This window comes from Pantoea sp. FN0307 (assembly GCF_050113815.1).
In the GTDB taxonomy this organism is placed as follows: Bacteria; Pseudomonadota; Gammaproteobacteria; order Enterobacterales; family Enterobacteriaceae; genus Mixta; species Mixta alhagi.
Genome location: NZ_JBNJSO010000008.1, coordinates 1 through 114,590 on the forward strand (window position 1 = coordinate 1; position 114,590 = coordinate 114,590).

Genomic DNA, 114,590 nt, shown 5'->3' on the forward strand with positions numbered 1-114,590 from the left:
GAATTTGCCTGGCGGCGAGAGCGCGGTGGTCCCACCTGACCCCATGCCGAACTCAGAAGTGAAACGCCGCAGCGCCGATGGTAGTGTGGGGCCTCCCCATGCGAGAGTAGGGAACTGCCAGGCATCAGATAACGACGGAGCCTCAGCGAAAGCTGAGGCTTTTTCGTATCTATTATTTGGCAACATAACACCAATGCCCCTTCTCAGGGACACTCTTTCAGCCATTGCACAATAAACCCGGTAATAGCTGTAGGATCGTTCAGATCTAACAGCGGTACCGAAACATCAAGTGAACAATCACTGGCCACGGCGATAACATGCTCATCCAGCAGCTCCTTTATTTCTTCCTCGCTACGATCGCGGCATAAAACAATGCGCGGGATCGGCTCATCTTTAAACCCCTCTACCAAAATCAGATCTAAAGAACGCTTATCCATGCGACTTATCAGGAAATTAAAATCTATTGTCTTGTTATCCGGCGTTTCAGTCATTAATGCCCAGCGTTGCTGACTGGCGACTAACACCTGATCAGCACCCGCTTTGCGTAATTCATAACTATCTTTACCGGGTATATCTATATCCATATCGTGATGCGTATGTTTGATAAGTCCTGGCCGGACCCCTTTTTCTTTTAATAAAGGGATGAGCTGCTTAAGCAGCGTTGTTTTTCCGGTTCCGCTCCAGGCAGCGATAGCCAGTATGGGCAACATTTAGTGCTTCCCCTCATAATGTGCTAATTCTTCTGGCGTATTGATATTAACGAAAGCTTGCTCATTATCGTTAAATAACACGGCATGTCCGCCCACCTGATGTAAAAAATGCATTACTCTTCGCTCGCCGCTAGCCAGGTAAAGGGCCAGTTCAGACATGACCTGACGATTAATTAAGGCCAGCGCAGGATGATCGCGTTGATTTGAACGCACCCATACTGCGGGTGCCTGCTGTTTCTGCTGCCAGAGGCGTATAACGTAATCATCGGGTATGAATGGCGTATCGCAGGCGGAGAAGGCGAGCCACGAACTATCGATTTGCTGAAACGCGCTCAGCATGCCAGCTAGCGGCCCAGGATAGTCGGGCAATACATCATTAATAATGCGCAGCTTGCTCTGTTGATAATGCCTCAGGTTGCGGTTCGCGCTGATACTAATGTTGTCTACCTGCGGAGCCAGCCGCTGCCAGACATGCTGCCACAAAGGTTTTCCCTGTAGCAGCAATTGCGCCTTATCCTGTCCCCCCATACGGCTACTACGTCCTCCGGCAAGAATGACGCCAGATATTGTTTCCCGCTGCTTGCTCACGCGCAAACCCTCTCTTTTATTGTGGGAATAACCCTGCTAACGTAGCATCCAGTTAACCATTATGGATAAACTTTATGAAATACCATCGACTGAATGAACTACTGGAACTGCTACAACCGGCCTGGCAAAGCGAGCCGGATCTTAACCTGCTGCAATTCTTACAAAAACTGGCGGACGAGTCAGGCTTTGACGGTCCCTTGTCTGCATTAACCGATGATATTCTGATCTATCATTTAAAAATGCGTGGTGCAGATAAGCAAGAAGCCATTCCCGGCCTTAAAAAGGATTACGAGGAAGATTTCAAAACGGCGTTGCTGCGCGCACGCGGCATAATTAAGGATTAATCTTCTGCGCTTTCTGTCGTGCTGACCGATCAATGTTATTCTTACCCGCTGCAGGCACTGAACAGAGATGCACGATGGAAAATACCGCCTTTCATTTTCACACCCTCAATCCCGATACTATTGTTGATGCGCTTTGGGATGCTGGTTTGCGCGTCGATTCCGGGCTAACCGCACTTAACAGCTACGAAAACCGCGTCTATCAGTTTTCTGATGAAGAGCGGCAGCGTTATGTCGTTAAATTCTATCGCCCGCAGCGCTGGAGCCGTGCCCAGATTGAAGAGGAACATCAGTTTGCGCTGGAGCTTCAGCAGGATGAGGTGCCGCTTGCTGCGCCGCTGATACTCAACGGTAGCACATTGCAGCAGCATGATGGCTTTTGGTTTGCGGTATTCCCCAGCCTTGGTGGTCGACAATACGAAACGGATAATGACGATCAGCTTGAGAGCGTAGGTCGCTTTCTGGGACGCATCCACCAAACCGGCGAACGTAAGCTGTTTACGGCTCGCCCTGACATAGGGCTGCAGGAATATATTGAGGAGCCCGCACAAATCTTACAGGAGTGTCGACTGATCCCTTCTTCGTTACGAAATGATCTCAATACGAGCATTGCGGCGTTGAGGAGCACTTTACAGACATATTGGCATTGCAGTTGGACGCCGTTACGCCTGCATGGCGATTGTCATCCAGGTAATATCCTGTGGCGTGACGGACCGCTTTTTGTTGATTTGGACGATGCCCGCAATGGCCCTGCGGTCCAGGATCTCTGGATGCTGATAAGCGGCGATCGTCAGCAGCAGCGTATCCAGTGGGATATTCTGCTGGAGGCGTATGGTGAATACAGAGACTTTGATATTAACGAATTGTCATTAATTGAACCTTTACGCGCTATGCGCATGGTTTATTATCTGGCGTGGATTGTTCGTCGCTGGCAGGATCCTGCTTTTCCGCGTAGCTTTCCGTGGATGACGGAAGAAGATTTTTGGCGCAGGCAAATTGCGTCCTTCAGAGAGCAAAATACCGTATTACAGCAGCCGCCCCTGCGGTTAATGCCTGAATATTGATGTTTGATTATGGAGAGAGTCTCGAAATGAAAAAATTATGGCTTGCGCTGGTCGGTGTCGTACTGGCGTTCAGTGCCTCAGCTGCGCAGTTCACCGATGGTCAGCAATACGTTACGTTGGATAAGCCGGTAGCCGGTAAGCCTCAGGTAATGGAGTTTTTCTCCTTTTTCTGTCCTCACTGTTATCAGTTCGAAGAAATTTACCATGTTGGTGATGCCGTAAAAAAAGCCCTGCCGGAAGGTGTCAAAGTCACCAAATATCATGTTGATTTTCTTGGTGGCGACCTGGGCCCGATCATGACGCACGCCTGGGCAGTTGCGATGGCGCTGGGTGTTGAAGAGCAGGTTACCGCGCCTATCTTTGAAGGTATCCAGAAAACCCAAACGATTACCGATCCTGCCAGCCTGAAAGAAGCCTTTGTGAAGGCCGCCGGGATTAAACCAGAAGAATACGATGCGGCCTGGAATAGCTTTGCGGTAAAAGCGCTGGTTGCTCAGCAGCAGAAAGCGGCAGCGGATGTCGAACTGCGCGGTGTACCGGCAATGTTTGTTAATGGCAAATATATGGTTAACAACGGCGGGCTGGATACCAGCTCAATGGATAACTTCGTTCAGCAATATGCCAATGTCGTAAAATTCCTGCTGCAAAAGCAGTAAAAACGATCTAAAAAAGACGCCGGGTTATCCCGGCGTTTTTTTATTCCTGACGTATACTTTCCCGCAGTCTCTGTTGAAAAAATAAGCAGGGAGTGGCGGATGATTTCGGGATTAAATTAATAAGACGTCGGTGATCAAAAAAGGATCGCTGATATTTATATCCACATTTTATCTATTTTGACTTTTCCACTGACAGGATCGTTTTCTTGATCCAACAGGTTGATAAGAAAAGAATAATTTTTACCATATATTGTATATTTACGTAAATAACAATACGTTAGCAATTTTGCACACAAAGTTATCCACAGGTAATCAGGCAAATTCCGCTTAGCGTTTTCTGAGCTTTCCCTAAACTTCCGTCCAGGTTATTTCATATTTATCCGTATCATGTGGCATCCTTATGCCATACCAACGATCATCCTGGAACGTGAAACTTATGGCTCAAATCGCAGAAAACCCTTTGATTCTGGTAGATGGATCTTCCTACCTTTACCGCGCTTACCATGCTTTTCCGCCGCTCACCAACAGTGCCGGGGAACCAACCGGAGCAATGTACGGCGTGCTGAATATGCTGCGTAGCTTGCTGCTGCAGTATCAACCCAGCCATGTAGCGGTAGTCTTTGATGCAAAGGGCAAAACCTTCCGTGACGCATTATTTGAGCACTACAAATCTCATCGCCCGCCTATGCCGGATGACCTTCGTGCGCAAATAGAGCCTTTGCATAATATGGTGCGCGCGATGGGCTTGCCGCTGTTAGCGGTTTCTGGCGTAGAGGCTGACGATGTTATCGGCACGCTGGCCCTTCAGGCGGAGAAGCAGGGACGTGCGGTGTTAATCAGTACCGGCGATAAAGATATGGCGCAGTTGGTTACGCCGAATATCACTCTGATTAATACCATGAATAACGCCATCCTCGGACCGGATGAAGTAAAAGAAAAGTTCGGTGTTCCGCCTGAGCTGATTATTGATTTTCTGGCTCTGATGGGTGACGCATCCGATAACATTCCGGGCATCCCGGGCGTGGGTGAAAAAACCGCACAGGCGCTGTTGCAGGGTCTGGGCAGCATTACGACGCTTTATGACAATCTGGATAAAATCGCTGACCTTAGCTTTCGTGGCGCGAAAACCATGGCGGCTAAACTGGAGCAGAATAAAGAGGTTGCGCTGCTCTCCTATCAGTTAGCAACCATCAAAACGGATGTAGAGCTTGATATCGGCTGCGAGCAACTCACCGTTAACGAGCCGGACGTAGAAACGCTGCTTGGCTTGTTCCGCCATTATGAATTCCGCCGCTGGATTACCGATCTGCAAGAAGGGAAATGGTTGCAGGGACGGAAAAGTAACAGCGGCGCACAGAAGGCGGTAGAGGAAGCAGCAGTGCCGCAGCCGGAAAGCGTCAGCGTACTCTCTTCGGATGGCTACGTAACCATCCTTGATCAGGACACATTCGATAGCTGGCTGGATAAGCTGAAACACAGTTCGCTGTTTGCCTTTGATCTGGAAACAGACTCGCTGGATACCTTAACCGCCAATATTATCGGTTTATCCTTTGCCGTAGCGCCAGGCGAAGCCGCTTATTTGCCTGTGGCCCATGATTATCTGGATGCGCCGGATCAGCTGGATCGGAATGCGGTGCTGGCACAGCTTAAGCCGCTGCTGGAAGATAAAAGCGCATTGAAAGTCGGTCAAAACCTGAAGTTCGATCGTAGCGTCTTAAAGAACTATGACATCGAGCTGGCCGGGATTAAATTCGATACCATGCTTGAGTCCTATATGCTGAATACCGTCGTCGGTAAGCATGATATGGATAGTCTGGCAGCGCGCTGGCTCAACCATAAAACGGTGACCTTCACCGAGATCGCCGGAAAAGGCAAAAATCAGCTCACCTTCAACCAGATCGCTCTGGAGCAGGCGGCACATTATGCGGCAGAAGATGCAGACGTTACGCTGCAGCTGCATTTAAAAATGTGGCCGGAGCTGGAAAAAGAGGCGGGCCCAAGAAAAGTTTTTGAAGAGATCGAAATGCCGCTGTTAACGGTGATCTCGCGTATTGAGCGTAACGGCGTATTAATCGATCAGCATATCCTGGCTAAGCACTCACAGGAGCTGACCGCTCGCCTTAAAGAGCTGGAAGAGAAAGCGCATGAACTGGCGGGCGAGCCGTTCAATCTCTCCTCCACTAAACAGCTGCAAACCATTCTGTTTGAAAAACAGGGCATCAAACCCACCAAAAAAACGCCGGGTGGCGCGCCATCGACCAGTGAAGAGGTTCTTGCAGAGCTGGCGCTGGATTACCCATTGCCCAAAGTGATTCTGGAGCATCGCGGGCTCTCTAAGCTGAAATCAACCTATACCGATAAGCTGCCGCAGATGATTAATCCACGGTCAGGGCGGGTGCATACCTCTTATCAACAGGCGGTAACGGCAACGGGGCGTCTTTCTTCGACCGATCCTAACCTGCAAAATATTCCGGTGCGTAATGAAGAAGGGCGACGTATCCGTCAGGCCTTTATCGCGCCAGAAGGTTGCCGCATCGTAGCGGCTGACTATTCGCAGATCGAGCTGCGTATTATGGCGCATTTGTCACAGGATAAAGGACTGCTGACTGCTTTTGCGGAAGGTCAGGATATTCACCGGGCTACGGCTGCAGAAGTCTTTGGCGTCAGCGTTGATAAAGTGACCAACGAGCAGCGTCGCAGCGCCAAGGCAATTAACTTCGGTTTGATCTATGGTATGAGCGCGTTTGGCTTATCCCGTCAGCTGAATATTAATGCGGGCGAGGCCAGGCTGTATATGGAGCGCTATTTTGAACGCTATCCGGGTGTGCTGAAGTATATGGAAAATACGCGCCAGCAGGCTTCTGAACAGGGCTACGTCTCGACGCTGGATGGACGTCGGCTGTGGTTGCCGGATATCAAATCCGCCAATGCGATTCGTCGTAAAGCGGCTGAGCGTGCAGCGATTAACGCGCCGATGCAGGGCACGGCGGCAGATATTATCAAACGGGCCATGATTGACGTGGACGCCTGGTTGCAGGAGCCTGATGCGCCGCAGGTTACGATGATTATGCAGGTTCACGATGAACTGGTATTTGAAATCAGGGAGCAGGACGTGGAAAAGGCCAGCGCAAAAATTCGTCAGCTCATGGAAAACAGCATGAAACTGGATGTTCCGTTGCGCGTAGATATTGGTGTCGGTGATAACTGGGATCAGGCGCACTGATCCGTACCAGAGTACGCTGGTGTTGCGGCATAATCAGCGCGCCGCGCGCCTGGCCCGATTGCGCCATACCGTTACTTAAATGCTAACGTTATGGCGCTTAAACACTTTTTTGGTAATTAAGCTACATTCATACGCTGTTTATGTGACGCCTGTTAAGAAAAAACGGCGGTTTTATGAAAATTAACTACAAAAAATTCTTTGTCGGCCAGAAAAAATCAGGTAAAGTTTACGGCGTAGGGTACAGAGGTAAGATGTTCTATCTTTCAGACCTTTTACTTCACGTAATCGGATTTGGCTGAATATTAGCCGCCCCAGTCATTTTGTGACTGGGGCGTTTTTTATTGGGCGTTCGGTAAAAATGGATGCGTAATCCGCTACGCATCCTGAAGGGTTATTGCCCCTGTTCTGAAGATGGCACTTCTTCCTGCGCGCTAAACCAGCTATCCAGCTTAAGCCGCAGTTTATCCACGCCAATTTTCTTCAGAGAAGAAAAAAGCTCTACCTGCACATCGCCCATAAAGGCCAGTGAGGCTTCGCGCACCACATTCAGCTGACTCTTACGAGCGCCGGATGCCAGCTTATCGGCTTTGGTTAACAGCACCAGTACCGGTATTTGGCTTTGCACTGCCCATTCAATCATTTGCTGATCGAGATCTTTAAGCGGATGACGGATGTCCATCAATACCACCAGACCTTTCAGGCACTCGCGTTTCTGCAAATATTCGCCCAGGGCGCGCTGCCATTTACGCTTCATCTCTTCCGGGACTTCAGCGTATCCGTAACCAGGTAAATCCACCAGACGTATGCCGTCAGCGACCTGAAACAGGTTGATAAGCTGGGTACGGCCAGGCGTTTTACTGGTGCGCGCCAGGCTTTTTTGGTTAGTCAGCGTATTAAGGGCGCTGGATTTACCCGCATTAGAGCGGCCTGCAAATGCCACTTCAATACCCACATCAGCCGGAAGGTGGCGAATATCGGGGGCGCTGGTAACAAAATGGGTGACGTGATAATTCCAGCCAGACAAAATAGTGACTCCTGAAGAGTTCATTGGGTTTAATGGCGTGATTATACCCTTAAAGCACGTAAAGCGCTTCCTGGTACAGTTGACTAATAAAATTGTAAGATATTTGCCATAACTATTGCCAGTTATTGACGTTTTTAAACGCCATTCAAATAAATATTCTAAATAAATTCAAACTGTTACTCGGAAGGGTGTGAAAAAGAGTCCAGGAAATCCCTTAGGTACCTTGTTAGTTTTACTTATTCGTCTAAAGTAATTCACAGAGTTTGGATGGCTCACTTCAGGATGAAGCGCTCACGGAGTAGTCAGGAAAACAGAGAGCTGGGAACAGGACAAGGTGCGTTGGAATGCGCCGTCAGGGAAAAGGAAACGCTCAGGACGAGAGCGTAATGCACATGGAAAAACCGGGATGTTGACTGCAGCAGGGATGTAAAGGAAGGTTGTCCTTCTACGGAAGGTACGAAAAAAGGCGACAGGGTGACCTGCCGCCTTTTTTCTTTGTGCGCTTTCTGCTAGATTCCGCCGCAATTCTATACTAAAGAAAAACCCCGGATAAAAGATCATGAAACCTGCACGTAAGCCACAAAGTAGCGCTGCGCCAAAAGTAAAACGCAAATCGCACGAAGATAAAAATCAGGAAGCGCGCGATCGGAAGCGCGATAAAAAGCGCCGCGGCCATGCAGCAGGTAGCCGCGCGAACCCTGTTATGTCTCAGAGTGACAAAAACAGCGCGGCCAAAGAGAAAGATCCGCGTATTGGCAGTAAAAAACCGGTGCCGTTATTAAAAGAAGGCGTTGCGGTCACGGCAGCGAAACCGATCAAGAAGGCGCCCGTTGAGCAGAAGCCTTTCATGGAGCCGGCAGATGAACTGGCGATGCTGGAAAATGATGAGCGTCTTGACGGGCTGCTGGATCGCCTGGAGAACGGCGAAGTCTTATCAGCAGAAGATCAGGCCTGGCTCGATCAGACGCTGGATCGTATTGATGTGCTGATGGAACAGCTCGGTATCGGTCTGGACGATGATGAAGAAGATGAGGCAGATGAAGATATGTATCGTCTGCTGAAAGGCGAGAAATAAGCTCGCTGACCTAAATTGACGGGAACGGGCGCTGGCTTTGCTCCCGTCAGTCAGGTATTCGACTATGTTTTGGCCTGGATCAATCATCGCCATTCTATTGGCATGTTATCTGTTTTGGCTGTTTGTTAAACTACGCCGCCTGACGCAGCTGAAATCACGGTTGCGCCGTGCTACCGCTAACCGGCAGCGCCAGGCCTCCTTGCCCTTGACGCGGCCCGTAAGGCGTCGTAAATGGAAGGAGTGAACATGCCAATGCCGTTAACCGAGTGGGATCAGGCCCTGATCGAAAAGTACAACTATGCCGGGCCGCGCTATACCTCTTATCCCACCGCGCTGGAGTTTAACGAAGGCTGGAGCGAAGCGGCATTTCAGCAGGCGGCCCAGCGTTATCCCACGCGACCTCTTTCCCTTTATCTCCATATTCCTTTCTGTCACCGCCTTTGTTATTTCTGCGGCTGTAACAAGCAGGTAACGCGCCAGTCGCATAAAGGCGATCGTTATCTGGATGTCCTGGAACTGGAAATCCGCCAGCGTGCTGCGCTATTCAGCAACAGAACCGTTACCCAAATGCACTGGGGCGGCGGAACGCCAACCTGGTTAAGCAAGGCGCAGCTGAGTCGCCTGATGGCGGTATTGCGGGAATGTTTTCACTTCAACAGCGAAGTAGAAATTTCCATTGAAGTTGACCCGCGTGAGCTGGAATTAGATGTGCTCGATCACCTGCGGGCGCTGGGCTTTAACCGTCTGAGTATGGGCGTGCAGGATTTTAATAAAGCGGTGCAGGAGCGTGTCAATCGCGTTCAGGACGAAGGCTTTATTTTTGCGTTGATCGAACGCGCGCGCAAACTGGGTTTTACCTCCAGTAATATCGATCTGATTTACGGCTTGCCGATGCAAACGCCGGAAAGCTTCGATTATACGCTGCAAAAAGTGGCCACGTTACGGCCCGATCGCCTAAGCGTTTTCAATTATGCGCACTTGCCAACGCTGTTTGCCGCTCAGCGTAAAATTAAAGATGAAGAGTTGCCCACCCCGGCGCAAAAGCTGGTAATCCTGCAGCAAACTATCGCTACCCTGACCGCGCAGGGTTATCACTACATTGGTATGGATCATTTTGCCCGGCCGGAAGATGAACTGGCTATCGCCCAGCGCGAGGGGAAACTTCATCGCAATTTCCAGGGCTATACCACCCAGGGCGAGACCGATCTGCTGGGAATGGGTGTCTCGGCGATCAGTATGCTGGGAGACTGTTATGCTCAAAATCAAAAAGAGCTGAAGGCATATTATGCCAGCGTGGAACAGCAGGGCAACGCGTTATGGCGTGGCCTGACGCTAAGCCAGGATGACTGCCTGCGTCGTGACGTTATCAAGTCGCTTATCTGCAACTTTTCGCTTTCTTTTTGCGACATTGAAGCGGTTAACGGCATAACCTTTACCGACTATTTTGCCGAGGATCTGGCTTTGCTTGCGCCTCTGGCCGCCGATGGGCTGGTGGAGATTCAGAAGAGCGGGATACGGGTTACGCCAAAAGGGAGGTTGCTGATTCGTAATATCTGCATGTGTTTTGATATCTATATGCGACAGAAGGCGCGACAGCAGCAGTTTTCTCGCGTGATCTAATGATGCAGCGTAGCAAAAAGGCCGGTATGCGCCGGCCTTTTTAATTAACTGAAAAAACTAACCATTACGGCACATAGCACCGCCGCTAAAGCGGTTTGCGGTGGATGGCCGATAGCTGCATCGCCTGCAGCGCTCAATGAAACCAATAGCGATTCGAGCATGATAAGCCTCCCGATAACCGCTCAAAATGATACTGAACGGCATCGAGGTGTAAAGAGCAAAGCATAAAAAATTGTGCAAAAAATATGCTTTTCTTGCTTACTCCATTCCCAGTTCTTTCAGTTTACGCGTCAGGGTATTGCGTCCCCAGCCGAGTAAGCGCGCCGCTTCCTGCTTGTGTCCTTGCGTATGGCGTAGTGCCGTGGTCAGCAAAGTGCGCTCCATTTCCGGTTGCGCCTCAGACAGCAAATTTTGATGACCGGAACGCAGCGCGCGATCGGCCCACTGCGCTAACAGTGTGGCCCAGCTATCGGGCAATGATTGTACTGCCGTATCGCTGGTGGTGCTTTCAAACAGTTCCGGCGGCAGATCCTGGATCAGTACCTCCTGACCGGCAGCCATCACTGTCAGCCAGCGGCAGGTATTCTCCAGCTGTCGTACGTTACCTGACCAGTGCAAACGTGTCAGTGCCGCTTCAGTCTCAGGATGCAGGATCTTGGCCTCCACACCCAGTTCACGCGCGGCAACCTGTAAAAAATAACGCGCCAGCCGGGGAATATCTTCACGTCGCTCACGCAGCGGCGGCAGATGTACGCGGATCACATTCAGGCGATGGAACAGGTCCTCCCTGAATTTGCCTTCCTGTACGCGCAGCTCCAGATTCTGGTGCGTGGCCGCAATAATACGCACGTCAACCTTTACCGGCGCATAGCCACCGACACGATAAAATTGCCCGTCCGCCAGCACACGCAGCAGACGTGTTTGCACATCCAGCGGCATATCGCCGATCTCATCCAGAAACAGCGTACCGCCGTCCGCCTGTTCAAAACGGCCCTGACGGATCTGATTTGCGCCGGTAAATGCGCCTTTTTCATGGCCGAACAGCTCAGACTCAATCAGGTCTTTAGGGATCGCCGCCATGTTCAGGGCGATAAAGGGAGCCTTAGCACGCGGGCTGTGGCGATGCAGGGCATGCGCTACCAGCTCCTTGCCGGTCCCCGACTCGCCATTAATCAGCACGCTAATCGACGAGCGTGAAAGCCTGCCGATAATACGAAACACATCCTGCATCGCTGGCGCTTCGCCAATAATATCGGTTGTCGGACCGCTGACCGGTCGGTCTCGTGGTTGCTGCTGCTCCTGATAATGGCTAATTGCGCGTTCAACCAGCGCGACGGACTCATCAATATCAAACGGCTTGGGCAAATAATCGAAAGCGCCCTGCTGATAAGCGCTCACCGCCGCATCCAGATCGGAGTGGGCGGTCATAATGATGACCGGCAGCATCGGATGCCGCTGTTTAATTTGTTTTAGTAACGCCAGGCCATCCATTCCGGGCATACGAATATCTGACAATAAAACATCTGGGGTTTTGCTTGCGAGTGCTTCCAGCACGTCGTTGCCACTCTCAAAAGTGGCGCAGCTTAAACCAGCTCCCGTAAGTGCGCGTTCAAGTACCCAGCGGATGGAGCTATCGTCATCGACGATCCAAACTATCCCTCGTTGCATAGAAACCTCTACTTACGAATCGGCAGGTAAATCGAAAATTCGGTATGGCCTGGCCAACTGCTAAATTCTATTTTTCCGGAATGTTGATCGATCAGGCTGCGGGCAATGGAAAGCCCTAATCCGGTGCCGCCCTCTCTACCGCTAACCATGGGGTAAAACAGCGTATCCTGCAGCCTTCCCGGTATGCCTGGTCCGTTATCTTCCACATCGATGCGCGCCACCAGCCGGTAACGGGTACCGTGCAAAGTAAGCTGGAAAGCGGTGCGGGTGCGCAAGGTAATGGTGCCGCCTTCCTCGCCCAGCGCCTGTAACGCATTACGGACTATATTCAGTAAAACCTGTTCTATCTGATCGGGATCGTGGGGCAGTTCCGGCAGGCTGGGATCGTAATCACGTACCAAAGAGATGTTGTCCGGCAGCTCCATAGTGACCAGGTTAACCACACGCTCCGCCACCTGATGAATACTTTGCGTGACGTGCATACCGGGCTGCTGCGGCCCTAACAGACGGTCTACCAGATTACGCAGCCGATCTGCCTGCTCAATAATGACTTTGGTATATTCCGTCAGCGACGGCTCGGGCAAGGCTTTAGCCAGTAGCTGTGCGGCGCCACGTAGCCCGCCCAGCGGATTTTTAATCTCATGGGCCAGGCCCCGAACCAGATCGCGGGCGGCAACCTGCTGCGCATGCTGGATCTGTTCCTGACTGAGGCGGCGTTGATTATCCATCGGCGCCATTTCCAGCAGGATAAGACCATCTGGCAGTCGCTGCGCCGTTAATGACATGATATGGGCGCGCCCATCCACTACCAGCGTTACCTCGCTGTCGGTAAACCCCTGGCCAGCGTCAAGGCTTTCCTGCATAACAGCGATATTTAAAGAGAAATAGCCAATCAGTTCAGGCAACGGCGTGCCAAAAAGCTTACGGGAACTTTGTGCTAACAGCTGCTGTGCCGCTGGATTGGCATAATGAATAACCAGCTCGTTATCGATCAGCAGGATACTGTTAATCAGGGAATTGAGAATCTGCCCGGCATCGGGCAACAGGCCAGTTGCCATACAGCGTTCTCCTGCACCAAATCAGTGCATTATAGTTTCAGGTTCGATAACGCGATATTCCGACCGTTGATCAGGTGGAGAAAAAAGCCCATCCGAAGATGGGCTGAAAGTTTCCACGGCAACAAAAAACGCAAACCAATTAAACGCTGTAGTAAAGCTCGAACTCTACCGGATGCGGCGTCATACGCACGCGATCCATTTCAGCCTTACGCAGCTCGATGTAAGCTTCGATAGCATCATCGGTAAACACGCCGCCACGGGTCAGGAACTCGCGGTCTTCGTTCAGCGCGTTCAGCGCTTCTTCCAGCGAACCGGCCACTTTTGGAATTTCAGCTTCTTCTTCCGGCGGCAGGTCATACAGGTTTTTATCCATGGCGTCGCCAGGATGGATCTTGTTGATGATACCGTCCAGGCCTGCCATCAGCAGCGCAGCGAACGCCAGGTACGGGTTAGCCGCTGGATCCGGGAAGCGTGCTTCGATACGGCGTGCTTTCGGGCTGGCGACCACTGGAATACGGATAGATGCTGAGCGGTTACGTGCTGAGTAGGCCAGCATAACCGGCGCTTCGTAACCCGGAACCAGACGCTTATAAGAGTTGGTGGTTGGGTTAGCCAGGGCGTTAATGGCTTTCGCATGTTTGATTACGCCGCCGATATAGAACAGCGCCATTTCAGACAGGCCGCCGTATTTATCGCCTGCGAACAGGTTTGTGCCACCTTTTGACAGGGACATATGGCAGTGCATGCCAGAACCGTTATCGCCAAACATCGGCTTCGGCATAAAGGTCGCGGTTTTGCCGTAGGCGTGCGCCACGTTATGCACGACATATTTGTAGATCTGAATTTCGTCGGCTTTTTTCACCATGGTATTGAAGCGGGTTGCCACTTCGTTCTGGCCTGCGGTGGCCACTTCATGGTGATGCGCTTCAACAACCAGACCCATCTGCTCCATGGTCAGACACATGGCAGAACGGATGTCCTGTGCGGAGTCAACCGGCGGTACCGGGAAATAGCCGCCTTTCAGACCCGGACGGTGACCTTTGTTGCCGCCTTCATATTCTTTGCCGGTGTTCCAGGCCGCTTCGATATCATCGATAGCAACGTGAGAACCGGATGTGCTGCTGCCAAAACGGATATCGTCGAACAGGAAGAACTCAGGCTCAGGGCCAAACAGTACGGTATCGGCGATGCCTGAAGAGCGCAGGAAATCTTCAGCGCGCTTGGCGATTGAACGTGGGTCGCGATCATAGCCCTGCATGGTGCCAGGCTCCAGAATGTCACAACGGATGATCAGCGTGGAGTCTTCGAAGAAAGGATCCAATACTGCTGTGGACGCGTCCGGCATCAGCACCATGTCTGACTCGTTAATACCTTTCCAGCCGCCGATGGAGGAACCATCGAACATTTTGCCTTCTTCGAAGAAGTCTGCGTTAACCTGATGCGCCGGAATGGTCACATGTTGCTCTTTACCTTTGGTATCGGTAAAACGCAGGTCAACAAACTTCACTTCGTGTTCGTTCATCATCGAGAGAACGTGTTCAGCAGACATACTCAACTCTCCTGGTAATTGTCATTGTCGTCGTGGAAAGAGAACTTCACCCCGCCAGGCGCGTAAAGATCAGCGTACAGTAGGCAATAAAGATCTCAGACAAGCTATCAACCGTTGTGGAAACTGTCGTTTTGGCTTGAACTGATTAAAGCGAATTTTGTGCCAACTTTCTTCTTTTGGCTAAAAAGCGCTATTATAAGCGCTCTCGTCAAACGAGGGATGCACCATGATGGATATCGCGCACCATTGTAGTGCAATTGAGTAGAGTTTGGGCACTGTTATGGTGCAGTTGATCAATCAGGTGCATTTTTTGCACTGAAAGTGGTGTTTAAGGCAAGCCTTGCAGCATTCTTTCTTTGATATTTGTGATCCTGTTCAGTCCTTCGATTAATCCGTGTACAATAGCGCGCTATTTCTAATGCCTGAGGCAAAGCTGTGATCGAAAATTTGCGTAACATCGCCATTATTGCGCACGTTGACCATGGGAAAACCACCCTGGTTGATAAACTGTTGCAACAGTCTGGTACTTTTGATGCCCGTACTGAAGCAACTGAGCGTGTAATGGACTCCAACGATTTGGAGAAAGAGCGTGGGATTACCATCCTCGCGAAAAATACCGCCATCAAATGGAACGACTATCGTATCAACATCGTTGATACCCCGGGACACGCCGACTTCGGTGGTGAAGTTGAGCGCGTTATGTCCATGGTTGATTCAGTGCTGCTGGTTGTCGACGCGATGGATGGCCCAATGCCGCAGACGCGTTTCGTGACCAAAAAAGCCTTTGCTCATGGCCTGAAGCCGATTGTGGTTATCAACAAAATCGACCGTCCGGGCGCGCGTCCTGACTGGGTTGTTGATCAGGTGTTTGACCTGTTCGTAAACCTGGATGCTACCGACGAGCAGCTCGATTTCCCGATTATTTATGCTTCAGCGCTGCAGGGTATTGCTGGCCTTGAGCACGGCGATATGGCTGACGACATGACCCCGCTGTATGAGGCGATTGTTAAGCACGTTCCGGCTCCGAATGTTGATTTGGACGGCCCGCTGCAGATGCAGATCTCTCAGCTGGACTATAACAACTACCTGGGCGTTATCGGTATCGGTCGTATCAAGCGTGGCAAGGTGAAACCGAACCAGCAGGTAACCATTATCGACAGCACCGGCAAAACGCGTAACGCGAAAGTCGGCAAAGTGCTGGGTCACCTTGGTCTGGAGCGTATCGACACCGATCTGGCTGAAGCAGGTGACATTATCGCTATCACCGGTCTGGGCGAGCTGAACATCTCTGATACGATCTGCGATACGCAGAACGTAGAAGCGCTGCCGCCGCTGAGCGTGGATGAGCCGACCGTAACCATGTTCTTTAACGTCAACACCTCTCCGTTCTGCGGTAAAGAAGGTAAATACGTTACTTCACGTCAGATCCTGGATCGTCTGAAGAAAGAGCTGGTACATAACGTTGCGCTGCGCGTTGAAGAAACCGAAGATGCGGATGCTTTCCGTGTTTCTGGTCGTGGCGAGCTGCACCTCTCCGTACTGATCGAAAACATGCGTCGTGAAGGCTTTGAGCTGGCGGTATCCCGTCCGAAAGTTATCTTCCGCGAAGTTGACGGTCGTAAGCAGGAACCGTTTGAAAACGTGACGCTGGATATCGAAGAACAGCATCAGGGCGCGGTCATGCAGGCGATGGGCGAACGTAAAGGCGACATGAAAAACATGGATCCGGATGGCAAAGGCCGCGTACGTCTTGACTACGTGATCCCAAGCCGTGGTCTGATCGGTTTCCGTAACGAATTCATGACCATGACCTCCGGTACTGGCCTGCTGTACTCTACCTTCAGCCATTACGACGATGTGCGTCCGGGCGAAGTGGGTCAGCGTCAGAACGGCGTTCTGATCTCTAACGGTCAGGGCAAAGCTGTTGCCTTTGCGCTGTTTGGTCTGCAGGATCGCGGCAAGCTGTTCCTGGGTCACGGTGCGGAAGTTTATGAAGGACAGATTATCGGCATTCACAGCCGTTCTAATGACCTGACTGTAAACTGTCTGACCGGTAAGAAACTGACCAACATGCGTGCATCCGGTACGGACGAAGCGACTACGCTGGTACCGCCGATCAAGATGACGCTGGAGCAGGCGATCGAGTTCATCGATGATGACGAACTGGTTGAAGTAACGCCAACTTCCGTACGTATTCGTAAACGTCACCTGACGGAAAACGATCGTAAACGCGCTTCACGCGGCAGCAAAGACGCTTAAGATCTTGTCTGCTACGCAAAAGCCCTGCCTGTAAAGGCGGGGCTTTTTTTATGCCTGACGATTACGGGTGCCGTAATCCACCTTTGTTCCCGATAAGCAAAACAGGCCACGGGCTGGCTAATGAAGAATGGCTTTTGCCTGCCCACCAGCTTTATCAGTACCATGCGTGATAATGGGAGCTGTATTGCCGGGGCCTGCCTTACAGCATCTGCTGAAATCCAGCCGGGTTGAAATCGTGCCCGTCACGACTTCAGCCAGTGAGGAATTAACCGAAACATAATTCCCCTTTTCGGCCGGTCAGGTGACCCTTTACCCGGTGCGGTTTCCTCACCTTGTGTGAGCATGATGCGCAATGCCGCATAGTCAAAGTGATGCTTTCCCGCTAAAGTTACTCCTCTACGACGGGAAGGAGATGGCTATGCTGTATATCTTTGATTTAGGTAATGTCATTGTAGATATCGACTTTAGCCGGGTATTAGGCGTCTGGAGCGATCTGGGTCGCGTTCCGCTGGCGTTGTTAAAAAGTCGTTTTCAGATGGGCGAAAATTTTGAGCAGCATGAGCGTGGCGAAATAAGCGATGAGCAGTTCGCTGCTAACCTTTGTGCTGAGCTGGATATCGCGCTCAGTTACGAACAGTTTACGGCGGGCTGGCAGGCGGTGTTTGTGGGTCTGCGACCAGAAGTGATTACCCTGATGCAACAACTGCGCAGCCGTGGCGAACGCGTGGTCATCCTCTCTAACACCAACCGACTGCACTGCGATTACTGGCCTTCACAGTATCCGGAAGTGCAGCAGGCTGCTGATAAGCTCTATCTCTCGCAGGATCTGGGAATGCGCAAACCGGAAGCGCGTATTTTCCAGCGGGTGCTGCAAGAAGAGGGCTTTAAGCCTGATGAGGCCGTGTTCTTTGATGATAATCTTGAGAACATTGAGGCGGCGCGCCAGGTGGGTATAACCGCCGTGCATGTTACCGATGCGCAGGTCGTGCCGAACTGGTTTGCCCATCGTGGTTAGCTGATGGCGCAATTTTTTTTACGTCCACGTATCCGCGCTGCGGGTACCTGGCTCAAACTCCTCTGGCATCGTATCGAACACGATGGCATGACCACCGAAGCGGGCAACCTGGCCTTTGTTTCTTTACTGGCCCTGGTGCCGCTGGTGGCGGTGGTCTTTTCGCTGTTTGCCGCTTTCCCGGTGTTCGCCGAGATCAGCGTACAGCTAAAGCACTTTATTTTTAATAATTTTGTCCCGGCTGCAGGCAATGTGGTGCAGGATTACCTCGATCAGTTTGTCGCCAACGTGAATAAAATGACGGTGGTAGGCGCGGTTGGGCTGATAGTCACTGCGCTGCTGCTGATGCACTCTATCGACAGCGCGCTGAATGCCATCTGGCGTAGCCAGAAAAAGCGCCCGTTGGTTTACTCTTTTGCGGTCTATTGGATGATCCTGACGCTGGGGCCGCTGTTGGCTGGGGCCAGTCTGGCAATTAGCACCTGGCTTTTGTCGTTAAAATGGATGGCCGTGAGCGGGGTAACCGGGCTTATCGATCAGACGCTGCGTCTTTTCCCTCTACTGCTTTCATGGCTGGCCTTCTGGCTGTTATATAGTCTGGTACCAACCACGCGGGTGCCGCAGCGCGACGCCTTAATCGGAGCGCTGGTTGCGGGCTTGCTGTTTGAATTAGGTAAAAAAGCGTTTGCGCTTTACGTCACCATGTTCCCTTCGTATCAGTTGATTTACGGCGTGTTGGCCGTGATCCCGATCCTGTTCCTGTGGGTTTACTGGACGTGGTGTATCGTATTATTAGGGGCGGAGATAACCGTCACGCTGGGCGAGTATCGTCAGCAGCAGCAACAAGAAAAAGGCAGCGAGGAAGCATGATTGCATTAATTCAGCGGGTGCTGAGCGCCAGCGTTACGGTAGCAGATGAAACGGTGGGCAAGATTGGTCCCGGTTTGCTGATATTGCTGGGTGTGGAAAAAGAAGATGATGAGCAAAAAGCGCAACGCCTGTGCGATCGCGTGTTGGGCTATCGTATTTTTAGCGATGAAAATGGCAAAATGAACCTCAATGTCCAGCAGGCGGGCGGGAGCGTTCTGGTGGTTTCGCAGTTTACGCTGGCTGCCGACACACAAAAGGGCATGCGGCCCAGCTTCTCCCGTGGCGCTGAGCCGCAGGAGGCGGAACGCCTCTACCACTATTTCAGCGACTGCTGCCGACAGAAAAATCTACCCGTAGAGAACGGGCGCTTTGCCGCAGATATGCAGGTCGCCTTAGTGAATGATGGACCGGTGACCTTCTGGCTACAGGTATAATGCCGATAGTCATAGCCGTCTGGAACAACCACGCCTACGCCGAATGAGAGAATCCTTTTATGTATCATCTACGAGTGCCGGAAACTGCCGAAGAGCTGGAAATGTATTACCAGTTCCGCTGGGAAATGTTACGTAAGCCGCTGCGTCAGCCGCAGGGTTCCGAGCGGGACGCCTGGGATGCGATGGCGCATCATCAAATGGTGGTGGATGAACAGGGAAAACCTGTCGCTGCGGGGCGTCTTTATATCAATGCGGACAATGAAGCCTCTATTCGCTTTCTGGCTGTACATCCTACCGTACAGGGCAAGGGTTTGGGTACGCTGGTGGCGATGACGCTGGAATCGGTCGCCCGTCAGGAAGGCGTTAAGCGAGTGGTGTGTAGCGCGCGTGAGGATGCGGTCGAATTCTTTGCCAAGCTGGGCTACGTTAATCAGGGCGAGATTACCGCACCGCTCAGCACGCCGGTACGCCACTTTTTAATGATTAAACCCGTGATCACGCTGGATGATATCCTGCATCGCGCTGACTGGTGCGGGCAACTGCAACAGGCCTGGTATGAGCACATTCCGCTCAGTGAAAAAATGGGCGTGCGCATTACGCAATATACCGGTCAAAAATTTATGACCACCATGCCGGAAACCGGCAATCAAAACCCACACCATACGCTTTTTGCAGGCAGTCTTTTTTCCCTGGCCACGCTCACCGGCTGGGGATTGATCTGGCTGCTGCTGCGTGAGCGTCATTTAGGCGGCACGATTATCCTGGCCGATGCCCATATCCGTTACAGCAAGCCTGTCAGCGGCAAGCCCAGTGCTTCTGCCGATCTGGGCTCACTCAGCGGCGACCTTGACCGTCTGGCGCGCGGACGTAAAGCGCGCGTGCAGTTGGAAGTGGAGCTGTTTGGTAACGAGGAGTGCGGGGCGGTCTTTAGCGGTGTCTATATTGTGCTGCCCGCCGATCCCGACGGGCCGCTGGAGCCTCACGGATGAGTGCTGACTTCGCCCTGAGTCATTGACTGTTGCAAGGTTTTGCCGTCTGTGGAAAGCGTTAATGTGCCGTTAGCGCTGCTTTTTAACGGCGTCTTTGCCGCCAGGCGCGCATTCAGCTGCAACTGTAGTGTGGCCTGACCGGTGAGCGGCGGCGCTGGCCAACCCCAGTTTTGTAACACATCCGCCGGTACAGCCCGGCCATTCAGCGTTAACGAAAGATGGCGCGCCGGCGTTTGATCCAGCGTTGCCACACCTTCCAGCATGCCTTTATCCACAAACGCGCTCATCTCCGTTACCGCGATCTGTTCAGCATCGGCATTTAACGCCAGCGAAGGATGTCGAACGTCGGTTCGGTTGAATGTGGCTTCCGCCGCATTCAGATTAAGAGAGCCTTGCCAGATACCCCACTGACGATGCTGCGCCAGTAACAGATCGGAACCGTTGGTATCCAGTGCGGTTATCTGAAAGGGATACTGAGGGTTTACATCGATAATCAGATTACGGTTACCGCTTAGCTTTTTCACCAACACGCTATCAAGCCAGGCTGGCAGAGATGCCATCCAGCGCTCGCGCCAGTTTTCCGGCAGCGTGTATTCCAGCCCGGCCAGCACCACCTCATCCAGCGTAAGCCGCTTGGTCTGACGTTGCCAACTGCCTTGTGCACGGATTAAGCCGTTAACCCAGCGTGAACTAAACCGTGCGTCCGTAATGCCTTGTGGAGAAAAGTCGAGATTCAGAATCGGATCGTTTAACGTCAGCTGACCGTTGATAAAGTTGTCGGCATTCAGCGCCAGCGAGCCGTCATCGCTTTGCCAGTCGCCATTGCTTAACGTGACGCTTTTCAACAGCAAATCGAGATCGGCTACTGCCCAGTCCGGCCCCTGCAGATGGGTATTCGTCACATCCACGCGAGAAAAGTATACCGCAGGCAAGCTACGTAGCGGCTGTAAGAATGCGCTAAGTGATTTGTCTGTTTGCAGGCGAATATCATTCAGGCGCAGCGCAGATACATCCCATTTACCTTGTGCATCACGTTGGGCGCTGCCGGTTACCGAGCCACGTGCCAGGTCGCCGCCGAAATTATTAATCACCAGCACGTTGTCGTTTATTTTTCCCTGTACCAGTGCATTGGTCACCTTCACTCCCTGTAACGTTACGCGTTCTGCACTGGCCTGAAAGCTGGCCTTATCACCCAAAATATTACCCGCGCGCGGCTGCCAGGGGATCACGCCGCCGTTTAACGCTATCGCGTTGAACGCCTGCCGGGGGCTATGGAGTTGCATATTGCGTAGTTGAAGGCGATCGGCCTGTAACGGCAAGGTCATATTTGCTGACATATTGGCGGCGTTCAGCGCGCCATCCTGCAACTCAATGCGCGTAAAGCGTGGCGCTTCGCTAAACAGAGAGAAGGTCAAACCAAGATTAACAGTTTTTGCCACCATCACGGCGGGCTGGCCATCGTGACCAAAACTCACATTACGTAAGGTCAGCAGACCAGGCGCGGAAAAGTTATGCTCTATTTTACTGACGGAGAGATGCCAGGCGGTATCGTCGCTTATGCGTCTGCTGACCCACTCCGCACCCCAACGGGTTTGCAGCAAAAGATAGATTGTTACCAGCGTCAGCAGCAGTAGCAACAGCAGCGAAAGCGTTAACTTTCCGATAAATTTCATTTGCATCCTTCCGTATGAATTTCCGGTATCGCCTGTTATGCCTTAATTACTGGCATAGCTCAACCGCCTGGTTGTAAAGCCGGAATAAATACGTGGCGGAGGGCGAGCCAAAGCCCGCCCCGCCAGGGTTACTTCTCGTGAGGGAAAAACAGGTTCAGCAAGATTGCGGTAATACCGCCGGCGGCGATACCGGAGGAGAGCAGGGTTTTTAACCACTCTGGCGCAAACTGCAGGATCAGCGGCTGCTGCGACACGCCAAGCCCTACTGCCAGCGAGAGCGCCATAATCATAATTGCCCGACGATTTAGCGGCTCGCGCGAGACAATACGCACGCCGGATGCGGCAATGGTGCCGAACATCACAATCGTCGCGCCGCCCAGTACCGGCTCCGGAATATGTTGTACAAAGCCGCTTACCGCAGGAAACAGACCCAGCACGATCAGCATTAACGCCACCACAAAGCCGACGTAACGGCTGGCAACGCCGGTCAGCTGGATAACGCCGTTGTTCTGCCCGAAGCAGGAGTTAGGAAAAGTGTTAAACAGCGCAGAGACAAAAGAGTTAAAACCATTCGCCAGCACGCCGCCTTTCAGACGTTTCATATAAAGCGGTCCGCTAACCGGCTGCTCTGAGACATCAGAGGTGGCGGTAATATCGCCGATGGTTTCCAGCGAGGTCACCATAAATACCAGCATCAGCGGAATCAGCAGGTTCCAGTCAAAGCCCAGGCCATAATAGAGCGGCATCGGCACAGCCACCAGCGCACTGTTGGCTGGTGCGGTGTTTTCCGGCAGCATGTCCAGCGCCCATGCCAGCAAATAGCCCACCGCCATTGCAATCACCAGTGAGGCAACGCGCAGGTAAGGGTTCCGCTGACGATTGAGGATAATGATCACCGCCAGAACCGCGCCTGCCAACAGCAGGTTTTTCGGCGCGCCAAAGGTGTGATCGTTCATCGCGGCAAAGCCGCCGCCAATAGAAGTTAAGCCCACCTGAATCAGCGACAGACCGATAATCATTACCACAATACCGGAAACCAGCGGCGTAATAATCCGGCGCGCCAGATGCAGTACACGGGAAATAATCATTTCAGTGCAGGAGGCGACCATAAGCGTGCCGAATAACGCGGCCATCATCGTGGGGACATCGGCACCGCCATTTTTTAATGCCAGACCGCCCATAATCAGTGGGCTTACAAAATTAAAGCTGGTGCCCTGAATAGAGAGGAGCCCTGATCCTACCGGCCCCCAGGTTTTAATCTGCAAAATCGACGCCACGCCAGAGGCAAACAGCGACATGCTGATAATGTGCTGCGTATCCTGAGCAGGCAGCCCAAGGGCCTGACAAATCAGCAGCGCAGGAGTAATCACCGCCACGAACATTGCCAACAGATGCTGGCAGGCGGCAAAGAGGGTTTGCGCCAGCGGTGGGCGATCTTCCAGACGATAAATGAGTTCGCTCTTCGGCGTCACGCCGGCGGCGGACGGGGCGATTTCATGAGGATTGGCGGACATGATTAGGGTTCCCTGAGAAACAAAGTGGCGATTGTAATTCACTGCATGTTAAAAGCAATCGTTTGCTCAGCAACCGCATCTATGGCACACCGGTTATTTAAACAGGAGTTGTCCGGGATCAGAAAAGAGAGGTCAGGCGTTAGTGTAGCGATCGGTTTCCGGCAGCCAGCGTTCAATTAACGCCTGCGCCTGTTGCGGATAATGCTGGTGGATATGGCGTGCAATACGCTGTACGTCAGGGATCAGGGCCTGGTCGCGCAGCAGATCGGCCACTTTAAACGCCGCATTGCCGGTTTGCCGTGTGCCCAACAGCTCTCCAGGCCCACGAATTTCCAGATCGCACTGGGCGATAACGAAGCCGTCATTGCTGTCGCGCAGTACCTGCAGGCGCTTTTGCGCCGTTTTGCTCAGTGGGGATTTATAGAGCAGTACACAATGAGAGGCAACCGCACCACGGCCAACGCGACCTCGAAGCTGATGCAACTGAGCAAGGCCCAGACGCTCCGGGTTTTCAATAATCATCAGGCTGGCGTTGGGGACATCCACGCCGACTTCAATGACCGTGGTCGCGACCAGCAGTTGCATCTTGCCCTGTTTGAAAGCCTGCATCACATCCTGCTTTTCCTGCGGCTTCATGCGGCCATGAACCAGGCCTACCTGTAAATCAGGCAGCGCCAGCTTTAACTCTTCCCAGGTGGCTTCCGCTGCCTGCGCTTCCAGCAGGTCAGACTCTTCAATCAGGGTGCATACCCAGTAAGCCTGGCGGCCCTCTGTGTGACAGGCGCTTTTTACCCGTTCAATAATCTCAGCGCGTCGCGAATCAGGGATGGCCACCGTGGTGACCGGCGTGCGTCCCGGAGGAAGTTCATCAATAACCGAGGTATCCAGATCGGCATAGGCGGTCATTGCCAGCGTACGCGGGATCGGTGTTGCGGTCATAATTAACTGATGAGGATGGAACCCTTGCTCCTCGCCTTTTTCCCACAGCGCGAGCCGCTGGTGGACGCCGAAGCGATGCTGCTCATCGATAATCACCAGCGCCAGACCGTTAAACTGCACCTGCTCCTGAAAAATAGCGTGCGTGCCCACCACCATAGAAACCTGGCCGCTGGCAATCGCTTCCTGCTGCGCCAGCCGCGCTTTGCCTTTTTGTTTGCCCGCCAGCCAGCCTACCTCGATGCCCAGCGGGGCAAACCACTGCCGGAAATTGTTAGCATGCTGTTCAGCCAGTAGCTCGGTCGGTGCCATCAGCGCAACTTGCTTACCATGCGCAATCACATCCAGCGCAGCCAGAGCCGCAACCAGCGTTTTGCCAGAGCCAACATCGCCCTGAACCAGCCGCATCATGGGATAATCGTGGGTAAGATCTTGCTCAATCTCTTTAACCACCCGTTGCTGGGCAGCGGTCGGTTTAAAAGGCAGCGCCGCCAGCAGACGATCGCGCAATGCGTGGCGCGGCGGCATTGCCAGTGCATGATAGCGTTGAGCGCCAGCACGCACCGCCAGCATACTCAGATTGTGCGCCAGCAGTTCTTCAAGGATTAAACGACGTTGAGCGGGATGGCGACCGCTTTCCAGATCAACCAACTGGATATCTGGCGGTGGTCGATGCAGCGTGCGTAACGCATCAGGCAGGCTAAGCAGACCGCCGCTTAATTCGGCAGGCAGCAGCTCAGCAATCGGGCAGGTATCCAGTAACTGAAGCGCCTGATCGGTCAGGCTACGCAGCGTGGCCTGGCGAATTCCTTCTGTAGTGGGATAAACCGGCGTCAGCGTTTCCTGTAGCTCAGTGATGCTGTGCTCGCCCTGAATACGATACTCCGGATGGATCATCTCGGCACCGCGCTGGCCGCGTTTGATCTCGCCATAAGCCGTCACGCGCGCGCCGGGTGAAAGTCCATTTTTCATACCTGCGTTGAAATTGAAAAAGCGCAATGTCACTACGCCAGAACCATCGCTAATCTGGCTGACCAGCATCCGGCGACGACCAAAGGTTACGTCGGTATGCAACACTTCGCCTTCAACCGTCGCCCAGATCCCCGGCAGCAGGTCATTAATGCGATAGAGTTGTGTGCGATCTTCATAGCGCAGCGGCAGATGCAGCAGCAAATCCTGCACGGTATGCAGCCCGATTTTCGCCAGCTTTCCGGCCTGGCTGGCGCCTACGCCGGAAAGCGTGCTGAGCGGAACGGCATCCAGCAGGCGGCCTTTCATCGTTTCGCCGTTGACTGCATGGCGGCCCACCACCCGGCATCGGCAACCACCTCGCCGTTGTCGTCGATCTCGGGGCGGGGCAGCCCTTTTTGTTTCGCCACGCGCGCCAGTACCGGATAACCGCCTTCAAACAACAGGCGCTGCTGTTCTGAATGCGGCAGCGTACTGATATCGCGCTGGTACATGCCAGCGTTTTGCCGCTGGCGCTGTGCCTCATACAGAATCAGCGCGGAGGCGACTGAAACGTTCAGCGACTGCACCATGCCCACCATAGGAATAATGATATCCCGATCGGCCAGTGCCAGCGCTTCCTGCGTGATGCCAGTTTTTTCCTGACCCATTAAAATACAGGTTGGCCGCGTATAGTCGATTTCACGAAAATCGACCGCTTTAGCGGAAAGGTTGGTCGCCAGAATCTGCATATCCTGCTGCTTCAGATGGGTTATCGCATCAGCAATCGTACGGTGGGTTTTCACCTGTACCCAGCTGTTGCTGCCGGCAGCAGAGGAAACCACGGTGCGCATCCGGTTAGCAGGCCAGATGGCGTGAACTTCATGCACGCCCACCGCGTCCGCCGTACGAATGATGGCGGACACGTTATGGGGTTTATGTACCTGCTCCATGCATACGGTAAGATCATGCTGGCGCGCGGCCAGCATCTCGCGTATACGAGCAAAACGTTGAGCATTCATGCGTTAGTTTCGGTTACGGTGAACTTTGATCACGTCCGGCATTACGCGAATTTTGCGCATAATATTTGCCAAATGAACGCGATCGCGTGCCGTCAAACGAATAAAGGCGCTGTAAACGCGGCCGTCACGCTCTTCTGTGTTCAGGCTTTGAATATTCGATTTGGCTGTGTTAATTGCCGCCGTCAGGTTCGCCAGCGCGCCCTGATGGTTAAACATATCAACTTTGATCTCAGCGACGAACTCTTGCTCGGTCACCTTATCCCATTCCACCGCCATAAACTTCTCGGGCTCTTTTTGATAGCCACGAATGTTACGGCACGATTCATGATGAACCACCAATCCCTTACCGGGACTGACATGCGCCACAATCGGGTCGCCAGGAATAGGACGGCAGCACTTGGCAAAGGTAATCAGCACGCCATCAGCGCCTTTAATAGGCAGCTTGCTGCGCGATGTGGAGTTGGTGGAAGCGCCGCCTGCCGTATCCAGCAGATTTTTCGCCACCACAACGCTCATCGCGTTGCCCAGGCCGATTTCCGCCAGCAGGTCGTCCAGCGACGCCAGCTTCATCCGCTCCAGCTCTTGCTCAATGCTTTCCGGCGCAATCTCAGCCAGTTTACGGCTACCGCCCAGCGCATGGTTAAGCAGGCGTCGTCCCAGACTCACTGAGTCTTCGCGCTTGAGGTTTTTCAGCAGTTGACGGATTTTGGCGCGCGCTTTCGAACTGACAACAAAGTTAAGCCAGGCGGCATTGGGACGCGCGCCGGGCGCAGTAATGATTTCCACCGTCTGGCCGCTGGCCAGCGGCTGCGAAAGGGGATAGGGCTGACGATCGACGCGGGCGCCCACGCAGGCATGACCAATATCGGTATGCACCGCATAGGCAAAGTCCACCGGCGTGGCGCCAGCAGGCAGTTCGACAATGCGCCCTTCCGGGGTGAAAACGTAAATCTCATCCGGGAAAAGATCGGATTTAACGCTTTCGATAAATTCAAAGGAGCTGCCGGCGCTTTGCTGCAATTCCAGCAGGCTTTGTAACCAGCGCTGCGCGCGAATCTGGGCTGTGGTGCCGCTCTCGCCTTGCTCTTTGTAAGCCCAGTGCGCCGCCACCCCCATTTCTGCCATCTGATCCATATCTTCCGTACGGATTTGCACCTCAACCGGCACGCCGTGCGGACCAATCATCGAGGTATGCAGCGACTGATAGCCGTTTGCCTTCGGGATGGCGATATAATCTTTCACCCGCCCCGGACGCGGCTTATACAGGCTGTGCATCTGACCCAGCACGCGATAACAGGTATCCACATCGCAGACGATCACGCGAAACGCGTAAATATCCATAATGGAGTGGAAGCGCTGCTCTTTCAGGTGCATTTTGCAGTATATGGAATAGAGATGCTTTTCACGGCCAAAAACGCGACAGGGAACACCGGCTTCCTGCAAACGCCCTTCAATCTCCGCCAGGATTTTCTGGATCATCTCCTTACGGTTACCGCGCGCGGCTTTCACCACTTCTTTTATCACGCGATAACGGTTGGGATAGAGCGCTTCAAAACCCAGCTCTTCCAGCTCGGTTTTCAGATGGTGAATACCCAGGCGGTGCGCCAGCGGACTGTAAATTTCCAGCGTTTCACGTGCGATGCGTCGCCGTTTATCGGGCCGCAGCGAGCCCAGCGTGCGCATATTATGCGTACGGTCGGCCAGCTTGATCAGGATGACGCGAATGTCCTGCACCATCGCCATGATCATTTTGCGGAAGTTCTCCGCCTGCGCCTCTTTTTTATCACGGAACTTCAGCTTATCCAGCTTGGATACGCCTTCAACCAGTTCGGCGACGCTTTTGCCGAACAGCTGTTCCATGTCCTGATAGGTGGCGGGAGTGTCTTCAATCACGTCATGCAGTAGCGCGGCCATGAGCGTTTCATAGTCGAGCTTCATTTCCGCCAGGATACAGGCGACGGCGACGGGATGGGTGATATAAGGCTCACCGCTGGAGCGAGTCTGCCCCTCGTGAGCATCACGTGCGACAAGGTAAGCTTGCTTGAGGCGCTTGATCTGCTCCTCAGGCAAGTATTGTTCAATCAGCTGATTGAGGCTTTCAAAAAGATACAAGGGCGAGCCTTCCGGCTAATTAACGACGACCTTCAGCGATAGCGGTAACAGCCTGCAACTCGGCGGCTTCTTGCTCATGCTGTTCCTGGCGCTCACGAACATCAAGGATCTGATTGGTGATGAGGCCTTCTTCGATTTCACGCAGAGCGATAACGGTCGGTTTATCGTTCTCTTCCGGTACCAGCGGATCTTTACCGCTCACCTGCATCTGACGTGCGCGACGTGCGGCGACCAGAACCAGGTCAAAACGGTTACCAATTTTCTCTACTGCGTCCTGAACGGTTACGCGTGCCATAAGTGTGCTACTCCACAGGTGAAGAAATGACTGGGCATAATACTGAAAGTGACTTCAGTCTGCCAATAGTTTGCTGATTAATGCATCATGCCGGGCTTTTTGACGGCCCATACGCAGACGCTCAGCGCGAATAATGGTTTTGAGATCCGATAGCGCCAGATCAAAATCATCATTAACAATTAAATAGTCGTACTCGGCATAGTGGCTCATTTCGGCTACGGCCTGGGCCATGCGGCGGGCAATAACCTCTTCGCTATCCTGACCGCGACCGCGTAAGCGGCGATCCAGCTCCTCTTTTGAAGGCGGCAAAACAAAAATACTGCGTGCCGAAGGCATTTTTTGCCGAATCTGCTGCGCGCCCTGCCAGTCAATATCCAGGAAGACATCAACGCCGGTTGCCAGCACTTGATCAATGGCCACACGCGAAGTGCCGTAATAATTGCCAAACACTTCAGCATGCTCAAGAAAAGCATCCTGCGCAATCATCGTTTCAAACTCTTGTTTAGAAACGAAATAATAGTGCTCGCCGTGCTGCTCGCCGGGACGCATTCCGCGCGTGGTATGCGAAATGGATACCTGGGTATCGTAGAGCGGCTGCGTTTTCAGCATAGCCTGAATCAGACTGGATTTGCCTGCGCCGCTGGGGGCGGAAATTATATAAAGCGTGCCTTGAGCCATGATAGTTCTTGAAGTGTGTGAAAGAGCGGAGTCTGTTTCCTGCACAGTATACACGGCTTGCCGCCGCCATGCAGCGTTTGCGCCGTTCCGCTGTGGTTTTTCTTGTTTTATGGAAAGTATGCCGCGTAAGGCGGAGCGGTTTGCACGCTTTGCAGTAAAAATCCCTGCATGGTTTTCCAGTTTCATTCTTTGCTTCTCGCTGCGTTGCCTTTAATCCGTTTTACTGAGGCCGTTGAAAGCAAGGAGGAACTATGTCAGGAAAGACGGCCTTATGGCTGCTGTGTCTGTTTGCCGGCACAGCGCAGGCGCTGTGCCCTCGCTGGACGCCGGCAAGGGCATCGGAAGAGATCGCTCATCTTCAGCAGCAGCTACGCAACTGGGACAATGCTTACTATCGTGACGGCCAGACGCTGATTGATGATGCGCTTTATGACAGCCTGCAACAGCGGTTACGGCAATGGCAGCGCTGTTTTCAACCCGCAACAGCGCCAGATCGTTCGGTCTGGGCAGATAACGGTACGGTCGATCATCCTGTTGCTCATACAGGAGTAAAAAAACTACCGGATAAGCTGGCGGTAGCCTACTGGATGCAGGGCAAAGGACCGTTATGGATACAGCCGAAAGTTGATGGCGTCGCCGTAACGTTAGTTTATCGTCAGGGAAAACTGGCCTCGTTGATTAGCCGTGGCGATGGAGTAAAAGGGCAGAACTGGCTGAATAAAGCCGCTTATATTCCCACGCTTCCGCAGGTCATTCCCGATAAAAGGCCCGTGCTGGTACTGCAGGGTGAACTCTTCTTAACCGTGACCGATCATCAACAGGCCACAGATGGCGGGAAAAATGCGCGTGCTCAGGTCGCGGGCGCGCTAATGCGCCAGCAGCCTTCGCCCTTGCTTTCACGGCTGGGTATCTTTATTTGGGCGTGGCCAGATGGGCCACAAACCATGGCGCAGCGGCAAACGGCACTTAAGCAGTTAGGCTTTGGCTTAGCCAGCGCCTGGACGCAGCCGGTAAACAGTGAAGAAGAGGTGGCCCTGTGGCGTGCGCGTTGGTTTCGCGCGCCGCTGCCCTTTGTCACTGATGGCGTGGTGATTCATCAGGATCGCCGTTCAGCCGGTAAGCAATGGTTGCCCGGAAACAGTGAAGAAGTGGCTGCCTGGAAATATAACCCGCCGATTATCAGCAGCGAAGTGCAGTCCATTGATTTTCCGATAGGACGCACCGGGAAAATCTCGGTAGTGTTAAACGTTGTGCCCGTGCAGTTGGATGATAAAACCGTGCGTCGAGTGAGCCTGGGTTCTTTGGCGCGATGGCAGGCATTAGATATTGTTCCCGGCGATCAGGTAGCAATCAGTCTGGCAGGACAGGGCATCCCGCATCTTGAAAAAGTGATCTGGCGAGTTATGCATCGCCATCGGCCGGAACCACCCGATTCGCAGAATTATCACAGCCTGAGCTGCTTTTATAACAGTGCGGAGTGTCGGAAACAGCTGCTTTCCCGTCTGAGCTGGTTAAGCCAGCGAGAAGGGCTCGATTTACCGGGAATTCAGCGCAGCACCTGGCAGCGCCTGCTGCTGCATCCGGATTTCGTACATCTTTTTTCCTGGCTCAATATGAGTAGTGAGCAGCTTTCAGCCGTGCCGGGTATAACGCCGCAACGAGCCAGGCAAATCGTACATTACTTTAACCAGGTGCAGCATCAGCCTTTTCGCCGTTGGGTAAAGGCGCTTGGTGTTCCTTTACCCACTGCCGCGCTCAACGTGTTACCGGATAATAACTGGCCTCAGCTGCTGTCGCGCAGCCTGCAAAGCTGGCAACAGTTGCCTGGCGTCGGCAAAACGCTGGCACAGCGCATTGATCTCTGGCTAAAGGATAAGCAGGTAAAAGAAATGATCGATATTATTCAGCAGTGGCAAGCGGCACGAAAAGGTAAGGGAGAGGCGTCGTTACCTGATTCCGAACCGCTGGCGTTGCCGGTAAGTCAGCCTGCTAATGTTCCGGATGTGGATAATTGAAAATGGGCAGCCCCAGACGAAAGCGCAGCGCCAATAGACGGGAAAGAAAGCCGAACAGCAAGGTAATAAGGATGACCGTTTCATGAGATAGCGGCGTTTTTAGCAGCAAGATATAGAGCCAGCCTGCGGCAAAAGCGATCCCGGCATACAGTTCTTTCTGAAACACCAGCGGAATCCGGTTGCAAAACATATCACGCAGCACGCCGCCGAACACACCGGTAATGACCGCGCTAATAGCAGCAATAATGGAAGCGTGTCCCATATCAAGCGCAACCTGAGCGCCGATAATGGAAAAAACCACTAACCCTAATGCGTCCAGCACCAGAAATACCTTGCGAAGATGGGTCATCAGAGGAGCAACAACCGTGGTAACTACGGCTGCGGCAGCAACAATCATGATGTATTCAGGATGCTTTACCCAACCGAGCGGGTAATGACCTAACAGCATGTCACGCACTGAACCACCGCCAATGGCGGTTACCGACGCAATAATAATAACGCCGAAGAGATCCATTTTTCGTCGTCCGGCAGCAAGCGCGCCGGTCATCGCTTCGGCAGTAATGCCAATGATATAGAGTACGGTCAGTAACATAGCCAGCTCCAGGGAAACGGTGGCAAGCCTACAGCGCTTCTCTGAGTGTAGACGAGTGAAAATTTCTAAGGCATTCGCTTTCGGATTATCTTTGTTTATGCGAAGCGGGGAGAAAGAACGCCAAAAAATAAAAAAAGCGCGCTGTAGTAGCGCGCTTAATAAAAATACCTGTTTACAGGCATTTATCCACCCATTAACAGCTTTTATTATTATATTAATTTTTCATTGTTTTTTAACGTCCTGGCTGTGCTCGTTTTACGCAACACAATCTGTTTGAGTTCAAGTATCAGCGGATCCTGACTCCTTAAGAGCATTAAAACCCAAACCAGTCCGCCAGCGGCAATTTGAATGGTAAGCGTAAGCGCAACCGGCAGCAGCTCTTCTAATCCGTAGCCAAGCGCGTAGCTGATGCAAAGCGTTGGCAGCGCCATACGCAGCGGCAGCCACTGGCTGGTTAAATAAGCTTTAGCGCTGGCACCCAGAATTGGGCGTATTAATACAAAATAGTTTGTTAGCGCGGTGAAAATTTGTAACGCAGTAAAACCGATAGTGGCACCTGTCAGCCCGCCCCACTGCGCGCCTACCCAGATAACCGGTACAGAAAGCGCCAACCGAAGCGCATTAAGCTTTGAACTGATATCAACCGCACCTTTTGCCATTACCAGGGCGCCTACAGGGTTGTTAATGGCTCGCATAATGCCTGCGATACACAATATCTGCAGGACCGGAGTAATAAACAACCAGCGCTCGCCAAACAAGCTCAGCACTAAATTATGAGCGATGCCAGCCATACCCAACAGCGCAACGAAATTCAGCAGGCTCATGATTGATAACATCTTATAGAAGTTATGTCGTAAACGTGGCTGGTCATCCTGCATCTGCGCAAAGGCGGGAAATAACACGCGTGACAGAATAGGGTTGATCTTTGCAGGCGGCATAACGGCAAGGTTATAAGCCAGGTTATATCCTCCGGTTGCAACCGCACCCAGCAGGCGTGACAGCAGTATAGTAGGCATATTCATACCAAGCTGGTTAATCAAACTATCTGCCGTCAGATAGCCGCCGTAACGTAAATTACTGCGTACGCTCTTCAACTCAAAAACAAATTGAGGGCGGTATATTTTTCCACCGTAGTAACAAAACAGCAGCATGCGTATGGAAACCATTGTCAGGTATCCCCAGATAGCGCAAAGTGCCGAGGGTGACCATACAGCAGAAAGTAACGTCACAGCAAAACCTGATATTGCTGCTATAACCTCGGTACGCCCTATAAGTGTAAAGGCCAGCTCTTTTTGCAATAAAGCCCGAAACTGCTGTCCCTGCGGAATGATAAGAAAGGCAACAGATAGCGTCTCAATAAGCTCATTCAGTTCTGGTTGCTGAAGTAATACGCTAATAGCATGGCTACTCAAATAGATAATGGCGAAAACGGCCAGACCAATAAAAATATTTAGCCAGTATAAAGTTGATAGCTCCGTTTCAGACATACTTTTCCGCTGTATAACTGAGTTGGATAAACCAAAGTCGGAAAGCGTATCGACCAGCGTCAAAATAACCAAAGCAATAGTTAATAAACCAAATTGTTTCGGATCAATCATTCTGGCAAGCAGAGCTAGCTGCAAAATGCCAAGCCCAATCGTCATTACTGAAGAAATGGCTGACCATTTTGCGCCATTAATTGCTTTTTGTTTCAAAGACATCGTATATCCGTGGTGCTAAAAAGAGCGGTGTTGGAAAGGTAACACCCTAAAATTATTTTTTATTTTATAGAAATGAAAATGCTTTTTATTATAAGGCTATAGCAAGGTAATCATCCCTGAAACCAGGCAGTCCATGCTGAGTCCGCCAGCTTTTTATCACATCCACCATGCTTTGTGGTGTGCTGATATTAAAATCCTGAGGATAAAGAATAAGATCGGTACCAGCTGGATGTCCTGCTAACAGAACAAATTCCGTCACTGCTTGCAATAGTCCTTCGGTAGTTTCGAAATCAGCTGATAATATTTTACGTGCAATATTAACAAATTCTTGCTCAGTAAAGTCTTGCAGCGATATGCGTTCCATAGGAAATTCCTGGAATGTCTGATTATTAGAAATTGCTGTGTGCAGGAAGATTTATAACTTTTTTCCTGTTAAGAATCACCATGAGAAATATCTGAAACTAAAGATCCAGTAGTAAATGGATGTTAGAAATGAATGTATTAAAAAAAATAGCTAAGAAAAGGAATAGTAACGCTTAAGTAGTCTTTAATGAGTTGAGAGGAAATTCATGGGTTTTGAGTTTAGTTTATTGATTATTTGATTTTTTTTAGTTGAGACTTCAGATTTATCGCATTCTTCATAGATAAGTTGAGTTAACAAAATCCCTGTATTTTACATGGAAATGTGTAATTTTTCTGCACGGTTATTCCATGCTAAGTTTTTATCAGATCCGGAGGTAGCTAAAAAGAGTGGTTAAAAAGCAGCCTGAATGCCGTCTGTGCCATCTGATAAGGGCGGTATAACAGAGTCATGACATTACTCTTTACCAACCCAGCCCTGGATAAAATCAGCAGGATAAGAGCATCTGGTATCGCGACTGATTATATTTATAAAACGCGACGTCAGGGCTGCTTTCTTAATAACGCGGAAAAGCGTCAACAGGATGACGCTTTCTGGCGCTTCGATATCAGGAACTGGCCGTTACGCCTTGATAAAGCCGCTGCAGGTTCTGCTCCAGTAGTGCTAATTCCTGTTGGAATTTTTCATCGGAGGTTAAAGGTTGACGAAAATGGGTCAGCAGCACCTGCGCACCTTCCTGATTAGGGACAATACGCATCGGCATATAGATCTCCTTACCAAAACCATTATCAATCCAGTAATCCATTACCCCATAGGTGTTGTGCTCGGAAAAGCGGACCTTTAACGCTCCATCAGTGCCTTTGGCTTTCCAGTAACTGCCTTCTGCCTGTAACGGCGCTTCGCCTAACTGGGAAACCCATTTTGGGAAATATTCTGGTTTCCAGATAGTTTCATAGAGATCCAGCCAATGGCGTGTAATGGTCAGACTTAGTGTGTGTGATGGCAGCATGTTACCTCCGAAATTGGGCCTGAAACGATTTAAGCATTGCGTAAAGCGTAAGGGAATGAGGCAAAGGCGTAAAATCTTGTGCAGAAATCATTCACGTCCCGTTTGCTGGTTATTTGTCAGCAAACGCAGATTGAAGCGAGTAACGCGGTAACCATTGAAAATAAAAAAGCCCGCGATTAAAGCGGGCAATGAAGGTAGCTGTTACCAGGTTCGCTAATTGGCGGCGTTATTCAATATTCTGAATCTGCTCACGCATCTGCTCAATCAGCACCTTCAGTTCAATTGCTGAAGCAGTAATATCAGCGTTAATTGATTTTGATGCCAGCGTGTTCGATTCACGGTTGAACTCTTGCATCATGAAGTCGAGACGGCGGCCAACGGCCTCTTTCTTTTTCAGGATGTTAAAAGTTTCTTTAACGTGCGCTTCGAGGCGGTCAAGCTCCTCGGCAACATCAATGCGCTGAGCCATCATCAACAGCTCCTGTTCAACGCGATTGTTGTCCAACTGTAACTCCGCCTCTTCAAGCTTAGTCACCAGCCGCTCGCGCTGCCATTTCAGCACCTCCGGCATCCAGGCGCGTATTTTCTTCACTTCAGTGTTCACGCCCTCAAGGCGCTGCTCAATCATGCCTTTCAGCGCGGCGCCTTCGCTTTCACGCGCGGCGATAAAATCATCAATCGCCAGCTCCAGGGTGGCTATCAGTTCCGCATTAATCGCATCTAAATCCTGTTCCTGAGCGGACATCACGCCAGGCCAGCGCAATATATCAACCGGGTTAATCTCACCATCAACATTTTGCTGTTTCACCCACTGTGCGGCTTCCAGTAGCTGCTTTGCCAGCGGCTGATTCAGGATTAATGCGCTTTGCGCGCCTGGATCGGCATCGAAGCGAAGATTGCATTCAATTTTTCCGCGCGTCAGACGATTACGCAGGCGCTCCCGAATTACCGGCTCCAGGCTGCGGAACTGCTCCGGCAGGCGAATATACGTTTCAAGATAGCGCTGGTTCACGGAACGCAGCTCCCATGCTGCGCTGCCCCATGCGCCTTTGGTTTCACGCCGGGCGTAGGCGGTCATACTGCGAATCATTTTGCATACCCGTATTAAAGAAAGTTTAATAGATTATAGCGACGCCTCTTCCTTCTTAACAGGTAAAAATAGGAATTATAAACAGTAAGTGAAAAGTGGCAGTAAAGTTAAGCAGAGCGTTTATATTCTGTGTTACTACCGGAAGGCCAATCGATGACTTAAATAAAAGAACATGATAAGCCTGACAAGCAGGTAAAGATAATAAATAGAAGTGATCTGATATAGTGCTTTTTAATAAAATGGATGACAATGGTGAGAATATATTTTATAGCTCATGAATAAATTCATGTTTAGTGAAGAGTGAAATGGATTGCCAAATTCCCATTATTAGAAAGCGTCAGTAATGATTTAATGACTTGTTTCTTTATCGTGCAGATGCCTGAAATCATTACTTGATAAATAGTGATCCTGCTTTCGGTTTTTAAATGAGATTTAATAAATTTATGATTTAAAAATATTTTTTATTAAAGTATTTTTCTTCAAGGATATTTTTCTGATAATAAATAAGTAATGGCTAATAATTTGTTGGATGCAGATAAGGTTAAAGATTTATTATTAAATGAATTGAAGGGAGTTAGATGAATAAATGAAAGGGATGTTAAGGAGACAACAATACAATGGATGTAACTGATAGTATTCTCAAGGAGTTCTTCCCCGGGAAAAAATTATCTTTTATTCTGCGTAAATTAGCAAAGTGGGCCGTGGGTCAAGATATACTTTATCGCTGCATAAAAGAGGCTGAAAGCAAAAACGGCATCGAGTGGTTAGTGGCCGTAGCTGAGAGGCTACGTATTCATCTGGATGTGGATCCGAAAGGCTATAACAACCTGCCCCGCAAAGGGCCTGTTATTATCGTGGCTAATCATCCTACAGTTATAGATGGTCTGGGTTTGATAGTGGCTGTTTCCAGCGTAAGGCACGATATTAAAATAGTGGCTAATCATGTGCTTACCTATATGCTGCCAAAAACAGGCGATCTTACGATTGGCATCAGGAATATGCAGGGAAAAATGAGCGCAGGTCAGTACCGCGAAATGAATACGCATCTTAAAAAAGGCGGCGTGCTGATTATTTTTCCTTCGGGCAGATTAGCTGGCTTACAAAGATCAGGACTACAGGAAGCTCCCTGGAACTCTGTCTTCCTTCACCTGGCGAAAAAAAATAATGCAATTTTAGTTCCGGTAAACATCAAAGGCTTAAATAGCTGGCGCTACTATATGACGGCAAAGATCTGGCGTCCTTTTTCTAACTTGATGATTATCAGGGAATGCTTGCGTCATAAAGGTAAATCATTGCAAATAAAGATCCTTCAGCCGATAAACGTATCCAGGCTCGACATTAATAGAGAGTCTGCAGCAGTTATTGCTGCATCCTTTCCGGAGCACATCGAAAAAGCAGGCAAAAATCTTCCCGGCACTTTGCCGGTTCTCGCCCCGGTTGCCGCTCCGGTAAACAAACAACGATTAAATGCGATGCTGACAGAGTGTGAGGTGTTAAAAACATTGCGTGATGGGAAAAGCGTTTTACTGTATCGCCATCAGGGTGAGGAATATTCCCCTGTTCTGCGTGAGTTGGGCCGCCTGCGAGAAATATCTTTCCGTGACATAGGGGCTGGAACAGGGAATAGTTATGACAATGATGTTTATGATAAGGATTATCAACATATTATAGTTTGGGATCCTGAACAGCAAGAAATTGCTGGGTCATATCGGTTTGTACTGGCGGGTGAGCAGCTTTCAAAAAAAGGACTGAAAGGGCTCTATAGTAACGAACTATTTAATTATAAAGAGAGCTTCTTACTAATAGCGAGTCAGAGTATTGAAATTGGCCGGGGTTTCATTCAAAAACAATATCAAAAAACCCATGTTCTTGATGCGCTTTGGAAAGGCATCTTCCATGTTGCGTTAAAGCATAAAAACTATAAGTACCTTCTGGGTGTCCTTACTATCCCTCAAGATTTCCCAGAATATGCCAAAAAACTGATGATGGCTTTCTTTCAAAGCTATCTCTCTTCAGATGAGGATTTTTGTTCGCCTTCCCGGAAATACAGTAATGTTGATGATGAGGAGATTGCTAACTTTTTTAGCGGTGAGAACTTTAATGAGGAGTGGAAAAAGCTTAATACAACGTTGCGCGAGCAGGGTTGTGATCTTCCCTGGCCTTATAAGCAAGCGGCTAAGTGGTATAGCACAGGCGGATCGAAATTATTATGTTTTGTTGAGGATGAAAGCTTTAATTCTATTGCTGGGCTAAATATCTGTGAAATAAATAAGCTTAAGGAAAACTATGGGAAGCGTTATTTGATTCAAGAATAAATATATCTTTAGTAAGGATAAGTTTTGGATGCGATCAAACTCTGCCCCAATTTTTAAAAGCCATTAAGACAGACTTGCTATTCTCCCCGATAGCGTGTCCGGATCATAAATATGATAAAGAAAAAGCTTGTTGTTTTTTTGTGTTATTTATTCTTGTTACTCGGATGTAAGGATTCCAGCTCTTTTGTTCTGTCAGGCTATACCTATGGAGAATTTACTTATCTCTCTTTTCCTTTCAGCGGCGAAGTAAAAGAGCTGTTCGTTAGTAAAGGACAAACGGTAAATAGAGGTCAGAAATTAATGCATCTGGCTGATTTTCCAGCAGAAAATGCGCTTCGCATAGCGCAAGAAGAGGTCCGCGCTGAAGAGGCGATGCTGCACAATTTAGAAACGGGCGAGCGGGAGTCTGCCCTGAAAGTCATCTATGCACAGCTTGAGAAAGCAAAGTCGGCTGCCAGTCTGGCCAGGAGGCAATTTAACAGGCAGCAGAGGCTTTATACGGAAGAGATGATATCTACTGCTGAATGGGAACGCGCGAAAGAGGAGTATGTTCAAAAAAAAGCGCAGGTTAAGGAGCTGCTATACCAGCTGGAAGCAAAAGCGCTACCTGCTCGTCAGGCTGAAATTAATAATCAAAAATCGCGCGTTGAGTCGGCTAAATTACAACGCGATAAGGCACGCTGGGATCTGCAACAAAGAACGCTGTTTGCTCCGCAGAATGCGACCGTTTATGACATTCTTTATCAGCCGGGAGAGCGTCCTGCAGCGGGTAAGCCCGTTATGAGTTTACTCTCGCCTGAGAGTATTAAGGTGCGCTTTTATGTGCCGGAAAATCGACTGGGCGAATTAAATAGTGGAACGAAACTAAAGATTTACTGCGACGGCTGTAGCAAAACGTTATCAGCTCATATCAACTATATTAGCTCTCAGGCAGAGTTTTCCCCGCCCGTTATTTACAGTACTCAGCGCAGAGAGACGCTTTTGTTTATGGCTGAGGCCATTCCCGTGAAAGAAGATCTTCCCTATATAAAAACAGGACAGCCTGTAAATATAGAGGTTGTTTTTAATGAGTGATGTATGCATTGAAGTCAGTAATTTGAACAAATATTTTGGCGCTAATCATGTAGTAAAAGATTTTTCACTGACGGTCAGGAAAGGCGAAATATATGGTTTTCTAGGGCCAAACGGCAGCGGGAAAACAACATCAATACGTATGATGTGCGGGCTGATTACCCCTGATTCAGGGAAAGGCCACTGCCTTGGCATGGATATATTTACCCAGCGGGAACAGATTAAACATCATATCGGCTATATGACCCAGCATTTTTCCATGTGGGGCAACTTAACAATCCGGGAAAATCTTTTGTTTATCACGCGCATTTATAATCTGGCCCGGGGTAAAGCGCGTGTGGATCAAACATTAGAGGAGCTGGGGCTTACCTCGCGCCAGCATCAGTTGGCAAAATTTCTGTCCGGCGGCTGGAAGCAGCGTTTGGCACTTGCTGCCTGCACGCTGCATCATCCCGCTTTGCTTTTTCTGGATGAGCCCACCGCCGGCGTCGATCCCAAAGCGCGCCGCGAGTTCTGGCAAATTCTTCATCAGCTTTCCGATCGGGGTATCTCAACCCTTGTCAGTACGCATTATATGGATGAGGCTGAACGATGCCATAAAGTCGCCTACCTTTCTTATGGGCATCTGTTAGCTAACGGTAGCGTTGGGTCAATTATCCATCAGCAAAATTTAACCACGGTCAAAATAAGCGGGAAAAGGTTGACGGAACTGGAGAATGAGCTGCTGAAAATGCCAGGTATTGAACAAACGGTTATTTTCGGTAATAGCCTCTTTGTTACGGCGAAAGATGAAAAGGTATTAAACCTAATACTGTCACACGCTGTTGCTTCTGATTATGAGTTTTGCAAAGTGCAAACGACGCTGGAAGATGCCTTTACCTGGTTAATGAAAAACAATGCTAAAAACAATAAGTACTAATTTTTCCTTTTTACGCTGGATAGGCGTAGTGATTAAAGAAATTCATGAGCTGCGACGCGATAAAATCAGTATGGCTATGGTAGTAATTACACCGCTGCTTCAGCTAACGATTCTTGGCTATGCGGTTAATATGGATGCGCGGAATATTCCCACCGCACTGTTAAATTATGATACAGAGCAATTGAGCCAGGTTTTTGTTTCTGCGGCACAAAATACAGGCTATTTTTCGATGATTCCGGTTGAGTCAGAGATAGAGGCGCGTTCTGCATTTGTTCGGGGCAATGTTATATTTATAATCACTATTCCACAGGGATTCACTCATAAAATGCTGCGGGGAGAAAAGCCGCAGATACTGATACAGGGCGACGCTATCGATCCATTAACCATCGGCAGTGCGTTAAGTGCAGTGACGCAGGCGGCAATAACAATGTTTCAGCATGATCTTCCCCCTTCGCTGCGTAATGAATTAAAGCCAGATGATATTGAATTAGTTATTCATCGTATGTTTAATCCAGAAGGGATCACGCAATATAATACTATCCCCGGTATCATCGGCTCGATACTCAGTACAACGCTGGTGCTAATGACCGCGCTGGCGATTACCCGAGAGCGGGAAAACGGTGCTATTGAGAACCTGCTTATTTCACCTTTGACCAGCTTTGAAATTATTACCGGTAAGATTATTCCCTATGTTCTAATCGGCATTTTTCAGTCATTGCTGATTCTGCTCTGTGCCGTTTATCTATTTGATATTCCGCTGCTGGGAAGTGTTCTTTTGCTTTTTTTTGTGCTCTTTATCTACGTTTTTCTCTGTCTGTCGATTGGCATTACTATCTCAAGCCTCGCGCAAAACCAACTTCAGGCTTTGCAGATGTCCTCTTTCTATTTTATTCCTTCCGTTATGCTTTCCGGTTTCATTAGCCCTTTTATTAGCATGCCATTCTGGGCGCAATGGATAGGGTCATGCCTTCCCTTAACCTATTTTATTCGTTTGACTAAGGGAATTATGTTGAAAGGTTATGGCTTTAGCGATCTGCTTACCGATCTGCTGCCGCTGGGTCTGCTTACGCTTATTGTGGTAGGAATTGCGTTGAAATCCTTCCGTAAAACGCTGGACTGACAGCGGGCTGTGATAATTATTAAGCCGGAAGCTTGCCCGGGGCCGGTAGGCAGAGCAGCGCTAAAACCGTATAATGCGCAGCCAATATTAGCAAGCCGGAGAAAAACCATGCGTCCAGCAGGCCGTCTCACACAGCAGGTGCGTCCCGTTACCCTGACTCGTCACTACACCAAACATGCAGAAGGTTCTGTACTGGTTGAATTCGGCGATACCAAAGTGCTTTGTAACGCGACCGTAGAAGAGGGCGTGCCGCGCTTCCTTAAAGGTCAGGGACAGGGCTGGATTACCGCCGAATACGGCATGCTGCCGCGTTCAACCCACAGCCGCAATGCGCGTGAAGCCGCAAAAGGTAAACAGGGTGGACGTACGCTTGAGATCCAGCGTCTGATTGCGCGCTCGCTGCGCGCCGCAGTGGATCTCAAAGCACTGGGTGAATATACCATTACTCTTGATTGCGATGTGCTGCAGGCTGATGGCGGTACCCGTACAGCTTCCATTACCGGTGCCTGTGTGGCGTTAGCAGATGCACTGAATGCGCTGGTTGCTGCCGGCAAACTGGCAAAAAATCCGATGAAAGGCATGGTAGCGGCGATTTCCGTTGGCATTGTTAACGGCGAAGCGCTGTGCGATCTGGAATATGTCGAAGACTCTGCGGCTGAAACCGATATGAATGTGGTGATGATGGAAGATGGCCGCATGATTGAAGTTCAGGGCACAGCCGAAGGCGAACCTTTCAGCCACGAAGAATTGCTGACGCTGCTGGCGTTAGCGCGAGACGGCATCGATACCTTGATTCAGGCGCAGAAGGCGGCGCTAAGCAACTAATTATTTCAGGCGACCAGAGAGTCGCCTTTTTTATCGTTAAATTTCGAGGAGAGTAAAGATGAAAGCCTGGCAGCGTGAGTTTATTGAGTTTGCATTAAACAAGCAGGTATTAAAGTTTGGCGAATTTACCCTGAAATCGGGACGTAAAAGCCCCTACTTCTTTAATGCTGGCCTGTTTAATACCGGACGCGACTTGGCACTGTTGGGCCGCTTTTACGCGCAGGCGCTGGTTGATTCCGGCGTCGACTTCGATTTGCTGTTTGGCCCGGCTTACAAAGGCATTCCCATCGCCACGACCACGGCCGTTGCGCTCGCGGATCATCACCAGCGCGACGTGCCTTACTGCTTTAACCGTAAGGAAGCCAAAGATCACGGCGAGGGCGGAACGTTAGTAGGCAGTCCGTTACAGGGACGCGTAATGCTGGTCGATGATGTCATCACCGCTGGCACTGCCATCCGTGAATCAATGGAAATTATCGCGACTAACGGGGCCAGCCTGGCCGGCGTGTTGATTTCACTGGATCGTCAGGAGCGGGGGCGTGGTGAAATATCAGCGATTCAGGAAGTAGAGCGCGACTATCAATGCCACGTTACCGCCATTATCACCCTAAGTGATTTGATCGAATATCTCGAAGAAAAGCCTGAAATGGCTGACCATCTGGCTGCAGTACGTAGCTATCGTCAAACCTACGGTATCTAAGCGTAGATGCTACTGTGTCGCCGGGCTTGTGCTGACCCGGCGACATTTATGCACTCGCGCTATACCAGCTGTGCTGCTAACAGCGGCCAGCGTACGTCAAACTCCTGTGTAGGCAGATAGCGGAACTCTGAGCGCACAAAGCGCGACAGCATACCTTCACAAAAAGCCAGCAGTTGGCTGGCAAGCAGCGTTTCGTCGGTGGCAAAGCCTTGCCCTTCACGCATTTTGCGCTCGCGCATCACCTGCCTCAACTGCGCTTCGATACGCTCGAAAAGCTGGTTAATGCGGCCCTGCAAACGATCCTGTTCGAACATCAGCGCATGACCGGTAAGAATACGCGTCAGACCAGGGTTAAGCTCGCCAAAACCTAAAATTAGCTGCACGATCATACGCAAACGCGTCATGGTCTCTTTTTCATCTTTCAGAATCGCGTTGATGCGGGTAATCAGGCTATCTTCAATAAACTCGATCAGGCTATCAAACATGCGCGTTTTACTGGGAAAATGACGGTAAAGCGCAGCTTCGGAGACGCCTACCGTAGCGGCCAGCTTAGCGGTAGTAATACGCTGACTCCCGTCGCTGGATTCCAGCATTTGCGCCAGAGCCTGCAGGATTTCATCGCGACGATTCCTTTTCGCGCTCTTTTTTTCTGCCATGACGTTATAAACCCCTGAGATTTATCATAAACGGGCAAAGGCCCACGCAACATCCGTGAGAAGGCATCTCACGGTGCTGAAAAATAAACAAGTCGGGTTGCGGAGGGTGTTGCTGTGCGTTTAATTCCGGCCAGAGTGACCGAAACCGCCTTCACCACGCGCGCTGGCATCAAAATCTTCAACCAGATTAAATTCTGCCTGCACGACCGGCACGAAAACCAGTTGAGCAATGCGCTCGCCAGGCTGGACAGTAAAGCTCTCCTGGCTGCGGTTCCATACGGAAACCATTAGCTGCCCCTGATAATCAGAGTCAATCAGCCCAACCAGGTTGCCCAGTACAATGCCATGCTTATGACCCAGGCCTGAGCGCGGCAAAATAACGGCGGCCAGAGAGGGATCGGCAATATGAATCGCCAGGCCGGTTGGCAGTAGCGTTGTGGCGCCGGGCGCCAACTCCTGCGGGGCATCAAGACAGGCGCGCAAATCCAGGCCTGCGGAGCCGGAAGTGGCATAGGTCGGCAGAGGGAATTCTTTACCTACGCGCGCATCAATAATCTTAACGTCGATTTTTTTCATCATAACGGCTGACAATCTCGTCTAATAATTGCTGGCCAAGGAGAGTTTTATCTGCGAGAGGCAAAACTTTTTCTCCCTCCTGCCAGAAAAGGTGAAGAGCATTAGTATCGCTGTTGAAACCTTGCCCGGATTTGGATACATCATTGGCGCAGATCAGGTCCAGATTTTTCCGCACACGTTTTTGTTGAGCGTATTCTTCCACATTACGGGTTTCAGCAGCAAACCCTACAACATAGGGGCGTCCTTCCTGCATAGCGCCAACGCCTGCGACAATATCGGGGTTTTTTACCATTTTCAGCGTAATTTCATCACCCTGCTTTTTGATTTTTTCTGACGCGACCTCTGCTGCGCGGTAGTCTGCCACGGCTGCGCTGCCAATGAAAATATCTTGCTGCGTAATATGCAACATTACCGCCTTTTCCATCTCTAGCGCGCTGGTAACGTCGATACGCGTTACGCCTGCGGGCGTCGCCATCGCGACCGGACCAGCGACCAGGGTAACATTGGCGCCACGCGCGGCCGCAGCGGCGGCAATAGCGAAGCCCATCTTACCCGAGCTGTGATTAGAGATATAACGCACCGGGTCCAGCGCTTCGCGCGTTGGGCCAGCGGTAATCATAATATTAAGGTGTTGCAGATCGTTGACGGGCATTGACCAGGCTACCGCGCGGTCAACTATTGCCAGCGGGTCGAGCATGCGGCCCGGCCCCACATCGCCGCACGCCTGGCTGCCGCTATCCGGCCCCCAGATCAACACACCGCGTCCCGCGAGGCGCTGCAAGTTTTCCTGGGTGGCCAGGGCGCGGTACATTTGCTGATTCATGGCGGGCACCACGGCAATAGGTGCAGCGGTGGCCAGGCAGAGCGTGGTAACCAGATCGTTAGCCATGCCTGCCGCTACGCGTGCAATTAAATCCGCCGTAGCGGGTGCCAGGATCACCAGGTCTGCCCATTTACCCAGCTCAATATGACCCATTGCGGCCTCTGCCGCCGGATCAAGCAGATCATCATAAACCGGGTAACCGGAAACCGCCTGAAGCGACAGCGGTGTGATAAAGGCTTTAGCGGCCTCGGTCATCACCACGCGAACTTCCGCGCCGCGATCGCGCAAGCGCCGCACCAGTTCAGGCGTTTTATACGCCGCAATGCCGCCGCTGACGCCCAATACAATATGTTTACCGGTTAATCCCATCATATTCGCTTCTGCCCTTATTGACCTCTTGACGAACCAGGCCTGCCACAATGGCGCGATTTTAACACATTCTGTTGACCATGCTGTTTAGCATCCAGCCACCTTTGCGAGTTGTCCCGAAAAGTTAAATCCTGCCGCTGGCTGCATCGCTTTGGCAGGCGCAGAGTAGTGGCCAGATAGTAACAACAGCCAGCAGGAGAGGCGCGTGTTAAAACCCCGGGAGAAGTTAGAGCAGATGGGTGCATCAGCACTAAGCGATGCGGAGTTGCTGGCTATTTTTTTACGTACCGGCACATGCGGCAAGCCGGTTATGGCCCTGGCGCATGAATTGCTGGCGACGTTTGGCTCTCTGTATTTGCTAATGAGCGCTGAAAAAAGCGCATTCGATACAATTAAAGGCGTGGGAAATGCCAAACTGGCACAGCTGCATGCCGTAGCAGAGCTGGGTCGACGTTTTTTCCATGCGCAGCTGGCGCGGGAAAACGTACTGGAGAATCCTCAACTGACGCAGCAGTATCTGCAAAGCGTGCTGGCACATCAGGAGCGCGAAATTTTTATGGCTATCTTTCTCGATAATCAGCATCGGGTGCTGCAGGCTCAGCAGATGTTTACCGGCACCATCGCCAGCGTAGAGGTACATCCACGTGAAATTGTGCGTGTGGCGCTAAAACTTAATGCCGCGGCGCTGATTCTGGCGCACAATCACCCGTCTGGCCATGCCGAGCCAAGCGCCGCCGATCGGGATATTACCCAGCGTATAAAGCAAGCCTGCCTGCTGATGAATATTCGTGTGCTCGACCATTTAGTGATTGGCAGGGGAGAATACGTTTCTTTCGCCGAGCGCGGCTGGCTTTAAGAGCAAAAAATGCCTGTTTTCTGTGCTATTTCGGCGATCCAGAGGGATCTTTATCTGTTCGGGACTTGAGCGCTGGCAATACAAGGCGTATACTACGCCACCTTTGAGAATCTCGGGTTTGGCGTTTAGGCCTGCTCAGCGGGTTCACATGGAACTCGCCTGGATGGGCTACAAGCCTGACGAGGCGGCCAAGACCTAATTTTTAAAGCTCGAGCTGATTTGATTTTTGGAGAATTGACATGTCACGAGTCTGCCAAGTAACTGGCAAGCGTCCGGTGACCGGTAACAACCGTTCCCACGCAATGAACGCGACGAAACGCCGTTTCCTGCCGAACCTGCACTCTCACCGTTTCTGGGTTGAGAGCGAGAAACGTTTCGTTACTCTGCGTGTATCTGCTAAAGGTATGCGTGTAATTGATAAGAAGGGCATCGATACGGTTCTGGCCGATCTGCGTGCCCGTGGTGAGAAGTACTAAGGAACTGAATCATGGCTAAAGGTATTCGTGAGAAGATCAAGCTGGTTTCCTCTGCTGGTACAGGTCACTTCTATACCACCACGAAGAACAAACGTACTAAGCCGGAAAAACTGGAACTGAAAAAGTTCGATCCGGTTGTACGTCAGCACGTGATGTACAAAGAAGCTAAAATTAAATAATTGCAGCTTCCATGAAAAACCCGGCTTCGGCCGGGTTTTTTGTTTTTATGAAACCGTAAAACGTGAGGAGCTGTCATGCCTGAATTACCTGAGGTAGAAACCAGCCGTCGCGGCATTGAACCGCACCTGGTAGGCGAAACCATTCTGCACGCGGTGGTGCGTAATCCGCGTTTACGCTGGCCTGTGTCGCAGGAGATTCATGCATTGAGCGATCAGCCGGTGCTGAGCGTACAGCGTCGCGCAAAATACCTGCTGCTGGAGCTGCCTGAAGGCTGGATTATTATTCACCTTGGCATGTCGGGCAGCCTGCGCGTACTGCCAGAGGCAATTCCTGCGGCAAAGCACGATCATGTCGATTTGGTGATGAGCAATGGTAAAGTGCTGCGCTATACCGATCCTCGCCGCTTTGGCGCCTGGCTGTGGAGTAAGGATTTGCAGGCGAGCAATGTGCTGGCGCATCTGGGTCCTGAGCCGTTAAGCGAGCAGTTTAATACCGACTATCTGTTGGAAAAGTCACGCGGGAAACGTACCGCTATCAAACCCTGGCTGATGGATAATAAGCTGGTGGTGGGCGTAGGTAATATTTATGCCAGCGAGTCGCTGTTTGCCGCCGGGATCTTGCCCGATCGACCAGCCATGTCGCTGAATCATGAAGAGATCGCGCTGCTGGTTAAGGTGATTAAAGCAGTACTGCTGCGCTCAATTGAGCAGGGCGGCACCACGCTACGTGATTTTCTGCAGAGCGATGGCAAGCCAGGTTACTTTGCTCAGGAGCTACAGGTTTATGGCCGCGCCGGTGAGCCTTGCCGCGTATGTGGTACGCCGATCGAAAGCGCTAAACATGGGCAGCGCAGCACCTTTTTCTGCCGTAGCTGCCAGAAATAACGCTGGCGACTTAGCTGGCCAGTTTTGCCAGTAGCGCCTGCCAGACTGACTCTGGCAGAAAAGCTTTTACTTCGCCGCCGTGCCGGGCCACTTCTTTTACCAGCGAAGAAGAGATGAAAGAGTACTCTTCCGCAGGCATCAGAAAAACGCTTTCCAGGGTCGGGAGAAGGTGGCGGTTCATATGCGCCAGCTGCATTTCATATTCAAAATCAGATACCGCCCGCAGGCCGCGCACCAGAACATTGGCCTGGCGATCGCGGGCGAAATTCGCCATCAGATCGCTAAAGCCGGTGACTTCCACATTGGGTAAATGGGCCGTGGCCTGCTGCGCCAGCGCAACGCGCTCTTCCAGGCTGAATAGCGGTTTCTTGCCTGGGCTGGCGGCGATAGCCAGAATAATATGATCAAACATCAGCGCTGCGCGGCTCAGAATATCCAGATGACCCAGAGTAAAAGGATCAAAGGTGCCGGGATAGATAGCCCTGGTACTCATTTGTTGTCTCCGCTAGTCGACTGACCCAGCGCCCACAGCGCCGCGTACTTATTAAAGGTGTATTGCGCATTCACTACCGCCAGCAGCCAGCCCTGGCTTCCGTCAAGGAAACCGGCGCGCAGCAGCAGCGTTTTGCAGAATGCGCCCAGCGTATGGCTGAACACAGAGAAAATGCCGCAGCGTTTACCCTGCTGATGACGCTGCAGCGCCCAGGCTTCCGCATAGGCGAGTTGTTTACGCTGAAAGGCGCAAAAATCGCGACAGGTGAGATGTTGTAGATGTCCCGCCAGCGGCACAACCTGCGCCTGCTCCGTCTCCAGAGATTCATGTACCTGATGATCGTTATAACTATAGGTACGTGGATAGAGACGCACCACGCGATCGGGATACCAGCCGCTGTGACGCATAAAGCGTCCTAAAAACAGGTTCAGTCGCCCAAGGCTGTAAACCTTATCCGGCTGCGGCGCAGCCTGCAGCACCTGTTCTATCTCAGCGCGCAGTTCCGGCGTGACACGCTCATCCGCATCAATCATCAAAATCATTTCACCACTGGCGTATGCCTGCGCGCGCTGGCGCTGCTGGCCATAACCGGGCCACTCCTGGGAGCGAAAAACCTTAGCGCCATACTGTTCCGCTACGGCAGGCGTGGCGTCCTGACTGCCGGAATCCAGCAGGATAATTTCATCGGCCCAGCTCACTGAAGCCAGGCAATCCGGCAGCAGCTCCGCTTCGTTTTTCACGATCATGACCACTGACAGGCGTTGGCGTACGGTCATTTAATGATTCCGTGGCGGCAAATAAGGTTCAAGCAACTGCAGCAGGCGTTGCAGCGCGCCCTGGTTCTGATGCAGTACATCAACAGCGTGACGACCATGATAGCGTCGATAATCATCATCAATCAGCAAATTACCCACTTCATGCACCAGCGTAGCGGTATCGGTTACCGTAATCAGACCATCCGCCTGCTTCAGCTTGCTGCAGATATCTTTGAAATTAAATGTGTGCGGGCCCATCAGCACCGGAATAGCATGTGCCGCAGGCTCCAGAGGATTATGGCCGCCGCGCTCTACCAGGCTGCCGCCAACAAAGGCCAGATCGGCAATACCGTACAGTAACATCAGCTCGCCCATGGTATCGCCGATAACCACCTGTGTGCCGCTGGAAGGAATTTCGCCGCTGCTGCGCAAGGTATAGCTGAAGCCGCTTTTCTGCGTCATTTCCCGCGCGGTATCAAAGCGTTCCGGATGACGCGGAACCAGAATCAAGAGCAGATCGGGAAAATGTGCCAGCAGGCGACGATGCGCATCCAGTACGATCGCCTCTTCCCCTTCATGAGTACTGGTGGCGATCCACACAGGGCGACGGGGCGCCCACTGGCGACGTAGCGTAACTGCGCGTGCCGCCAGTTCGGGCGTAACGGAAATATCAAATTTCAGGCTGCCGGTAATTGCCAGCTGAGACCGCTTCAGCCCCAGCTCGACAAAGCGCGCGCCGTCCTCTTCATTCTGCGCTGCGATAAGCGTAATGCGCTGCAACAGCTGGCGCATAAATTTCCCCAGCTTCTTGTAGCCCTTCGCTGAACGGGCCGACAGACGCGCATTCGCAATAACCAGCGGCACCTGACGTTCATGCAGCGCTTTAATAAAGTTGGGCCATAGTTCGGTCTCCATAATGATGACCAGTCTGGGATCGACAGTATGGAGAAAACGGTTGATTGCGTCGGGCAAATCGTAAGGCAGATAGACGTGATGAACATCTTTCCCAAAGGCGGATTGGGCACGTTCCGAGCCGGTGGGCGTCATGGTGGTGACGGTGATGGGCAGCGTTGGGTAACGATGACGCAGCGCCCGCACCAGCGGTACGGCAGCCAGCGTTTCCCCCACTGAAACCGAATGCAGCAGGATGCCGCCAGGGCTCACTTTGCCTTCACAAAAGCCGTAGCGCTCCGCCCAGCGTTTGCGATAGGTAGGTGCTTTGCGGCCGCGCAGCCACAGGCGCAGCCAGATCAGAGGCTGTATGAGGTAAAGCAGGGCGGTGTAAATCGTTGTCATACCGATCTTTACGACACTGATGCGTCAGACTTAAGCAAAATATGCGGAATGCGGCATGTTAGCAGATAACTTGCCTGCACTCATCTTTCTTCCGCCGCGCCCGCCAGCAGCTGTAGATAAAGCGCGTGCAGTTCTGCACCTAATCGCTGTGGCGTATAAGGCGTTATTCTGGCACGTGCGGCATCGCCTAGGTTGCAATGCTGTGGCTTGTTTAACGTTAAAACTTTCATCAGCGCATATCATTATCATCACGCAACTTTTCCTGTACAGCTAAGAAAACACTGTCGACAGTAAGAGCAGCAATACCTTGGTTTTCGTCCGGTGAAATCAATACGCTATGCAGCTCTGGGTCCTGCAATGGTCTTCCACCAATAGCTGACAGCGTGCCAGGAAACAATGCAGCAACAGGCGTTTTTAATGCGACCGCAATATGTAGCGGACCGGTATCACCTACTATGAGACAGGATTGAGTAGCAATACGTTCTATTAACTGTTTCAAGCCGGTTTTATCCGCCAGGTTAGTGATACGATCATGGGGAACATTAACTTGTTGAATAATTTTTTGGTTGCGTTCAGCTTCACCTGGACCACCGAGTAGTTCTATCTCAATATGAGAGTAACTTTCCAGCAACAATTCAATCAAGCGTGCAAATTTTTCCGTCGGCCAGCAGCGCGATTCGCCTGAAGCGCCAGCATGTATACCAATAGTAATCTTTTCGCGTGGGAAAGGAATGAAAGGAGATGGAACACGCATTTCATAAGGTTTTTTCACCTCAATGCCTACAGATTCAAGCAGTTTAGTCTTCTGCTCAATGCAATGAATAGCTCCTTCCTGTCGATTATCAAAATGGGACGACAGATAGCGAGCCAGGAAAAAATGTTTCCTGCCTTGATAATCGTTATAGTAAACATCTTTTAAAATAATACGAGAGCGCGACAGAGAAGCTGCGATAATATCGTAAGGAGATCGGGAGTGAAGAAGAAATGTTGCATCAATATGCTGTTTCTTTAACTCTGAAATCAGGGGAGCCAGACCATTAATTTTGCCGTTCCAGAATAAAATTTTATCAAACAAGCTACTCCCATCAACTAATTGCATATTGCGCTTGTTGATAACCAGTGTGATTTTCGCATGTGGCCAGTAGGATTTAATAAAATAGATGGCGGGGGTATTGAAAAAAAAGTCGCCCAAGGCTGTGGTTGAAAAAATGGCTATGTTTTGAGGGTTGCCGAAGTCAGCAACGTTATTTATCTTCTTTACGCGAAAGCCGGTCAGTTTCCACGCTTCAAGGAAGGCCGCGGCAAAGATACATTTAACTAACTTTTTCATAAGGGTCCTTCATTTTTCCTTTCATGTAGCCTACTATTTTTGTTGCTGCTGTCTTAAGTTAATTTTGGTATTTATCTTTCAATGGATTAATGCCTTTCTCAGGCGAAGATAGCGGCGAGACAGACACCAACGCAATCTTAAGTCCTGAGCATAACGCCAAATAAGATTCCAGCTGGCTTTATCAAAAAATTCTTTAATAATCAAATGCTTGTAGTGGTGTTCTTGCATGTTGTCAAAGGTATGGATAATCCCAGGACCTTCTTTGGCAATTTGCCAGCGGCATGCGCGAATAGAGCGGGTTTGCTCAATATGACGTCTGTTTATCTGATCCAGCATATAAATGATTTTCATATAAGGTCGAGCTGAGCACATAAGTGTTTCATCAGTATCAGGCTCGTGCGAGACAGATTCAGAATGAATATAATGATCATAAAAGATCTGATCGGTATACTGAACGCAGGCTGATGTCAGGAATATTCCTGTGGTCCAGAGGTTATCCTGATGGCGTAACCCGGGTTCAAAAATAAAATTATGCGCGGTAAGAAAATCATGACAATAGATATTAAGACAGGTAACATGCAGAAATTTACGCGGATCTAACGCCTGTTTTAGCCATACGGGCCCAAGCAATACTGGCGTAGAATACAGACGTTCAAGAGGAAATATCGAATGTCTCGCTTTGCCATGCTGATAGACGTAACGTCCGTTACAGGTAGCCACATCTAACGCCCCCTTTTCCGCCATATCCAGTAGAGTTAAATAAATGCCTGGATAAATCTTATCGTCAATATCTGGAAAGACGATATATTTCCCTGTCGCTGCAGCCATTCCGCTGTTGCGCGCCACGGATACGCCTTGGTTAGACTGATTAATAACTTGCATAGCATCAAATTTTGATTGCCATGTCGCAATAATTTTCGCGCTTACGTCGGTAGAACCATCATTGACAACAATTAATTCGTAATTAGATAGTGATTGTTGCTCAATGCTGGTGAAAAAAGTAGCCAAAAATTTTTCGCCGTTATAAACGGCAATAATCAAGCTAAGCAATGGTTTGTTAGACATATATATAGCCGGGTATCACTTTATGGTGATTATAAACGTGCCTGGCGCCGATACTGGTCGCATATGTTTTCGACGTTATAGCGCTGCTGCAGAAGGACTTGATCGATAACAGGAGGTGATAGGTAAATATCTCGAATTGCATACGCCAGAGCATCAGCATTCATCTCACATAAACCTCGAGCTAGTTCGCCAGTCAGGATTTCGGCCGGGCCGCCAGGACAGCGGGTGCTGACGACCGGTGTATCCAACAAAAGCGCTTCAACCAGAACATTACCAAAGCCTTCACTATCAGAACTTAAAACAAGCAGTTTGGCATGACGAATCCAGGGCAGCGGATTAAGCTGGAAGCCTTTAAAAATTACTCGGTCTGATATATCAAGTCTGACGGCCAGTTGACGAAGCTGTGCTTCCTGTTCGGGTTTACCCTGACCGAGTAAAACCAGAGGAGACTGAAGACCACTTTTAGCATAAGCTTCTAACAGACGGTCATGACGCTTTGTTTGATGAAATCGACCAACGTGAATCAGGTAATCTGTTCCTGCTAATTCGCAGGATTCATCAGCGCTTTTGCGGATTGCTTCAATATCAAATGGGTTATAGATAGTTTCTAGTCTTGCAGGGGTTACTGAAAACTCTGACACCAGATCACGACCGACACTGTCTGAAACGCAAATAATATTACGATGCTGATAAACGCGCTTAACTTTTTGCTGCTTTAGCCAGCGGCTAAAGCCTGTACGATGCCCTAAATAGGACTTGGAGAATACACCGTGCAAACAGAACCACAAATTATGCTGGGCCAGCTTTTTACTGTGTGCCACGATGCGGTCAGTTTTATGTAAGTGCGAAAGCACAAGATTAAAGCGTACGCTCTGCTCGGCTTCAGCAATAGCCTGATCCAGATGACGTGCACGACGCTTTAATTCAGTCAGCTTTCTCCAGGGAGCGCGACATTTATCGGCAATAACTTGATAATGTAGTCCTCCAGGCAAAGGATACTGACAAATATCACGTAATGAAAACAGAGTTACGCTGTCGCCTTGACGAATAAAATGTTCTGCCAGCGTTAAAACAACCTTCTCGGCTCCGCCTCCAGGTAGTCCATCAATAATCATTAAAATACGCATCGTTACCTCAGCAGTGTCTGATAAAGGGTTAGTAGCTGAGTTGATAGCTTTTCGCCATCGTAAGGTAAAACCTGCGCTCGGGCTTGTTCGCCTTCAGATGATCCTAAAGCGTGAGTAGGCAGCGTCATAATCGCCTCGTTTAGTGCCTTAATATCGAGAGCATCGCAGACAAAGCCGTTTTTACCACTATGAATGAATTCTGAGCCGCCACAGCCTGTAGTGGTAATGACAGGAAGCCCACATGCCATCGCTTCTAAAATTACATTAGGAAAAGGATCATAAAGTGTCGGCAACAGTAGCCCATCTGCCATTTGATAAAAGGGTAATGTATCAGCCTGCATTCCAAAGAAATGAACGCGATTTTCGCAGTGAAGTGTTTTTGTCAGCGAGCGATAACGTTGTTCTTTCTTATCTTTGCCGACGACAATTAAGTGCCGATCGCTGGCCGCAATTGCCCGAATAGCATTTTCCAGTCCTTTACGCTCAAAGCCGGAGCCGACATAGATTAAGCAAGTGGCTGTCAGCGGTAATTGCCATTTTTGACGTAGCTTTAACAGGGAGTCGTAAGTAGGTGGTTGAAAAAACTGGCTATTTATGGCGTTATATATCACTTGGATTTTGTTAGCAGGTAGCCCAAAATCTTCCATAATTTCACGCTTAACCATCTCTGCATTACAGATCACTGCTTGCAACTCAGGCGCCTGATACATTTCCTGTTCAGCAGCCATAACATAACGATGGTACCGGTTGGTAAACAGGCGCTTCGCTTTCCAGCCGGGTAATATCCTGGCACGCTGTTCAAGCCAACGTCGATGAACACCATCTCCAGCACGATAAATATCGCAGCCAGGAATACGCTCATGACTCTGCACCAAATCAAATTTTTCAGACTGCCAAAGCTGGCGCGCAGCACATGCAAAACCCCGCTCCCGACTAATTCTGCCATACTTAAAGGGATCACAGATATGGATATGCCAGGAAGGCATTACTGGCCCCTGCCAATCACGAGTAATGACATTCAGTTCAAGATTATGGCTATCTAATGCTTCAAGTGCCCGTGATACGAAACGTTCGGCTCCGCCATCGGGCCGATATTTTTGTCTGACCAGGGCTAGTCTGAATGGGTTCACGACAACAACTTCTCCGCCTCGGTAATCACAGTTTCCGTTGGAATTAAATCCAGGTAACGAACTTGAGTGTTTGTATCAATAGTATCGGGATCCGGTAGTTCGCCAAAATCGCCCGCCCAGATAACTTTGCCTTTCGCCCCCCACGGGCGCCAGAAAACTAACTTAGAAGGGCCAAAAAGCGCCACCAGTGGCGTGTTTAACGCCGCAGCCATATGCATTGGCACAGAGTCTACCCCAAGGAACAGACGAGCATGATCGATAAGTGCTGCGAGTTGTCGTAAGGTTAACTGACCCGCAAGAGAAATGACTTTTTCACCCTGACACTGCGCCAGAATGGCATCAGTCATCGCTTTTTCCCGTAAATCCGGACCTGAGGTCAATACTACATGTTGTCCGGCAGCGGAAAGAGCACGAATAACTGCTGCCATACGATCCTCTCGCCAGCATTTAAAAAACCAGCGAGAGGTAGGTTGAATCACTACGTAATTATCACGCACTGAAACGGGCAATAATGCCTGCGCTCTCTCCCAGTCTTCTGGCCGATACGCCATTTTCACAAAGGCAGGCGTATTATTCAGGCCCAGCGGTGTTAAAATTGAAAGATTTTGTTCAACAATATGTTGATTATCATGATCTTTCGTTGGCACTAATATTGTGTGGCAATATCGCCAAAGGGGGTGACGCCTTTTAGGAAAATCGAATCCAATGCGGGTGCTCGCACCGGTCAGGCGTGTAATCAGCGCGCTGCGCCATTGGTCCGCGAGGTTAAGAACGGTATCGTAACGTTGCTGGCGTAGTGTGCGGATCAGTCTCGCTTCTTCACGTAGCTTATAGCATGTCCCTTTATTTTTCCATTTTCTATCAATGCCATAGATACAATTGATTTGCTCATTTGCAGCAAGCATATCGCGTGTCTCTTCATACAACAATACGTCAACAAGTGTACTGGCATCCTGTTGCTTAAGAGCGTTGATTACTGGCGTAATCAACAACATATCGCCATGATGACGCAATTTGACTATCAAAACACGTCTTGGTCTAAGAGCAGCTAAAGGGATGAGGTTAAAAGCCATTTTATTTCTTAATCTGCGAACCAATCTGTGATTTTAAGTGATCGTATGGAAAGAGAGAAGCATTGTGGAGCTTTAAAGCTAATTGCTTTACCATGTTCGGCTCTCAACGGTTGAGGACATTTTCATGCAGAAACCCGCATTTCTTATCACTATTGATACCGAAGGCGATAACCTATGGCAAAACCATAGCAGTATCGCCACTGAAAACGCGCGTTATCTACCTCGTTTCCAGCAGTTGTGTGAGAAATATGGCTTCAAGCCAGTCTGGTTGACCAATTATGAGATGGCCATCGATCCTGTATTCATTGAGTTTGCTAAGGATGTTCTGGCACGAGGCACGGGAGAGGTGGGTATGCATTTGCATGCGTGGAACAGTCCTCCTCTGAAACCGCTGACTAATGATGACTGGAAGCATAAGCCCTATTTAATAGAATATCCGATTGAATTGATGCGCCAGAAGATTATCTTTTTGACTAATCTTTTAGAGGATACTTTCCAGGTGAAAATGCGTAGTCATCGTGCCGGACGCTGGGCATTTAATGAACTATACGCGCGCTGTTTAATCAACCTGGGTTACCAGGTTGATTGCTCGGTAACGCCAAAAATAACCTGGCAATACGCTAAAGGCGATCCGCAAGGTTTGGGAGGCAGTGATTATCGTCACTTCCCCTCTCAAGCTTATTTTCTGGACGAAAATAATATCAGCCGCATTGGCTCCTCTCCTTTACTGGAGGTACCAATGAGTATTCAGTATAAACATTCACCGCTGATGAACAGTATTAAGCAAGGTTATGATCGACTGAGAGGGAAAATGCGCTCACCTTCCGTTCATTGGTTAAGACCCATGGGTGGAAATGTCAGCGCTATGCAGAAAGTCGTGGAGCTAAGTCTGGCTCAGGGCAGCGATTATGTTGAGTATATGCTACATTCATCCGAATATATGCCGGGAGGCAGTCCAACTTTCAAAACCGACAGCGACATTGAGAAATTATATGAGGACTTAGAGGCATTTTTCTCGTGGTTGCAACCAAAGGTGCAGGGCATGACCCTGGCAGACTACTATCAGACCCGACTATTATAGCCCTCTGGGAGAAGTATATTAATTCAATTCTAATGCCTTAAGCATTTTCGCTATATATTTGTCTTCATAAAAATCCGCAATAGCGGCCTTTATAGTGAAATGGTCAGGTAATAATTTACCATTTACGATTTCCTGCAATAGTTTTACAAGTTGCTCCGGCTGCCCAGCAGGATACAGATTACCATTAATATTTTGCTGAATAATATCAGCTGGCCCAGTTTTGCAATCAGAGCTAATAGCGTAGACGCCGTTTGCGCTAGCTTCTGCCAACACCATACCAAAACCTTCATAATGAGAAGTCAATAATAAACATGTAATATACTTTATCTCCTCTTGTATATAGAGCCACGGCTGTTTTTGCCAACCGTGCCAGGTAATACGATCGCTAATATTTAATGATTCTGCTAATGCTTGCAGCAGAGCCATATCCTCACCAGCCCCGATAATTTCCAGTTTCCAGCAACCCTTTATCTGTGAAAGCGCCTGAAAAAGACCACGCATATTTTTTTGCTCGTCGGCAATAATGCGGCCTACATAGAGAAAGCGGGTCACTTTTGTAGGGCGTGGTATCGTCCTGTCGACGCTGCGAACTGGGTTATGAACAGTAAAAATTTTTTCCGATGAGATACCCATATCTCTAAGCTGTTGTGAGATCATTGTACTAATAGAGAGATGCGCATCCGCTTTACATATGTATTTGGCTTTATACATATTATGAGTAGAAAAGTGTACCCATGAATAAACAGGGAACTTTCTGAATATGAACTTTCGCGCGTTATGGGCAATAAAACAGGAAAGGGAATCCAGACAAAGCACAATATCCGCTTTTTCATAACGTAACACCCTGGCGAAGGACCAGGCAAAACAAAGGCGACGAATTTTTGTGTTATGAACGCTTGAATAGAGTCGTGTAAAGTTATGCTGCGCCAACCAGGTATCATCTACTTGAGTATTGCCCTCTTTGAAAAAAACAAAATTTACGGTCAAATGTGGATGACTCCTCCGTAGTAGGCGTACAAAGCTATCGCATACTGTTTCCATACCGCCAAACCCACTAAGATCGTAACCTGCAATAATAATTTTTTTGTTTCGCATTTCTTTATTACCATATATAAATTTGAAAAAAATATGCTAACGAAATATTGTTATTCCATGCATAATTATTTATTGGAGTTAAACATAAATATTATCTCTATCCGTGCCGTTAGGTGTTTTGAATTTTGAGAATGTTAGAGCAGCCAGAATAGCAATAGCATAACTGATAGTTCCTTCGCGGCTAAAGAAAATAACATCGCTTAGCCCGTAAGTTATCAAACTCAGCGTAATGACAAATTGTACCAGGTTACGTTCTTGCCAGGCGTTATAAATAAGTGCAACATAAAAGAGCGTTAGCATAATGACTCCAGCTAAGCCGCGTAGGGAAAAATTATCGATCACTTCATTGTGCATATGCACATGCTTGAAGACGCCTGCACCAGCCATAGCGGGATCTCGCTGAATTTGTTGATCAATATTGATTGCCCTGCTTTCGGCTGACTGACCTGCTAAAGCTGCCATACCAGCATGGAAACCTGCCCAATTCATCGCCAAACGTGCGCCTACCGAGGTTTTACTGTTATTTTTCTCAAAGTTAACCAGATCGTTTTTAAATGCAATCGCTCTTCCTTCTAATTCTTTTTGAAAAGCAAATATCATGACGATAAGTAATGCCAGCACACAAGCAACAAGTTTTATCAGGTGGGCTTTTTTTACATTGGGATGGAAGAACGTCAGAATAATAGACAATATTGGATAAGCAAGGATAGCGGCTCGAGTACCGGTAAAAACAATTGCACTCAGGCTTAACGCCATTCCTGTGATATAGAGGATATAACGCGTTTTACCGTTAAAGGTCAGGATAGCGTTGATCATGAGTATATTGATTATGCTAATAGCATATGCGGCCATTGTGGCTCGATCAAAGCCTAATTCAACGCGGCTAAAATTGATGATATTTGACTGATAAATAGCAAAAAGGTCGGTCGCTACGCCACCACCAATTAATATAATACTATATAGCGTCCGAGGAAAAGAAAAGTGCGTATTTGACAAAATAAAGACTAATATTGCAGACATAAACAGAACACGCCCTGACGTTTCATAAGCGTGATAAATGTCAGAGTATTCGCCACTGTTATGGTAGAGTAAAAACCATACCAGAAGAGTGAGACAATAACCCAGAATGGCTAAAGTGATATTTAATCTTCTGAAAGGTCGTGTGATTTTTTTAAAATCGATTACCGCAAGAATTATAATGGCGTAACCAGCCGTATAAAAAAACTTTCGAGCGTAAATCGGATTAAAAACCATACCGTAAAGAGATAAAAATATAATAGCAATTGCAGTAGTTAATACGATTTGCTTAAAAGAACCTTTTTTAATGGTTTCTTGTCTGAGCATTTATAATTCCATCAATATTTTTATTGAAATCGCTCACAAAGTTTTTGTGATCGAAGTGAGTTCTGACATGAGTAAAGGCATTTGCCCGGTAACGCTCATAGTCTGGTCCGGCAATATTTTCAATAGCGTCCGCGCAGGCTTCTGGTGAGAGAAGCTTTGGCGGCAGAAGCTTATCTTCTTTTGGATAGTAAACATAGTGAGGAAAATCGACATCAATACCGGTTTGCTGCCAATGAGTTTCAGGCAAAATATCAGGCACTATGCCAATACCGCAATAACCATTTTTTACAACTTCAGGTTGACCATCAATCAGCGGAAAAACCACGGGCACGCCATAATGCAGCGCTTCCATACATGAAAGGCCAAATGGTTCAGTAACAGGCGTACTGATATAGATATGAATATGGTTGAAAAAATTGCTTAAGTCCTGCTGGAAACCTATAAATCTTACTCGATCAGCAATGCCCAGCTTGTGCGATAAAGCTTTGAATTTTTCCTCGTCTGGCCCTTTACCAGCAATATCGAGTGTAACATTCATGCCTCGATCCAGCAGTACTCTGAGTGTCTGCAACGCTACGCTGATGCCCTTCAAGCCAACTTGACGGGCAGCAATGCCCAGACGCACTGAAGTAAGTGGTGTCTTCATACCCATAAATATATCACGTGGTGGAAGAATACGATTTATAACAACGTTAACTGGACATGGCAGATTAAAGCGTATTTCCATGACTCGCTTTGATGCCCAGGCAGCAGAAATCACACCACTCAACATTGAGAAAAAACGCAGAGTCTTTTTATTATGTCGATAACGCCATGAGCAACCATGATCATAATAGATAATTTTGCTGCGGTTAGGCTTCGCTAACAGGTTAGGTACCAGATCCCAGACAATAATGGCATCCGGCTGTGCCAGAAGCAGCTTTAGCTGTAGAGCATATTTGCGTAAAAAAGCAGGATATTTAATGCTCACTTTGTTAAAAATACGATTAACAAAGGTAATCTTGCGATTAGAAAGATGCTTTACTATCTCCGGCCCGATATGGTTACTTATACAAAAGATGGCATCATTTTGCGCAGAATCATCCTGAATATACTGTAGGAAAAGCCGCTCGACGCCACCCATCTTTTCTAAATTAATTATATGAAGTTTATGCATTAAATCTTTCCTGTAGCAGAGCAAAGATGCTTTTAGCATTAATATCCTGCATATCGCCTGACGGCGCACGCAGCGCCTGCTGATTCAGTCCATAGCCGCCAATCAGACCGGGATCGGTCGGGCCGTAGAGTGTAATATTAGGACGATCGAGGGCGGCAGTGAGATGGCTCAGGCCGGTATCCACTGAAACCACCGCTTTTGCGCCCGCCAGCGTTTGCGCCACCTGCTCCAGCGTTAGCTTCGGCAGCACGTCAACATGATCAAAACCAGCAGCCAGACGCTGTGCCCGCTGATGCTCATGCTCCGCTCCCCATGGGAGTTTAATCCGCAAACCGGTCGGCTCGATTAACGTAATCAGCTCACGCCAGTGGCTTTCAGGCCAGTGTTTGTTATCACGCGTGGTGGCATGCAAAAAGACCAGGTAGCGCCCCGCATCAGCGGGTGGGTGAGCAAGAAAATGAGAGGCAATGGCATAATCGCCCTGCGTTTGCGGTTTCTCATAGCCAAGACTTTTGGCAAACAGCTCGCGAGTGCGCTCTACGGCATGCTGTCGCTTATCAATTTCGTGGCGTTTGTCATACCACCAGCTGGCGAAAGGCTCACGTGCGCTGCGGCTGTCCTGACCATGCTTAATGCCTTTTGCCAGGCGGGTTACCAGCGCTGCGCTTTTAATCAAACCCTGAGCATCAATCACCACATCATATTCACGCGCCTGCAGTGCTCGTTTGAACGCGACACGTTCTTCGCGCTGTTGACTGCCGAACCAGTGTTTACGCCAGCGGCGAATCGCCACCGGCAATACGCGGTCTACCGCCAGATGCCAGCCTGGAATCTGTGCAAAGTTTTCTTCAACCACCCAGTCAAAGCGAATATCAGGGATTTCTCGCATGGCATCGGTCAGCGCCGGTAACGTATGAAGGACATCCCCCATTGAAGAGGTTTTAACAATCAACACCTTCATGCACGCTCCTGCTGACTTAATAACGTCATAAGCTCTTCCATAACGCGCGCAGGCTGGATATCGATTAGGCTCTGATGGTAGCCCTGGTCCGCCTCGCCTTTACGCACCTTATGATAGCCGGTAATCAGGCGAATAACGCGAGCTTGCTGTGAGAGCGGCGGAGTAAAATCGGGGCTGCTGGGCCCGTATAGCGCTACCAGCGGACGATTTAGCGCGGCGGCGATATGCATCAGCCCTGAATCATTGGTGACTACTGCATGGCAGTGCGCCAGCAGAATGACCGCCTGCTCCAGCCTGGTTTCACCGGCCAGGTTATGGCAATAGTGACGTCCGGCTTCATCCAGCGTTTGACAAATCTGTTCGCCGGTTTCCCGATCCTTTGCAGAGCCAAACAGCACAATCTGATAGCCAGCGGCAATGAGCTGCTGCGCCAGCGTGGCATAGTGATAGTGTGGCCAGCGTTTGGCCGGGCCAAACTCCGCGCCTGGGCAGAAACCAATGATTGGCCTTTCAGCGTTCAGAGAAAACTGCGCTGCGGTTTCGATTTTTTCCTGCTCTTCTACCTGCAGGCGCGGCCACAGCAACGGCTGTGGCAGGTCACGGGCGCTTTTAATGCGCGACGCGTCATAGGCCAGCGCCACATAGCGCTCCACCATCAGCGGGAAAGCGGGTTTATCCAGCACGCGCAGATCGTTTAACAGGCCATAGCGCATTTCGCCACGCCAGCCCACGCGCTGTGGGATACCGGCAAAAAAAGGCACCAGCGCCGATTTAAACGAGCCGGGTAACACATAGGCGCGCTGATATTTTTTATGGCGCAGCGATTTGCCAAGACGATAGCGCTCGCCCAGCGCTAACGCGCCGTGACCCAGCGGCATCGCCAGCGCCTCGTTGACTTCCGGCATGCGCGACAGTAATGGACGGCACCAGGCTGGCGCCATCACATCAATCTCGGCATCAGGATGCTCGGCCTTCAGCGTACGATAGAGACTTTGCGACATCATCATATCGCCGACCCATGAGGGGCCGATTACCAGTATTTTCATGCCGGGTGCGCCTTCCTTATGCGTCGCGGTTCAGCCAGGCCATATAATCAGCTACGCCTTCGGCCACAGTTTTAAACGGTTTGTCATAGCCCGCTGCCCGCAGATTAGTCAGATCCGCTTTGGTATAAGCCTGATAGCGCCCTTTGAGTTTTTCCGGGAAAGGAATGTACTCGATCGCCCCTTTTTGATGGTAAGCCAGCGCGGCATCCGCTACGGCCTGGAAAGATTCGGCACGGCCGGTTCCGCAGTTAAAAATGCCGGAAACGCCTTTTTTCCAGAACCACAGATTCACCGCAGCCACATCGCTGACGTGAATAAAGTCGCGCTTGAAGTTATCGCTGCCTTCAAACAGTTTGGGATTCTCGCCGTTGTTCAACTGCGTATTGAGATGGAAGGCAACGCTTGCCATGCTGCCTTTATGACCTTCACGTGGTCCGTAAACGTTGAAATAGCGGAAGCCACACACCTGAGAATCCGCTTCCGGCAGAATTTGACGCACATAGTGATCGAACAGCATTTTCGAGTAGCCGTAAACGTTCAGCGGCTGCTCATACTGGCGCTCTTCAATAAAGTTGTCGTTGCGTCCGCCGTAAGTGGCCGCCGAGGAAGCGTACAGGAAAGGGATCTGACGCTCCAGACAGAAGTGCAACAGCTCTTTCGAGTACTGATAGTTGTTATCCATCATGTACTTGCCGTCCCACTCGGTGGTAGAGGAACAGGCGCCTTCATGGAAAACCGCTTCAATATCACCCAGGTCATCACCGGCCATTGCGCTGGCAATGAAATCCTCTTTATCCATGTAATCAGTGATATCAAGGTCAACCAGATTAACGAATTTGGTGCCGTCTTTCAGGTTATCCACCACCAGAATATCGGTAATACCTTCATCATTGAGCGCTTTAACAATATTGCTGCCGATCATACCGGCGCCGCCAGTCACAATAATCATGTGCTTAACCTTAAACAGTGAGGCGGAACGGGAGGTTCCACACCTAAATAACGCTCATCATAACATTTCATTGGCAGACAGGCAGCCAGAGGAGTCCGTAACGAAATGTAACCCCAGCATCAGGCGTGATATATGCTGCAAAATTCACATTCTGTTGCGTCGATTATCGTTTGGCGAGACAGCGTTCAGTATGATGTGCCGACTATAAGCCGGTCACGGAGAATAAAAATGCCTGCGGATTTTTATCGTCAAATTGAGCAACAGCTGGCAGTAACGCAACAGGAAGGTTTGTTTAAGCAGGAGCGGATTATTACTTCGGCGCAGCAGGCTGAGATTCGCCTTGCGGCGGGTCAGGAGGTCGTTAACTTTTGCGCCAATAACTATCTTGGGCTGGCTAACCACCCGGCATTAATCCTGGCAGCCCAGGAAGGGATGGAGAGTCACGGTTTTGGCATGGCATCGGTGCGCTTTATCTGTGGCACGCAGGATATCCATAAGCAACTGGAGCAGCGGCTGGCTGAATTCCTCGGTATGGAAGATGCGATTCTCTACTCCTCCTGTTTTGACGCCAATGGCGGGCTGTTTGAAACTCTGCTGGGGCCGGAAGATGCGGTGATTTCCGATGCGCTGAATCATGCATCGATCATTGATGGCGTGCGCCTGTGCAAGGCGCGGCGCTATCGCTATGCCAACAACGATATGACAGAGCTGCGCGCGCGCCTTGAAGAGGCACGTACAGCAGGCGCACGTCATATTCTTATCGCTACGGATGGTGTCTTCTCTATGGACGGCGTTATCGCCAATCTGCGCGGTATTTGCGATCTGGCCGATGAGTTTGATGCGTTAGTGATGGTGGATGATTCGCACGCGGTAGGTTTTGTGGGCGCGGGTGGCCGCGGTACGCATGAATACTGCGAGGTGATGGGGCGCATCGATATTATTACCGGCACGTTGGGCAAAGCGCTTGGAGGCGCTTCCGGCGGCTATACGGCGGCGAAAAAAGAGGTGGTGGAGTGGTTGCGCCAGCGCTCACGGCCCTATCTGTTTTCTAATTCGCTGGCACCGGCGATCGTCAGCGCCTCGCTGCGGGTACTGGATATGCTGAGCGACGGCGATGGCCTGCGGCAACGCTTGTGGGATAACACCCGCTACTTCCGTCAGGCGTTAAACGATGCAGGCTTTACCCTGGCCGGTGCCGATCACGCCATCATTCCGGTGATGCTGGGTGAAGCAAAGGTGGCGCAGGAGTTTGCGCGTTTGCTGCAGGATGAGGGCATCTACGTAACCGGATTTTTTTATCCGGTTGTGCCGCAGGGGCAGGCGCGTATCCGTACACAAATTTCAGCCGGGCATACGCATCAGCAGCTTGAACGTGCGGTGGAAGCCTTTACGCGCATTGGTAAACAGCTTGGCGTTATCGCCTGAGGAAAGTCGCTATGAAAGCACTGGCAAAACTAAAAGCAACAGAAGGGATCTGGATGGTAACCGATGCGCCGATCCCGAAACCCGGCCACAACGACCTGCTGATTAAAATCCGTAAAACCGCTATCTGCGGCACCGATATTCATATTTATAACTGGGATGAATGGTCGCAAAAAACCATTCCGGTACCGATGATTGTCGGCCATGAGTATGTGGGTGAAGTGGTTGCGATTGGGCAGGAGGTTAAAGGCTTCGCTGTTGGCGATCGCGTCTCGGGAGAAGGGCATATCACCTGCGGCCACTGTCGTAACTGTCGCGCTGGGCGCACGCATCTCTGCCGTAATACCGTTGGCGTCGGGGTTAATCGTCAGGGCTGTTTCGCGGAATATCTGGTCATTCCAGCGTTTAACGCTTTTAAGATCCCCAATAACATCTCTGATGAGCTGGCAGCGATTTTCGATCCCTTTGGCAACGCGGTGCATACCGCGCTCTCCTTTGATTTGGTCGGAGAGGATGTATTGATTACCGGTGCCGGGCCGATCGGGATTATGGCGGCGGCGGTATGTAAGCACGTTGGCGCGCGTCACGTAGTGATTACCGATGTGAATGAGTATCGTCTGGGGCTGGCGCGTCAGATGGGCGTCACGCGTGCGGTTAACGTCAGCAGTGAATCACTCAAGCAGGTAATGAGCGAGCTGGGCATGACCGAGGGCTTTGATGTCGGGCTGGAGATGTCAGGCGCGCCGCCTGCGTTCCGCACCATGCTGGAGGCAATGAATCACGGTGGGCGTATTGCGCTGCTGGGCATTCCTCCATCGGATATGGCGATCGACTGGAATCAGGTGATATTTAAAGGGCTGTTTATTAAAGGGATCTATGGCCGTGAGATGTTTGAAACCTGGTATAAAATGGCCGCGCTGATCCAGTCTGGACTTGACCTGACACCGATAATTACCCATCGCTATAGCATTGATGAGTTCCAGCAGGGATTTGACGAAATGCGTTCGGGGCGCTCAGGCAAAGTGGTGCTGAGCTGGGATTAATGATGATCGGCTGCCCGCATCAGCACGCTACGGGCAGCCGCACGCTTACTGTTTCTTTTCTGCATCGGTCAGGTAACGCACTTTACGCGTATAGTCCTGACCTTTAAACAGCAGCGGCGCATCCGCAGACTGAAGATATTTCTGCCATTCGCTCAGCGGAAATCCGCCATGCGCGCCAATCACTTCTTTCGGAATAGTGGCTTCCTGACCGCCGATACGTTTGGAGACTGGCCAGTTCATCCATTCACCCAGGTTAACGGTTTTGAGATCCAGCAAATCCAGCAGGGCGGCCAGCGGTAGCTGATCCGTCGGCGGCTGTGAATCATCCATCAACTCCCAGGTATCCTGAAACAGCGTCAGCCACAGCGGACAGATACGCTTCCAGGTCTGGCGCGTAGCGGCCAGGAATGCGCCATTAACGTGATCGACCAGAAAAGGGCGTACCGTCCGTGAATAATAGGCGGGCTGATCCTCTGGCGCCGCCTTATCCAGCTTGGCAATCATTTTACCCTGACGAAAGCTGGAGTAGATATGTGCTGCTTTCATATTTATTTCAGGCATTTGCAACAGGTTAAGATCAGAATCGATCATCAAAATACCGTCGGTTTGTGCCTGAAGCGGTGCCTGTAGCTTAATTAACCGGCTGCGATAGATTTGCTTATAGCGATAACTCTCTTCACGGTCCGGCACCGTCAGCGTGACCACGCGCGTCTTTGGCGGCAAATTGCGGAAAAGCGCGGCGGGCTGATCGCTGACAATAACAATCTCTTCTGCCCGTTCGGCATAGCGTGAAGCAAACAGTGCGCTTAGCTCGGCTTCCTCAATAAAGTCTGCGCCGGTACAGGGGATCACAATGGAGGTAACAGGCACCTCGCCCTGCACCTCCGCCTGCGTATAGGGGATATTGTGCCGCGACTGGATATGACGGTATTGAGGATTTAAAAATTCAAACATGAGAAGAAGATTCCTTTGCCACGCTTCGCAACAGGGCTTCGACGCCCGCCACATAATTTTCAATAGCGTAGTGAGATTTAACGTTGGCATTAGCCTGTGAAATCAGCTGCTGGCGCAGGGCGTGATCCTGGCAGAGCGCCTGCATATGCGCACAAAGGCGTGCGGTATCGCCATATTCAAACAGCAGCCCGGTTTGCCCATTATCAACCAGCTCGGCGGTGCCCACCACATTCGAGCCGATTACCGCCGTATTAACCAGCATCGCTTCCAGCACCACGCGCGGCAGACCTTCACTTTTAGAGGCCAGCACAAAAACATCCATGGCCGCCAGATAATCGAGCGCGTTATTACGAAAACCGGTAAACGTCACGCGATCGGCAATGCCTTCCCGCACAGCCAGCTGTTGCAGGCTGTTCAGCTCCGGGCCTGTGCCGACCACTACCATATGCCAGTTAACCTGCGGGCAGGCTTGCTGAAAGGCGCCCAGCGCCTGCAGAGTATGATGTGTCGCCTTACGGGCAATAAGCGAGCCAATACTGCCGAATAAAAAACACTCTTCCGGCAGGCCAAGCCGGGCGCGAACCGTACAACGATCGGGCAGAGGCTGATGGATATCGATGGCGTTGGAGACCGTAAAGCAGCGTGAAGGATCAACGCCGCTGGAGCGTAGGGTTTGGCAGACGCCATGAGAAACGGCTATCACCGCATTGACCCGCTGATTAATCATGCGGACCAGTTGCGGAGTCAGCAGCGGCTCAATACGGCAATGTTGTACCAGAGAAACGGGAATATCGGCGACCGCCAGGTAACCTTCAACGTTAGTACTGGGTTGGTTGTTCATATAGAGCGTATCGTACCCACCCTGCAGCAGCAGCTCACGCAGCCTGAGTGCGTTAGGCTCAACGCGCCAGCGGCGATCGATCGTCTCAGCCACGCGCTTTTTCAGCGAGCGGCTGAAAAACAGCAGCGCGCGCAGCAGCTCTTTTTGCAGCTTGGCTGAAAGAGGCTGTTTACGCTGTGGAATAAAGATAACCGGAATGCCGATGGCGTTCAGCACCGACTCGATGGTCTCACCCTCGCCGCGTTGGTAATTATAATAAAAACAGCAGGTAATATCGAAACGGTCGCGATCGATACGCTTCAGCAGTTCCAGCATACTGTTGGTGCCGCCGCCCCATTCTCTGCCGTTATCCAGCAACAGGATTTTTTGTCGAGCTTGCGTCATCGCGCCATATCCTTACGCTCACGAAGGAAGAAATGATCAGGGCGGCATTATAAAGATTTCCTGCCGCGCTGACGATGCACAATCTATCAAAACAGGCTGCCGATCTTTTTCACTAGCGGACTTTGCGCAACGCTCTCGGTAATTACCTCCAGCGCGTGCGTTGCCGGCACCGGCGTTAGCGGCTGCGGCAGGCGACAGATCGCGACACCACGGAACGGATTACGCGGCTTCGGCGCGGTTTTCTGCGGCGCTGGTGCAGCAGAAGGGGTCTGTGACTCATTCAACAGCTGGCTGGGGCGAACCAGCGTTACGTCTGCAGGCAGGTTGGGCAGCATCTGTTGCAGAACGCGTACGGTAGAAGGATGGGGATGACCAATCGCGATCGCTGAGCCATTGCGCTGCGCCAGATGCACCGCGCGATTAAATTGCTTGCGAATCTCTGCTTCGTTCTGATTATCATCAAGGAATACGCGGCGCTTAATGACTTTTACACGCGTGCCCGCAGCGGCGCGTGTCGCCTGGCTGTTGCCAATGGTCATGCTGTCGAGAAAGTAAAAACTGTAGTGATCCAATACCTGCATGACTTTTTGCATTCCTGACAGGCTGGAGGTCATTTTACTGCCCATATGATTATTCATGCCCACCGCATAGGGCACGTTAGCTACCGCGTTATGAATGATACGGGCGATCTCGTCAGCGCTCATTTCCGGCTGAAGCGTATCCCGCTCCAGCGGCTGCTTGCTGAGCGGGGCCATCGGCAGATGAATCAGCACTTCGTGCCCATGCTGGTGGGCTTTGGTTGCCATCTCACGCGCATGCGGAGCGGTAGGCAATACTGCTACCGAAATAGCGTTCGGCATCTGCAGCACCTGATTTTCCTGCTGGGGACGATAACCAAAATCATCAATCACGATAGCCAATTTACCAGCGCTCGCCGAACAGGCGAACAGCAGGCCGCTTAGCGCCACGGCCATTCTTTTAACTGAAAACAACACTTATTTTCCTAACCACGGGAGTGGGTTGACCGCCTGTCCCTGACGACGGATTTCAAAATAGAGTGACGGCGTGCCACGGCCGCCGCTGGTGCCGACCAGCGCGATCGGCTGTCCGGCTTTTACCTGAGCGCCGGTGGTGACCAGCGCGCTCTGGTTATAGCCATACAGGCTCATATCGCCCTTGCCATGTTCGACCACCACCACCAGTCCGTAACCTTGCAGCCAGTCGGCCATTAGCACGCGGCCGTCGGCAATGGCTTTAACCTCGGTGCCTTCCGGCGCGTCGATCACCAGGCCTTTCCAGCGTAGCTCGCCCTGGAGCGCTTCACCGAAGCGATGTTCGATGCGGCCACGTACCGGCCAGAAAGCCTGACCGCCGGGACGACCCAGGCCGCCGGTACGTGACATTAGCGAACGCTCGCTTTCGGTGGGTTTATAGGTAGAGCCTTTGGCTTTCGCTTGCGCCTGGCGCTTACGCACCTGCTCCGCCTCCCGCGCCTCACGCTCAGCGCGTGCTTTTGCTTCGCGCTCGGCACGGGCGATTTTATCCTGCAGGCGGCTTTCGTTCTGGCGCATCTCTACCAGGTCGGCCTGATCTTTTTCCAGCGCGCTTTCCAGCGTCACGAGCGTTTTTTTCCGTGCAACGCGCGCCTGTTCCAGCCGCGCCTGCTGCGTTTGCTGTTCGCTTAGCAATGACTTCTGCTGGTTCTGTTTGTTGAGCAAATCCGCTTTTTGCGTGGCCAGATCGCGCCGCGTTTTCTGCAGTTCATCGATATTTTTCTGCCGTGCTTCGTTAAGATAACCGAAGTAAGAAAGGATGCGTTCGCTGCGCTGGCTCTCTTCACCGCTAAGCAGGAGCTGCAGGCCGCTATGCTTGCCCTGACGAAAAGCGGCGTCAAGCTGCTGCGCCAGCAAGGTTTCCTGCTGCGTCTGCTGCTTTTGCAGCCGAGCGATAGAATGGTTTAGCGTATCGATTTCTTTGTTCAGACGGGTCAGCAGTTGCTGAGTTTGCCGTAGTTTACGGCTGGCTTCGGCAATGATTTTTTCCTGGCTTTGCAGCTGATCCAGCAGCTTGCTGCGCTGTTCTTTTTGTAAGCGAACGCTCTTTTCTTTTTCAGCAATGTTTTGCTGAATAGATTTAAGCTGGGATTTATTGTCATCCGCAGCGCTGGCATGCAGCGGCAACAGCAGTACGCCAGCACATAACAGGCTGACGGAGAGCGCGGACAAACGGCTGTGTAACGGCGCGTAACCGGCCATAAAGTTACCTGAAGTCCATGAATGTAAAACTGATGCTTTTTCCCTCATAAGGAGTCGATTATTCCATGATGAATAGCCGCTTGCCAGCGATGGGCCTGGCTTTTGCGTTTCTGTTCGTTTCAAACGCCTTTCTTTTACCGCACGGCAGGCAGCAAAGAATGCAATTCGCTTTATTAAAAGGACATTAGCGGATAATCGCCGCCTCTGCCGCGCCTTTTTACCGTCGGGTTCCGGTATTGTTTGCGCCACGGCAAATTTTTTCCGCTTTATACAACAGAAAACCACACTCTCACCGCTTCGCGACTGTACATGCGAGGTGGCGCAGGTATACTCAGAAACCTATTTTTCGCTTATTAACCCTGTCGGGAGTTGTTACCCCTCATGCAAGAAATTATGCAATTCGCAAGCAATCACCCCATTCTGTGTCTGGCATGGGTCGTATTGCTGGTTTTAGTGATCGTGACCACGTTTAAGGGCATGTTTTCCAAAGTTAAAACCATCAGCCGTGGCGAAGCGACTCGCCTGATTAACAAGGAAGATGCGGTGGTTGTGGATACCCGCTCCCGCGATGAATTTCGTAAAGGTCATATTTCCGGCGCGCATAATATTCTGGCGGCGGATATTAAAAAGGGCACGTTCAGCGAATTGGAAAAGCATAAAGCTCAGCCCATAATTGTAGTTTGCGCGACGGGAACTTCCGCCTTTGAAGCGGCTTCTCAGCTGAGCGCTGCAGGTTTCGAGCAGGTAAGCGTACTGAAAGATGGTATCGCTGGCTGGAGCAGTGAAAATCTGCCGCTGGTACGCGGTAAATAACCTTACAAGGTGCTGAACATGGCTAACGTAGAGATTTATACCAAAGCAACCTGTCCTTACTGCCATCGGGCAAAAGCGCTGCTGACGCAGAAAGGCGTGGTTTTCCAGGAAATCCCGATTGACGGTGATGCGGATAAGCGCGAAGAGATGATTAAACGCAGCGGCCGAACCACCGTACCGCAAATTTTTATCGATGCACAACACATTGGCGGTTGTGACGATCTTTATGCGCTGGACAGCCGCGAAGGTCTTGATCCTTTGCTGAAATGATGGCTTAACTGGCACCACGATGGATTTTTTTAACTAACAGGACTCAACACAATGTCAGAACAAAACACCAGCGAAATGTCATTCCAGATCCAGCGTATTTATACGAAAGATATTTCCTTTGAAGCGCCTAACGCGCCGCAGGTTTTCCAGAAAGAGTGGGAGCCGGAAGTTAAACTGGATCTGGATACCGCCTCCAGCCAGCTGGCTGAAGGTATTTACGAAGTGGTGCTGCGCGTAACGGTTACGGCATCCGTAGGGACGGAAACGGCGTTCCTGTGCGAAGTGCAGCAGGCGGGTATCTTCACTATTTCCGGTATCGAAGGCACCCAGATGGCACATTGCCTTGGCGCTTACTGCCCGAATATTCTGTTCCCGTACGCCCGTGAGTGCATCACCAGTCTGGTTTCACGCGGCACCTTCCCGCAACTTAACCTTGCGCCGGTTAACTTCGATGCGCTGTTTATGAACTATCTGCAGCAGCAAGAAGAAGGCGGCGAACCTCGTCAGGATGCCTGATGAACAAGCGTAACGCAGCAGTTACCGTGCTTGGTGCCGGATCTTACGGCACCGCACTCGCCATTACCTTAGCCCGCAACGGCCATCAGGTGCTGTTGTGGGGCCATAATCCTCAACATCTCTCCCAGCTGGAAGCCGAGCGCTGCAACGTGGCTTTTCTGCCAGACGTGCCTTTTCCCGCCACGCTATCTACCGAGCCAGACCTTGCCCAGGCCGTTGCCGCCAGTCGTGATTTGCTGATTGTGGTGCCGAGTCATGTTTTTGGCGAAGTGCTACAGCAGATCAAGCCACATTTGCGTGCTGACTCGCGTATTATTTGGGCCACCAAAGGGCTGGAGCGCGAAACCGGACGTTTACTGCAGGATGTGGCGCGCGATATTGTTGGCGATACGCTGCCGCTGGCGGTGATCTCCGGCCCAACTTTCGCGAAAGAGCTGGCGGCGGGTTTACCTACTGCGATTGCACTGGCCGCGACCGATCCGCAGTTTGCTGATGATCTTCAGTTGCTGCTGCACTGCGGTAAAAGTTTTCGCGTCTACAACAACCCTGACTTTATCGGGGTGCAGCTGGGCGGTGCGGTGAAAAACGTGATCGCTATCGGCGCAGGTATTTCTGACGGTATCGGCTTTGGGGCGAATGCGCGTACTGCTTTGATTACCCGAGGCCTGGCGGAGATGAGTCGTCTTGGCGAAGCGCTGGGCGCCGATCCTACCACCTTTATGGGCATGGCAGGGCTGGGCGATCTGGTACTGACCTGTACTGATAATCAGTCACGTAATCGCCGGTTCGGTATCATGCTGGGTCAGGGCGTGGATGTCGAGAGTGCGCAGACACAGATTGGACAGGTTGTGGAAGGCTATCGCAACACCAAAGAGGTGCGCGCGCTGGCGGCACGCTATGGTGTCGAAATGCCAATAACCGAGCAAATTTATCAGGTATTGTATTGCGAAAAATCGGCGCGCGAGGCAGCATTGAACCTGCTGGGACGTACCCGCAAGGATGAAAACAGCAGTCGCTGAGGCGGGAGGCCCGGCTGGATACCTGTGGCGTCTCGGGCGAACCGGACGCTATTTTTTTATCGGGAGAGAGCAATGTCGGATGAAGAGTTACAGCTGGTCTGGAATAACATCAAAGCGGAAGGGCGTGCCCTGGCGGATTGTGAACCCATGCTGGCCAGTTTTTTCCATGCGACATTGCTTAAGCATGAGAACCTTGGCGGCGCGCTAAGTTATATGCTGGCTAACAAGCTGGCTAATGCAATTATGCCCGCTATCGCCATTCGTGAGATTGTCGAAGAGGCGTATCGCCATGACCCCTCAATGATCGCTGCGGCGGCACGCGATATTCTGGCGGTACGCCAGCGCGATCCAGCGATAGATAAATATTCGACGCCGCTGCTCTATCTGAAAGGCTTCCATGCGCTGCAGGCTTATCGTATCGGCCACTGGCTGTGGAACGAGGGTCGCCGGGCGCTGGCGGTCTATCTGCAAAATGAAATCTCTGTCTCTTTTGCCGTAGATATCCATCCGGCCGCGCGTATTGGCTGCGGCATCATGCTTGACCATGCGACCGGCATCGTGATTGGCGAAACGGCGGTGGTTGAGAACGATGTCTCTATCCTGCAGTCGGTTACGCTTGGCGGCACGGGTAAAACCAGCGGCGACCGTCATCCTAAAATTCGTGAAGGGGTGATGATTGGCGCCGGTGCGAAAATCCTCGGCAATATTGAAGTTGGGCGCGGGGCGAAAATTGGTGCCGGTTCGGTGGTGCTACAGCCGGTGCCGCCGCATACCACCGCCGCCGGCGTGCCGGCGCGCATCGTTGGCAAACCGGCCAGCGATAAGCCATCCATGGATATGGATCAACATTTTAACGGCACGATCCCCGGCTTTGAGTTTGGCGACGGCATCTGACGTCGCCCTTCGTCGGCGTCAGCTTTTTAGCAGAGCGCCCTGATATTCCAACTGCCGCCAGGCCTCATACACCACCACTGAAACCGCATTCGACAGGTTCATGCTGCGGCTTTGCGCCAGCATGGGAATGCGGATTTTTTGCTGTGGAGGTAGTGCATCCAGAATCGTGGCGGGTAAGCCGCGGCTTTCAGGGCCAAACAGCAGATAATCACCTGATTGATAGCTAACCGCGCTGTGCGCAGGCGTGCCCTTGGTTGTCAGCGCAAACAGACGCTCAGGCTGTTCGCTGGTGCAGAACGCCTCAAAGCTGGCGTGACGTTTAATCGCGGTAAATTCATGGTAATCAAGCCCGGCGCGACGCAGGCGCTTGTCATCCCAGGTAAAGCCAAGCGGCTCAATCAGATGCAGCTGGAAGCCGGTATTTGCGCACAGGCGAATGATATTGCCGGTATTAGGTGGAATTTCAGGTTCAAATAAGACGATGTTCAGCATAAGGCCCCCGATAACGAGGGCCGAAGCATAACAAATTAGCGCACAGAGTACAGCGGTAGCCAGATAGTCAGACGCAAGCCGCCGAGCGGGCTGTCATCCGCTTTTACCCAGCCGCGATGCTGCTGGATAGCCGTTTCGACAATTGCCAGACCCAGCCCGGTGCCGCCGGACTCCCTGTCACGCGCCTCATCGGTGCGATAGAAGGGACGGAATATCTGTTCACGATCTTCCGGGCTGACGCCAGGACCGTCATCATCGACATGCACTGTGATCCCCTGATTATCCACAGAGAAGCTCACTGAAATATGTGAATTTGAGTAGCGCAGCGCATTACGGACAATATTTTCCAGCGCGCTTTCCAGCGCATGGGGGTTGCCATACAGCGGCCATGGGCCTGGCGGGTAGGGCACCTCCAGCTTTTTACCCATCTGCTCCGCTTCAAATTTGGCATCTTCCAGTACGCCATTCCAGAGATGGTTTGCTTTCATCGCTTCGCTGACTAACGCATTTTTATGCTGCGTACGCGACAGCACCAGCAAATCGTTAATCATGCCGTCAAGGCGCTGCGCCTCCAGTTCAATGCGTCCTAACTCTTTGCCTTCGCCATAACGACGACGCATCAGGGCAGTGGCCAACTGAAGACGTGTTAAGGGCGTACGCAGCTCGTGTGAAATATCGGAGAGCAGGCGCTGTTGCGCGGTCATCATGCGCTCCAGCGCGCTGACCATCTGATTAAAGCTGGAGCCAGCGGCAAGAAATTCCTGCGGCCCCGCTTCCAGTTCCGGATGCTGACGCAGATTCCCACTAGCCACATCATCCGCCGCGTGTTTTAACTTACGCGCCGGTTTCGCCAGGCTCCAGGCCAGCCACAGCAGCAGAGGGGAGCTGATCAGCATGGTGACAATCAAGAGCAACAGCGGGCGGTCAAACAGCAGATTGATAAAATCCAGCTGGGAGCTGCTGGCCGGGCGCATCAGATAGAGTTGATAATTATCTTCGCCATCGCGTACGGCAAAGGGCCCAACCAGCTCAACGCGGCCATATTTCTTTTTCAGAGGATGATCGGCATTATCAGATTGCCCGATAAAATTGCGGATAATCTGCATTTCATTATGCTGAGCGCCAATAACGCGGCCTTCGCTGGTAACCAGCAGCAGACGTTGGCCGGGCGGCGCCCATTTATCGATAGCGCGAAACAGCCGACGCCACCACATCAAATCATTGGGCGGATCCTGCATAAGCTCCGCTTCAATGTGCTGCTCAATCATGATGCCCTGTCGCTGCTCGCTTTCCAGCAGTGACGTAAGCTGCCGTGAATCCAGCTTAGGGAGCATAAGCACCAGCATCAGAACCAACGCCAGCGTTAACCAGAAGATGGCAAAGATGCGAGTGGTCAGGCTGCTTATCATGACGCGGAGACCATCAAATATCCACGGCCACGCAGCGTTTTAAACCAGGGGTGACCATCGCGGCGTTCAGGCAGCTTACGACGCAGGTTAGAGATATGCATATCAATGGCGCGATCAAATGGCGTCAGGCGCTTACCCAGCACTTCCTGACTGAGATGCTCGCGTGATACTACCTGGCCAAGATGCTGGGCTAACAAATAGAGTAGGGTGAATTCGGTACCGGTCAGATCCAGCGTAACGTTATCAAAGCTGGCTTCCTGGCGGCCAGGATTGAGTCGCAGGCAGTCGACTTCCAGCGTTGGCGAGCTGTTGTCATGCTGCTGTTGTTGTTCGCTCCAGCTGGAACGACGCAAAATAGCGCGGATACGGGCGACCAGTTCACGATCGTTAAACGGCTTCGGTAGATAGTCATCGGCACCCAGTTCGAGACCTAAAACGCGATCCAGTTCGCTGCCGCGCGCGGTCAACATAATCACCGGTGTTTGATATTGCTGGCGAAGCTCTTTCAACGTATCGATGCCGTTCTTTTTAGGCATCATCACATCGAGTAATAACAGATCAATGGTGTCATCGAGCAGGCTGAGCGCCTGTTCCCCATCTGAGGCGACAACGATATTAAACCCTTCCATTTCAAGCAATTCTTTAAGCAGCGAAGTTAATTCGCGGTCATCATCAACCAACAGGATTTTATTCATTTTCTTAAGCCCTCCGCAGGCAAAATAGCGTGATCGCCTACCCCATTCCATCGCTTTACGTAGTTTTACACCCCCTGACGCTAGTTTGCAGCTATCTCTGTAGTCTGAACTGCGTTGAATCAAATGATGCAAACGAATGTGGGAGTAAACGATGCGCAAAGTAACCGCCGTCGTCTTTGCTTCAGCCTCGGTGGTTTTTAGTTACTCCAGCGCATGGGCAGCAGACGTTACGACGATTGACGGGATGCATCCGCCAGGCGAATTGATGACTGGCAGCATAGCGCAAAATCCGCAAAGCCATATGTTTGATGGCATTAAGCTTTCGGAACAACAGCGTCAGCAGATGCGGGATCTAATGCAGCAAACGCAACATGAGCGCCCTCCCGTAAACGTGAAAGATTTAGAAACTCTGCATAATCTGGTGATTGCAGAAAAGTTTAATGAAACAGCCGTAAAGGCTCAGGCAGAAAAGTTAGCACAGGAACAGGTTGCGCGGCAGGTCGAAATGGCCCGTATCCGCAACCAGATGTATCACCTGCTAACGCCGCAGCAACAGGCTGTTTTGCAACAAAAGCATGAGCAACGAATGAGTGAGTTGCGCAGGCTGACGAATTTGCAGCAGGTTCAGCCTCTGCATGAAGCGAGTAGTGCCGGCAGTAACCAGTAATATAGTATCCCTGTTTTCCTTGCCATAGACACCATCCCTGTCTTCCCCGCCATGATGGCGGGGTTTTTTTTTGCCCATAATATCTCCCTTTTCTGCACATCCTTTGCGCGTATCCTGCTGCTTTTTGCGATACTGCTCTTATACTTAGCTTTTACTTTCAGTGGGGTGCGGATGTTAGCTTCCTATGCGCGGCTGGTTAACCGGGCGGCAATGGCAGCAACGGTGCTGGCAGTGCTGCTGTTATTTATCAAGATATTCGCCTGGTGGTATACCGGATCGGTCAGCGTACTGGCAGCTCTGGTGGATTCGCTGGTCGATACCGCCGCCTCTTTAACCAATCTTCTGGTGGTGCGCTATTCATTGCAGCCTGCGGATGCGGAGCATACGTTTGGTCATGGTAAAGCGGAATCGCTGGCAGCCCTGGCGCAGAGCATGTTTATTTCCGGCTCTGCCCTGTTTTTGTTCCTGACCGGTATTCAGCATTTGGCTTCTCCGGGCGTGCTACACGCACCGCTGGTAGGTATGGTCGTTACCCTTGTGGCGTTGGTTTCAACGCTGCTGCTGGTGGCTTTTCAACGCTGGGTCGTGCGTAAAACGCAAAGCCAGGCGATTCGTGCCGACATGTTGCATTATCAGTCTGACGTATTGATGAACGGGGCCATTTTGCTGGCGCTGGCGCTTAGCTGGTATGGCTTCACCCGGGCTGATGCGCTGTTTGCGTTAGGCATTGGCGCATGGATTCTGTTTAGCGCGTTACGTATGGGCTATGATGCCGTACAGTCTTTACTTGATCGTGCGTTGCCTGATGCGGAGCGGCAACAGATAGTGCAAATCATCACCAGCTGGCCTGGCGTCCAGGGCGCGCACGATTTGCGTACCCGACAATCAGGTCCGACACGCTTTATTCAGGTCCATCTGGAAATAGAGGATAACTTGCCGTTAATTCAGGCACATCGCGTGGCGGAGCAGGTAGAGCAGGCGCTTTTAAAACACTTTCCTGGCTCGGATATTATCATCCATCAGGATCCCTGTTCTGTTGCCCGCACCGAGCCGCAGGGTTTTTTATAGGCAGAAGTGTGGAATAATATCAGCCTGGCTTTTGAACGAGGCGCAAAGCCACATTGTGGAAAAGATTTTACCCGAAACTAGTCTGACCTGAATCAATTCAGCAGCAGGGGTTTGATATACTATTTGCCATTATGAGTCGGTAAGATCGGACACTGAGCGGGCGTCGAACCTTTCCGGCGTAACGAATTCATCATTAAGTATTAAGTCCAGAGGTAGCCATGATCAAGAAAATCGGTGTACTGACAAGCGGCGGCGACGCCCCAGGGATGAACGCAGCTATTCGCGGTGTCGTTCGCTCCGCCCTGAGTGAAGGACTGGAAGTTTGTGGCATTTATGATGGCTATCTCGGCTTGTATGAAGACCGCATGATCAACCTCGACCGCTACAGCGTTTCTGACATGATTAACCGCGGCGGCACCTTTCTGGGCTCTGCGCGTTTTCCTGAGTTCCGTAATGAGGAAACGCGTCAGGTAGCCATTGAGAATATGAAAAAGCGCAATATCGATGCGCTGGTGGTGATTGGTGGCGACGGCTCTTATATGGGTGCGAAACGCCTGACTGAAATGGGCTTCCCATGTATCGGTTTACCGGGCACCATCGATAACGACGTGGCCGGTACCGACTACACCATTGGTTATTTCACAGCGCTGGAAACGGTGGTTGAAGCAATCGACCGCCTGCGTGATACCTCTTCTTCACACCAGCGTATTTCTATCGTTGAAGTGATGGGCCGTTACTGTGGCGATCTGACGCTGGCAGCGTCGATTGCGGGCGGATGTGAATTTATCGTACTGCCGGAAATTCCTTATACTCGCGAAGAGCTGGTGCAGGAGATCAAAGCGGGTATCGAGAAAGGTAAAAAGCACGCTATCGTGGCGATTACTGAGCATATCTGCGATATCGATGAGCTGGCGAAATATATCGAAGCGGAAACCAAACGCGAAACGCGCGCGACGGTTCTGGGTCACATTCAGCGCGGTGGTGCACCGGTCGCCTATGACCGTATTCTGGCTTCACGTATGGGCGCTTATGCGATTGAACTGTTGCTACAGGGCTACGGCGGCCGCTGCGTGGGTATCCAGAATGAAAAGATGGTGCATCACGATATCATCGATGCCATTGAAAACATGAAGCGCCCTTTCAAACGCGACTGGCTGGAAACCGCAAAAAAACTTTATTAATTGTTTTCAGGGCGCTGCGCACGCAGTGCCCTGTTTCCCCTTTTTATATTCCATAAAGTAATAACCTCCTATTTTTAATTCTTTAAAACGCCGTAAGCTTTATGTCACGCTTCCGTTAATAACTTCCGGGGGAGCGTACGATGAATAAGTGGAGTGTAGGGCTGGCCGTTTTACTGGCATCAACCAGCGTACTGGCAAAAAATATTGAACTGCTGAACGTATCTTACGATCCGACACGTGAGCTGTATGAGCAATATAACAAAGCGTTCAGCGCGCACTACAAGCAGGAAACCGGCGATAATATCGTGATCCGCCAGTCGCATGGCGGCTCCGGCAAGCAGGCAACGTCGGTAATCAACGGCATTCGCGCCGATGTGGTAACACTGGCGCTGGCTTCCGATATTGATGCCATTGCCGCGCGCGGCCGAATTAATAAAGAGTGGATAAAACGGCTCCCGGATAATTCTGCGCCTTACACCTCCACCATCGTTTTTCTGGTGCGTAAAGGCAATCCAAAGCAGATCCACGACTGGCCAGATTTGCTGAAGCCTGGCGTTGCGGTTATTACTCCTAATCCTAAAACCTCTGGCGGCGCACGCTGGAACTATCTTGCCGCCTGGGGCTACGCGCTGGACCAGAACAATGGCAACCAGGATAAGGCGCTGGAGTTTGTTAAAGCGCTGTATAAAAACGTCGAGGTACAGGATTCCGGCGCTCGCGGGGCAACGAATACGTTTGTTGAGCGCGGCATTGGCGATGTGCTGATTGCCTGGGAGAACGAAGCTTATCTGGCGGTAAATAAGCTGGGTAAAGACCAGTTTGAGATTGTTACGCCCAGTGAGTCTATCCTTGCCGAGCCGACGGTATCCGTTGTCGATCGCGTGGTTGACGATCGTGATACGCGCAAAGTAGCCAATGACTATCTGAATTATCTCTACTCACCGGAGGGGCAGGCCATTGCCGCGCAAAACTTCTACCGTCCTCGTGATGCCGGGGTGGCAAAGAAATATGCCAGCACCTTTACGCCGCTGAAGCTGTTCACCATTGATAACAAATTCGGCGGCTGGACGCAGGCACAGAAAACGCACTTTGCGGAAGGTGGCACCTACGACCAGGTAATGAAACGCTAGCGCGTTCTCCTCTGATGATTTAGCGTGACAATTCTCGTTAAGCCAACGAGGGTTGTCAGCGTTCATCAGGAGGAGTCGCTATGTCAGTCCCTGCACGCGTTCTGAAAATCGTTACGGTTGTTATCGCCTTTCTTGTTATCGCGCTGGCCTTCGCGGCATGGCGTTTCCATCATAACGGCAACGCGCTGTGGCAAATTATTAGCCAGCAGTGCGTGCCGGGCCAGCTACAAAAAAACGATCCCAGCCCCTGCCAGAGCGTTGATATCAAGGCAGGTTACGTCACGCTGAAAGATCGTAACGGCTCTCTGCAATATTTATTAATGCCTGTGGCCCGCATCAGCGGTATCGAAAGCCCGGCGCTGCGGGATCCCGCTACGCCTGATTTCTTTGCGCTGGCCTGGCAACAGCGTCATCTGCTGACGATGCGTCACGGCTCTGCCGTTCCCGATAGCGCCATCTCATTAGCCATTAATTCCGAGTATGGCCGTACCCAGAACCAGCTGCATATTCATATCTCCTGCCTGGATCCTGAGGTACGTCAACAGCTGGACAGGCTAACGCCGCAGCTGAATTCACAGTGGCAGCCGGAAACATTGCATCAGCATCGCTGGCTGGTTCGCGCATTGACGCCAGCCGAGCTGGCGCAGCAGAGCAGTTTTATGCGTTTAATGCAGGAAGTGCCGCAGGCGCAGCAGGAGATGGGGAAATATGGCCTGGCGCTGGCTAGCTTATCCGATGGCAGGCTGGCATTAATGGCAATAAAGCGTGACTGGCTGAAGTTGAATCGGGCTTCGGCGGAAGAGTTGCAGGAACATCGCTGTACGATTCTGCATTAAGGCACAACAGAAAACGGGCGGCAATGCCGCCCGTTAAACATCAGGCTTTTGCTGCGGCAGCGGCCTTGACGATGACGGCAAAGGCGTCAGCTTTCAGTGAAGCACCGCCAACCAGCGCGCCATCGATATCCGGCTGAGCAAACAGCTCTGCGGCATTTTTATCGTTAACGGAGCCGCCGTACTGGATAATAACCTGCTCGGCTACTTTCGCATCTTTCTTTGCGATATGTTCACGAATAAACTTATGCACCGCCTGCGCCTGCGCCGGAGTGGCTGATTTGCCGGTACCAATCGCCCAGATCGGCTCATAGGCAATCACTGCGCCGTTAAAGGCAGCAGCACCCTGGCTTTCCAGCACCGCATCAATTTGACGCGCACATACTTCTTCGGTTTTACCCGCTTCGTTTTCTGCTTCGGTCTCACCGATGCAGAGTACCGGAGTCAGACCTGCTTCTTTCAGCACGGCGAATTTTTTCGCAATAAACTCATCGCTTTCTTTGTGATAAGTACGGCGTTCTGAATGGCCGATAATGATATAGCGAGCGCCAATATCCTTCAGCATTTCGGCAGAGACTTCACCGGTAAAGGCACCAGACAGGTTAACATCAACGTTCTGGGCACCCAGTACGATCTGGCTGTCGGCCAGCGCCTGCTGCGCCTGATCCAGATACATCACTGGCGGGGCGATGGCAACGCCACAGCCCTGAACGGCGTTCAGTTCTTTACGCAGGCCGTCGATCAGATCGCTGACCATTTTTTTGTTGCCGTTCAGTTTCCAGTTACCCATAACTAATGGATGTCGCATCATATCCTCCACGTGTAACGCAATACCAGTAAAGTACACTGCCCGACGGGCAGCGATGTCTGCCAGACAGTATAGAGATGTTAACCCTGAATGGCTTTGCTTTTCGTCATTTTTGGCACAACCCTTAGGGCACAGTGAGCGAGAGCTTGATTGGCTCTACAGCAAAGGTGAGCCCCTTTTCGCCGTTGTCTGCGACTACAAAGCGTAGCGCGCCTTCGGTCTGCGAATAATAGCGTGCGCCTTTCCCTTTGCTCAGCAGCTCATTCAGCCTTTTGCGGCTATCTTCTGGCGAACGTGTTGGCGAGAAAAAGCGCATCAGCGCCGTCATATATGCCTGTGCTTTTTCCTGTGCTGCTTTTTCATCAGGGCCGGGAATTGGCAGCCAGGTGATCTGGAGCGTTTTTATTTTTCCGGTGCCCGGCTCCAGCGCCGTAGAGGCGTAGAGCGTTTCGCTGATCTTGCTGGCCGCACGCGTTAATGGACTTTTATCCAGTCGGCTATCGATCGCCCGATATTCGCTGAGCGGTAAATCAGGATTTGCCGTATTATACTTTTCCCGAAACTGCGCAATACTCATATCAAATGTTGGCGCACCTGGCAGCAGGTAAGGCGCAGTGGGCAAGTCATTACTACGCGACGATACATCATCGGCATGCGCGGCGGTGCCCGTCAATAGTGCCAATAGTATCGGGATGGGCGTCAGCAAAGAGCCTGGCGCTTTCTTCATTTTTTTTGCCCTGTCCAGTAAACTCAGCCCAGATTAGAACGGTTTTTACCCGCCAAAGTCAAAAGCTGCGGCAACCCTTTTTAGTTTTCCTCGGGACGAAAGCATGACGCTACAGCAATGGTGTTTTTCTTATCGTGGTCGCCTGGGACGGCGTGACTTCTGGATTTGGCAGATAGTCTGGCTGTTGACCATGACCGCGCTTTTCACGCTGGCGGGAAACGATCTGCTGGATACCCAGACGGCAGCATTCTGCGTGGTCTGCTTGCTATGGCCTGCCAGCGCGGTGCTGGTGAAACGCCTGCACGATCGTAACAAACGCGGCTACTGGGCGCTGTTGCTGGTGGTTGCCTGGATCCTGCTGGCGGGTAACTGGGGCGTTTTAGGCGCTGGCTGGCACAGCGGTCTGGGACGTTTTGTGCCTGCGCTAATTCTTGTCGGCATGTTATGCGAATTAGGGCTACTGAGCGGTTCGGCAGGCGAAAACCGTTATGGTCGTGCCGCGCAGCCGGTTAACTATTTTCGCTGGCGCGGCGTGGAAAAAAGTCCTCACCAGTAATGCTCGCTGGTGATATGACCGGGTTTACGCCGCAGATGTTTATTCATTGCGCGCGTCTCTTTTAACAGTTGTTGGGTATCGCGCACCATTTGCGGATTACCGCACAGCATAACGTGGCTGCTGTCAGCCTCCATTGGCAGCCCTACCGCACGCTCCAGCTCACCGCTGGCGATCAGCGCCGGGACGCGCCCCGTTAACGAGCCCGGGCTCTCTTCGCGGCTGACGACCGTCTGGATCCGCAGCGTGCCGTTATAGCGCTGCTCTAACTGCTGCATGAGCGGCAGATAACTTAAATCGGCGGCGTAGCGCGCGGCATGAACCAGTACCAGATTCTGGAACCGCTCCAGGCCTTCGCCCTGTTGCAAAATCGAAAGGTAAGGGCCGATAGCGGTGCCGGTTGCCAGCATCCACAGGGTTTGGCATTCGGGGATCTCTTCCAGCACAAAAAAACCGGCGGCTTCTTTCGTCACCATTACCCGATCGCCCGGCTGTAAGGCATGTAGCCTTGGGCTTAATTTCCCTTCCGGCACATTGACCAGGTAAAATTCTAAAGCGGGATCGGCAGGAGCATTCACATAAGAGTAGGCGCGCTGCACCCGCTCGCCTTCAATCTCCAGCGCCAGCTTGGCAAACTGACCAGCGGTAAAGGGCGTGACGGGAGCATTAACCTTGATGCTGAATAAACTATCCGTCCAGTGTGTAACTTCCGTAACGCTGCCGTTAACCCATTCAGCCATGACTTTTCCTCTCTCCAGTTAGCTCTTTGCCTATCTTCGTCACTCAACGCCGTTTTTTCCAGCCTGCCTGCGCCAGAAAAGCTCTGCGCGACAAAAGGAGGTATCAGTTTGTGCGGCCGTATAGTTAGTTTTACAAAGAAGGGCAATTTCTGCTGACAGAATGGCAAAAAAACTTATCGCTGCGTCATTCCCTTCTGTGAGCAAACTGCTATTTTTGCCGCCATCAAACCTGAAATCCCCACTGATTTGCTACATAACAGTCAAACAGTGGGCTTTTATTCTGTAACTTTCTTCTAAGTGGCTATGAAAAAGATAGAAAACGGACATCTGTTACTGATGCTGATTGTATTGGTGGCGGTAGGACAAATGGCACAAACCATCTATGTCCCGGCAATGGCCGACATTGCTGCATCTTTTAACATACGCGATGGCGTAATGCAGCGCGTAATGGCCGCCTACCTGATGACCTATGGTAGTTCACAGCTGATTTACGGGCCTCTCTCCGATAGCGTGGGACGTAAACCGGTAATACTGGCGGGCATGGCTATTTTTATGCTGGGCGCGCTGGGGGCATTGCTTGCGCCTTCTATTGACTGGCTGATAGCGGCCAGCGCCCTGCAGGGATTAGGCACCGGCGTCGCAGGCGTGATGGCGCGGACCATGCCGCGTGATTTATATGCCGGCAGCGCGCTGCGTCAGGCAAACAGCCTGTTAAATATGGGGATTCTTGTCAGCCCACTTGCAGCGCCAATGATCGGCGCGATGCTAACGCATCTGTTTGGCTGGCACGCCTGCTTTGCTTTCCTGCTGCTGCTGTGTTTGCTGGTCACCGGCGCAATGGCGCGCTGGCTCCCGGAAACCCGTCCTCTGGCGAGCGAAACCCGGCCACTGTTTTCGCGTTATCGGCCATTACTGAGCGATCGCATTTTTGTTCGCTATCTGATTATGCTTATTGGCGCGCTGGCGGGGATTGCCGTCTATGAGGCAAGCTGCGGCATTTTGATGGGCGGCGTGCTGGGGCTGGATGCAATGACCATCAGTATTCTGTTTATTCTGCCGATCCCGGCAGCCTTTTTCGGCGCCTGGTTTGCCGGACGTGACGAGAAAAGCTTTCATACGCTGATGTGGTATGCGGTAAACAGCTGCCTGCTGGCTGGCGTTCTGATGTGGCTGCCCGCCTGGTTTGGCATCATGAATATCTGGACGCTGCTGGTACCGGCATCCCTGTTTTTCTTTGGCGCCGGGATGATGTTTCCGCTGGCAACATCTGGCGCGATGGAGCCTTACGCCTGGCTGGCGGGGACGGCTGGCGCACTGATTGGCGGGCTACAGAACCTGGGTTCCGGGCTGGTTGCCTGGCTGTCGGCGATGCTGCCGCAGAACAGCCAGTTTAGCTTGGGCATGCTGATGTGCGCGACTGCAGTGTTAATGCTGCTGTGCTGGTGGCCGCTATCAAAAGGCCCCGAACCGCAGGCCATTTGATGCTTACAGGATCCACGGATGCAGCGCCGTATCCTTGCGATCGAGATAGTGAATCGACTGAATACGGCGGATAGTCCTTGATTTACCCCGGATCAGCAGCGTTTCACTGGTTGCGATATTTCCCTGGCGCGTAATGCCTTTCAGCAGGTCGCCACTGGTAATGCCGGTGGCGGAGAAAATCACATTGTCGTTACGCGCCATCATATCTAACGTCAGCACCTGATGGGCGTTGATCCCCATTTCATGGCAACGCGCCAGTTCCTGCTCGCCCAGGCGCCGGTTTTCTTCGCTTTCCCCTTTCACCTCATGACGAGGCAGCAGACGCCCCTGCATGTCGCCATCCAGCGCGCGGATCACCGCTGCTGATACCACGCCTTCCGGCGCACCGCCGATGCCGTACAGCACATCGACTTCACTATCGGGCATACAGGTCAGGATAGAGGCGGCGACATCGCCGTCGGGGATCGCGAAAATGCGCACGCCCAGCTGCTGCATCTGCCTGATCACGTCATCATGGCGCGGCTTCGCCAGAATGGTTACCGTCAGTTCATCCAGCGTTTTGCCTGATGCCGCTGCGATATTTTTCAGGTTAGTTTCCAGCGGCAGGTTGAGATCGATATGGCCTTTGGCGGCGGGGCCGACAATCAGCTTTTCCATATACATATCGGGCGCATTCAGGAACGTGCCCCGGTCGCCAACCGCCAGCACGGCCAGCGCATTCGCCTGACCCATGGCGGTCATGCGGGTGCCTTCAATCGGATCGACAGCGATATCAACGGCATCGCCGTTGCCGGTGCCGACTTTCTCACCGATATAGAGCATCGGCGCTTCATCGATTTCACCTTCGCCGATAACAATCTGACCGTCGATATCAACTTTGTTGAGCATAATGCGCATGGCATTCACTGCTGCGCCATCAGCCTGATTTTTGTCGCCGCGACCCAACCATTTATAGCCTGCCAGAGCGGCAGCTTCGGTAACGCGGGAGAATTCAATGGCGAGTTCTCGTTTCATGACCAGCCTCTGAAAAAACAAATGAGGCGAAAGTGTATCACAGCGGGGAAAGGGGAGAGAAAAGCCCGCGCCGCCTGGCGACGCGGGCCTGAAGCATTACTCGTCGTGCTCTTCCCATGCCTGGGCACGGGCCACAGCTTTACGCCAGCCGGCGTAGCGATAGTTTCGCTCGGTGGTTTCAATGCTCGGGCGGAATTCGCGCTCAATAACCGCTTTCGCACGTACTTCATCCAGATCTTTCCAGAAGCCCACTGCCAGACCGGCAAGATAGGCCGCACCCAGGGCGGTGACTTCACGTACTTCCGGCCGCTCTACGCGGGTACCGAGAATATCGGACTGGAACTGCATCAGGAAGTTATTTGCGACCGCGCCGCCGTCAACGCGCAGGGATTGCAGACGCGTATTGGCATCATTCTGCATCGCTTCCAGCACGTCGCGCGTCTGATAGGCGATAGATTCCAGCGTTGCACGAATAATATGATTGGCATTTGCGCCGCGCGTCAGACCAAACAGCGCACCACGCGCATAGGGATCCCAGTAAGGCGCGCCCAGACCGGTAAAGGCAGGAACCATATAGACGCCGTTTGAGTCTTTTACTTTCATGGCGAAATATTCTGAGTCGGCAGAATCGCTGATCAGTTTCATCTCATCGCGCAGCCACTGAATTGCGGCACCACCGATAAACACGGCACCTTCCAGCGCATAGTTAACTTCACCGCGCGGGCCGCAGGCGATAGTGGTTAACAGGCCGTGCGTAGAGGTGACCGCCTCGGTGCCGGTGTTCATCAGCATAAAGCAGCCGGTACCGTAAGTATTTTTCGCCATACCCGGCAATACACAGAGCTGGCCATACAGTGCCGCCTGCTGATCGCCAGCGATACCGGCGATAGGAATACGCGTTCCGCCTTTACCGCCGATATTGGTTTGCCCATACACTTCAGATGAAGATTTCACTTCCGGCAGCATTTCACGCGGAATGTCGAGGATGTCCAGCATCCGCTGATCCCATTCCAGCTTATGAATGTTGTACATCATGGTACGCGATGCGTTGGTGTGGTCGGTAATATGTACCCGGCCCTGGGTCATTTTCCAGATAAGCCAGGTATCCACGGTTCCGAACAGCAGCTCGCCACGTTTGGCGCGCTCGCGTGCACCTTCCACATGATCGAGGATCCATTTCACTTTGGTGCCAGAGAAATAGGGGTTAATTACCAGACCCGTGGTGTGCTGAATGTACTCTTCCAGCCCCTCTTTTTTCAGCTTTTCGCAGTAGTCAGCCGTGCGTGGATCCTGCCAGACAATTGCGTTATAGATCGGTTTGCCAGATTCTTTATCCCAGACAATCGCCGTTTCGCGCTGGTTAGTAATACCGATAGCAGCAATCTGGTCAGAGCGAATATCCGCATGCGCCAGCACTTCAACCAGCGTAGAGCTTTGGGAAGCCCAGATATCCATCGGATCGTGTTCAACCCAGCCCGCTTTCGGATAGATTTGTGTAAATTCGCGTTGGGAAACGGCCACGATGTTGGCGTCATGGTCAAGAACCACAGCACGAGAGCTGGTAGTGCCCTGATCGAGCGCGACAATATATTTTTTATCTGTAGACATAATCAATTCCTGATGTGCAAAGATTAAACACTGTTACGCTTTATGCTGCTCAGCGCGCGCGACCGGCTTTCCCGCTTTGGTATCCTGCGTGATATTAAGGTTGCAGGGCAGATGACGGCAGATCAGTGAGCGATAACCCCAGGCTCCCAGACAGGCACCAACCAGCGGGCCAAAAATCGGCACGAGGAAATAGGGAATATCACGGCCACCGGTAAAGGCGACGTTACCCCAGCCTGCCAGCCAGGCGAAAATTTTTGGACCAAAATCACGTGCCGGGTTCAGTGCGAATCCGGTCAGCGGCCCCATTGCACCACCGATAATCGCAACCAGCAAACCAATAAGCAGCGGTGCTAATGGCCCACGAGGTACGCCATTGCCATCATCGGTAAGCGCCATAATCACAGCCATCAATACTGCCGTAATCACCATCTCCACCAGAAACGCCTGCCCTACACTAATATGCGGGTTAGGGTAGGTTGAAAATATGCCGGCCAGATCGAGGCTTTCTGCGCTGCCGCGTAGCATCTGATGGCTGCTTTCATAGTCAATAAATAAGCTGTAATAAAGTCCATAAACCAGTGCGGCGGCGCAGAATGCTCCGGCGACCTGAGCCACAATATAAGGGGCAACTTTACGTCCTTCAAAATTGGCGAACAGGCAAAGTGCGACGGTAACGGCTGGGTTCAGGTGTGCGCCTGAAACCCCTGCCGTCATATAGACGGCCATGGCCACGGCCAGGCCCCAGACAATGCAAATTTCCCATTGACCGAAAGCGGCGCCAGTCAGCTTCATTGCGGCGACACAGCCAGCGCCGAAGAAGATGATCATGCCGGTTCCAATAAATTCGGCAATGCACTGACCTTTGAGTGTGCTAGTTGCTGTCTGACTCATAATGAAATTCCTGAAGGCGAGGTTAAATTTTATCAATCGTTGTTTTCATTCCATTGAGCTACCCAAACAAATGTAGGGCTGTTGTGAATTTATCGTTAACGCGCATAAACGAGAAATAGCGAACGCTAAAACTGTGTAGTCCATCAAAAAAATGCTCGCTTTCGCGTCTTTTGCTGTTCTTTAAACATCATTTTTGTCACCTCTCGCTGCACGTTGCGTTCGTTTTGTTAACAAACGGGCCATTATCAACGATTAGGCTGCCGTACCGCTTTCGGTATATGCTGAAAAGTGTTACATACTGCGCTTCACAACGGTTCGCCGCTGGACTTGGGCTGTGCGGCTACTTACAATCGGAGTGTTAGATTTTTTTACGAAGTTTTGTGATGTCTCGTCGTCTGCGGCTGGCATCATCAACGCCTTGCGATTAGGAGAAGTCATAGAATGTCATTTGAAGTATTCGAGAAACTGGAAGCGAAAGTACAGCAGGCGATTGATACCATCACGCTGCTGCAGATGGAAATCGAAGAGCTGAAAGAGCAGAACAACAGCCTGAAACATGAAGTTCAACAGGCCTCGGGAAACAGCGAAGCGCTGGTGCGTGAAAACCAGCACCTGAAAGAAGAACAGGTTCAGTGGCAGGAGCGCCTGCGGGCTTTGTTAGGTAAGATGGAAGAAGTTTAATCCGCACGGATGCTGCTTTCATCGAACATAAAAAACGGGTGCCCAGGCACCCGTTTTTGCTGTCCGCGATCTGCCCTGGCGACAAGCTCAGGCGCAGTAACCGCATCCGCTATTCAATATCCAGCGGATCTTCCGACAGGATAATACCGGTGTTGTCCGCGTACAGATGATCGCCGGAAAAGAAGGTAACACCGCCAAAGTTAACGCGAATATCGCTTTCGCCAATGCCTTCGCCCGCCGCGCCAACCGGAATAGCGGCAATAGCCTGGATACCAATATCCAGCTCTTCCAGATCGTCAACCTGGCGGACCGAGCCGTAGACCACAATGCCTTCCCATTCGTTCTGCACCGCCAGCTGAGCCAGCGCCGCATCAACCAGCGCGCGCCGCACTGAGCCGCCGCCATCTACCAGCAGCACACGACCCCGGCCATTTTCTTCCAGCAGGTCGTATAACAGGCCGTTGTCCTCGAAACATTTCACCGTCGTGATTTGGCCGCCAAACGAGGTGCGACCTCCAAAATTGGAGAAAAGGGGCTCTACCACGTTTACGTCTTCGTGATAGATGTCGCAGAGTTCGGAAGTATCGTATTTCATAGGATTTTCGTCTGTTTGCCACAGGAGCGGTAAGTATATCGCTTTATTTAAGTTGTTGGCAAAATCATCAATGGTGCAAAGGTTGCGATATATCAATCAAAGCAGCATCCCTATAGAAAACAGCACGTTCGCCAGCAGCGCTGCTTTCACCGTTTTTTCCAGCATGGGACGCATAGCAAGGGGCGATCTTTCACGCAGAATATAGAGGCCTTGTTGCCAGAACAGCGGCGCAGAGAGCAGAAAAAGCCAGCTTCCCCAGCCTGGGCGGGCGAAACAGGCAAAGGCGGCATAGCAGAGCAGCGCGCCGCTCAGCAGCAGCAGGTGATAGCGGCGAGCGTGAGCAGCGCCCAGCCGTACTGCCAGCGTCATCTTGCCGCATTGACGATCGGTTTCAATATCGCGCAGATTATTGATATTAAGCACCGCCGCCGCCAGCAGGCCGCTGGCCGTTGCAGGTAACAGCACCAGCGGTTTGATAAGGTGGCTCTGCAGGTAAAAGCTGCCGCTGACGGCCAGCCAGCCGAAAAATATCAACACCGATAAATCGCCCAGGCCCAGGTAGCCATAGGGCTTTTTTCCTACGGTGTAGGCAATGGCTGCGACAATCGCCAGCGCCCCCAGCAGCAGAAAACTCAACATATCGCTCAGGCTGTGACAGGCATAGCTAATCAGTAAAATGCCGCAGATCAGCGCCATTCCGGTAGCAATAACTATCGATGTCCGCAGCTGCGCTAAGGTAATCGCGCCTTTTTGAATGCCGCGCAAAGGGCCCAGACGTTCGCTACCGTCGCTGCCTTTTACCGCATCCCCATAATCGTTAGCCAGATTAGATAGCACCTGCAGCAGACCACTGGTCAGGAAGCAGAGCAGGGCGATGGTCAGGCTGAAAGCGCCCTGCCACCAGGCCAGAGCAGAGCCTGTCAGAATAGAGGCGAATGCCAGCGGCAAAGTGCGCAAGCGCAGGCTTTCCATCCAGGCGCGGAAGTGAAAGAACGTTGCCGGTTGAATATGTTCCATAAGTGAGACCGCCGCCGTTTTTAATCCAAAAGAGGTAGATCGAGTCTACGGCGGTATACACGCAGCCACCTTAACCTCCGTCAAATTGACGTGGTTCAGGCGCAGAAGAAAGCAATAAAAAAGGAGGCCGTAGCCTCCTTACTGATGCTAAATACCGCTTACAGAATGAAGCGGCTGAGGTCTTCGTCAGCAACCAGCTGATCCAGATGCTGCGAAACATACGCGGCATCAATGGTAATGCTGTCACCGCTGCGATCGCTGGCATCATAGGAAATATCTTCCATCAGACGCTCCAGCACCGTATGCAGACGACGCGCACCGATGTTTTCAGTGGTTTCGTTAACCTGCCATGCCGCTTCAGCGATACGGCGAATGCCATCTTCGGTAAAGCTGATATTAACGCCTTCGGTTCCCATCAGCGCTTTATACTGCACGGTAACGGAAGCGCTTGGCTCGGTCAGGATACGTTGGAAATCGTTTACGGTCAGCGGCTGCAGCTCAACGCGAATCGGCAGACGACCCTGCAGTTCCGGAATCAGATCTGACGGGCTGGCTACCTGGAATGCGCCGGAAGCGATAAACAGGATATGGTCGGTTTTAACCATGCCGTGCTTGGTAGAGACGGTGCAGCCTTCTACCAGAGGCAGCAGGTCACGCTGCACGCCTTCGCGAGAAACATCCGGGCCTGAGGTTTCGCCACGCTTACAGATTTTATCGATCTCGTCGATAAACACGATACCGTGTTGCTCAACCGCTTCGATCGCTTCTTCTTTCAGCTCTTCTGGATTGACCAGCTTGGCCGCTTCCTCTTCCACCAGCAGCTTCATTGCATCTTTGATCTTCAGCTTGCGCGGCTTCTGCTTTTGTCCGCCCAGATTCTGGAACATCGACTGCAGCTGGCTGGTCATCTCTTCCATGCCTGGAGGCGCCATGATTTCTACGCCCATCGGCGCGGCGGCCAGGTTGATCTCAATCTCTTTGTCATCCAGCTGGCCTTCGCGCAGTTTTTTACGGAAGGACTGGCGCGCAGCAGACGGCTCGGCATTTTGCTCTGGCTGGCCCCAGTTATTTTTAGCCGGAGGGATCAGCGCATCGAGAATGCGTTCTTCAGCCATCTCTTCTGCGCGGTAGCGATTGCGTTCAATCGCCTGCATACGTACCATTTTCATCGCCGCATCGGTCAAATCGCGGATAATAGAATCCACTTCTTTACCGACGTAGCCGACTTCGGTGAATTTGGTCGCTTCAACCTTGATAAAAGGCGCGTTAGCCAGCTTAGCCAGGCGACGGGCGATTTCCGTTTTACCTACGCCGGTCGGGCCAATCATCAGAATATTTTTCGGCGTAACTTCATGGCGTAGATCTTCATCCAGCTGCATACGACGCCAGCGGTTGCGCAGGGCGATCGCCACAGCACGTTTGGCGCCATCCTGGCCGATGATAAATCTGTTCAGTTCGCTGACAATCTCGCGCGGAGTCATTTCAGACATAGTTTCGATCCTTACGCTTTGGACGCTAATTCTTCAATAGTCAGATTGTGGTTGGTGTAGATGCAGATATCACCTGCAATACCCAACGCTTTTTCGGTAATGTCGCGAGCGCTTAGCTCGGTATTTTCCAGCATGGCGCGTGCCGCCGCCTGGGCGTACGGGCCGCCGGAGCCAATCGCGATCAGATCGTTTTCAGGTTGGATAACATCACCATTGCCGGTAATAATCAGCGAGGCGTTTTCATCCGCCACCGCCAGCAGCGCTTCAAGTTTGCGCAGCATACGGTCGGTTCGCCAGTCTTTAGCAAGTTCCACCGCGGCTTTAACCAAATGGCCCTGATGCATTTCCAGCTTACGCTCGAAAAGCTCGAACAGCGTAAAGGCATCGGCTGTACCGCCAGCAAAACCCGCAATCACCTTATCATTGTAGAGACGACGCACTTTTTTGACGTTGCCTTTCATTACGGTATTACCGAGCGTAGCCTGGCCATCACCGCCAATTACTACGTGGCCGTTGCGTCGTACACTTACTATCGTTGTCACGGGCAGACCCCTTGTTACAGTGGAAAAAGAGCTTCGCGCTGTGTGGCGCGAAGCATAATGCAACAAGATATGGGGCAGGATTGAAGGGTTTCAACCCCCAACCGCGAGAGGAATACAGCCTGAATGACCGGAACTGCGCAGGCGTTTCAGGGTGCTGTCGGCGCTGGCGCGGCTGTTATAGGGCCCGATAACCACTCGGTTCCAGCCGCCGCCGTTAGTGATACGGCTTTCAAAACCTTCAAAGGCCAGTTGGGCGCGGATCGATTCCGCCTGCTCACTGCCTTTAAACGAGCCGCACTGCACCATCCAGCGCTGCGACTTCTCTTTTTCCACCGCTTTGGCTTTGGCGGTTTCCTGCGGTTTAACGCGGCTGTTTTCCTGGGGTTTCGGCGCATTTACCGGCTGCTGAGCGCCATTTTGCGGCAGCATATGCGTTTGCTGCGTGGTTTGCTGTTGAGCACGCTGCTGCTGCAGACGTTGCTGCTGTTCAAGACGCTGTTGCTGCTGAATTTGCTGCTGTTGAACGCGTTGCTGTTGCTCAATGCGCTGCTGCTGCAGCTGCTGTTGCTGGCGCTGTAGCGTCTGCTGACGTTGTATCGGCGTTTGTTCATTCCACGGGACTTCGTTTAGCTGAGTGGGTGCCTGGCGCATATCGGCCTGCATTTGCTCCAGCAATTGGCGCTGCTCATCGGTCAGTTGAGTTTGCGACTGCACTTCGCCGCCGGCGGAAGGCTCTTTTGGCGTGGGCACGCTAAGCTGACGGTTTTCCAGCTCTTTAATATATTTCCAGCGCTCTTCCGGCTTGGGCGGTAACCCGTTTCCACTGACTTTGTGATCCGGGATAATCGGCGTCTCTTCTTTTTTATGATGAGCGATAAACCATAGCCCGCCCGCGAATGTCACCAGCACCGCTACCGCCAGCCCGATCATAATTTTTGAAACGCCGGAGCTGCCGTTGCGTTTCTTGCTGCGGCTATTACTTTTCTTGCGACGCGTCCCCGTCGAACGCCCGCGGCCTACATAATCTTTTTGTGCCACTAATCGTTCCGCTAATTCAAAGAAGAAAATGCATGCCGGATAAAACGCGCTAAGTTAGCGCAACACCTTAGCTATCCGGCTATTAGCCCGCCATGTTACTCAAGGGCTGGAAGTTTGACCAGCAGTGAGTCGATTAAGAATCTGCTGAAACTGCCGGATCAACAGCATTTGAACGCTTAGCTGGCGTGCATTGTGCTTCCGCGCAGCTTGAGTTCAAACTCCAGCAGGCGCGAGCCGTTGTTCACGGTACGGCCCTGTAATTGCTCCAGCAAGAGCAGCATCGCTTCCCGGCCAAGAGCGAAGCGCGGTTGCGCAATGGTAGTTAGCGGAGGATCGCTGTAACGTGAAAGCTCAATATCATCAAAGCCGACCAGAGAGATGTCCTGCGGAATGCGCAGGCCCATGCTTTTCGCCTGCGACATCGCGCCCAGGGCCATAATATCGTTATGGCAAAAGAGCGCCTGCGGAGGCTGTGGTAAAGCCATCAGCCGCTTAAACGCCGCAGCGCCGGCTTCAAAGGTAAAGTCGCCACGTACAATATAGCGTGATTCGATTGCCTGCCCATGGCGGCGTAGCGCCTGAATATAGCCCTGCAAACGATAATGGCTGAGCGGCATCTCTTCCGGGCCGGCAATGCAGGCGATGCGGCGGTGGCCCAGCTGCCATAAATGATTAACCGCTTCGAAGGCTGCAGTCAGGTTATCAATATGCACTGTGGGAAGCTCCAGATCGGGCGCAAATTCATTCGCCATCACCATCGGCGGTAAACTGCGCTGTTCTTCCACCCCGGTATCGAAAGGCACCTGGGAACCCAGCAGTACCATGCCGTCGATCTGACGCGTCAGCATCAGGCTCAGAAAAGTCTTTTCCTGCTGATTCTGATGGGCGCAGTCGCCAATCAGTACCAGATAGCCTTCAGCGGCTGCCGTAACTTCAACGCCGCGAATGATTTCGCTGAAAAAGGGATCGCAGATGTCGGGAACAATAACCAGAATAGTGCGTGATTCGCTGCGTTTGGCATTCCGCGCCAGAGCGTGAGGAGAGTAGCCCACTTCGATCACCGCCTGTTCAACCTTTTGGCGGGTTATCGCTGAGACCTTTTCAGGGTTCATCAGTGCGCGGGACACGGTGGCGGTTGAAACCCCCGCACGCTCAGCCACGTCTTTCATGGTGGCTGCCGTTGACTCCTGGTTCTGCTCCAACGCTTTTCTCCTTACACCGGCCTGAATAGTAAGACGTCATGTGTCGTCTGCTGCGCTTGTTGCGGTCAAAGCTGACGGCCATCACATTTTTAACAGATTGTATAAGGGGCCGTTACCTTAATTGCATAAAAACTGTGACTTATTCGAGGTTTTTCGATCCAGCTCGCAAACCTTGTGCGTAAGCATCGATCAGCTTTCCGTGGGGTCGATATCCAGTGTCCATTTCACCTTACGCGACAGCGGCAGGGTGGAGATTAACGGCAGGCTGGTTTTGAGCAGCTGCTGTAGCCGAAGCCGGGAAGGATGCTGTAGCAACAGTTGCCAGCGATAGCGCCCGCCACGCTTAGCCTGCAGAGCAGGTACCGGGCCCATAATCCACAACGACTCATCGCGCAGCGGACTGGCCTCCAGCAGGTTGCGCAGCTGATGTAAAAAGGCTGCCGCCTGCTGATTATCATGATCGTCAGCACGAAACAGCGCATGGCTGGTGAATGGCGGAAGCTGCACGCTGCGGCGCTCGCTTAAGGTTTGGCTGGCAAACGCATCGTAGCCCTGATGCAATAAGATCTGCAGCAGCGGATGTTCAGGATGATGGGTTTGCAGCAGTACTTCGCCCTGCTTACCGGCCCGGCCAGCGCGCCCGGCAACCTGAATATAGAGCTGGGCAAAGCGTTCAGCGGCGCGAAAATCCGCCGAAAAGAGCGCGCCATCCACATCCAGCAACGATACCAGCGTTACATCAGGGAAGTGATGCCCTTTCGCCAACATCTGTGTACCAATCAGGATACGGGCGCCGCCGCGAAACACATCGGCCAGATGCTGCTCCAACGCCCCTTTGCGGCTGGTGGTGTCACGGTCAATACGCGAGAGCGGAATGCCCGGAAATACACTCTGGAGATTATGCTCCAGCTGCTCGGTGCCGAGGCCCACCGGCACCAGATGCGTCGAGCCGCACTGCGGGCACTGACGCGGCACCGGGCGCTGGCTGTCGCAATGGTGGCAGCGTAGCTGGCGCTGCTGCTGATGGAGCGTGTAATAGTGATCGCAACGCTGACATTCAGCAATCCAGCCGCAGTCGTGGCATAACAGTGCCGGCGAGAAGCCGCGGCGGTTAAGAAACAGCAACACCTGATTATCCGCCTGTAAGTGCAGACGCATACGCTGGATCAGCGCGGGCGACAGGCCGCCCTGCAGCTGGACGCCTTTTAAATCGATCAGCTGCTGCGTCGCCTGGCGCGCATTACCGGCGCGCTTGCTCAGGTTAAGCTGACGGTATTTCCCGCTCTGCACGTTATGCAGTGTTTCCAGTGCTGGCGTCGCCGAGCCCATCACGATCGGGATGTTCTCTTCACGCGCCCGGAATACCGCCAGGTCGCGGGCATGATAACGCCAGCCTTCCTGCTGTTTATAAGAGCTGTCATGTTCTTCATCAATAATGATGACGCCCGGACGGGCAAAGGGCGTAAACAGCGCGGAGCGGGTGCCGATCACAATGGCATTGTCACCCTGACGCGCGCGCAGCCAGACGGCCATACGTTCGCTGTCGTTCAGACCGGAGTGCAGGACATCAATCGGGGCGTTAAAGCGTGCCCGAAAGCGGGCGATGGTTTGCGGCGTCAGGCCGATTTCCGGCACCAGCACCAGCGCCTGACGTCCGCGACTCAGCACGTTTTCCAGGACGCTAAGGTAGACTTCCGTTTTGCCTGAGCCAGTAATCCCTGCCAGCAGCCAGGGGGCAAATTTTTCATCTTCGCTGCGGATCGCGCCAACTGCCAACGCCTGCTCCGTATTTAGCCGCAGCCGCTCGCCGTTAACCGCAAAACTATCACGCCAGTCCTGACGGGCGGGCAGATGCTCACGCAGATCGCAAAGACCCTTAGCGCGGAGCGCCTGGAGCGCCGCGTCTGCCAGTTCATGTTGAGTGATCTCATGGCGATAAAGCGGTTGCTGGCGCAATGCGGCCAGCGCCTGCTGCTGCTTTGGCGCGCGCTTCAGGCTTTCCGGCGCGGTTTCCCGTCCCAGCTCGGTAATAAACCACTGCCAGAGCGGCGTTTCCTGCGCCGGTTTACCCTGGCGCAGCAGCACCGGCAGCGCATGGAAAAGCACCTCGCCCAGCGGATAGTGATAGTACTCGGCGGCCCAGTGCAAAATGCGCCATAGCGAAGCAGGAAACAGCGTTTCGCTGTCGAGCGTTTCCAGCACGCTTTTCAACTGTCCGGTGGGCAGATCGCTTTGTTCACTGAAGCCAACCACGATACCGATTGCCGTGCGGTTACCAAAGGGCACGCGAACGCGCCCGCCAGGCACCGGGTGAAGATGCGCGGGAAGCAGGTAATCAAACTGGCGTGCGAGCGGAACGGGCAGCGCGACCTGAGCAACGGGCATGACGTTATCCGTAAAAAGAGTTGAACGGCGTAGTGTACACTGTGTAGCCATAAATGTGCGGATTCGATTGCATTGGGCGGTTATTTTCTGTATAGTTCGCCGCCTTTGATGCGGAATAAGGCATCAAAAATCACCAGAATGTTCAATCCGCGTGTGGTGCCGGCGCAGGTTTTTCCTGGCGCGGGAGAGCGACACGGCCTTTACTGAGGTTACCCCATGAAAGAAGGTATTCATCCTAAGTATGTTGAAATTACTGCAACTTGTTCTTGCGGTAATGTGATCAAAACTCGCTCTACAGTGGGTCACGATCTGAACCTGGACGTGTGCGGTAAATGCCACCCGTTCTACACCGGCAAACAGCGTGTTGTTGATACCGGTGGTCGTGTTGAGCGCTTCAACAAACGCTTCAGCATTCCGGGCAGCAAATAAGTTTCCCGGCAGACGCTACGTTATTTTCGATGGAGCGGATGCAAGAAAAAACCCAGCTTCGGCTGGGTTTTTTTATGCGCAAAAACAGCGTATCAGTATTCCCATGTGTCGGGATCTTTACCCAGTTCACGCATAATCTTTTTCGCCTCTTCCGGGATCTCATCGCTGCGCTCTTTGCGCAGATCGACATCGTCCGGTAGCGGCTGACCGGTAAACGCATGCAGAAATGCTTCGCATAACAGCTCGCTGTTAGTGGCATGACGCAGATTGTTTACCTGACGGCGCGTACGTTCATCTGTCAGGATTTTTAACACTTTCAGCGGAATAGACACGGTAATTTTTTTGACCTGCTCGCTCTTCTTACCATGCTCAGCATAAGGGCTGATATATTCGCCATTCCATTCAGCCATGAGTTACCTTAATTATTAAAAGTTAAATTGTCGAAATTCAGCCAATTATGCCCGATATTTTCACGCCTCACTAATCAAAGTCAGCATTTAATACGTAACTTTGCTGCTTTTACCTGGGTTGCGCTGCAGTAGGAGGCAATTCACTGCAATTTTAGCGGTTATTGCGCATTTGCTCAATCTATACGCAAAGACATTTAGATGTCCAGATGTATTGACGTCCAGTGGCGTGATGTTATCCTGTTAGCCTTCTTTCAGGGTCTTTCAGGAACAGTAAGCACTATGACGCGTAAACAGGCAACCATCGCAGTGCGCAGCGGTTTGAATGATGATGAGCAGTATGGCTGCGTTGTCCCTCCGATTCACCTTTCCAGCACCTATAACTTCACTGATTTCAATCAGCCACGCGCTCATGACTACTCGCGTCGCGGTAATCCTACGCGTGATGTCGTACAGCGTGCGCTGGCCGAACTGGAGGGGGGGGCCGGGGCTGTAATGACCAATACCGGTATGTCCGCGATTCATCTGGTCTGTACGCTGTTCCTGAAACCTGGCGATTTATTGGTTGCGCCGCATGACTGCTATGGCGGCAGTTATCGTCTGTTTGACAGCCAAAGCAAGCGCGGCGCCTGGCGCGTTAAATTTGTCGATCAGGGCGATGCCGAAGCCCTGCAGGCGGCGCTGGCTGAACAGCCGAAACTGGTACTGGTGGAAAGTCCCAGCAATCCGCTGCTGCGCGTGGTGGATATCGCCGCGATTTGTCAGGCCGCGCGCGCCGCTGGCGCGATAAGCGTCGTGGATAACACTTTTTTAAGCCCCGCTCTGCAAAATCCGTTGGCGCTGGGTGCCGATCTGGTGGTGCACTCCTGTACCAAATACCTCAATGGTCACTCGGATGTGGTGGCTGGCGCAGTGATCGCGAAAGATGCGGCGGTGGCAACCGAACTTGCCTGGTGGGCGAATAATATCGGCGTGACCGGCTCTGCCTTTGACAGCTATTTGCTGCTGCGTGGAATGCGTACCCTTGGCCCGCGTATGGCGGCAGCGCAGCGTAACGCACTGGAGATTGTAGCGTATTTGCAGCAGCAGCCGCTGGTGAAAAAACTGTATCATCCCTCTTTGCCACAGAACCCGGGCCATCAGCATGCGGTGCGTCAACAGCGCGGCTTTGGCGCAATGTTAAGTTTTGAACTTGATGGCGACGAACAGCGTCTGCGCCGTTTTCTGAAGGCGCTGGAATTATTTACCCTGGCTGAGTCGCTGGGGGGAGTGGAAAGTTTGATTTCCCATACCGCAACCATGACCCACGCGGGGATGTCGGCAGAAGCGCGTGCGGCGGCAGGGATTTCCGATACCTTACTGCGCGTGTCGGTTGGGATAGAAGATCATGAAGATTTAATCGCCGATCTGGATAATGCATTCCGGGTGGCAGCCGAGGATTAAGAAATGAGTATTTCAGCCGCAGCGGGAGCGCCGCAGAGCAGGCAGCTGCATAAATTTGGCGGTAGCAGCCTTGCCGATGTCAGCTGTTATCAGCGCGTCGCGGGTATCATGGCCGATTACAGTCAGCCGGGCGATTTAATGGTGGTCTCTGCCGCTGGCAGCACCACTAACCAGCTGATTAGCTGGCTGAAGCTCAGCCAGACCGATCGCTTATCGGCTCATCAGGTGCAGCAGAGCCTGCGTCGTTATCAGTCCGATCTGATCAACGGCCTGCTCGCGCCGGAGTTAGCTCAGCCGTTGCTGAGCCGCTTTATTCAGGATCTGGAGCACCTGGCTGGGTTGCTGGATGGAAAAATTACCGACGCCGTTTATGCCGAGGTGGTCGGGCACGGTGAGATCTGGTCGGCGCGGCTGATGGCGGCAGTGCTGCAGCAGCGCGATCTGGAAGCGTGCTGGCTGGACGCCCGCGAGTTTTTACGCGCCGAGCGGGCGGCGCAGCCGCAGGTTGACGAAGGAAAGTCCTGGCCGCTGCTGCAGCAGCTGATCGCGCAGCATGCGCATCAGCGTCTGGTGGTTACCGGCTTTATCTGTCGCAATGAGGCAGGTGAAACGGTGCTGTTGGGGCGTAACGGCTCTGACTATTCAGCAACGCAAATCGGTGCGCTGGCGGGCGTCAGTCGTGTCACCATCTGGAGCGATGTCGCCGGAGTCTACAGCGCCGATCCGCGCAAAGTAAAAGACGCTTGTCTGCTGCCGCTGCTGCGACTGGATGAAGCCAGCGAGCTGGCGCGTCTGGCAGCGCCGGTACTGCATGCCCGCACGCTGCAGCCGGTTTCCAACAGCGATATCGATTTACAGCTGCGCTGCAGCTATCAGCCTGAGCAGGGATCGACGCGCATTGAGCGTGTGCTGGCTTCCGGCACCGGCGCGCGTATTGTGACCAGTCATGACGATGTTTGCCTGATCGATATTGAAGTGTCGGCGCAACACGATTTCAATGCGCTGCATAAAGAAGTCGATCATCTGCTGAAACGGGCGCAGATTCGTCCGCTGGCCATAGGCGTACATAGCGATCGCAACCTGCTTCAGCTCTGCTATACCTCCGAAGTGGTGAGCAGCGTGTTTGAACTGCTGCAGGATGCCGGGTTGCCAGGCCATCTGCAGCTGCGCGAAGGGCTGGCGCTGGTGGCGCTGGTTGGCGCGGGCGTCAGCCGCAACCCGCTGCATACTCATCGTTTCTGGCAGCAGATTAACGATCAACCGGTAGAGTTTATCTGGCAGTCGGAAGATAAAATCAGCCTGGTGGCGGTGCTGCGTGTTGGCCCGACGGAACATCTGGTTCAGGGGCTGCATCAGTCGCTGTTCCGCGCGGAAAAACGTATTGGCCTGATGCTGTTTGGCAAAGGAAATATCGGTTCGCGCTGGCTGGAGCTGTTTGCCCGGGAACAGAAAAATCTCTCGGCGCGCACCGGTTTTGAATTTGTGCTGGCGGGAGTGGTGGACAGCCGTCGCAGTCTGCTGAGCTATGAAGGGCTGGATGCCAGCCGCGCGCTGGCTTTCTTTGAAGATGAAGCGATTGCACAGGATGAAGAGTCTCTGTTCCTGTGGATGCGGGCGCATCCTTATGATGATCTGGTGGTGCTGGATGTGACCGCCAGCGAAGCGCTGGCTGAACAATATCTTGATTTCGCCAGCCACGGTTTTCATGTGATTAGCGCCAACAAGGTGGCCGGCGCGTCAGGCAGCTATCAGTGGCGGCAGATCCGGGACGCATTTGCGAAAACCGGACGTCACTGGCTGTATAACGCCACGGTGGGCGCAGGGCTGCCGGTCAACCATACGGTGCGCGATCTGCGGGAAAGCGGCGACAGTATTCTGTCGATCAGCGGCATCTTCTCCGGCACGCTCTCCTGGCTGTTCCTGCAGTTTGACGGTACGGTGCCGTTCAGCGAGCTGGTCGATCAGGCGTGGCAGCAGGGGTTAACCGAGCCGGACCCCCGCGTTGATCTCTCTGGTCAGGATGTAATGCGTAAGCTGGTTATCCTGGCGCGTGAGGCGGGCTACGATATTGAACCGGATCAGGTACGCGTTGAGTCGCTGGTGCCAGCGGGCTGCGAAAAAGGCTCTGTCGATCACTTTTTCGAAAACAGCGATGCGCTAAACGAACAGATGCTGCAGCGTCTGGAAGCGGCACAGGAGATGGGGCTGGTATTGCGCTACGTCGCGCGTTTTGATGCTAACGGCAAAGCGCGTGTGGGTATCGAGGCGGTGCGTCCGGAACATCCGCTGGCGGCGCTGCTGCCGTGTGATAACGTCTTTGCCATTGAAAGCCGCTGGTATCGCGATAATCCACTGGTGATCCGCGGGCCGGGTGCAGGACGTGATGTAACGGCGGGTGCGATTCAGTCTGATATTAATCGGCTGGCGCAGCTGGTGTAACAACAAAACGGGTGGCCTGAGCCACCCGTTGTTTTAGGCTAGCACGAACTGGCTTTCATGCACCTGATCAAGCGTCAGGCCCACCAGTGAAATGCTGCTGTCGCCACAGGTAAACAGCAGACCATCATCACATTCGCTCAGATAATCCAGATAGTTGCCGTTGGCATTAATTTCTTTATTGCCGAGGATCACCAGCTTATCGTCCTGGTCGAACCGATAGATGACGTTATCGCCGACGCTGTCGCCAGCAAACATAACGGTATCATTGCCGCCGTTGGCATACATGATGTCATTACCGCTGCCGGACTGATCGCCATGCACCGCGTCAGCATAATCAAGGGCGTGCTTGCCATCCAGCGCCAGCCCGTTGCTGGTGACGGAATAGGTGAGGTCTTTATACTCGAACCAGTTCCAGTAGGTTTCCTTAATCGCTTCCACGCCATATAGCACGCTGAAGCCGCTATCGGCCCCTTTGCTGTAGGTTAAATACGATAAATTACGTTTCATGGAAGTAAATCGGTTACATAACGGTAATAGCCTCTTTTTTAGGAGGTTTTTAATAAAGAAAATTCCTGGTTTTCTCGCTTCTGCACGTATCTGAAGGATGTTGCTTTTTTTTCATGTGCACCTGAAAGGAATTCAGCGCCACTGCACTGCTTTTTGATTGACAAATAGCCAGGCTGATAGCATCTTATGGAGTTATAGACGTCTAAACGTATAGATGTTTAGCGTGATGCTCACGCATCATCCACTAAGCGATTGATAAGGTAAGCGGATATGAGTTTCTTTCACGCCAACCAGCGCGAAGCGCTGAACCAGAGCCTGGCAGAACTGAACGGGCGGATTAATGTTTCATTTGAATTTTTTCCGCCGCGCACCAGTGAAATGGAAGAGACGCTGTGGAGTTCTATTGATCGGCTCAGCAGCCTGAAGCCAAAGTTCGTCTCCGTTACCTACGGTGCGAATTCAGGAGAACGCGATCGCACCCACTCTATCATCAAGGGCATCAAAGAGCGCACCGGACTGGAAGCGGCACCGCATCTGACCTGTGTTGACGCCACCCGGGATGAGCTACGTACCATTGCCCGGGATTACTGGGAAAATGGCATTCGCCATATTGTCGCGCTACGCGGAGATCTGCCGCCAGGCGGAGGCAAACCAGAGCTGTATGCGACCGATCTGGTGGCGCTGCTCAAAGAGGTCGGTGACTTTGATATCTCCGTCGCTGCCTATCCTGAAGTGCATCCGGAGGCGAAAAGCGCTCAGGCGGATCTGATTAACCTGAAACGTAAAATCGATGCGGGCGCCAACCGCGCCATTACGCAGTTTTTCTTTGATGTGGAAAGCTATCTGCGTTTTCGCGACCGCTGCGTAGCGACCGGCATTGATGTAGAGATCGTACCTGGCATTCTGCCGGTTTCTAACTTTAAACAGCTGCAGCGCTTTGCCGCCATGACCAACGTTCGCGTACCGGGCTGGATGAACAGCATGTTTGCCGGACTGGACGACGATCCGGAAACGCGCAAAATGGTGGGCGCCAATGTGGCGATGGACATGGTAAAAATCCTCAGCCGTGAAGGCGTTAAGGATTTCCACTTCTATACGCTGAACCGCGCTGAAATGAGCTACGCCATTTGCCATACGCTGGGCGTGCGCCCGTCAGCGCAGCTGGTTGCCTGATTAACTGAGTAATCGAAAAAGAATGCCTGATGAGGCGCATCGCCAGATGGCGATGCGCCTTTTGTCGTGGCAATTAACCGGTGTTACGCATACCTGCTGCCACACCAGCGATAGTGACCATCAGCGCCTGCTCAACGCACGGATCCGGCTCTTCTCCTTTGGCTTCCTGCGCACGCGATCGGTGCAGCAGTTCAGCCTGTAGAACGTTGAGCGGATCGGTATAGACGTTACGCAAAGCAATCGATTCTGCAATCCATGGTTCATCAGCCATCAGATGCGAATCATTAGCGATAGTCAGCACTGCTTTAATATCCGCAGCGAGGCGATCGCGCAGCTGCTTGCCCAGCGGCCACAGAGATGGATCTACCAGACGTTGATCGTAGTATTCCGCCAGCCACAGGTCGGCCTTCGAGAAAACCATTTCCAGCATGCCGAGACGGGTAGAGAAAAAAGGCCAGTGGTGGCACATCGCCTCCAGCTGATCCTGATGACCTTCATCCATCGCTTGCTGTAGCGCCGCCCCTGCGCCCAGCCAGGCGGGCAGCATCAGACGGTTTTGTGTCCAGGCGAAAATCCACGGAATGGCGCGCAGTGACTCAACGCCGCCGGTAGGGCGACGTTTGGCCGGGCGCGATCCCAGCGGCAGTTTGCCTAATTCCAGTTCCGGAGTAGCAGAGCGGAAATAGGGCACAAAATCAGGGTTTTCACGCACATAACCACGATAGACGGCGCAGGAAGTCTTAGAGAGCTGATTCATAATGTCGCACCATTCACTTTTAGGCTCTGGCGGCGGCAGCAGATTAGCCTCGAGGATAGCGCTGGTATAAAGCGACAGGCTGGCCACCGCTACTTCCGGCAGACCATACTTAAAGCGGATCATTTCGCCCTGTTCGGTGACGCGCAGGCCGCCTTTCAGGCTACCCGGCGGCTGGGAGAGCAGAGCCGCCTGCGCCGGTGCGCCGCCGCGACCAATGGTGCCGCCGCGACCATGAAACAGCGTCAGGGCGATACCGGCTTTTTCACAGGTTTTAATCAACGCGTCCTGCGCCTGATATTGCGCCCAGGATGCGGCCATCACGCCAGCATCTTTGGCTGAATCGGAATAACCGATCATGACCATCTGCTTGCCCTGAATAAAGCCGCGATACCAGTCGATGCTCAGCAGCTGCGACATGACATCGTTAGCGTTATTCAGGTCATCCAACGTTTCAAACAGCGGTGCGACCGGCAGGGCGAAAGGTATACCGGCTTCTTTCAGCAGCAGATGAACCGCAAGCACGTCGGAAGGCGTTTTCGCCATGGAAATAACATAGGCGGCAATCGATCCGCGTGGCGCTTCCGCCGCTACGCGGCAGGTTTCCAGTACTTCACGCGTCTCTTCGCCTGGTTCCCACTGACGCGGCAGCAAAGGACGTTTTGAGTTCAGCTCACGGATCAAAAATGCCTGTTTATCCGCTTCAGACCAGCTCTCGTAATCACCAAGGCCGAGGTAACGCGTGACTTCTGCCAGCGCTTCGGTGTGACGCGTGCTTTCCTGACGTAGATCGATACGTACCAGTGGAACGCCGAAACATTTAATCCGACGCAGCGTATCAAGCAGCTGTCCGTTGGCGATGATGCCCATGCCGCACGCCTGCAATGACTGATAACAGGCATAAAGCGGATCCCATAGCTGATCGTTGGAAATCAGCAGCCCTTCCGGACGCGGCAGGCGCTCGCCTTTCAGACGCCGCTCCAGATAAGCCTGGGTCGTCATCAACTGGGTCCGCAGGCGTTTTAAAACTTCGCGGTAGGGCTCCTGCGCGTGCGGATCGCCGCACAGCTCGCGCAGCTCTTCGGTGCATTCCGACATCGACAGCTCGGAGACCAGCACGCCGATATCCCGCAGGAAAAGATCGGTGGCTTTCCAGCGGCTCAATTGCAGAACATGACGGGTAATACTGGCGGTAACGTTGGGATTGCCATCGCGGTCGCCGCCCATCCATGAAGTAAACTGCACCGGTACAAAGTCTACCGGCAGCGTATAGCCAAAGGCCTCTTCGACCTGTTCGTTCAGCTCACGAAGAAAATTCGGCACGCCTTCCCACAGGCTGTTTTCCACTACCGCAAATCCCCATTTGGCTTCATCAACCGGAGAAGGGCGATATTTACGGATTTCATCGGTATGCCACGCCTGGGCTACCAGCTGACGCAGGCGGCGCATAATCTGGTTGCGCTCATAGTCAGAGATATCATTATGATCGAGCTGTTTTAAACAGGTATTTACCTCAACCAACTTATGAATCAGCGTGCGGCGTGTAATTTCGGTAGGATGTGCGGTAAGAACCAGCTCCAGCGAAAGCGATTCAATCGCCTCACGGATATCTGCTTCGTTCAGGTCAGGCTGTTGCTTCAGCCGCTCGAACGCCTTTTTCATCAATTCAGCATGACTGGCACCTTCACCGTTGGGTGAAATGGTCTGATATTGTTCAGCCACATTCGTGAGATTAAGGAACTGGCTGAAAGCGCGTGCTACCGGCAGTAGTTCGTCATTGGAGAGGTTCTGCAGGGTAGTTAACAGTTCCTGCCGATGAGCGTCATTTCCCGCACGGGATGACTTGGAGAGTTTGCGGATGGTTTCCACCCGATCAAGGATGTTTTCTCCCAGCGCATCCTTAATCGTATCCCCGAGCAGTTTGCCGAGCATACTGACATTACTTCGCATTGCGGAATATTGTTCGTTCATATGACCCCTGACACCCTTCTTGTCTTTTAGTTTTTACCCTTGCGGGTATAACGCCGCCTTTTATCTAGCCATGTAACTTACCGTTCGTCAATTGCGTAAAACGTGCCGCGTAATGCAGGTAAATGCTGGTAATTTAAGAAATTTAACGCTGACGGAGTGGGATAAGTTATTCTTATCGGCAAAGTTGAAACTTTTCAGGAGCAATTTACCGTTTTAGCAGTGAATTGCCCCAAATGATGCAAATCAGTGACAAAAATGGTTAACCATTTGACCGATCAGCTCACATGTCGGCTTGATAAATGCCATATCAATAAATTCATCTGGCTGATGCGCCTGATTAATCGATCCCGGTCCTAACACCAGCGTAGGACACAACTGCTGAATAAAAGGCGCTTCGGTACAGTAGTTCACGACTTCCGTTGGCGTACCAAGCAGCTTTTCCACTACCTGAACCAGCTGATGCTCACGCGGGCACTCGTAGCCCGGAATCGGCGGATGAAGTTCGGCCACTGTCAAACGGCCCGGCCAGCGCACGCTAACCGGCGCCAGCGCCTCATTCAACAGCTCGTCCAGATCGGTCAGCGTCAGTCCGGGCAGAGGACGAATATCCATATGTAATTCGCAGCAGGCACAAATACGGTTCGCTGCATCGCCGCCGTGAATATGACCAAAATTCATCGTGGGATAAGGAATGGCGAAGCCGTCATGGTGATAACGCTCTTTGAGCGTATTACGCAATTGCATCAGATGACCGATTGACTCATGCATCAGCTCAATCGCGTTAACGCCGCGAGCAGGATCGCTGGAATGGCCCGATTGCCCCTCTATGCGAATCACATTGGATAGGTGGCCTTTGTGCGCCCGCACCGGTTTCAACGAGGTCGGTTCGCCGATAATCGCGCAATCGGGGCGTAGCCTGGTGGATTCAGAAAAGTATTTAGCACCGGCCATTGTGGTTTCTTCATCCGCCGTAGCGAGAATATAGAGCGGCTTCTGAAACGTGCTGATATCGGCGTCACGAAGCGTATCAAGAATAAAGGCGAAGAAACCTTTCATATCTGCCGTGCCGAGGCCGTACAGCTTGTTGTCATGCTCTGTCAGCGTAAAAGGATCGCGCGTCCAGCGCCCATCATCGAAGGGAACCGTATCGGTATGGCCAGCCAGTAACAGGCCGCCTGTGCCTTCACCGCTTCTGGCCAGCATATTGAATTTATGCCGCGTGCCCGGCACCGGCTGGACTTCTACGCTGAAGCCTAAATCACGAAACCAGCCGGCCAGCAGAGTGATTAAACTTTCATTACTCTGATCAAGCGCGCTATCGGTAGCGCTGATCGACGGTGTGGCTATCAGCTGGCGGTAAAGTTCGATAAAAGGCGGTAATTTTGTCTTCACTGTTGACGGTCCTTGAGTTAGGATGTATCAATATTCATGCATTAATAGTGAATAAAAATACAATAACGTTCGCGGGATGGGAAATGAATTTACCCGCTGACTGACGTTAAACTTCATGGGCGCGCGGCGACACGGCTGCACACCGGATCTGAATGACTGTAAAAGGTATACAGCCTGATGTTGAATACGCTGATTGTAGGTGCCAGTGGCTATGCTGGTGTTGAGCTGGCGACCTTCCTGAATCGCCATCCCCATATGAACATAACCGCTTTAGCGGTTTCAGCGCAAAGCCCGGATGCCGGAAAGCGTCTTTCTGACCTGCACCCGCAGCTAAAAGGGATCCTTGATCTGCCGCTGGAGCCGTTGAGCGATGTGTCAGTGTGGGCCGACAAGGTGGATGTGGTGTTCCTCGCCACCGCCCATGAAGTTAGTCACGATCTGGCTCCGCAATTTCTGGCGGCAGGCTGTGTGGTGTTTGACCTCTCCGGTGCCTTCCGCGTAAACGATGGTGACTTTTATACACGCTATTACGGCTTTACTCATCAGCACGCAGCGTGGCTGGAGAAAGCGGTCTATGGCCTGGCTGAATGGCAGCATGACGCGATTAAAGAAGCGCAGCTGATTGCCGTGCCTGGCTGCTATCCCACTGCGTCGCAGCTGGCGCTTAAGCCATTAATTGAAGCAGGATTGCTGAATAATGCGCAGTGGCCGGTAATTAATGCCACCAGCGGCGTAAGCGGCGCTGGACGTAAAGCCAGCCTCAATAACAGCTTTTGTGAGGTCAGTCTGCAACCTTACGGCATCTTTAATCATCGGCATCATCCTGAAATCGTCGCGCACCTTGGCGTGCCGGTTATTTTTACGCCGCATCTCGGCAATTTCCCTCGCGGCATTCTTGCCACTATTACCTGTCGCCTGAAGCCGGGCGTCAGTCGCGAGGATATTGCCGAAGCTTTCCATAACGCCTATCAGGATAAACCGCTGGTGCGTATCTATGAGCAGGGCGTGCCGGCATTGAAATCCGTGGTGGGCCTGCCGTTCTGTGATATCGGCTTTGCCGTACAGGATGAGCATCTGATTGTGGTGGCGGCGGAAGATAACCTGCTGAAGGGCGCAGCCTCGCAGGCGGTGCAGTGTCTCAATATTCGTTTCGGTTTCCCGGAAACCCAGTCACTTATTTAAGCGGATAAATACTATGACCACTCCATTAATTATCAAACTGGGCGGCGTGCTGCTGGATAGCGAAGAAGCGCTGGCGCGTCTGTTTACGGCGCTGGTAACTTATCGGGAGGCACATCAGCGTCCTCTGCTGATCGTTCACGGCGGCGGATGTCTGGTTGATGAACTGATGAAAAAGCTGGCGCTGCCGGTGCAAAAGAAAAATGGCCTGCGCGTTACGCCCGCCGATCAGATCGACATTATCACCGGCGCGCTGGCTGGAACCGCTAATAAAACCCTACTGGCCTGGGCAAAGAAACATCATATTCAGGCGGTTGGACTTTGCCTGGGCGATGGCGGCATGGCGAATGTAGCTCAATTCGATGATGAGCTGGGCCATGTCGGTAACGCTTTGCCAGGCTCGCCGGCGTTGCTGAACACGCTGTTGCAGGCAGGGTATATGCCGGTTATCAGCTCAATCGGCATCACGGAAGAGGGTCAGTTGATGAACGTTAACGCCGATCAGGCGGCAACAGCGTTAGCGGCGACACTTGGCGCGGATCTGGTTTTGCTTTCAGATGTCAGCGGTATTCTGGATGGCAAAGGTCAGCGCATTCCTGAAATGACGGCGATGCAAGCGGAGCAGCTGATCGCTCAGGGCATTATTACCGACGGTATGATTGTGAAAGTCCATGCGGCTCTGGATGCGGCACGTACGCTGGGGCGTCCGGTCGATATCGCCAGCTGGCGTCATGCTGAGCAATTGCCCTCTCTGTTTAACGGTGTGTCTATCGGCACCCGGATCCACGCATAAAGTAAAAATATTCAAGGACTAAGACATGCAAAATCAAGGCATCAAGAAAATCGTTTTAGCTTACTCCGGTGGCCTGGATACCTCTGCCATTATTCCGTGGCTGAAAGAGAATTACGGCTGTGAAGTGGTCGCTTTTGTCGCGGACATTGGTCAGGATCGCGAAGATTTAGTCGGCGTAGAGAAGAAAGCGCTGCAGTCAGGTGCGTCAGAATGCCATATTGCCGATCTGCGTGAAGAGTTTATCCGTGATTACGTTTACCCGGTGCTGCAAACCGGCGCGCTGTATGAAGGCAGCTATCTGCTGGGCACCTCTATGGCGCGTCCGATCATTGCCAAAGCGCAGGTTGAGCTGGCGTTAAAAGTGGGTGCTGATGCTTTATGTCACGGCGCAACCGGTAAAGGTAACGATCAGGTGCGTTTTGAAACCACCTACACCGCGCTGGCTCCGCAGCTGAAAGTGGTGGCACCGTGGCGTGAGTGGAACCTGCGCTCGCGTGAAGCGCTGCTGGATTACCTGAAAGAGCGCAATATCCCGACCACCGCCTCGCTGGAAAAAATCTACAGCCGTGATGAAAACGCCTGGCATATTTCTACCGAAGGCGGCGTGCTGGAAAGCCCGTGGAACGCGCCGAATAAAGATTGCTGGGTCTGGACAGTGGATCCTCAGGAAGCGCCGGATCAGCCAGAGCAGGTAACGGTAACGGTAGAAAAAGGCCGCGTTGTGGCAGTTAACGGCGAGCAGCTGAGCCCGTTCCAGTGCCTTGATAAACTCAACGCGCTGGGCGCGAAGCACGGCGTGGGACGTATCGATATCGTGGAAAACCGTCTGGTAGGCATCAAATCCCGCGGCTGCTATGAAACGCCTGGCGGCACCATTATGGTCAATGCGCTGCGTGCCGTAGAGCAGCTGGTACTGGATCGCGATAGCTTTAAATGGCGCGAGCAGTTAGGCCTGGAGATGTCATATGTGGTTTATGACGGGCGCTGGTTCGCTCCGCTGCGTAAATCCTTACAGGCTGCCGCTGAGTCACTGGCTACCGAAGTCAACGGCGAAGTTGTGTTGCAGCTCTATAAAGGTCAGGTAACGGCGATTCAGAAAAAATCGGCAAACAGCCTCTATTCTGAAGAGTTCGCAACCTTTGGCGAAGATGAAGTTTACGATCACAGCCATGCGGGCGGCTTTATCCGTCTGTTCTCTCTCTCTTCACGCATTCGGGCGCTGAACGAGAAGAAATAACCGGGACGGCAACGGGCGGCAGGCGTTGAAGCCGCCCTGATAACAAGCCAGGCTGAGCCTTGCGCGCAACAGATTTCAGGAGCATTCAAGATGGCACTATGGGGTGGACGGTTTACACAGGCGGCGGATGGACGGTTTAAGCAGTTCAATGATTCGTTGCGCTTTGATTATCGACTGGCAGAACAGGATATTATCGGTTCTGTCGCCTGGTCAAAAGCCTTGGTGACCGTTAGCGTATTAACTCAGGATGAGCAGCAGCAGCTGGAAGTTGCGCTGAATACGCTGCTGGAAGAAGTTCGTGCTAATCCACAGCAGATTCTGCAAAGCGACGCTGAGGATATCCATAGCTGGGTTGAAGGCCGTCTGATTGAAAAAGTGGGCGCGTTGGGCAAAAAGCTGCATACCGGGCGTAGCCGTAACGATCAGGTTGCGACCGATTTAAAGCTCTGGTGCAAAGAGCAGGTTTTGCTGCTGCTGAGCGCGGTGCGCGAACTGCAACGGGCATTAGTGGATACCGCAGAAGCCAATCAGGATGCAGTTATGCCAGGCTATACCCACCTGCAGCGCGCGCAGCCGGTGACTTTCGCGCACTGGTGTCTGGCCTATGTTGAAATGCTGGCGCGTGATGAGAGCCGCCTGCAGGATACGCTGAAACGCCTGGATGTCAGCCCGCTGGGTAGCGGTGCGTTGGCTGGAACCGCATATGAAATCGATCGCGAGCAGTTGGCCGAATGGCTGGGCTTTGCCTGTGCCACACGTAATAGCCTGGACAGCGTTTCCGATCGTGATCATGCGCTGGAACTGCTTTCCGATGCGGCGATCGGCATGGTGCATCTGTCGCGCTTTGCCGAAGATCTGATCTTTTTTAATACCGGTGAAGCCAACTTTGTTGAGTTATCCGATCGCGTGACATCCGGCTCTTCACTGATGCCGCAAAAGAAAAATCCTGATGCGCTGGAGCTGATCCGGGGCAAGTGTGGTCGGGTGCAGGGTGCGCTGACCGGCATGATGATGACGCTGAAAGGGTTGCCGCTGGCCTACAACAAAGATATGCAGGAAGACAAAGAAGGGCTGTTTGACGCGCTTGATACCTGGCTTGATTGTCTGCATATGTCGGTGCTGGTGCTGGATGGCATTCAGGTAAAACGTCCACGCTGCCAGGAAGCGGCAGAGCAGGGCTATGCTAATGCGACCGAACTGGCGGACTATCTGGTGGCGAAAGGCATCCCGTTCCGCGAAGCGCATCATATTGTGGGTGAAGCGGTGGTGGCGGCAATCGGCCAGGGCGTGGCGCTGGAAGCGTTAACGCTGGCACAGCTTCAGCAGTTTAGTCCGCAAATCGAACAGGATGTTTACCCAATTCTTTCGCTTCAGTCCTGCCTGGATAAGCGTAATGCCAAAGGTGGCGTGGCACCACAACAGGTTGCCAACGCGATAGCTGAGGCAAAGGCAAGACTCAGCGATCGGTAATTTACCGGTAACCGAACAATAAACTGATCGGAATAATGTGTTTTGATAAAAGATTCAGCCACAAAACAACGCCTGTTTTGTGGCTGATAAAATGTAAAAGCGCGCTGTTGATTTAACAACCAATGTTGACCACTCCTCTTCCGTGCCTCGCTATATCACTCCTTCATTTCCTTTTTTAACCCTCCGCATAAACATCCTTCGCCAGCATATTGTGTCATGCGGCTAAATTTATATGCCGGATAAGTCATACGGTATTAGGCGCTATGGCGGGAGCGGTTGCAGGACCTTTCGTTGGCTATCAGCCAGGCCTGATCGTGGCGGAAGACATTATTGATAATCTGATGGAAGGCAAATCGGGTAGTCTGAAAATATTAATCTACTTTAAATGAAATATTCGTCCGGTTACTGATGTATCAAAAAAAGGCGGGCATACTAGCCCGCCAACCTCTGACTTCAGATACTTTTTTGTTATGGGCACATCTGAAAACCGACCAGGGTAACGGAGCCGGTTTCCGGATTCTCAGTCTCAGGCAAAGTGGAAAAATTTCTCCAGGTCATCGCTGCCGCCGATATGACGTCCACCGATAAAGACCTGTGGTACCGTTGCACGACCGGTCATCGCACGCAGGCTAACGGTGGTGGCATCTTGTCCAAGAACGATTTCTTCATATTGAATGCCGCGATCGATCAGCATCTGCTTCGCTTTGGTACAGAACGGGCAGCCGGGTTTGGTAAACAACGAGACAGACTCCTGCACTTTGAATTCTGGCGCCAGGTAACGCAGCATGGTATCAGCGTCGGAAACTTCAAACGGATCACCCGGTTTATTCGGCTCCACAAACATTTTAGCCACTACGCCGTCACGAACCAGCATTGAGTAACGCCATGAGCGCGGACCGAAACCTAAGTCAGCTTTCTCAACCAGCATCTCCATGCCACGCGTAAATTCGCCGTTGCCGTCCGGAATAAAGGTAATGTTCT

The 114,590-nt window shown here is 51.9% G+C and carries 109 protein-coding genes and 1 rRNA gene (1 of these 110 running past the window's edge); 48 read left to right on the forward strand and 62 right to left on the reverse strand.

Annotation, left to right across the window (positions count from 1 at the left end; all coding sequences use genetic code 11):
* Positions 1–7: 7 nt before the first annotated feature.
* Positions 8–123 (forward strand): 5S ribosomal RNA (gene rrf / locus ACQE3Z_RS18405).
* A gap of 80 nt (positions 124–203) precedes the next feature.
* Here rrf and mobB read toward each other — a convergent pair.
* Together mobB and mobA are read right to left on the reverse strand one after the other, a co-directional pair.
* Positions 204–710 (reverse strand): molybdopterin-guanine dinucleotide biosynthesis protein MobB, encoded by a 507-nt coding sequence (gene mobB / locus ACQE3Z_RS18410; protein WP_426974887.1) that lies wholly within the window; start codon positions 708–710, stop codon positions 204–206.
* Positions 711–1,298: a molybdenum cofactor guanylyltransferase MobA gene (gene mobA, locus ACQE3Z_RS18415; protein WP_426974888.1), complete on the reverse strand. Its 588-nt coding sequence runs from the start codon at positions 1,296–1,298 to the stop codon at positions 711–713. It abuts the gene before it with no gap.
* Positions 1,299–1,372: 74 nt separating this feature from the next.
* Here mobA and ACQE3Z_RS18420 point away from each other — a divergent pair, with 74 nt between their 5' ends.
* From ACQE3Z_RS18420 to polA, 4 genes are all read left to right on the forward strand, one after another.
* The gene (locus tag ACQE3Z_RS18420; RefSeq protein ID WP_085069223.1) at positions 1,373–1,642 is read left to right on the forward strand and encodes a YihD family protein; all 270 of its coding nucleotides are present in this window, start codon (positions 1,373–1,375) and stop codon (positions 1,640–1,642) included.
* Between the two features lie 74 nt (positions 1,643–1,716).
* Positions 1,717–2,703, forward strand: coding sequence for a serine/threonine protein kinase (locus tag ACQE3Z_RS18425; RefSeq protein WP_426974889.1), 987 nt, complete (start codon positions 1,717–1,719; stop codon positions 2,701–2,703).
* Between the two features lie 26 nt (positions 2,704–2,729).
* Positions 2,730–3,359, forward strand: a complete 630-nt coding sequence (gene dsbA, locus ACQE3Z_RS18430) for a thiol:disulfide interchange protein DsbA (protein WP_426974890.1) — start codon at positions 2,730–2,732, stop codon at positions 3,357–3,359.
* Positions 3,360–3,795: 436 nt separating this feature from the next.
* Complete coding sequence (gene polA / locus ACQE3Z_RS18435; RefSeq protein ID WP_426974891.1) at positions 3,796–6,582, forward strand: DNA polymerase I; 2,787 nt, start codon at positions 3,796–3,798, stop codon at positions 6,580–6,582.
* Positions 6,583–6,973: 391 nt separating this feature from the next.
* Here polA and yihA read toward each other — a convergent pair whose 3' ends face one another.
* On the reverse strand, positions 6,974–7,630 hold the full coding sequence (yihA, locus tag ACQE3Z_RS18440) for a ribosome biogenesis GTP-binding protein YihA/YsxC (RefSeq protein WP_426974892.1): 657 nt from the start codon (positions 7,628–7,630) through the stop codon (positions 6,974–6,976).
* A gap of 532 nt (positions 7,631–8,162) precedes the next feature.
* Between yihA and yihI the strand changes: the two genes are divergently transcribed.
* Both yihI and hemN read left to right on the forward strand, forming a co-directional pair.
* Complete coding sequence (gene yihI, locus ACQE3Z_RS18445; RefSeq protein WP_426974967.1) at positions 8,163–8,681, forward strand: Der GTPase-activating protein YihI; 519 nt, start codon at positions 8,163–8,165, stop codon at positions 8,679–8,681.
* Between the two features lie 246 nt (positions 8,682–8,927).
* Positions 8,928–10,301 (forward strand): oxygen-independent coproporphyrinogen III oxidase, encoded by a 1,374-nt coding sequence (gene hemN / locus ACQE3Z_RS18450; RefSeq protein WP_426974968.1) that lies wholly within the window; start codon positions 8,928–8,930, stop codon positions 10,299–10,301.
* 44 nt (positions 10,302–10,345) lie between these two features.
* Here hemN and ACQE3Z_RS18455 read toward each other — a convergent pair whose 3' ends face one another.
* From ACQE3Z_RS18455 to glnA, 4 genes are all read right to left on the reverse strand, one after another.
* A complete protein-coding gene (locus ACQE3Z_RS18455) occupies positions 10,346–10,462 on the reverse strand; it encodes a YshB family small membrane protein (RefSeq protein WP_426974893.1) in 117 nt (38 codons plus the stop codon).
* 97 nt (positions 10,463–10,559) lie between these two features.
* Complete coding sequence (gene glnG / locus ACQE3Z_RS18460) at positions 10,560–11,969, reverse strand: nitrogen regulation protein NR(I) (protein WP_426974894.1); 1,410 nt, start codon at positions 11,967–11,969, stop codon at positions 10,560–10,562.
* A gap of 8 nt (positions 11,970–11,977) precedes the next feature.
* On the reverse strand, positions 11,978–13,027 hold the full coding sequence (gene glnL / locus ACQE3Z_RS18465) for a nitrogen regulation protein NR(II) (protein ID WP_426974895.1): 1,050 nt from the start codon (positions 13,025–13,027) through the stop codon (positions 11,978–11,980).
* A 139-nt stretch (positions 13,028–13,166) separates the two neighbouring features.
* Positions 13,167–14,576 (reverse strand): glutamate--ammonia ligase, encoded by a 1,410-nt coding sequence (glnA, locus tag ACQE3Z_RS18470; RefSeq protein WP_250651241.1) that lies wholly within the window; start codon positions 14,574–14,576, stop codon positions 13,167–13,169.
* A gap of 435 nt (positions 14,577–15,011) precedes the next feature.
* Between glnA and typA the strand changes: the two genes are divergently transcribed.
* From typA to fabY, 5 genes are all read left to right on the forward strand, one after another.
* Positions 15,012–16,835 carry a ribosome-dependent GTPase TypA gene (gene typA, locus ACQE3Z_RS18475; protein WP_426974896.1) on the forward strand — a complete coding sequence of 608 codons (1,824 nt, stop codon included), beginning with the start codon at positions 15,012–15,014 and terminating at the stop codon, positions 16,833–16,835.
* A gap of 418 nt (positions 16,836–17,253) precedes the next feature.
* On the forward strand, positions 17,254–17,850 hold the full coding sequence (yihX, locus tag ACQE3Z_RS18480) for a glucose-1-phosphatase (protein WP_426974897.1): 597 nt from the start codon (positions 17,254–17,256) through the stop codon (positions 17,848–17,850).
* Between the two features lie 3 nt (positions 17,851–17,853).
* Positions 17,854–18,717: a virulence factor BrkB family protein gene (locus tag ACQE3Z_RS18485; RefSeq protein ID WP_426974898.1), complete on the forward strand. Its 864-nt coding sequence runs from the start codon at positions 17,854–17,856 to the stop codon at positions 18,715–18,717.
* The gene (dtd, locus tag ACQE3Z_RS18490; protein WP_426974899.1) at positions 18,714–19,151 is read left to right on the forward strand and encodes a D-aminoacyl-tRNA deacylase; all 438 of its coding nucleotides are present in this window, start codon (positions 18,714–18,716) and stop codon (positions 19,149–19,151) included. Before ACQE3Z_RS18485 ends, dtd begins: the two co-directional genes overlap by 4 nt.
* A 59-nt stretch (positions 19,152–19,210) precedes the next feature.
* Positions 19,211–20,140: a fatty acid biosynthesis protein FabY gene (gene fabY / locus ACQE3Z_RS18495; RefSeq protein WP_085069251.1), complete on the forward strand. Its 930-nt coding sequence runs from the start codon at positions 19,211–19,213 to the stop codon at positions 20,138–20,140.
* Here the strand turns inward: fabY and ACQE3Z_RS18500 are convergent.
* From ACQE3Z_RS18500 to gmk, 7 genes are all read right to left on the reverse strand, one after another.
* On the reverse strand, positions 20,131–21,813 hold the full coding sequence (locus tag ACQE3Z_RS18500; protein ID WP_426974900.1) for an AsmA family protein: 1,683 nt from the start codon (positions 21,811–21,813) through the stop codon (positions 20,131–20,133). The two genes, fabY and ACQE3Z_RS18500, sit on opposite strands and share 10 nt — an antisense overlap.
* 128 nt (positions 21,814–21,941) lie before the next feature.
* Positions 21,942–23,327 (reverse strand): nucleobase:cation symporter-2 family protein, encoded by a 1,386-nt coding sequence (locus ACQE3Z_RS18505; RefSeq protein ID WP_426974901.1) that lies wholly within the window; start codon positions 23,325–23,327, stop codon positions 21,942–21,944.
* 132 nt (positions 23,328–23,459) lie between these two features.
* Positions 23,460–25,541: an ATP-dependent DNA helicase RecG gene (recG, locus tag ACQE3Z_RS18510; protein ID WP_426974902.1), complete on the reverse strand. Its 2,082-nt coding sequence runs from the start codon at positions 25,539–25,541 to the stop codon at positions 23,460–23,462.
* Positions 25,538–26,233 (reverse strand): tRNA (guanosine(18)-2'-O)-methyltransferase TrmH, encoded by a 696-nt coding sequence (trmH, locus tag ACQE3Z_RS18515; RefSeq protein WP_426974903.1) that lies wholly within the window; start codon positions 26,231–26,233, stop codon positions 25,538–25,540. Before trmH ends, recG begins: the two co-directional genes overlap by 4 nt.
* A 3-nt stretch (positions 26,234–26,236) precedes the next feature.
* Positions 26,237–28,345, reverse strand: coding sequence for a bifunctional GTP diphosphokinase/guanosine-3',5'-bis pyrophosphate 3'-pyrophosphohydrolase (gene spoT, locus ACQE3Z_RS18520; RefSeq protein ID WP_250651226.1), 2,109 nt, complete (start codon positions 28,343–28,345; stop codon positions 26,237–26,239).
* 19 nt (positions 28,346–28,364) lie between these two features.
* Positions 28,365–28,640, reverse strand: coding sequence for a DNA-directed RNA polymerase subunit omega (gene rpoZ / locus ACQE3Z_RS18525; protein ID WP_085069262.1), 276 nt, complete (start codon positions 28,638–28,640; stop codon positions 28,365–28,367).
* Positions 28,641–28,694: 54 nt separating this feature from the next.
* Complete coding sequence (gene gmk, locus ACQE3Z_RS18530; protein WP_250651225.1) at positions 28,695–29,318, reverse strand: guanylate kinase; 624 nt, start codon at positions 29,316–29,318, stop codon at positions 28,695–28,697.
* Positions 29,319–29,569: 251 nt separating this feature from the next.
* On the opposite strand from gmk, the gene ligB reads away from it, so the two are divergent.
* On the forward strand, positions 29,570–31,333 hold the full coding sequence (gene ligB, locus ACQE3Z_RS18535) for an NAD-dependent DNA ligase LigB (protein WP_426974904.1): 1,764 nt from the start codon (positions 29,570–29,572) through the stop codon (positions 31,331–31,333).
* Here the strand turns inward: ligB and ACQE3Z_RS18540 are convergent.
* The 5 genes from ACQE3Z_RS18540 to ACQE3Z_RS18560 all read right to left on the reverse strand — a co-directional run bounded on the left by ACQE3Z_RS18540 (position 31,308) and on the right by ACQE3Z_RS18560 (position 36,085).
* Positions 31,308–31,925, reverse strand: a complete 618-nt coding sequence (locus ACQE3Z_RS18540; protein ID WP_085069264.1) for a trimeric intracellular cation channel family protein — start codon at positions 31,923–31,925, stop codon at positions 31,308–31,310. The genes ligB and ACQE3Z_RS18540 overlap by 26 nt on opposite strands.
* Positions 31,926–32,134: 209 nt before the next feature.
* Positions 32,135–33,625 (reverse strand): MOP flippase family protein, encoded by a 1,491-nt coding sequence (locus ACQE3Z_RS18545; RefSeq protein WP_426974905.1) that lies wholly within the window; start codon positions 33,623–33,625, stop codon positions 32,135–32,137.
* Between the two features lie 88 nt (positions 33,626–33,713).
* On the reverse strand, positions 33,714–33,989 hold the full coding sequence (locus ACQE3Z_RS18550) for a bacteriocin immunity protein (RefSeq protein WP_426974906.1): 276 nt from the start codon (positions 33,987–33,989) through the stop codon (positions 33,714–33,716).
* A 604-nt stretch (positions 33,990–34,593) separates the two neighbouring features.
* Complete coding sequence (locus ACQE3Z_RS18555; protein WP_426974907.1) at positions 34,594–34,995, reverse strand: polyketide cyclase; 402 nt, start codon at positions 34,993–34,995, stop codon at positions 34,594–34,596.
* Between the two features lie 226 nt (positions 34,996–35,221).
* Positions 35,222–36,085 carry a YicC/YloC family endoribonuclease gene (locus ACQE3Z_RS18560; protein WP_426974908.1) on the reverse strand — a complete coding sequence of 288 codons (864 nt, stop codon included), beginning with the start codon at positions 36,083–36,085 and terminating at the stop codon, positions 35,222–35,224.
* A gap of 617 nt (positions 36,086–36,702) precedes the next feature.
* On the opposite strand from ACQE3Z_RS18560, the gene ACQE3Z_RS18565 reads away from it, so the two are divergent.
* The 6 genes from ACQE3Z_RS18565 to pyrE all read left to right on the forward strand — a co-directional run bounded on the left by ACQE3Z_RS18565 (position 36,703) and on the right by pyrE (position 43,035).
* Complete coding sequence (locus ACQE3Z_RS18565; RefSeq protein WP_426974909.1) at positions 36,703–38,400, forward strand: lysophospholipid acyltransferase family protein; 1,698 nt, start codon at positions 36,703–36,705, stop codon at positions 38,398–38,400.
* Positions 38,401–38,511: 111 nt separating this feature from the next.
* The gene (locus tag ACQE3Z_RS18570) at positions 38,512–39,474 is read left to right on the forward strand and encodes an HlyD family secretion protein (RefSeq protein WP_426974910.1); all 963 of its coding nucleotides are present in this window, start codon (positions 38,512–38,514) and stop codon (positions 39,472–39,474) included.
* Positions 39,467–40,390 (forward strand): ABC transporter ATP-binding protein, encoded by a 924-nt coding sequence (locus tag ACQE3Z_RS18575; protein WP_426974911.1) that lies wholly within the window; start codon positions 39,467–39,469, stop codon positions 40,388–40,390. Before ACQE3Z_RS18570 ends, ACQE3Z_RS18575 begins: the two co-directional genes overlap by 8 nt.
* Complete coding sequence (locus ACQE3Z_RS18580; RefSeq protein ID WP_426974912.1) at positions 40,368–41,510, forward strand: ABC transporter permease; 1,143 nt, start codon at positions 40,368–40,370, stop codon at positions 41,508–41,510. The genes ACQE3Z_RS18575 and ACQE3Z_RS18580 overlap by 23 nt, the downstream gene beginning before the upstream one ends.
* A gap of 108 nt (positions 41,511–41,618) precedes the next feature.
* Complete coding sequence (gene rph / locus ACQE3Z_RS18585; protein ID WP_085069282.1) at positions 41,619–42,335, forward strand: ribonuclease PH; 717 nt, start codon at positions 41,619–41,621, stop codon at positions 42,333–42,335.
* Positions 42,336–42,393: 58 nt separating this feature from the next.
* Entirely contained in the window at positions 42,394–43,035 is a 642-nt protein-coding gene (gene pyrE / locus ACQE3Z_RS18590) for an orotate phosphoribosyltransferase (protein WP_426974913.1), read from the forward strand.
* Positions 43,036–43,094: 59 nt separating this feature from the next.
* On the opposite strand, the gene slmA is transcribed toward pyrE, so the two are convergent.
* From slmA to coaBC, 3 genes are all read right to left on the reverse strand, one after another.
* On the reverse strand, positions 43,095–43,691 hold the full coding sequence (slmA, locus tag ACQE3Z_RS18595; RefSeq protein WP_085069285.1) for a nucleoid occlusion factor SlmA: 597 nt from the start codon (positions 43,689–43,691) through the stop codon (positions 43,095–43,097).
* A gap of 120 nt (positions 43,692–43,811) precedes the next feature.
* Entirely contained in the window at positions 43,812–44,270 is a 459-nt protein-coding gene (gene dut, locus ACQE3Z_RS18600) for a dUTP diphosphatase (RefSeq protein WP_426974914.1), read from the reverse strand.
* A complete protein-coding gene (coaBC, locus tag ACQE3Z_RS18605; protein WP_426974915.1) occupies positions 44,248–45,462 on the reverse strand; it encodes a bifunctional phosphopantothenoylcysteine decarboxylase/phosphopantothenate--cysteine ligase CoaBC in 1,215 nt (404 codons plus the stop codon). Before coaBC ends, dut begins: the two co-directional genes overlap by 23 nt.
* Positions 45,463–45,664: 202 nt before the next feature.
* Here coaBC and radC point away from each other — a divergent pair, with 202 nt between their 5' ends.
* The 4 genes from radC to mutM all read left to right on the forward strand — a co-directional run bounded on the left by radC (position 45,665) and on the right by mutM (position 47,855).
* Complete coding sequence (gene radC / locus ACQE3Z_RS18610) at positions 45,665–46,315, forward strand: RadC family protein (protein WP_426974916.1); 651 nt, start codon at positions 45,665–45,667, stop codon at positions 46,313–46,315.
* 239 nt (positions 46,316–46,554) lie between these two features.
* Positions 46,555–46,791, forward strand: coding sequence for a 50S ribosomal protein L28 (rpmB, locus tag ACQE3Z_RS18615; RefSeq protein ID WP_038629143.1), 237 nt, complete (start codon positions 46,555–46,557; stop codon positions 46,789–46,791).
* Positions 46,792–46,802: 11 nt separating this feature from the next.
* Entirely contained in the window at positions 46,803–46,970 is a 168-nt protein-coding gene (gene rpmG / locus ACQE3Z_RS18620; protein WP_013094893.1) for a 50S ribosomal protein L33, read from the forward strand.
* Positions 46,971–47,045: 75 nt separating this feature from the next.
* The gene (mutM, locus tag ACQE3Z_RS18625) at positions 47,046–47,855 is read left to right on the forward strand and encodes a bifunctional DNA-formamidopyrimidine glycosylase/DNA-(apurinic or apyrimidinic site) lyase (protein ID WP_250651214.1); all 810 of its coding nucleotides are present in this window, start codon (positions 47,046–47,048) and stop codon (positions 47,853–47,855) included.
* Between the two features lie 10 nt (positions 47,856–47,865).
* On the opposite strand, the gene coaD is transcribed toward mutM, so the two are convergent.
* The 9 genes from coaD to rfaQ all read right to left on the reverse strand — a co-directional run bounded on the left by coaD (position 47,866) and on the right by rfaQ (position 56,124).
* Positions 47,866–48,348 carry a pantetheine-phosphate adenylyltransferase gene (gene coaD, locus ACQE3Z_RS18630; RefSeq protein WP_250651213.1) on the reverse strand — a complete coding sequence of 161 codons (483 nt, stop codon included), beginning with the start codon at positions 48,346–48,348 and terminating at the stop codon, positions 47,866–47,868.
* Complete coding sequence (locus ACQE3Z_RS18635; protein WP_426974917.1) at positions 48,345–49,124, reverse strand: glycosyltransferase family 2 protein; 780 nt, start codon at positions 49,122–49,124, stop codon at positions 48,345–48,347. The genes coaD and ACQE3Z_RS18635 overlap by 4 nt, the downstream gene beginning before the upstream one ends.
* Positions 49,125–50,399 carry a lipid IV(A) 3-deoxy-D-manno-octulosonic acid transferase gene (gene waaA, locus ACQE3Z_RS18640; protein WP_426974918.1) on the reverse strand — a complete coding sequence of 425 codons (1,275 nt, stop codon included), beginning with the start codon at positions 50,397–50,399 and terminating at the stop codon, positions 49,125–49,127. It lies immediately after the preceding gene.
* An 80-nt stretch (positions 50,400–50,479) separates the two neighbouring features.
* On the reverse strand, positions 50,480–50,629 hold the full coding sequence (locus tag ACQE3Z_RS18645) for a hypothetical protein (RefSeq protein WP_426974919.1): 150 nt from the start codon (positions 50,627–50,629) through the stop codon (positions 50,480–50,482).
* Positions 50,629–51,729 carry a glycosyltransferase family 9 protein gene (locus tag ACQE3Z_RS18650; RefSeq protein WP_426974920.1) on the reverse strand — a complete coding sequence of 367 codons (1,101 nt, stop codon included), beginning with the start codon at positions 51,727–51,729 and terminating at the stop codon, positions 50,629–50,631. The genes ACQE3Z_RS18645 and ACQE3Z_RS18650 overlap by 1 nt, the downstream gene beginning before the upstream one ends.
* A gap of 78 nt (positions 51,730–51,807) precedes the next feature.
* On the reverse strand, positions 51,808–52,794 hold the full coding sequence (locus ACQE3Z_RS18655; protein ID WP_426974921.1) for a glycosyltransferase: 987 nt from the start codon (positions 52,792–52,794) through the stop codon (positions 51,808–51,810).
* Positions 52,795–52,823: 29 nt separating this feature from the next.
* Complete coding sequence (locus ACQE3Z_RS18660; RefSeq protein ID WP_426974922.1) at positions 52,824–53,921, reverse strand: glycosyltransferase; 1,098 nt, start codon at positions 53,919–53,921, stop codon at positions 52,824–52,826.
* 2 nt (positions 53,922–53,923) lie between these two features.
* Entirely contained in the window at positions 53,924–55,051 is a 1,128-nt protein-coding gene (locus ACQE3Z_RS18665; protein WP_426974923.1) for a glycosyltransferase family 4 protein, read from the reverse strand.
* Positions 55,048–56,124 carry a putative lipopolysaccharide heptosyltransferase III gene (gene rfaQ, locus ACQE3Z_RS18670; RefSeq protein ID WP_426974924.1) on the reverse strand — a complete coding sequence of 359 codons (1,077 nt, stop codon included), beginning with the start codon at positions 56,122–56,124 and terminating at the stop codon, positions 55,048–55,050. The genes ACQE3Z_RS18665 and rfaQ overlap by 4 nt, the downstream gene beginning before the upstream one ends.
* Before the next feature lie 124 nt (positions 56,125–56,248).
* On the opposite strand from rfaQ, the gene ACQE3Z_RS18675 reads away from it, so the two are divergent.
* Entirely contained in the window at positions 56,249–57,205 is a 957-nt protein-coding gene (locus tag ACQE3Z_RS18675) for a polysaccharide deacetylase family protein (protein WP_426974925.1), read from the forward strand.
* Positions 57,206–57,223: 18 nt separating this feature from the next.
* On the opposite strand, the gene ACQE3Z_RS18680 is transcribed toward ACQE3Z_RS18675, so the two are convergent.
* The 6 genes from ACQE3Z_RS18680 to rfaD all read right to left on the reverse strand — a co-directional run bounded on the left by ACQE3Z_RS18680 (position 57,224) and on the right by rfaD (position 63,756).
* Positions 57,224–58,300 (reverse strand): glycosyltransferase, encoded by a 1,077-nt coding sequence (locus tag ACQE3Z_RS18680; RefSeq protein ID WP_426974926.1) that lies wholly within the window; start codon positions 58,298–58,300, stop codon positions 57,224–57,226.
* Between the two features lie 78 nt (positions 58,301–58,378).
* On the reverse strand, positions 58,379–59,644 hold the full coding sequence (locus ACQE3Z_RS18685) for an O-antigen ligase family protein (protein WP_426974927.1): 1,266 nt from the start codon (positions 59,642–59,644) through the stop codon (positions 58,379–58,381).
* The gene (locus ACQE3Z_RS18690) at positions 59,622–60,800 is read right to left on the reverse strand and encodes a glycosyltransferase (RefSeq protein WP_426974928.1); all 1,179 of its coding nucleotides are present in this window, start codon (positions 60,798–60,800) and stop codon (positions 59,622–59,624) included. Before ACQE3Z_RS18690 ends, ACQE3Z_RS18685 begins: the two co-directional genes overlap by 23 nt.
* Positions 60,793–61,761 carry a lipopolysaccharide heptosyltransferase RfaC gene (rfaC, locus tag ACQE3Z_RS18695; protein WP_426974929.1) on the reverse strand — a complete coding sequence of 323 codons (969 nt, stop codon included), beginning with the start codon at positions 61,759–61,761 and terminating at the stop codon, positions 60,793–60,795. The genes ACQE3Z_RS18690 and rfaC overlap by 8 nt, the downstream gene beginning before the upstream one ends.
* Entirely contained in the window at positions 61,758–62,807 is a 1,050-nt protein-coding gene (gene rfaF, locus ACQE3Z_RS18700; RefSeq protein ID WP_426974930.1) for an ADP-heptose--LPS heptosyltransferase RfaF, read from the reverse strand. The genes rfaC and rfaF overlap by 4 nt, the downstream gene beginning before the upstream one ends.
* Before the next feature lie 16 nt (positions 62,808–62,823).
* On the reverse strand, positions 62,824–63,756 hold the full coding sequence (gene rfaD, locus ACQE3Z_RS18705) for an ADP-glyceromanno-heptose 6-epimerase (RefSeq protein ID WP_426974931.1): 933 nt from the start codon (positions 63,754–63,756) through the stop codon (positions 62,824–62,826).
* A 228-nt stretch (positions 63,757–63,984) separates the two neighbouring features.
* On the opposite strand from rfaD, the gene kbl reads away from it, so the two are divergent.
* Both kbl and tdh read left to right on the forward strand, forming a co-directional pair.
* Complete coding sequence (gene kbl / locus ACQE3Z_RS18710) at positions 63,985–65,181, forward strand: glycine C-acetyltransferase (protein WP_426974932.1); 1,197 nt, start codon at positions 63,985–63,987, stop codon at positions 65,179–65,181.
* A gap of 11 nt (positions 65,182–65,192) precedes the next feature.
* Positions 65,193–66,221 carry an L-threonine 3-dehydrogenase gene (gene tdh, locus ACQE3Z_RS18715; RefSeq protein ID WP_426974933.1) on the forward strand — a complete coding sequence of 343 codons (1,029 nt, stop codon included), beginning with the start codon at positions 65,193–65,195 and terminating at the stop codon, positions 66,219–66,221.
* Between the two features lie 45 nt (positions 66,222–66,266).
* Here tdh and ACQE3Z_RS18720 read toward each other — a convergent pair whose 3' ends face one another.
* From ACQE3Z_RS18720 to envC, 4 genes are all read right to left on the reverse strand, one after another.
* On the reverse strand, positions 66,267–67,175 hold the full coding sequence (locus tag ACQE3Z_RS18720; protein ID WP_426974934.1) for a hypothetical protein: 909 nt from the start codon (positions 67,173–67,175) through the stop codon (positions 66,267–66,269).
* Positions 67,168–68,400, reverse strand: coding sequence for a glycosyltransferase (locus ACQE3Z_RS18725; protein WP_426974935.1), 1,233 nt, complete (start codon positions 68,398–68,400; stop codon positions 67,168–67,170). The genes ACQE3Z_RS18720 and ACQE3Z_RS18725 overlap by 8 nt, the downstream gene beginning before the upstream one ends.
* 86 nt (positions 68,401–68,486) lie before the next feature.
* The gene (locus ACQE3Z_RS18730) at positions 68,487–69,374 is read right to left on the reverse strand and encodes a divergent polysaccharide deacetylase family protein (RefSeq protein ID WP_426974969.1); all 888 of its coding nucleotides are present in this window, start codon (positions 69,372–69,374) and stop codon (positions 68,487–68,489) included.
* A gap of 21 nt (positions 69,375–69,395) precedes the next feature.
* Complete coding sequence (gene envC / locus ACQE3Z_RS18735) at positions 69,396–70,703, reverse strand: murein hydrolase activator EnvC (protein ID WP_426974970.1); 1,308 nt, start codon at positions 70,701–70,703, stop codon at positions 69,396–69,398.
* 333 nt (positions 70,704–71,036) lie between these two features.
* On the opposite strand from envC, the gene ACQE3Z_RS18740 reads away from it, so the two are divergent.
* From ACQE3Z_RS18740 to cysE, 5 genes are all read left to right on the forward strand, one after another.
* Positions 71,037–71,468, forward strand: coding sequence for a rhodanese-like domain-containing protein (locus ACQE3Z_RS18740; RefSeq protein WP_085069324.1), 432 nt, complete (start codon positions 71,037–71,039; stop codon positions 71,466–71,468).
* A gap of 18 nt (positions 71,469–71,486) precedes the next feature.
* Positions 71,487–71,738: a glutaredoxin 3 gene (grxC, locus tag ACQE3Z_RS18745; RefSeq protein ID WP_085069326.1), complete on the forward strand. Its 252-nt coding sequence runs from the start codon at positions 71,487–71,489 to the stop codon at positions 71,736–71,738.
* Positions 71,739–71,789: 51 nt separating this feature from the next.
* Positions 71,790–72,254, forward strand: a complete 465-nt coding sequence (gene secB / locus ACQE3Z_RS18750) for a protein-export chaperone SecB (protein ID WP_085069328.1) — start codon at positions 71,790–71,792, stop codon at positions 72,252–72,254.
* Positions 72,254–73,273 carry an NAD(P)H-dependent glycerol-3-phosphate dehydrogenase gene (gene gpsA / locus ACQE3Z_RS18755; protein ID WP_426974936.1) on the forward strand — a complete coding sequence of 340 codons (1,020 nt, stop codon included), beginning with the start codon at positions 72,254–72,256 and terminating at the stop codon, positions 73,271–73,273. Before secB ends, gpsA begins: the two co-directional genes overlap by 1 nt.
* Before the next feature lie 72 nt (positions 73,274–73,345).
* A complete protein-coding gene (cysE, locus tag ACQE3Z_RS18760; protein ID WP_085069332.1) occupies positions 73,346–74,167 on the forward strand; it encodes a serine O-acetyltransferase in 822 nt (273 codons plus the stop codon).
* A gap of 18 nt (positions 74,168–74,185) precedes the next feature.
* Here cysE and trmL read toward each other — a convergent pair whose 3' ends face one another.
* Genes trmL through cpxR form a run of 3 tightly spaced genes read right to left on the reverse strand, consistent with a single transcriptional unit; the run spans position 74,186 to position 76,763 of the window.
* Positions 74,186–74,659: a tRNA (uridine(34)/cytosine(34)/5-carboxymethylaminomethyluridine(34)-2'-O)-methyltransferase TrmL gene (trmL, locus tag ACQE3Z_RS18765; RefSeq protein ID WP_085069334.1), complete on the reverse strand. Its 474-nt coding sequence runs from the start codon at positions 74,657–74,659 to the stop codon at positions 74,186–74,188.
* Between the two features lie 35 nt (positions 74,660–74,694).
* On the reverse strand, positions 74,695–76,068 hold the full coding sequence (gene cpxA, locus ACQE3Z_RS18770) for an envelope stress sensor histidine kinase CpxA (protein WP_426974937.1): 1,374 nt from the start codon (positions 76,066–76,068) through the stop codon (positions 74,695–74,697).
* Positions 76,065–76,763, reverse strand: a complete 699-nt coding sequence (gene cpxR / locus ACQE3Z_RS18775) for an envelope stress response regulator transcription factor CpxR (protein WP_085069337.1) — start codon at positions 76,761–76,763, stop codon at positions 76,065–76,067. Before cpxR ends, cpxA begins: the two co-directional genes overlap by 4 nt.
* Before the next feature lie 151 nt (positions 76,764–76,914).
* Between cpxR and cpxP the strand changes: the two genes are divergently transcribed.
* The 5 genes from cpxP (at position 76,915) to ACQE3Z_RS18800 (ending at position 81,645) form a co-directional block, all read left to right on the forward strand.
* On the forward strand, positions 76,915–77,430 hold the full coding sequence (gene cpxP, locus ACQE3Z_RS18780; RefSeq protein WP_426974938.1) for a cell-envelope stress modulator CpxP: 516 nt from the start codon (positions 76,915–76,917) through the stop codon (positions 77,428–77,430).
* A gap of 171 nt (positions 77,431–77,601) precedes the next feature.
* Positions 77,602–78,498: a CDF family cation-efflux transporter FieF gene (gene fieF / locus ACQE3Z_RS18785; RefSeq protein WP_426974939.1), complete on the forward strand. Its 897-nt coding sequence runs from the start codon at positions 77,602–77,604 to the stop codon at positions 78,496–78,498.
* Between the two features lie 218 nt (positions 78,499–78,716).
* On the forward strand, positions 78,717–79,679 hold the full coding sequence (gene pfkA, locus ACQE3Z_RS18790; RefSeq protein WP_426974940.1) for a 6-phosphofructokinase: 963 nt from the start codon (positions 78,717–78,719) through the stop codon (positions 79,677–79,679).
* A gap of 140 nt (positions 79,680–79,819) precedes the next feature.
* Positions 79,820–80,809: a sulfate ABC transporter substrate-binding protein gene (locus ACQE3Z_RS18795; protein ID WP_426974941.1), complete on the forward strand. Its 990-nt coding sequence runs from the start codon at positions 79,820–79,822 to the stop codon at positions 80,807–80,809.
* Between the two features lie 80 nt (positions 80,810–80,889).
* A complete protein-coding gene (locus ACQE3Z_RS18800; protein ID WP_426974942.1) occupies positions 80,890–81,645 on the forward strand; it encodes a CDP-diacylglycerol diphosphatase in 756 nt (251 codons plus the stop codon).
* A gap of 40 nt (positions 81,646–81,685) precedes the next feature.
* On the opposite strand, the gene tpiA is transcribed toward ACQE3Z_RS18800, so the two are convergent.
* Both tpiA and ACQE3Z_RS18810 read right to left on the reverse strand, forming a co-directional pair.
* Positions 81,686–82,450 carry a triose-phosphate isomerase gene (tpiA, locus tag ACQE3Z_RS18805; protein WP_085069348.1) on the reverse strand — a complete coding sequence of 255 codons (765 nt, stop codon included), beginning with the start codon at positions 82,448–82,450 and terminating at the stop codon, positions 81,686–81,688.
* Between the two features lie 124 nt (positions 82,451–82,574).
* The gene (locus tag ACQE3Z_RS18810) at positions 82,575–83,177 is read right to left on the reverse strand and encodes a DUF1454 family protein (protein WP_426974943.1); all 603 of its coding nucleotides are present in this window, start codon (positions 83,175–83,177) and stop codon (positions 82,575–82,577) included.
* 103 nt (positions 83,178–83,280) lie between these two features.
* Here ACQE3Z_RS18810 and ACQE3Z_RS18815 point away from each other — a divergent pair, with 103 nt between their 5' ends.
* Entirely contained in the window at positions 83,281–83,733 is a 453-nt protein-coding gene (locus ACQE3Z_RS18815; RefSeq protein WP_426974944.1) for a DUF805 domain-containing protein, read from the forward strand.
* Here the strand turns inward: ACQE3Z_RS18815 and fpr are convergent.
* Positions 83,724–84,470 (reverse strand): ferredoxin--NADP(+) reductase, encoded by a 747-nt coding sequence (fpr, locus tag ACQE3Z_RS18820; protein WP_426974945.1) that lies wholly within the window; start codon positions 84,468–84,470, stop codon positions 83,724–83,726. The two genes, ACQE3Z_RS18815 and fpr, sit on opposite strands and share 10 nt — an antisense overlap.
* 303 nt (positions 84,471–84,773) lie before the next feature.
* Between fpr and emrD the strand changes: the two genes are divergently transcribed.
* Positions 84,774–85,952 carry a multidrug efflux MFS transporter EmrD gene (emrD, locus tag ACQE3Z_RS18825; RefSeq protein ID WP_426974946.1) on the forward strand — a complete coding sequence of 393 codons (1,179 nt, stop codon included), beginning with the start codon at positions 84,774–84,776 and terminating at the stop codon, positions 85,950–85,952.
* A 3-nt stretch (positions 85,953–85,955) separates the two neighbouring features.
* On the opposite strand, the gene glpX is transcribed toward emrD, so the two are convergent.
* From glpX to ACQE3Z_RS18840, 3 genes are all read right to left on the reverse strand, one after another.
* Positions 85,956–86,966, reverse strand: coding sequence for a class II fructose-bisphosphatase (gene glpX, locus ACQE3Z_RS18830; RefSeq protein ID WP_250651184.1), 1,011 nt, complete (start codon positions 86,964–86,966; stop codon positions 85,956–85,958).
* 96 nt (positions 86,967–87,062) lie between these two features.
* The gene (glpK, locus tag ACQE3Z_RS18835) at positions 87,063–88,577 is read right to left on the reverse strand and encodes a glycerol kinase GlpK (RefSeq protein WP_085072260.1); all 1,515 of its coding nucleotides are present in this window, start codon (positions 88,575–88,577) and stop codon (positions 87,063–87,065) included.
* A 30-nt stretch (positions 88,578–88,607) separates the two neighbouring features.
* A complete protein-coding gene (locus ACQE3Z_RS18840; protein WP_426974947.1) occupies positions 88,608–89,465 on the reverse strand; it encodes an MIP/aquaporin family protein in 858 nt (285 codons plus the stop codon).
* A 441-nt stretch (positions 89,466–89,906) separates the two neighbouring features.
* Here ACQE3Z_RS18840 and zapB point away from each other — a divergent pair, with 441 nt between their 5' ends.
* Positions 89,907–90,146, forward strand: coding sequence for a cell division protein ZapB (zapB, locus tag ACQE3Z_RS18845; RefSeq protein ID WP_085069362.1), 240 nt, complete (start codon positions 89,907–89,909; stop codon positions 90,144–90,146).
* Between the two features lie 109 nt (positions 90,147–90,255).
* On the opposite strand, the gene rraA is transcribed toward zapB, so the two are convergent.
* From rraA to priA, 7 genes are all read right to left on the reverse strand, one after another.
* Positions 90,256–90,741 (reverse strand): ribonuclease E activity regulator RraA, encoded by a 486-nt coding sequence (rraA, locus tag ACQE3Z_RS18850; protein WP_085072261.1) that lies wholly within the window; start codon positions 90,739–90,741, stop codon positions 90,256–90,258.
* A 96-nt stretch (positions 90,742–90,837) separates the two neighbouring features.
* Positions 90,838–91,758, reverse strand: a complete 921-nt coding sequence (locus ACQE3Z_RS18855) for a 1,4-dihydroxy-2-naphthoate polyprenyltransferase (RefSeq protein ID WP_426974948.1) — start codon at positions 91,756–91,758, stop codon at positions 90,838–90,840.
* 158 nt (positions 91,759–91,916) lie between these two features.
* The gene (gene hslU, locus ACQE3Z_RS18860; RefSeq protein ID WP_250651181.1) at positions 91,917–93,248 is read right to left on the reverse strand and encodes an HslU--HslV peptidase ATPase subunit; all 1,332 of its coding nucleotides are present in this window, start codon (positions 93,246–93,248) and stop codon (positions 91,917–91,919) included.
* 11 nt (positions 93,249–93,259) lie between these two features.
* Positions 93,260–93,790 (reverse strand): ATP-dependent protease subunit HslV, encoded by a 531-nt coding sequence (gene hslV, locus ACQE3Z_RS18865; protein WP_085069368.1) that lies wholly within the window; start codon positions 93,788–93,790, stop codon positions 93,260–93,262.
* Positions 93,791–93,880: 90 nt separating this feature from the next.
* Positions 93,881–94,828, reverse strand: a complete 948-nt coding sequence (gene ftsN, locus ACQE3Z_RS18870) for a cell division protein FtsN (protein ID WP_426974949.1) — start codon at positions 94,826–94,828, stop codon at positions 93,881–93,883.
* A gap of 176 nt (positions 94,829–95,004) precedes the next feature.
* Entirely contained in the window at positions 95,005–96,030 is a 1,026-nt protein-coding gene (gene cytR, locus ACQE3Z_RS18875; protein ID WP_426974950.1) for a DNA-binding transcriptional regulator CytR, read from the reverse strand.
* A gap of 189 nt (positions 96,031–96,219) precedes the next feature.
* Positions 96,220–98,415: a primosomal protein N' gene (gene priA / locus ACQE3Z_RS18880; protein WP_426974951.1), complete on the reverse strand. Its 2,196-nt coding sequence runs from the start codon at positions 98,413–98,415 to the stop codon at positions 96,220–96,222.
* 216 nt (positions 98,416–98,631) lie between these two features.
* Here priA and rpmE point away from each other — a divergent pair, with 216 nt between their 5' ends.
* Positions 98,632–98,844 carry a 50S ribosomal protein L31 gene (rpmE, locus tag ACQE3Z_RS18885; RefSeq protein ID WP_085069375.1) on the forward strand — a complete coding sequence of 71 codons (213 nt, stop codon included), beginning with the start codon at positions 98,632–98,634 and terminating at the stop codon, positions 98,842–98,844.
* A 92-nt stretch (positions 98,845–98,936) separates the two neighbouring features.
* Here the strand turns inward: rpmE and metJ are convergent, their stop codons facing one another.
* On the reverse strand, positions 98,937–99,254 hold the full coding sequence (gene metJ / locus ACQE3Z_RS18890) for a met regulon transcriptional regulator MetJ (protein ID WP_038629044.1): 318 nt from the start codon (positions 99,252–99,254) through the stop codon (positions 98,937–98,939).
* Positions 99,255–99,533: 279 nt separating this feature from the next.
* Between metJ and metB the strand changes: the two genes are divergently transcribed.
* Both metB and ACQE3Z_RS18900 read left to right on the forward strand, forming a co-directional pair.
* Positions 99,534–100,694, forward strand: a complete 1,161-nt coding sequence (gene metB / locus ACQE3Z_RS18895; RefSeq protein ID WP_426974952.1) for a cystathionine gamma-synthase — start codon at positions 99,534–99,536, stop codon at positions 100,692–100,694.
* Between the two features lie 3 nt (positions 100,695–100,697).
* Positions 100,698–103,133 (forward strand): bifunctional aspartate kinase/homoserine dehydrogenase II, encoded by a 2,436-nt coding sequence (locus ACQE3Z_RS18900; RefSeq protein ID WP_426974953.1) that lies wholly within the window; start codon positions 100,698–100,700, stop codon positions 103,131–103,133.
* A gap of 33 nt (positions 103,134–103,166) precedes the next feature.
* Here ACQE3Z_RS18900 and ACQE3Z_RS18905 read toward each other — a convergent pair whose 3' ends face one another.
* Positions 103,167–103,640 carry a hypothetical protein gene (locus ACQE3Z_RS18905; protein WP_426974954.1) on the reverse strand — a complete coding sequence of 158 codons (474 nt, stop codon included), beginning with the start codon at positions 103,638–103,640 and terminating at the stop codon, positions 103,167–103,169.
* Positions 103,641–103,910: 270 nt separating this feature from the next.
* On the opposite strand from ACQE3Z_RS18905, the gene metF reads away from it, so the two are divergent.
* Positions 103,911–104,813, forward strand: coding sequence for a methylenetetrahydrofolate reductase (metF, locus tag ACQE3Z_RS18910; protein WP_426974955.1), 903 nt, complete (start codon positions 103,911–103,913; stop codon positions 104,811–104,813).
* A 73-nt stretch (positions 104,814–104,886) separates the two neighbouring features.
* On the opposite strand, the gene ppc is transcribed toward metF, so the two are convergent.
* A complete protein-coding gene (gene ppc / locus ACQE3Z_RS18915) occupies positions 104,887–107,538 on the reverse strand; it encodes a phosphoenolpyruvate carboxylase (RefSeq protein ID WP_426974956.1) in 2,652 nt (883 codons plus the stop codon).
* A 243-nt stretch (positions 107,539–107,781) separates the two neighbouring features.
* Entirely contained in the window at positions 107,782–108,930 is a 1,149-nt protein-coding gene (gene argE / locus ACQE3Z_RS18920; RefSeq protein ID WP_426974957.1) for an acetylornithine deacetylase, read from the reverse strand.
* 177 nt (positions 108,931–109,107) lie between these two features.
* Here argE and argC point away from each other — a divergent pair, with 177 nt between their 5' ends.
* The 5 genes from argC (at position 109,108) to ACQE3Z_RS18945 (ending at position 113,998) form a co-directional block, all read left to right on the forward strand.
* Complete coding sequence (argC, locus tag ACQE3Z_RS18925; RefSeq protein ID WP_426974958.1) at positions 109,108–110,112, forward strand: N-acetyl-gamma-glutamyl-phosphate reductase; 1,005 nt, start codon at positions 109,108–109,110, stop codon at positions 110,110–110,112.
* Positions 110,113–110,125: 13 nt separating this feature from the next.
* Positions 110,126–110,902 (forward strand): acetylglutamate kinase, encoded by a 777-nt coding sequence (gene argB, locus ACQE3Z_RS18930; protein ID WP_250651167.1) that lies wholly within the window; start codon positions 110,126–110,128, stop codon positions 110,900–110,902.
* A gap of 25 nt (positions 110,903–110,927) precedes the next feature.
* Positions 110,928–112,139: an argininosuccinate synthase gene (locus ACQE3Z_RS18935; RefSeq protein WP_275553213.1), complete on the forward strand. Its 1,212-nt coding sequence runs from the start codon at positions 110,928–110,930 to the stop codon at positions 112,137–112,139.
* Between the two features lie 90 nt (positions 112,140–112,229).
* Positions 112,230–113,609: an argininosuccinate lyase gene (gene argH / locus ACQE3Z_RS18940; protein WP_426974959.1), complete on the forward strand. Its 1,380-nt coding sequence runs from the start codon at positions 112,230–112,232 to the stop codon at positions 113,607–113,609.
* Positions 113,610–113,872: 263 nt separating this feature from the next.
* The gene (locus ACQE3Z_RS18945; RefSeq protein ID WP_426974960.1) at positions 113,873–113,998 is read left to right on the forward strand and encodes a hypothetical protein; all 126 of its coding nucleotides are present in this window, start codon (positions 113,873–113,875) and stop codon (positions 113,996–113,998) included.
* Positions 113,999–114,135: 137 nt separating this feature from the next.
* Here ACQE3Z_RS18945 and ACQE3Z_RS18950 read toward each other — a convergent pair whose 3' ends face one another.
* A protein-coding gene (locus tag ACQE3Z_RS18950; RefSeq protein WP_426974961.1) for a redoxin family protein crosses the window boundary here: on the reverse strand, positions 114,136–114,590 show its 3' portion. It continues 280 nt past the right edge of the window; 455 of the gene's 735 nt are visible here — the last part of the coding sequence; the start codon falls outside the window, past its right edge; its stop codon occupies positions 114,136–114,138.

Coding starts and splice junctions, on each gene's coding strand:
- metB (WP_426974952.1), top strand. CDS start 99,534: ATGACGCGTAAACAGGCAACCATCGCAGTGCGCAGCGGTTTGAATGAT.
- rfaC (WP_426974929.1), bottom strand. CDS start 61,761: ATGAAGGTGTTGATTGTTAAAACCTCTTCAATGGGGGATGTCCTTCAT.
- slmA (WP_085069285.1), bottom strand. CDS start 43,691: ATGGCAGAAAAAAAGAGCGCGAAAAGGAATCGTCGCGATGAAATCCTG.
- coaD (WP_250651213.1), bottom strand. CDS start 48,348: ATGAGTACCAGGGCTATCTATCCCGGCACCTTTGATCCTTTTACTCTG.
- ppc (WP_426974956.1), bottom strand. CDS start 107,538: ATGAACGAACAATATTCCGCAATGCGAAGTAATGTCAGTATGCTCGGC.
- rpmG (WP_013094893.1), top strand. CDS start 46,803: ATGGCTAAAGGTATTCGTGAGAAGATCAAGCTGGTTTCCTCTGCTGGT.
- dtd (WP_426974899.1), top strand. CDS start 18,714: ATGATTGCATTAATTCAGCGGGTGCTGAGCGCCAGCGTTACGGTAGCA.
- ACQE3Z_RS18945 (WP_426974960.1), top strand. CDS start 113,873: ATGGCGGGAGCGGTTGCAGGACCTTTCGTTGGCTATCAGCCAGGCCTG.
- yihX (WP_426974897.1), top strand. CDS start 17,254: ATGCTGTATATCTTTGATTTAGGTAATGTCATTGTAGATATCGACTTT.
- rpmE (WP_085069375.1), top strand. CDS start 98,632: ATGAAAGAAGGTATTCATCCTAAGTATGTTGAAATTACTGCAACTTGT.
- glpX (WP_250651184.1), bottom strand. CDS start 86,966: ATGAAACGAGAACTCGCCATTGAATTCTCCCGCGTTACCGAAGCTGCC.
- ACQE3Z_RS18565 (WP_426974909.1), top strand. CDS start 36,703: ATGGATGTAACTGATAGTATTCTCAAGGAGTTCTTCCCCGGGAAAAAA.
- gmk (WP_250651225.1), bottom strand. CDS start 29,318: ATGGCTCAAGGCACGCTTTATATAATTTCCGCCCCCAGCGGCGCAGGC.
- rraA (WP_085072261.1), bottom strand. CDS start 90,741: ATGAAATACGATACTTCCGAACTCTGCGACATCTATCACGAAGACGTA.
- ACQE3Z_RS18740 (WP_085069324.1), top strand. CDS start 71,037: ATGCAAGAAATTATGCAATTCGCAAGCAATCACCCCATTCTGTGTCTG.
- ACQE3Z_RS18455 (WP_426974893.1), bottom strand. CDS start 10,462: ATGCTCGAATCGCTATTGGTTTCATTGAGCGCTGCAGGCGATGCAGCT.
- ACQE3Z_RS18840 (WP_426974947.1), bottom strand. CDS start 89,465: ATGAGTCAGACAGCAACTAGCACACTCAAAGGTCAGTGCATTGCCGAA.
- trmL (WP_085069334.1), bottom strand. CDS start 74,659: ATGCTGAACATCGTCTTATTTGAACCTGAAATTCCACCTAATACCGGC.
- tpiA (WP_085069348.1), bottom strand. CDS start 82,450: ATGCGACATCCATTAGTTATGGGTAACTGGAAACTGAACGGCAACAAA.
- gpsA (WP_426974936.1), top strand. CDS start 72,254: ATGAACAAGCGTAACGCAGCAGTTACCGTGCTTGGTGCCGGATCTTAC.
- ACQE3Z_RS18505 (WP_426974901.1), bottom strand. CDS start 23,327: ATGTCCGCCAATCCTCATGAAATCGCCCCGTCCGCCGCCGGCGTGACG.
- ACQE3Z_RS18900 (WP_426974953.1), top strand. CDS start 100,698: ATGAGTATTTCAGCCGCAGCGGGAGCGCCGCAGAGCAGGCAGCTGCAT.
- recG (WP_426974902.1), bottom strand. CDS start 25,541: ATGAAAGGCCGCCTGCTGGATGCCGTTCCGCTCAGCACGCTTTCCGGC.
- coaBC (WP_426974915.1), bottom strand. CDS start 45,462: ATGATGGGATTAACCGGTAAACATATTGTATTGGGCGTCAGCGGCGGC.
- ACQE3Z_RS18725 (WP_426974935.1), bottom strand. CDS start 68,400: ATGACGCAAGCTCGACAAAAAATCCTGTTGCTGGATAACGGCAGAGAA.
- ACQE3Z_RS18555 (WP_426974907.1), bottom strand. CDS start 34,995: ATGCTGCCATCACACACACTAAGTCTGACCATTACACGCCATTGGCTG.
- rpoZ (WP_085069262.1), bottom strand. CDS start 28,640: ATGGCACGCGTAACCGTTCAGGACGCAGTAGAGAAAATTGGTAACCGT.
- ACQE3Z_RS18675 (WP_426974925.1), top strand. CDS start 56,249: ATGCAGAAACCCGCATTTCTTATCACTATTGATACCGAAGGCGATAAC.
- ACQE3Z_RS18810 (WP_426974943.1), bottom strand. CDS start 83,177: ATGAAGAAAGCGCCAGGCTCTTTGCTGACGCCCATCCCGATACTATTG.
- ACQE3Z_RS18655 (WP_426974921.1), bottom strand. CDS start 52,794: ATGTCTAACAAACCATTGCTTAGCTTGATTATTGCCGTTTATAACGGC.
- ACQE3Z_RS18560 (WP_426974908.1), bottom strand. CDS start 36,085: ATGATTCGCAGTATGACCGCCTACGCCCGGCGTGAAACCAAAGGCGCA.
- fpr (WP_426974945.1), bottom strand. CDS start 84,470: ATGGCTGAATGGGTTAACGGCAGCGTTACGGAAGTTACACACTGGACG.
- cysE (WP_085069332.1), top strand. CDS start 73,346: ATGTCGGATGAAGAGTTACAGCTGGTCTGGAATAACATCAAAGCGGAA.
- rfaD (WP_426974931.1), bottom strand. CDS start 63,756: ATGATTATTGTGACTGGCGGCGCCGGTATGATCGGCAGCAATATTGTT.
- ACQE3Z_RS18690 (WP_426974928.1), bottom strand. CDS start 60,800: ATGCATAAACTTCATATAATTAATTTAGAAAAGATGGGTGGCGTCGAG.
- ACQE3Z_RS18645 (WP_426974919.1), bottom strand. CDS start 50,629: ATGAAAGTTTTAACGTTAAACAAGCCACAGCATTGCAACCTAGGCGAT.
- rfaF (WP_426974930.1), bottom strand. CDS start 62,807: ATGAAAATACTGGTAATCGGCCCCTCATGGGTCGGCGATATGATGATG.
- metF (WP_426974955.1), top strand. CDS start 103,911: ATGAGTTTCTTTCACGCCAACCAGCGCGAAGCGCTGAACCAGAGCCTG.
- dsbA (WP_426974890.1), top strand. CDS start 2,730: ATGAAAAAATTATGGCTTGCGCTGGTCGGTGTCGTACTGGCGTTCAGT.
- ACQE3Z_RS18660 (WP_426974922.1), bottom strand. CDS start 53,921: ATGCGTATTTTAATGATTATTGATGGACTACCTGGAGGCGGAGCCGAG.
- argH (WP_426974959.1), top strand. CDS start 112,230: ATGGCACTATGGGGTGGACGGTTTACACAGGCGGCGGATGGACGGTTT.
- ACQE3Z_RS18905 (WP_426974954.1), bottom strand. CDS start 103,640: ATGAAACGTAATTTATCGTATTTAACCTACAGCAAAGGGGCCGATAGC.
- kbl (WP_426974932.1), top strand. CDS start 63,985: ATGCCTGCGGATTTTTATCGTCAAATTGAGCAACAGCTGGCAGTAACG.
- ACQE3Z_RS18650 (WP_426974920.1), bottom strand. CDS start 51,729: ATGAAAAAGTTAGTTAAATGTATCTTTGCCGCGGCCTTCCTTGAAGCG.
- tdh (WP_426974933.1), top strand. CDS start 65,193: ATGAAAGCACTGGCAAAACTAAAAGCAACAGAAGGGATCTGGATGGTA.
- zapB (WP_085069362.1), top strand. CDS start 89,907: ATGTCATTTGAAGTATTCGAGAAACTGGAAGCGAAAGTACAGCAGGCG.
- ACQE3Z_RS18800 (WP_426974942.1), top strand. CDS start 80,890: ATGTCAGTCCCTGCACGCGTTCTGAAAATCGTTACGGTTGTTATCGCC.
- ACQE3Z_RS18540 (WP_085069264.1), bottom strand. CDS start 31,925: ATGTTACTGACCGTACTCTATATCATTGGCATTACTGCCGAAGCGATG.
- emrD (WP_426974946.1), top strand. CDS start 84,774: ATGAAAAAGATAGAAAACGGACATCTGTTACTGATGCTGATTGTATTG.
- ligB (WP_426974904.1), top strand. CDS start 29,570: ATGTCAGGAAAGACGGCCTTATGGCTGCTGTGTCTGTTTGCCGGCACA.
- hemN (WP_426974968.1), top strand. CDS start 8,928: ATGCCAATGCCGTTAACCGAGTGGGATCAGGCCCTGATCGAAAAGTAC.
- ACQE3Z_RS18545 (WP_426974905.1), bottom strand. CDS start 33,625: ATGTCTTTGAAACAAAAAGCAATTAATGGCGCAAAATGGTCAGCCATT.
- ACQE3Z_RS18550 (WP_426974906.1), bottom strand. CDS start 33,989: ATGGAACGCATATCGCTGCAAGACTTTACTGAGCAAGAATTTGTTAAT.
- grxC (WP_085069326.1), top strand. CDS start 71,487: ATGGCTAACGTAGAGATTTATACCAAAGCAACCTGTCCTTACTGCCAT.
- mutM (WP_250651214.1), top strand. CDS start 47,046: ATGCCTGAATTACCTGAGGTAGAAACCAGCCGTCGCGGCATTGAACCG.
- argB (WP_250651167.1), top strand. CDS start 110,126: ATGACCACTCCATTAATTATCAAACTGGGCGGCGTGCTGCTGGATAGC.
- cpxA (WP_426974937.1), bottom strand. CDS start 76,068: ATGATAAGCAGCCTGACCACTCGCATCTTTGCCATCTTCTGGTTAACG.
- ACQE3Z_RS18855 (WP_426974948.1), bottom strand. CDS start 91,758: ATGGAACATATTCAACCGGCAACGTTCTTTCACTTCCGCGCCTGGATG.
- waaA (WP_426974918.1), bottom strand. CDS start 50,399: ATGACAACGATTTACACCGCCCTGCTTTACCTCATACAGCCTCTGATC.
- rfaQ (WP_426974924.1), bottom strand. CDS start 56,124: ATGGCTTTTAACCTCATCCCTTTAGCTGCTCTTAGACCAAGACGTGTT.
- glnG (WP_426974894.1), bottom strand. CDS start 11,969: ATGCAACGAGGGATAGTTTGGATCGTCGATGACGATAGCTCCATCCGC.
- argC (WP_426974958.1), top strand. CDS start 109,108: ATGTTGAATACGCTGATTGTAGGTGCCAGTGGCTATGCTGGTGTTGAG.
- pyrE (WP_426974913.1), top strand. CDS start 42,394: ATGAAAGCCTGGCAGCGTGAGTTTATTGAGTTTGCATTAAACAAGCAG.
- rph (WP_085069282.1), top strand. CDS start 41,619: ATGCGTCCAGCAGGCCGTCTCACACAGCAGGTGCGTCCCGTTACCCTG.
- ACQE3Z_RS18935 (WP_275553213.1), top strand. CDS start 110,928: ATGCAAAATCAAGGCATCAAGAAAATCGTTTTAGCTTACTCCGGTGGC.
- rpmB (WP_038629143.1), top strand. CDS start 46,555: ATGTCACGAGTCTGCCAAGTAACTGGCAAGCGTCCGGTGACCGGTAAC.
- hslU (WP_250651181.1), bottom strand. CDS start 93,248: ATGTCTGAAATGACTCCGCGCGAGATTGTCAGCGAACTGAACAGATTT.
- ACQE3Z_RS18500 (WP_426974900.1), bottom strand. CDS start 21,813: ATGAAATTTATCGGAAAGTTAACGCTTTCGCTGCTGTTGCTACTGCTG.
- pfkA (WP_426974940.1), top strand. CDS start 78,717: ATGATCAAGAAAATCGGTGTACTGACAAGCGGCGGCGACGCCCCAGGG.
- cpxP (WP_426974938.1), top strand. CDS start 76,915: ATGCGCAAAGTAACCGCCGTCGTCTTTGCTTCAGCCTCGGTGGTTTTT.
- ACQE3Z_RS18720 (WP_426974934.1), bottom strand. CDS start 67,175: ATGTTTGAATTTTTAAATCCTCAATACCGTCATATCCAGTCGCGGCAC.
- metJ (WP_038629044.1), bottom strand. CDS start 99,254: ATGGCTGAATGGAATGGCGAATATATCAGCCCTTATGCTGAGCATGGT.
- glnL (WP_426974895.1), bottom strand. CDS start 13,027: ATGGCAACTGGCCTGTTGCCCGATGCCGGGCAGATTCTCAATTCCCTG.
- ACQE3Z_RS18485 (WP_426974898.1), top strand. CDS start 17,854: ATGGCGCAATTTTTTTTACGTCCACGTATCCGCGCTGCGGGTACCTGG.
- ACQE3Z_RS18795 (WP_426974941.1), top strand. CDS start 79,820: ATGAATAAGTGGAGTGTAGGGCTGGCCGTTTTACTGGCATCAACCAGC.
- ACQE3Z_RS18680 (WP_426974926.1), bottom strand. CDS start 58,300: ATGCGAAACAAAAAAATTATTATTGCAGGTTACGATCTTAGTGGGTTT.
- dut (WP_426974914.1), bottom strand. CDS start 44,270: ATGATGAAAAAAATCGACGTTAAGATTATTGATGCGCGCGTAGGTAAA.
- envC (WP_426974970.1), bottom strand. CDS start 70,703: ATGAGGGAAAAAGCATCAGTTTTACATTCATGGACTTCAGGTAACTTT.
- ACQE3Z_RS18420 (WP_085069223.1), top strand. CDS start 1,373: ATGAAATACCATCGACTGAATGAACTACTGGAACTGCTACAACCGGCC.
- priA (WP_426974951.1), bottom strand. CDS start 98,415: ATGCCCGTTGCTCAGGTCGCGCTGCCCGTTCCGCTCGCACGCCAGTTT.
- fieF (WP_426974939.1), top strand. CDS start 77,602: ATGTTAGCTTCCTATGCGCGGCTGGTTAACCGGGCGGCAATGGCAGCA.
- ACQE3Z_RS18580 (WP_426974912.1), top strand. CDS start 40,368: ATGCTAAAAACAATAAGTACTAATTTTTCCTTTTTACGCTGGATAGGC.
- ACQE3Z_RS18730 (WP_426974969.1), bottom strand. CDS start 69,374: ATGGCCGTGGCGCTAAGCGGCCTGCTGTTCGCCTGTTCGGCGAGCGCT.
- fabY (WP_085069251.1), top strand. CDS start 19,211: ATGTATCATCTACGAGTGCCGGAAACTGCCGAAGAGCTGGAAATGTAT.
- ACQE3Z_RS18425 (WP_426974889.1), top strand. CDS start 1,717: ATGGAAAATACCGCCTTTCATTTTCACACCCTCAATCCCGATACTATT.
- ACQE3Z_RS18685 (WP_426974927.1), bottom strand. CDS start 59,644: ATGCTCAGACAAGAAACCATTAAAAAAGGTTCTTTTAAGCAAATCGTA.
- ACQE3Z_RS18635 (WP_426974917.1), bottom strand. CDS start 49,124: ATGACCGTACGCCAACGCCTGTCAGTGGTCATGATCGTGAAAAACGAA.
- ACQE3Z_RS18815 (WP_426974944.1), top strand. CDS start 83,281: ATGACGCTACAGCAATGGTGTTTTTCTTATCGTGGTCGCCTGGGACGG.
- trmH (WP_426974903.1), bottom strand. CDS start 26,233: ATGAATGCTCAACGTTTTGCTCGTATACGCGAGATGCTGGCCGCGCGC.
- cpxR (WP_085069337.1), bottom strand. CDS start 76,763: ATGAATAAAATCCTGTTGGTTGATGATGACCGCGAATTAACTTCGCTG.
- yihA (WP_426974892.1), bottom strand. CDS start 7,630: ATGAACTCTTCAGGAGTCACTATTTTGTCTGGCTGGAATTATCACGTC.
- ACQE3Z_RS18570 (WP_426974910.1), top strand. CDS start 38,512: ATGATAAAGAAAAAGCTTGTTGTTTTTTTGTGTTATTTATTCTTGTTA.
- ACQE3Z_RS18575 (WP_426974911.1), top strand. CDS start 39,467: ATGAGTGATGTATGCATTGAAGTCAGTAATTTGAACAAATATTTTGGC.
- mobB (WP_426974887.1), bottom strand. CDS start 710: ATGTTGCCCATACTGGCTATCGCTGCCTGGAGCGGAACCGGAAAAACA.
- secB (WP_085069328.1), top strand. CDS start 71,790: ATGTCAGAACAAAACACCAGCGAAATGTCATTCCAGATCCAGCGTATT.
- polA (WP_426974891.1), top strand. CDS start 3,796: ATGGCTCAAATCGCAGAAAACCCTTTGATTCTGGTAGATGGATCTTCC.
- glnA (WP_250651241.1), bottom strand. CDS start 14,576: ATGTCTGCTGAACACGTTCTCTCGATGATGAACGAACACGAAGTGAAG.